Here is a 113,068-nt window from a genome sequence, read left to right as displayed (position 1 = left end):
CCATCCCGAACTCGGAAGTGAAACGCCCCTGCGCCAATGGTACTTCGTCTCAAGACGCGGGAGAGTAGGGCGCTGCCGGGCATGATGAACATACAAATAACTCTCCAAAATAACCAGAACATCATTCATCAAAAAGCCCCCGAGCACAAAAAGCTCGGGGGCTTTTTGCGTTTGTATTCCACATTTGAATTCCGACCCCACCCACATGACACCATGAACGCCGATAAGCCTAGCTCGGGGTAAGTGCACTCACGATCAAGCAGAGCCGCCGAAGCGCTCAAGGCAGCGTTTGCCGTGAAACCCTTCAGCGGGGATAACAATGGGGCAGGCCTACCGTCGAGTAGCCTCCGAGTAAACGCTTGCAACACTGATGAACCTGTCGGCTCAAGCTTCGTTACGACTAGTTTGTCTCTGATAAGTGAAAGCTGAGAGACTGAAGCGCGCCGGTAGCAAGGCGATCCAGCAGTACTCCTCAAGTTACTGAAATCCCGATCAAAATCCCTTCCCACCGACTTTGCGTTGTTTTGTGCGTTGTTATGTCAAACTGTGCGTTGGTTCCGCGATAAAGCCGTTGTTGTGTCCTATGGGGTGAGCTTCAGTGTCAGTTGTGTCACTGGGTCTAAGCCGGAGCGGATACCATGGGTGGACTGAACCTGAGCACCTCGAATATCTGTTAAGGCCGTTGAGTGCGGATGCAGCTCAAACTGCACTCCAATATTCCGGCAGAGGGATAGAATTGTTCAGTGGACGAAGCGAAAATAGATATCCCCCGCGTTTGGCCGAAGTCTGATGTTGGCTGGAGATACACGTTATCCCCGTCACGAGACGACCAGTGCGGCAGGCTGCACGCCCATGGCAGCGGGACCTGTTTCTATGTGATTGCGGAGCATGGCGTTTGTGGCGTTTAGTGCCGGGTGGTGCAGTGTTTTAGGCCGCGCTGCGGGCTGGTTACTTGCCAACTCCACATTTTGACGGAAGTGAGCGCCTAGAAATGGCTTCCATGGCAACTCGGCATGCATTGGGCTGAGGTGTTGCTTTATGGGTGGCAATCGGTTCGTTGCTGTTGGTTGCGTTGCCCGGCTTTTTTCGCGAGGCGTTGGCTTTAGGGGAGGTTGAGAGCGACCTCTCAGGAGGTCACCCCATCGTTATCTTCATTTGCTATGAGCGCCAGCAATCCCGGGAAGCGTTGTTCTATATCGTCGTAACGTAATGTTGCAACGCTGCGGTTGCCCAGGTCTGTTTGGCTGATAAGGCCTGCTTCGCGGAGTTTGCGGAAGTGGTGGGAAGTGGTTGCCTTGCTGAGGTTCAGGTTAAAGGCTGAGCAATGGCGCTCTGTGCCTTTTTCCAATTTTAGAAACTCTTGAACGATGTAGCGACGCTTTGCATCCACGAGTGCTGCCAGCACTGCGCTCAATTCAATTTCCTCAACGCTTGGATGAGTAGTTTTTTCGGACATATTCCCCGCGCCTTTTATCCAAATGTGTTGACCACAATCATATGCTTATTGTAGGTTCGATGGAAATCGAACCTTTGATTAATAACAAACCTTTTCACTGGTGCCTGTTTGGCTGGTCCTGGCTGCTGCAACGTTGTTGCGGAGGATCTGAGCACCAATGGAGAATGAAAGTAAAGAATAGGCATGAAACTCAGATCAAATGAAGGTGGAATGGGTTTTGTTCCCCTCATTCTACTCGCAATTTTTGTCGTACCAAGTTCAATCTCAGGAACGGCAATCGCGTTGCCTGCTATTGCGAGGGACACAAATGCTGATTTGACCCTTCTTCATTGGGTGGTGAATGCATTTAATTTAACGTTTGCCTGCCTCACATTGGTGTGGGGCGCATTGTCTGACCAGTTGGGGCGCAAGCGCTGCTTTCTTGCAGGGGTGGTCATTTATGGTGTTGGGTCGTTCATTTCGGGAATGTCCCCCAACATCATCGTGCTGGATATTGGCAGAGCACTGGCGGGTGCTGGGGCTGCGGCTGTGTTTTCTTGCGGTATTGCCCTGTTGTCTTCCAACTTTGAAGGAAACAAGAGAGTAAAGGTGTTTGCTCTATTTGGGACTGTCGCCGGATTGGGTGTGAGTTTGGGGCCCACGCTTTCTGGCTTACTTCTCGATACGCTGGGGTGGCGGGTAATATTTTACACGCACCTCACTCTTCTCAGTGTCATTTTAATATGGAGTAAGTCGATCCCGCGGGATGAAATTTCGGCAGAGGGGCGACTGAAGTTTGACTATTTGGGAGCACTGTTTTTTGCAGGTGCGTTGTTTAGCCTGATATTGGCAATTGTCCAAAGTTCACAATGGGGTTGGCAAGACCCGGGGACGGCCGCATTAGTGCTTTTGTCTGCTGGCCTTTTTGTAGTGTTCTGGCAGCAGGAAAAGCGGCATCCAGCGCCTATGCTGGATCTGTCGTTGCTGACCAGCAGGGCATTTATTGGCTATTCGCTTATTACGGTTGCAGGGTCGTTTGGATTTGTCACCTTGCTCACTTACTTCCCAACATATGTCACATCAGTACTTCAGATGAGCGCAACGGCAGCGGGGCTGACCATGTTGCTTCTTACAGCGCCCTTGTTGGTTTTCCCTAATGTGGCGGGCAGGCTTCTGGCCGGTGGTGTGCCGGCATCAATCGTCGTGATGAGCAGTTTGGGGTGTTTGCTGGTCGGTGTGTTAAGTCTGGCTTGGATTAGCGAGCCTAATCTTCAGTTTGTTTATCTGGTCGTGCCACTGCTTTTGATAGGCGCTGGTTTTGGCCTAACAGCAGGCATGGTTGATGCACTCGCTTTGCAAGTCGTTCCTGAGCGTAAATCTGGCATGGCCGCTGGTTTGCTCAATACATTTCGTTTGGGAAGTGAAGCGATTGCTGTTTCTCTCTATGGTTCTGTTTTGGCCACATTGCTTCATGACCAACTCAATGCCGAACTATCAGTTTTGACAGGGGATGCAGCGACGTTGCGTGGTTGGGTCAACGATATTGCAGCGGGTAAACTCAACACAACGATCCCGATCAGTGACGCCATGTCCGTTGAGAGAATTCTTCAGGTAACAATACATGGTTATGATGGTGCCTTTCACGGCGTTCTCTGGTTGCTGGTTTCGGTCCTCCTCATTCTGGCAGTGGTGATCGGCCTTCTTATCCGTGATGCTCAAGGTAGATCTGCGGCAGGATAGTTCTGGGAGAATTAAGGGAACTACCCTTGTTGGTGGGGGATGAGTTTTACCAAGCAACTAACGGGTGCCCAATTGGGCATCTGTTGGCCTTACGATGAACTGGCGCGGGCGATACTTGTGTATCGTTCAGCGCTCGTCTCAGTTGGAGGTTGCAACAGCGTGTTGGCAAATTACCCCAGCAACCCGGAGGTGACGTCAGGATGTGTGTTTGACGAAATAGGCATGCCATAATTGCACCATCCTCGAAAAAGAGACCTTGCACGCAAAGATAGCCCCTGCGCCAAAGTGGAAAAGCTGGAGCCTAATTAATTTCCAAATCCTGATGCCTATAAGTTTTGAGTGTGGCTCTTTCAGAAATGGGCTGGGTTTGATTTTAGAGTTTTCTTTTTGCGTTCAGGCGTAAGCACCCGGTCCATTATCTGTTTGGAAAGCAGAGTATTCATCCTGTGATATATTGACATGTAAGTTTTGAAGGAGCAGTAGGGGGTGAATATGTAGTAAGCATTAAGTCTATTATAAATATACTATTGATTAGCTGATTTAAATTTATAAGTTTAAGATTCAAATTTTAAGTAAATCTGGCGGATCTTTTTGGCTTGGTGAGGCATATTGTAATTTAGACAAATTTTAAGGGTTGGTTATGTTTCGTTTAGTGTTTAGTTTCCCATGGCCTGTTTATTTTGTACTTGCGGCTCTGGTTGTCGGTGGCGGCTTTTATATGGGGAACGAGGAAAAGCTTCTTAATGCAGCGCGGTTAGAGGCGCTGAAAGCCCCTATGCCTGACGTTGTTGACGCATCGAAGGTCACCTCGAACTCCTTCAGTGCCGTTGATGAAATCAATGTCGCCGCGCAAGTTGATCTGGATGCAATTTATACTGTGTCGGTGTCTGGTAAACGCACGATCGATACCAAAAAGACTATCTTGTTTGCCTTCTCTCCCGATGCAATCGACAAAAGCCAGCCTGTCGCTACGGCCTTTATGCTTGAGACAAGCCAAGACATTGCTGCCTTTCTGGATAAGTTCATGGTTGCGAAGCCCCGTGCACTGTCTACGGTTATTCATGTCAACGGTGAAAGCGCCTACGTGAGTAGCAAACTTGAGGGTGTGGTTGAGGATGCAGCCCGTGAAGCCGGGTTAACTCTGAGCCAGAATGTTCAGTTTGTTGAGCCGTTCATGCAAGGCCGGGAGTTTGGACTGCGCCAGAGATCTGAGGCTGACCACATTAAGTTTGGGCTGTTTGTGGCCGCACTTCTTGCCGGGTATGGGGTTGTACGTTTTATCATGACACAGAACAAACGCCGCAAAGAACAAGTGGAAGCTCCTGAAGGGCAAGCTGAGGCATAATCGTGCCTGACTGTGAAGAGCTGCTGCCTTGGTGCCCGGCAGTTTTTCGGTGTTGTTGATATGATGATTGGTGAGCAGGGTCTGATGCTGCTCTCCAATCATTGTTGTACCCGCGCCCAGTTATAGTTTTAGGTGGCGCAGGCGCAGGGCGTTGAGGACGACGCAGAGGGAAGAAAGACTCATTGCCAGAGCTGCTATTAAGGGCGAGAGCAAAGCGCCTGTGAAGGGGTAGAGGATACCTGCTGCGATAGGGACGCCAGCTGAGTTGTAGACAAATGCCAGAAACAGGTTTTGCCGGATATTGCGCAGGGAGCCGATTGCAAGTTTGCGGGCTCTGACGATACCTGTCAGGTCACCATTTAACAGAGTGATGCCAGCGCTCTCCACTGCAACATCTGCCCCGGTACCCATCGCAAGCCCCACGTCAGCAGCGGCCAGCGCGGGCGCATCATTGACCCCGTCGCCTGCCATGGCAACGACTGCCTCAGCCTCATGGAGGTGGTCCACCAACCTCTTTTTATCTTCAGGTAGGGCTCCGGCTTTAAACTCATCAATGCCAACTTTTTGCGCGACGGCTTTGGCTGTAAGCGCATTGTCACCGGTTGCCATGACGACGTTTATGCCCTCTTGATGCAACTGTTTGATAGCATCAATGGCGCTGTGTTTAATTGGGTCGGATATGGCAAGTAGCCCAATGACCTGCTTGCTGTTTGAAATGTAAACACACGTATTGCCCTGTGAACTCAAGAATATGTAGTTGGACTGCATTTCATCAGTGATGCTGTCTTGCAGGTCAAACACCTCGGGATTGCCTATGGCGTAATATTTTCCCTCAACCTCAGCAGTTACGCCTTTGCCTGTATGTGCTTTAAAATCTTGCGGGGTGGAAAGAGTGAGGCCTTGCAGCGTCGCGGCGGCAACTATTGCTTCTGCCAAGGGGTGTTCTGACCCTTTTTCAATTGAGGCAGCAATGTAAAGCAGTTGATCCTGGGTATGGTCCTTTGAGAAGGATTGTGTTGAGGTGACTGTGGGTTTGCCTTCCGTGATAGTTCCGGTCTTGTCTACAATGAGCGTGTCGACTTTGGACATGAGTTCCAGCGCGGTTGCGTCTTTGATAAGGACACCGGCTTGGGCGCCCCTGCCGCTGGCCGTCATGATAGACATGGGGGTGGCGAGACCCAAAGCGCAGGGACAGGCGATGATCAAGACAGAGACTGCGACGATGACGGCGTAGGACAGGGAGGGTGCGGGGCCAACCAGCAGCCAGACAAAGAAGGCGAGGATGGCAACGGTGACAACGGCTGGGACGAAATAGGCGGAAACTTTGTCTGCCATGCCCTGAATTGGTGCGCGGGAGCGTTGTGCAGCAGAAACCATCGCGACGATTTTGGAGAGCATGGTGTCTGCGCCAACCTTGGTCGCTTCGATGATCAGCGTTCCGTTTTTATTGAGCGTCCCACCTGTGACTGTGTCGTTGATTTTTTTTTGCAGGGCGATTGGCTCGCCAGTGATCATGCTTTCATCAACATAGGATTGGCCTTCAACAACAAGGGAATCGACCGGGATAGACTCGCCAGGGCGCACACGCAGCCTGTCTCCTGCCATGATGTTTTCTAATGGCGCATCGTATTCAGTGCCATCTTCCAGCACGCGCCTTGCGCTTTTAGGGGCTAGGTCCAACAGGGCCCGGATGGCATCGCCTGTGCGTTCGCGGGCGCGCATTTCCAGCACCTGACCCATCAGAACCAGTGCCAAGATAACAGCTGCGGCTTCGTAATAAACAGGAGGATGGCCCGTAGCGGCGCGGATATCTGGTGGGAACAAGCCGGGCAGGAAGGTTGCGACCAGAGAGTACAGGTAGGCTGCGCTAACGCCAAGTGTGATGAGGGTCCACATGTTGAGGTTCCATGTGGTGATTGATTTGATGCCTCTCTTAAACAACGGAAGGCCAGCCCAAAGGACGACCGGTGTTGCGAGTGCAAATTCGACATAGATGGCGGTTGGTTCTCCCAGCCATGAGCGAATGGGAATACCCAAAATGGGGCCCATGGTGATGATCAGCAGAGGAATGCAGAGGGCCGTGCTTATCCAAAAACGACGTGTGAAATCTACAAGTTCGTGGCTTGGTTCGTCACTTTTTGAGGTGCTGATTGGTTCTAGAGCCATGCCGCAGATTGGGCATTCCCCGGGTTCCTGACGCACAATTTCAGGATGCATTGGGCAGGTGTATTCACTGGCTTTGAGCGGCGCTGCCTGTTGTTTCCTGCTGTTGCCTTCGGCGTAAAAATACGGGTCACCCTCAAATTTGTCCGAGCATTTTTGAGAGCAGAAATGATAGGTTTTTCCAGCAAACTCAGCTGAAAGAGTTTGTTCTGTGAGGGTAACCTGCATTCCACAAACCGGGTCCTGCTCTGTGGGGGAGGAGGTGTTGAGGTTGGGTGTATTTGATGCCTCGTCCATTGAATAAAAGGCTCCATGAATCCTGTAGGCTTGCGCAAAGGCCGACCGGATCATAAGCCTTTGCAATGCCTTAAAGGATTAATGCCCTGTATGACTTGGGATCGTCACTAGGCAAGCCTTAAGCTCTTTGCCAGTATTTGGATTAAGTTGGCGTAAGCTCTTGCTTTGCACCATTTGTGGATCTGTCTGTGAGTGTTTGGGGAAAGGCCAGTTCGTTTTTTGCGCGCCATGCAGGACACACGTAGTTGATGATCAGGCTCTTCCTTGGGTTGGTGATCCGGCGTTTGTGGAAGCCATGCCAGGACCTGTCTGAGGGTACAAAGAATACTGCCCGGTTGGGTGCCCAGGGGGCATTGGAATGAAATGTATGTTTGTCTGAATATAGCGATGTGCCTAGGTCTTTCCCGCAGGATCGCGAGAGGTAGAGTAGCAGGGTGAACTTTTTTGCGCCTATATCTGTGTGAGGTTCCAGCCAGAATCCATCTTTGTCGCAGGCATACTCAATGCGCAGAAAGCAGCCTGAAAGGTCTATGGCGCACATTGTGCTTAGCAGCTCAACGATTGAGGGAGACTGAAATACAGCCGAAATCTCTTGCTCCACCTCGTATTTGATGAAGGTGTCACCATGCAGATATTGGCGGAACTTGTTGTTGCTTGCCCTTTGACCATCGCGGTGATCCAACTCTAGCTGGCAAGTGGGAAGGTGTTGGAGCTCGCTTAGGGTTTTGCAGGGCAATATATTGTCAGCAGTCCAGTGGGGAAATGGTGAGTGGTCCCGTGTTGCTTGGCGTAATGCGTGAGAGATACAGGTGCTAATTTGATTGGAGCAACTGGCATTACTCATCAACTTTTCCCCCCTGAAAGCATGCGTGTGTTTACACAGTTCGTATGCGGTTGTTCTACTGGCAAAGCGACCAGCGGAAGGGTGCTGACGAGAGTTTAAGGAGCAGTCAATCTCCTGTAAAGACCGTTGGAAATGCCTCATCAAATATTGCCAGAGGAATAGAGTGAAACAGAAGTACTCTTGATCTGGCTTGCGTGTCACTGATTGCTGGTCAGGGTGTTCAACGTCAGGTGCGGCTCCAAGATTTGAGAGAACCTGCGGATGATCTTTTCGATGTAGCTCGGGTCGCTGTGGAACTCTTGCTGGAAGATCATGCCGCGGATGAATGAGCGCAAGATGACCAGAGTGAGGGTCATGTCTTGTGCGGCTTTTGCATCTAAATTTGGCGGCAGGAAGAAACGGTCGAGCTCATCATTCCAGTTCTCCAGACGTCCTGAGATGCGCTGTGAGAGTGCCTTATCTGTGCGTGTTGCCATAATGATCTCAGTGAAGGCACGCCCTTCGGGTGTGTCGATGATGTTTTTCCAATACGCCACCAGCGTATCTGCAAATGATCCCCGCCCTGGACCACCTGTTTGCACAAATGGAAAGGATGACGGGCTTTCTACCTGATAATGTCGGAGAATTCTGGAAAGCAAGAAGTCTACAGTCCCGATCACGAGGTCCTCTTTGGAGGGGAAATGATGCATCAGCGCACCACGGCTGACGTCTACCCCTTCCAGTACGCGGTTGATTGATGTTTCTGCGTAACCGAGCCGATCAAGACAATCGATGGTCGACACGATGAGAGCTTTGCGTGTGTTCTCACCACGTTGCTTCTTCTTGTCCAACTTGCTTTCCATAATCAATCTTAGCCTTAAGAAGGAGGTGTTGCTGATATACTTGACGTAATGGGAACTATTATATACCGTACGTTTGGTATGTAAAAGAGGTTTCCGTCAAATGTCCATGAAAAACACGGAGAATCAGAGCTCTAGTGATCGTAAGCAACCAATTCGCATCGGGGGAGCCTGTGGGTTTTGGGGAGATTCCAGTGCGTCAACTGGACAGCTTTTGCGCTCTGGTGGTCTTGATTACATTGTTTATGACTACTTGGCGGAGATTACGCTTTCTATCATGGCGCGTGCGCGACAGAAGTCTCCTGAGCTGGGATATGCTACAGACTTTGTTGAGCAGGTGCTTGGGCTGAACCTGAAGGCTATTGCAGCATCTGGAACAAAAATTCTCAGCAATGCCGGTGGGATGAATCCGGAAAGCTGTGCCTCCAAAATCCGCGAGTTAGTTGCGTCTCAAGGTTTGGATCTGAAAGTCGCTGTGGTTACCGGTGATGATTTGTTGTCGTACGCTGATGCCTTTACAGCCGATGGTATGACGGAGATGTTCTCGGGGGAGAGCTTTCCGAAAGCGGAGAAGGTGGCGTCCATCAATGCCTATCTTGGAGCGCAGCCGGTTGTTGCTGCTTTGGCGGCGGGTGCAGATATTGTCATCACCGGTCGGTGCGCTGACAGTGCTCTGACATTGGCTGCCTGTGCGCATGCTTTTGGCTGGGGGTGGAGTGATAATGACCGGCTCAGTGCTGGCAGTCTTGTGGGGCACCTGCTGGAATGTGGGACACAAGTAACCGGTGGCAACTTTACTGATTGGCGTGATGTGCCGGACGTTAAAAAGATCGGCTATCCAATTGCGACGGTTTACGAAGATGGAAGCTGTGATCTGAGCAAGCCGCAGGGAAGCGGCGGTCTGGTGAGTGTTGGCACAGTGGCTGAACAGCTTGTCTACGAAATCGGCGATCCACAAACGTACCTCCTTCCAGATGTGACCTGCGACTTCTCTGAGGTGAAGATTGAGCAAAAGACGCCAGATTGTGTGCATGTTTCTGGTGCAAAAGGGCGTCCTGCTCCCGAAAGTTTGAAGGTTTCTGCGACTTGGGCTGATGGTTTTCGTGTCGGTTTGATGGTGCCTTATGTCGGTTTTGATGCGGGCGAAAAGGCTCAAAACCTCGCCGAACTGGCTGTTGGTCGCGCTGAGAGCGTTTTGAAGAAACTCGGTGCTCCCGGTTATCAGGAAGTTTCCATTGAGATTGTTGGTGCCGGATCGCAGATTGGCGAGCGGCCTGCAAGCCATGGTGCTTATGAAGAAGTTACTTTGAAAATTGCCGCCAGGCACATCGACCAGCGCGCTGCGGGTCTGTTGCTGCGCGAGTTGACTGGGCTGGGGCTGTCTGTGGCACCTGGTATGACGCCCTTTAATGGCGGACGCCCGAGGCCTTCGCCGGTCGTGCGGTTGTTCTCTTTCCTTGTGGAGCAAAGCAGTGTGTTGCCGGTCGTCTCCCTTGATGGCGAGCCTGTTCCCTTTGAGCGCTCCACTGCGTCTGGCGCGGGTGCAGCGGCTGAGCCTGTCCATATTCCGGATGTTTCTTCTGCAGAGGAAGCGGTGGTTGAAGTTCCGCTCATCAAGCTGGCCTATGCCCGCAGTGGTGATAAAGGTAACAAGGCCAATATTGGCGTGATTGCGCGCAAAGCTGAGTGGCTGCCATGGATCGCAGCTGCACTTACTGAAGATGCCGTTGCAAAGACCCTAGCGCATTTTAATCCAGGTAAGGTCGCACGCTTTTATCTGCCAAGCTGCCATGCACTCAACTTTTTGGTTGATGATGTGCTCGGTGGCGGAGGGATTGCCAGCTTGCGCGTGGACCCTCAAGCGAAAGCATACAGTCAGATCCTGCTTGGATACAAAGTCCGAATCCCGCAGGCAATTGCGGAGGAGGTGAAGTGATGAACGATGCTTCAACAGTCAGTCCTGTTCTTGTGGCCCAGAAAGATAGCTGGTTAACAATAACGTTGAACCAGCCTGAAAAACGTAATCCGTTGACTGGCGAGGTCATCGCAGACATTTCGCGGGTGCTTCGCGAGGTCAGCAGTAACCGTTCGGTCAGGGGCATCACCTTTACAGGTGCTGGGGGCGTGTTTTGCGCTGGCGGTGACCTTAAGTCCTTTCAGCAAGTGATGGCAGGTGGTGAAAAAGCTGAAGCGATTGCGCAAGAAATTAGTATGGAAGCTGCTGAGTTTTTTGGAGTGATCGCGAACCAGCCGCAAGCCACTGTTGCTTTGGTTGAGGGGGCGGCGATGGCCGGCGGGCTTGGTATGGCCTGCGCTTGTGACTTTGTTGTTGCGACACAAGATGCCAAGTTTGCTTTTACAGAGACCCGGATCGGGTTGCCACCTGCGCAAATTGCACAATACGTTACCAAACGTCTTGGCTACCAAAACGCGAAGAAGCTTTTGGTGTTGGCAAGCAAGCTAACGGGTGAGCAGGCCTGTGAAGCTGGCTTGGTTGACGTGGCTGTTGCAAATGCAGCGGAGTTAAAAGAGGCAGAAGCTGGCATCATGCAGCAGGTTATGTCTTGTGCGCCGGGTGCGATCGCAGCGACCAAGCGTATTGTTGAACAGACTTTGTTCTTAGAGCAAGAGCAATTGCGTCAAAGTGCGGCAGATTATTTTGCCAAAGCGATTGTTGGAGAAGAAGGGCAGGAAGGCGTGAAGTCGTTTTTACAAAAACGAAAGCCAACGTGGGCCCCTTAAATTTCGGGGTATGTATTTGACCAGGACCGGTGTTCGAATGCGGTGAACGAAGAAGAGATGCATCGTAGGTATATATACTATTGTAGACTTCGGTACCAAAGTCTGACGCGTGAAAAATGGATGTGCTGGGCTCAGCGGGGGGCTGAACCAGTGCACCAGAGGAGGGAAGATGAAAAAACAGTACGCACTTCCAATTGAAATGCTGCAAAAATGGGCGGCGGAGAAACCTGACGAGGTTTACCTGCGCCAGCCAGTGAACCGTCAATACATAACTTTCACTTGGCGGGAATGTTATGACGCAGTTCGGCGCATGGCCGCTGCACTTCAGTCCATGGGGTTTAAGAAGGGTGACCGTATCGGGATCCTTTCAAAGAACTGCGCAGAATGGTTTCTGGCTGACTTTGCTATTCAGGCAGCTGGCTATATTTCGACACCGATTTACTACACGGCTTCAGCCGAAACGATCAGTTTTATTGTCGACCATGCCGATATTAAAGCGGTGTTTATGGGCAAGCTGGATGATTTTGCACCAAGTGAAAACGGCATTCGCGAGGGTGTGGTCAAGATTGCTTTGCCTTATGACACGATCGACTGTGATCACAGCTGGAAAGAGCTTCTGAGCGCCCATAAGCCACTGCCTGAACCTGAACTGGCAAAGCCAGATCTGGATGAGCTGTTCTCCATTGTCTACACCTCTGGTTCCACTGGGGACCCTAAAGGGGTGGAGCTTACATGGCGCAATATTGCATACGGTGCGTGGGCTCCGACGCAAAGCCTGGAGCTGCAACCTAATGAACGCCTGCTGTCGTACTTGCCATTGGCGCATATCACTGAGCGCGCACTTGTAGAGCATGTCAGCCTCTACTCGGGTGTGTTGGTTAGCTTTGTGGAGTCATTGGATACTTTTGCGGAGGATCTTCGGGCTGCTGAAGTGACGATGTTCCTTTCCGTGCCACGGCTCTGGATGAAATTCCAGTCTGGTATTCTTGCTAAGGCTCCGCAGAAAAAGCTGGATAGGCTTTTGAAGATTCCGGTGCTGAGCTGGTTTGTGAAAAGAAAGATCCGCGACCAGCTTGGTTTGGCTAATGCAAAGATTATCGGAAGTGGGTCGGCGCCGATTTCTAAGGCGGTGCTGGATTGGTACCGGAAAATCGGCATCAATATTACCGAGGGTTGGGGGATGACTGAGACAACAGGTCTTGCTTCTTCCCATCATCCATTCCGCGCAGACAAACTTGGTACGATCGGAACACCGCTTACCGGTTTGGAGATCAAGATTTCTGATGAAGGTGAGCTTCTCATTCGCGGTGATTCAGTTGCCAGGGGTTATTATAAAAAACCTGAGCTGACTGCTGAAGTGGTCGAAACAGGCGGCTGGTTCCATACCGGTGACAAAGTGCAGCAGGATGCTGATGGGTTCTTGAGCATCACGGGCCGTGTGAAGGAGATCTTTAAATCCTCCAAGGGCAAATACATCGCTCCTGTCCCGATTGAAGCAATGCTGTTTGACAATACCTTCGTTGAGCAGGCATGCGTTATGGGCTCTAACCTGGCACAGCCAGCTGGCGTTGTGTTCTTGTCGAGTGAGGTAACGCAGGGCTTGTCGCGCGAAGAAGTGCGCAAGAGCCTTGAGAAAACCTATCAGGATATCAATAGCTCCGTTGAGAGCCACCTGAAGCTGAGCTCTATCGTGGTCGTGAATGACATGTGGACCATTGATAACGGCTATCTCACCCCAACCATGAAGATCAAGAGATCCGTTCTTGAGAATCGCTATCAGGAAGTTGTGCAGAATATGCCTAGGCGTCCTGTGGTGTGGGAAGACGAGTGTGTGGCCGAAACGGTGGTGTGACTAGCTGATCGGTTGAAGAGAGTTTTGGGGTGACGTTCTCACCCCAAAACGGGACATTGAGGTGAACACCTTTGTTTGAATAAACCGCACTTGCGGCAGGGAGAATACTGGAATGAGCAATGAACCGTCCCGATACGCATCCATATTGCGAGATGGGTTGTTTGATGGACAGAGTGTGATTGTGACCGGGGGAGGCAGTGGCATTGGCCGTTGTATCGCCCATGAACTTGCATCATTGGGTGCTCATACCGTTCTCCTTGGCCGCAAACAGTCAAAGCTTGATACTGTGTGTGAGGAAATTCGCCTGGATGGCGGCGAGGTATCGGCGTACTCGCTGGATATTCGCGATGAGGAAGCTGTCGCAGAGACGGTTGCTAAAATCGTTGCTGATCGCGGTGTTATTCATGGCCTCGTCAATAATGCAGGTGGCCAGTACCCCAGTCCTGCCGCTGCTATCAAGAAAAAGGGCTTTGACGCGGTCGTGGAGACCAATGTCACTGGTGGTTTCCTGATGGCGCGTGAGGTTTACAACCAAAGCATGCGCAAAAACAAAGGCGGTGCCATCGTTAATATCGTTGCTGATATGTGGCGTGGAATGCCGGGGATGGCACACTCGGGTGTGGCACGTGCGGGCATGCAGAACCTGACCATGACGCTGGCTGTGGAATGGGCGGCTGCTGGTGTGCGTGTGAATGCTGTTGCGCCAGGTTGGATCGCGTCCTCCGGGTTTGACGCGTACGATGAAAGCTTCATCAAAGGGATGTTCAAGGGCATGGCAGACAACAACCTTGCCCGCCGTTTGGGCACGGAGGCCGAGGTTGCTTCATTGGTGAACTTTTTGTTGTGTCCGGGGGCTGCGTTTATTACCGGTCAGTGTATTGGCGTGGATGGTGGGGCTCCGTTGTGGACCAACCTGATGCCAGTTGAAGACAATGAGAATATGGCGACATATCAAGGCTTTCACCGTTATGAAAAGCCAAAGGCCTTGCAAGCTTGGGAGAAAGAAAAATGCCCAAGTTAACATCAGCTATTGATCTTGGCAGCGCTGCGTTTTCTCAAAACAAAGCGTTTATGGAAGCACTGATCGCCGAATTTCGCGGGTATGAGGCTAAGGTCCGGGAAAACTCTGAGAGCAAGCGTGGGAAGTTTGAAAAGCGCGGTCAGTTGTTGCCGCGTGATCGCGTGAGCTTGCTTTTGGATCGTGGGGCTCCCTTTATGGAGATTGCCACGCTTGCTGGGCTGAAGATGCACGATGATGACGGCAAGAAGAATGTCGCTGGCGGTGGCTCTATTGCCGGTATCGGCTATGTGGCTGGTAAGAGGTGTCTGGTTACTGCAACAGACTCTGCCATTAAGGGTGGCTCTGTATCACCGATGGGGCTGAAGAAGTCTTTGCGTTTGCAGGAAATCGCCAGAAAACAAAAACTGCCCATTGTCGCTCTGGCAGAAAGTGCCGGTGCGAACTTACTGTATCAATCGGAGCTGTTTGTTGAGGGCGGACGGACGTTTGCAAATCAGGCGCGTATGTCTGCAGCAGGTATTCCGCAAATTACAGTGGTTCATGGGTCTTCCACCGCAGGCGGGGCTTATATGCCCGGTCTTTCAGACTACACAGTGGTTGTGCGTGGAAAGACAAAGATCTTTTTGGCTGGACCGCCATTGCTCAAAGCGGCGACAGGTGAAATTGCAACTGATGAAGAACTGGGGGGTGCAGAGCTTCATTACAACATTGCAGGTACCGCCGAATATATGGCTGAAGATGACGCTCACGGCATTGAGACTGCGCGAGAGATTGTTGATCACTTGCCGTGGTCTGCTCCAGTTGAAGCCGAGGCCGGGACACAGCCGTTTTACGATATTGAAGAGCTGATGGGCATTGTGCCTGAAGACGCCAAGAAACCCTACGATATACGCGAGATTATAGCGCGCATCACGGATGGCTCTGACTTCCTTGATTTTAAGCGAGAGTTTGGGGCTTCAACTGTATGTGGTCATGCACGTGTTGATGGTCATGCCGTTGGGATCCTCGGCAATAACGGTCCGATAGATCCAGATGGTGCGGTTAAGGCTGCCCAGTTCATTCAGCTTTGTTGCCAAAGCGATACGCCGCTTCTCTTCTTGATGAATACGACCGGATATCTGGTTGGGCGTGATGCTGAGACCGGCGGTATTGTTAAGCATGGTTCCAAGATGATCCAGGCGGTAGCCAATGCCACTGTGCCCAAAGTTACGATCGTGGTTGGCGGTGCTTGGGGCGCAGGCAACTACGGTATGTGCGGTCGTGGGTTTGATCCAGATTTCATCTTCTCCTGGCCAACAGCCAAAGTGGGCGTGATGGGGCCGGAGCAAGCTGCAACGGTGATGAAGATCATCACTGAAGAGAAGTTTGCGAAGATGGGACAGCAAATCCCAGATGGCATGACGGATCAGATGGCGCAAAAAATTATCGACCAGATGTCACCTGAAACAACAGCGCTTTATGCGACTGCCCGGCTTTGGGACGATGGAATTATTGATCCACGAGATACGCGCCGCGTTGTTTCGCTTGCACTTTCTGTTTGTGCAGATGGCAGGAAACGTCAGCTTAATCCAACACAGTTCGGAGTTGCGCGTGGCTAGGGAGAGCGGCGCGCTAAAAGTCTTCGAACAGAGTTAAACATGAGGGTTTCACGATGGAATATACTGAAGAACATCGGAAAATGAAAAGTGCGGTGGTCAAGTTCGTCGAGGCCGAGATCAACCCGTACGTTCCGGAGTGGGAAGAAGCTGGTATCTTTCCTGCACACGAACTTTTCAAAAAAATGGGTGATTTGGGTTTCCTAGGCATCAATAAGCCGGAAGAGTATGGCGGGATGGGCCTTGATTACTCTTATCAGGCGGTGACTATTGAAGCGCTGGGCGCGTGCGTGTGTGGTGGCGTGCCAATGGCAATCGGCGTGCAAACCGACATGGCAACCCCCGCACTGTCCCGCTTTGGCTCTGATGAACTGCGCAGTGAATTTCTGACGCCTGCTATTGCCGGTGACATGGTTGCGTGTGTCGGCGTTTCTGAAGCGCATGCTGGTTCTGATGTTGCAAACATCAAAACCAATGCTGTGAAAGATGGCGACGATTACATCATTAACGGTTCTAAGATGTGGATCACAAACTCCACACAGGCAGACTTCATGTGTATGCTGGCAAACACCAGTGATGGACATAAGCACCAGAATAAATCCCTGATCATTGTGCCTATGGATACTGCGGGTATCACGAAGTCAGATCGTCTTAACAAACTTGGTCAACGCTCGTCTGATACGGCGCAGATCTTCTTTGATGACGTACGCATACCTCAGCGCAATCTGATTGGGACTGAGGGCGCTGGTTTCATGTACCAGATGTTGCAGTTCCAAGAGGAACGCTTGTGGTGTGCCCTGTCTTTGATTGACGGCATGGACCGGATCATTCAACTGACTGAAGACTATTGCCGCGAACGCTCTGCTTTCAACCAAAGTATCTTGGACTTCCAGGTGGTTCACTTCCGTCTTGGTGAGTTGCGTACTGAAGTTGAGCTATTGCGTGCGCTTTCTGAAAAGTGTGTTGAAGCAATGGTCCGCGGTGAAAACGTGACCCGTTTGGCATCCATGGCAAAACTTAAGGCAGGTCGACTGTCTCGTGAGCTTTCGGATGCTTGCCTGCAGTACTGGGGCGGTATGGGTTACATGTGGGATAACCCTGTGAGCCAGTTTATGCGTGATAGTCGTTTGACTTCAATTGGCGGCGGTGCCGATGAAGTGATGCTGTCTATCATCTCCAAACTGGACGGCACTATGCCAAACCCGAAAAAAAACCGTGCGATGCAGAAGGAAGCGGCTGAATAAGCTGCTTTTAAGAACTGCTTGAAGTCTTTGCTATCGCGTATTTTCGAACATCGGTTTCCACCTTTTGGGAATACGCTTTAGCATTTGGCAGTGTGAAGGGAATTTCTGATGTTTGATAGCGTCCTGGTTGCCAATCGGGGGGAGATTGCTCGCCGCGTCTTCCGCACTGCGCGGCAAAAGGGCTATCGGAGTATTGCTGTTTATTCCGAGGCTGATGCAACGGCTCCTCATGTAGGAGACGCTGATGTCGCAGCGTGTATTGGTGGGGCAACACCAGCTGAATCCTACCTGAATATTGAAGCTGTTTTGGAAGCTGCACGTAAAACGGGCGCACAAGCTGTGCACCCTGGTTATGGATTTCTTGCCGAAAATGCAGATTTCGCGAAGGCTTGTGACGCTGCTGGACTGGTGTTTGTCGGGCCGCCAGCGCAAGCGATTGAGCTTATGGGATCCAAGCGCCTTTCCAAGCTGCGGATGATTGAGGCAGGGGTTCCGTGTGTTCCAGGTTATTCTGGAGCAGATCAGTCTACTGAAGTACTGGCTGCTGAAGCTGCACGCATTGGTGTGCCGTTAATGATCAAGGCATCGGCTGGTGGAGGTGGGCGTGGTTTACGTCTGGTGGAAAACCTGGAGGGCTTGGAAGACAAGCTGGCTGCTGCGGCATCTGAAGCTGTTGGGGCTTTTGGTAATGGCGAGCTTATTTTGGAAAAGGCGGTGATCAATCCACGACATGTGGAGATACAGATCTTTGCAGATAATCACGGCAATGTCGTGCATTTAGGGGAGCGGGACTGCTCTGTTCAGCGCCGTCACCAAAAGGTGATTGAAGAGGCTCCGGGACCTTCTGTGACTCCAGAAATCCGTGACGCCATGGGGCAAGCTGCTGTAGAAGCTGCGCGGGCCATTGGGTATCGTGGGGCTGGTACGGTTGAGTTTTTACTTGCTGCAGATGGCAGCTTCTACTTTATGGAAATGAATACCCGGTTGCAGGTTGAACACCCTGTAACGGAGGAGATTACGGGGCAGGACCTTGTTGCCTGGCAGCTGGATGTAGCAGCAGGTAAGCCATTGCCGTTGGCCCAGGAGGATATATCCTTTTCCGGTCATGCTATGGAACTACGGCTTTACGCAGAAGATGCTGATGCAGGGTTTTTGCCGCAAACCGGTCAGGTGGTTGCGTGGAATGGGCCTGAGCTGGCCTTGCGCGTTGACAGTGCCATTGAGCAAGGCAGTGTGATCTCGTCCTATTATGACCCGATGATCGCCAAGCTGATTGCACATGGTGCGGACCGTGAGGAAGCAAGGCGCAAGCTGTTACGTGGTTTGGACCAGCTGGTCCTACAGGGTCTCGTCCATAATGGTTCTTTCTTGAAAAGCGTGTTGCTGGATGATGTTTTTGCTGCGGGCGAAGCGACAACTGCATTCCTGAATGATCGTGAGCTGGGGTCTGTTGCTGCTGATAGCGTGCGAGAGCTGATGCGTGATCTTGCTGTGCACCTGTTTGCACGCAACAAAGGGCAAACGCGCTGGACGACTGCAACCCCGCTGCCTGTGAAGATAAAACTGGACGGTGAGAGTGTTACGCCGCGCGAGGACCTGCAAATCCTTGAGCAGGATGATCTGGGTAAACTCGTCTTTTATGTCGATGGCGTTCGCCGGTCCGCTTTTGTGAGTAAAGGGCCAGAGGGCGGCTTTTGGATTTCGCTGGATGGACAGACGCAGTTTTTTGAAGAGCAAAGCCTGAGCACGAGGAAGACCGATAATTCGGCGACCTCCAGCTCCGTAATCGCGCCAATGCCTGGGGCGGTTGTGGCTTTGAAGACAGAGCAGGGTGCTCAGGTTTCTAAAGGGGATGTGCTGTTGGTCCTGGAGGCCATGAAAATGCAGCACGAACTGACTGCGCCTCGCGATGGAATTGTTGCAGAACTTGGAACCCAAGAGGGCGCACAGGTGAACAGCCGTGATGTGCTGGTTCGTCTGGAAGAAGAGAACGCCTGATTGCCAATGATGTTAATCCGCAGATTTCGCGGGGGAGAGAATAATGACGCTTAGTCTTCCAGATTTTGGATTAAACCGTAAATCGACCATTTTTAGTGATGAACATGAAGCGTTTCGTGATGTGCTGAAGCGTTTTGTGGCTTCTGAAGTTGCGCCATATGCTGCTGACTGGGACGAGGCCAATGAATTTCCACGCGAGCTTTACAAGAAAGCTGCTGACATTGGACTGCTGGGTATCATGTTTCCTGAGGCCTATGGCGGGACCGGGGTTGATTATCCGCTATGTTACCTTGCATCGGTGGAACTAGGACGTGCAGGAACCGGCGGGATCAGTGCTGGTTTGATGAGCCATGCGATTGGGACACCTCCCATTGCAAACCTTGGCTCTCCTGAACTGAAAGAGCGGGTGCTGCCTGACATACTTTCGGGCAAAAAAATCTCTGCGCTTGCCATCACAGAACCAGGTGGTGGATCTGATGTGCAAAACCTGAAGACGCGCGCGCACCGTGAAAACGGGCATTACATTTTGAGTGGTGAGAAGACGTTCATTACATCTGGCATGCGTGCAGACTACTACACAGTGGCAGTGCGTACCGGTGACACCGGTATGGGTGGAATTTCTCTGATGCTGGTTGAAAAAGGCATGGAGGGCTTTACTCAAACACCTTTGCAAAAGATGGGGTGGTGGGCATCGGACACCGCAACATTGCATTTTGACAATGTTAAAGTACCTGCTGGAAACCTGATTGGCGGCGAGAATGCCGGCTTCATGGGCATCATGATGAACTTTAACAATGAGCGGTTGTTCCTGGCTTCTGCTTGTTATGGCCATATGCTGGGGGTGTTTGAGGAAGCTTTGGAATGGGCAAAGCAGCGTGAGACGTTTGGGAAGCCTCTCATTCACCGCCAGGTCATCCGCCATAAGTTTGTTGATATGGCAATGAAAATGCAGGCGGTTCGTTCTGTTTTGGAAGAGCTTGCACAGCGCCTGCAAAATGGTGAAAGCCCAGTCACCGAGATCTGTCTGGTGAAGAACCTTGCAACAAGTACGCTGGAATATGTGGCAAATGAGTGCCTTCAGATTCTTGGTGGGGCAGGGTACATGCGCGGCACCAAGGTTGAGCGTGTTTACCGCGAGACCAAAGTGATGACGATTGGTGGCGGCTCCTCTGAAATTATGAAGGACCTTGCCAGCCGGCAGATGGGCCTTTAGTCCGTCTGCTTGTGAGATGAAAGAGAAAGCCCCGCTGTCGCCAGCGGGGCTGTTTTTGTTTAGGACGTTTCTTTGGATACAGACTGAGCCAACTCATTGGGTGACAGGCCCGAGATGCCGAGTTCTCCCAAAAGGCTGTCAACCAATGGAGCTTGTGAGCGGTACCTTAGTGCTGAGTTTACAATCTGGTCAGAAAGACCAGCATTGCCCTCTGTGCTCGTTGCGCCGTTTGCAGGTGCTGCACCGTTTCCGCCTAACCCATCAACCTGGAGAATTTTGATTTCATCAATATTCTCCATTGGCTTCACGCTGGCGCCGATGACTTGAGGCAGTGCATCGATCAAGGCAAGTTTTACCTGCATGTTGATTTGCTCTGCGGACAGGAGGTTAGACGCCTCGTTCAAGATACGCTTACCTTCTGCTTCCACGGCCAACCGAAGTTTATCTGCTTCCGCTTTGGTGATTACAGAATCTGCATCCGCGTTTGCCGCGATACGGATTTGGTCTGCCTCACCGCTGGCTTTCAGACGGATGGCTTCAGCCTGGTCTTCGGCAGCTTGTTTTTCAGCTTCAGCAGCTACGGTGACCGAAATTGCAGCTCGTTCAGCGTCCTGAGAGGCGAGAACGAGATCAACGAGTTTCAGACGTTCTGCTTTTTCGACTTCCTGCGCCGTGACAACCTGTTCTTCCGCTTTGATTGCGATAGCGCGGGCTTCGTTGGCTGCTGCATCTGCATTTGAAAGTGCTTTGGATTTTTCTGACACCGCGATAGAGCGATCCTGTTGGATCAGCTCAAGGATTTTCTCTTTTTCGATGCGTGTTTCTTCCAGGGAACGGTCTTTCAGGATTTCTTGTTCCTTTACCTGACGCTCAGAAGAGATTGCAGACTGGCGAATTTCCAGCTTGGAGGTGATGTCGGCCTGCTCCGCATCGCGGCGGCGCTCAGCTTGTTCTGTCGCGATGAGGGCCTGCTGCTTGGCTCTTCGGATTTCCAGATCACGCTGCTGTTCCAGTGAGGCGTATTCTTCTTCACGTGCGATTTCGAGCTTCTGCTGTTCAGCGTCCAGGTTTTTACGACGGATCAGAACTTCGGTGTCCTGTTCAATATCGTTCCGCTTTCTGCGACGCTCTTCAATTTCCTGAGTAAGCTTTGTCAGGCCTTCTGCATCAAAGGCATTGTTTGGGTTGAAGTATTCCATACGGGTTTGGTCAAGGCCCGTCAGAGATACAGACTCCAGTTCCAAACCGTTTTTGAGCAGGTCTTCTGACACGGCTGCCTGCACCTTTTGAACAAAGGAAACGCGTTGCTCGTGTAGCTCTTCCATGGCCATTTCGGCGGCAACTGCACGCAAGGCATCAACAAACTTGCCCTCTATGAGGTTCTTCAAGTCTTCTGGATGCATTGTGCGAATGCCGAGGGTTTGGGCAGCATTGGCGATGGATTCGGTGGTTGGTTGAACACGGAGGTAGAATTCTGCAACCACATCCACACGCATTCTATCATGTGTGATGAGTGCGGCTTCATCCGCTCTGCGCACTTCAAGGCGCAAGGTGTTCATGTTGACCTGAATGATGTCATGTAACACCGGCAACACGATTGTTCCGCCATTCATGATGACTTTCTGGCCACCAAAACCAGTTCTTACGAAGGCAACTTCCTTGGAGGAACGCACGTAAAGGCGTGCAAAGATAAGGCCGATTGCGACGATAGCAATGAGAATGACACCTGCTAATATAAGCAGTTCGAACATGCTACTGGACGCCTCTACGGCGGCATTTTGTGTGTCTGTAAACATAAAGAACCTTAAATAAGAGATTAGTTGGCAAGCGTGTCTTCGCGAGGTGATAAATTGGAGTGTGGGTTTGGAATGGCTGTGAAAAGGGAGCCGTTTAAGCCGACAAGCAAGACTTCGTCTCCCTGCATTAAGGTTGTCTCTGGCGTATCGGGAATGACGTGAACGTAGTGCCGCGTTCCATAGATATCGGTCACTCTTGCTTCTGCCTGTAACTTTGTGGTGGCGTTACCAAGCGTTAGGACTGCAACCTCCCCGATCAACGCATCACGAGAGCGAGCATCTGTTTCTTCTTTGGGCATCACGCGCGCTAAAGCATGACCCGTCTTTCCCGTAAACCACAAGGCCGTGATCGTCACTGGAAGGACAGCTATCCAGAATGGCAGTGGTGTGGTCAGAAGGGTTTTAGCGGCGTATTGCAACAAAATTCCGAAAATACCAAAGCTCGTCAGGAGGATGATCAGGAGAATGATCAGAGGGACTTTTCCGATGGCCAGCCAGGCCAGAAACCCTTCCACGGGTCCAAGTCCTGTTGCGCCAACAGCGATGTCGCTATCGATATCAGCATCCATCTCCATATCTGGCAGGAACTCATCAGCCAGACCGGACAGGGACAGGCCGAATATCATGCTGACAACCTCTAACAAGGCGAGTGCAAGCATGACAAAAATTGCCAATGTAAATAGGTAGGTCTCACCTGAAAATATTAGTTCGCTCAATTCGCCCCCCAAAAAACCAAATGTTGCGCCAGCTGCATTATTCTAGCTCTGCTTCCAGTGCGGCGAGGCGTTCTTCTACGCGGTGATCTCGCGTCATCTGATCCAGCTTCGCAAGCTTGGCACTATCTGCTGCTGAGGTGTTGTTAAACCCTGTCGAGACGCCTGTCGCTGCTTTCATTGCACGCTCGAACGCTGAGTTTGCATTGTCGACGGTAGAGTTGAGTTTGCGTTCACCGCCAGCTGTTTCCTCTGCATCCTGCTTCAATGCTGCACTCTTTTGCGCGATGTAGGCATCAAGCTGCTCAGTCATCTCACGTTTGCGGCCTTGCAATGCAAGAATGGAGCTGTTGAGCTCCTGCTCTTCATCACCGGCGTCAGCTATGGTTTTTTCCAGTATTGGTATCTGTGCTTCCAAGTCCATCTGACGGGCTACAGCTGCGCGGGCGAGGTCTTTCTCATTGGCCTTTAAGGCAATACCGATCTTTTCTGAGAGCTCTTCATGGGACTTATTGGTCTCAGCTAGTCGTTGGCTGGCGACGTGTTTTTTTACAGCAGCTTTGCCTAGAGCATCCCGAACGTCTTCAACAGCGTTGTCAAGCTCACGGACGGCTTGTTTCATGATAATGTCCGGGGCGGTGCTTTCTACTGTATCTACAATGGAATTTGCAGTTCCAGATACCAGGCGACCGACGCGAGATAATAGAGATTCAGACATTCAATCCTCCAAATTTATTTCGAGTTTAAGCGGTTGCGCAAGAGTTCTGTTGAGCTGCGCATATCATCGACGAGTTCTTTAAAAAGCTCTGGGTTTTGAAGGCGTGGGTTTCGTCTTAATCCTGCCTGCAATACCAGCTCTACAAGCTCAAAAAAATCTTCTGTAATGGCGGTCTCGGTTTCTTTCAGGTCTCCTTGGTCTGATCTGTTTGCCAACTCTCCTAAAAGCAATGGAAGGCGGTCTGTCAGAAGCCTCAGAGTATCTGATTGATTTTGGTTTTGGTCCAGCATGTCACTTGCTGGTTTAAGCAGTTTGCGCGCAGCAAAAGTATGAGTTCCCTGCTCCAAAGAGCCAAAGCTCTCCTCTGGAGCTGCAATCAATGCCCTGATTTTATCGCTCGGCGTTCTTGCATCTGGAAAATTCAGACGTGCAAGGGTCTCAGATTCTTCCTGGGTTAAACGAACACTGAGTGATATTGATCTCGAGGGCATGTCGTACCTTTGTATTGCGAATGTACTTCTAATGTAATTGCAATCGCTAATTGTTCAAGTGCTATCTGTAAAATTTTTGAGTTCGTCAGGAAATGACATTGACCAAATTCTAGATGACTTATTGGTTCCATGGTGAACAAGGCAGCTTACCTCACAGGTTTTGGTGGAGTGGGTCTTCTAGAGGAAGGGTGTTTTTGGAAGGCTGGGGCTGATGGTGATGTTGAGAAAGCGTGAGTGTAATTGCAAGCGTGGTGCGCTCAGTGATTTGAACCGCTCGCGATGGGATGACCCTGAGCGTTTGCATGTGCGCAAGTCGCTGATCGCGGAAGGGGACACTGATGCGTTTGAGCGTATTATGGGTGTTTCTGATATCTTCCCGATCAACTACCTAAGCCGCGGGGTCTCTGCAGCGCGATCTGTTTGCAAAGTTCAGCTTTACCGTGAGGGGCGTATTCCCATCGCAGCAGGCTCTGGTTTTTTGGTGAGCCCAAATCTTCTTTTGACAAACAACCACGTTATCCGATCCAGTAGGTCTGCGAGTTTGGCTTCTGCCATTTTTCAATACGAGATGGATGAGAATTTTTCGCTTGGGCGGTCTGTTGAGTTTTCGATTACTGATGAGGTTTTCTTTACCAGCGCGAGTGATGAGCTGGACTTTAGTTTTGTATCTGTTGAGGAGGGGAACAGTGAGAAGGTCGCTCTGGCAGACTTTGGCTTTTTACAGTTGCTGCCGCAATCCGGTAAGGCCGTCAAAGGGGAACCGGTCTCTATCATTCATCACCCCAATGGCGGATTGAAAAGCCTTTCACTTCGAAACAGCCATGTTCTGAGTTTGCATGAGCAATTCATTACATACTCAAGCGATACTTTGCCGGGTTCATCTGGTGCGCCGGTCTTGAATGATCAGTGGTTGCCAGTCGCATTGCATCACCGCAGTATACGAGATCCTTCAAATCGTCGTCGCTGGATTGCAAACCGCGGGATCCGTATCAGTGCGATCCTTTCCAACGTGATGGAACATGCGTCGAAGCAAAATGCCCATGCAGTAGAGGTTGCGGACCGATTAAGGTTGTCAGGCCAAGTCGGATAATAGACGGTACGTCACTATACGTACTTCGAAGTGACTAATGGGCAAAGTATATATATCAATCCCATTTTCTCAAAATGCTGTTAGTTAGGCGGCCTTGTTTAAAAGAAGTATCTACGTGATTTATCGATGAAAAGATCTGGTGTTATTGGGAAGCTGTTTTGGGGGCTTTGCGCTAGCGTTTACTTGAGTGGCGCGGCATTTGCCCAAGTGTGCCCAACTGACGACACGATGAAAACCGGCATGGTCATGATAAATAATCAGATCCCAGCGCGCTTGCTTGTTCGCTTGGATGATCATGGACAGGTCACAGAGCTTCATCTGGATGAAAGGTATGTGGTCGTACGTGACCAAATCCATGTTCATGAACGAGGTTTGTTTCTTTCGTATGAGCGCGGCGCGCACATCAACCGGACTTATGTTCCAGATGTTCCGTTTTCAGAATTCTTCCCTCTAGAAGTGGGGAAGGTTTGGAGTGCGTCTGTGAATGTGTTTGAAAACGAGGTTCTGGTCCGGAGCGATGTCCCTTACACGTTCTCTGTTGGTGAGCCTAACCGGTTGCAGGTTGGTCGTTGTGCCTATGATGTTTTAGAGATCACCATGGAAACGGTTACCACTGAGGGTAAGCCTTTGACCACCAAGTATTCCTATAGTCCTGAGCTGGGCACCATCCTCAAGGGGGAAGGAGAGCACCTTTGGACTTCAGAAAACGGTGTGATGCAATTCGATGAACTTTGGGCCGTGCGCAAAGCATCCTGATCTGTAAAGGAAAGGGGAGACGCTTGCCTCCCCCAAAACCATCGTCAAGCAAGCACTTGCCGGCTGATCAATTCCTTCATGATTTCTGAGGTCCCGCCGTAAATACGCTGAACGCGAGCGTCAACGAATGCGCGGGAAACGCCGTATTCTGTCATGTAGCCGTAACCACCATGAAGCTGTAGGCAGCCGTCTACAATGCGCCCCTGCATTTCTGTGGTTCCAAGCTTTGCCATGCTCACCGTGGTGTTATCCAGCTTGCCTTGCCTGAACAACTCGCAACATTCGTTCACAAAGGAGCGGTGGATGCGTACGTCCGTTGCCATCTCGGCCATTTTGAAGCGCGTGTTTTGAAGCATTGCTACAGGGCGGCCAAAAGCCTGACGTTCTTTCACGTATTGTGATGTCATCGCCATCACGCCTTCGGCGTTTGCAACTGCACCAACGGCCAGTGTGAGACGTTCACGTGGTAGTTCGTTCATCATGATGTGGAAGCCAGTGTCCACTGCGCCAAGGCAGGCACTGGCAGGAACACGCAGGTCTTCGAAGAAGAGTTCTGATGTGTCTGAGCAATGCAGACCAACTTTGTCGAGGTTCTGCCCTCGTTTGAAGCCTGGATTATCGGCGTCGATAAGGAACAGGCTGGTTCCTTTGGAGCCGGAGACATCCAGGTTGGTGCGAGCGACCACGATCACCACATCAGCGTGCTGGCCATTGGTGATGAAAATCTTGCTTCCATTGATGATATAGCTGTCGCCATCTTTGCGTGCAATGGTGCGGATGCCCTGCAGATCTGAGCCTGCGGCAGGTTCCGTCATTGCGATCGCGCCGACGCATTCTCCGCTGACCATCTTGGGCAGGTACTTCTTCTTCTGCTCTTCTGAGCCGTGGTTTAGGATGTATGGTGCAACGATATCTGAGTGTACGCTTAGAGAGACGCCGAGGCCGTTGCAGTTGGCGCGAGAGAACTCTTCGATGATAACCATGGAAAAGAGGAAGTTGGTTTCAAACCCGCCATACTCTTCTGGAGTGTCGACCGAGAGAAGGCCTTGTTCGCCCAGTTTGTTCCAGATCTCGCGCGGGAAAATCTCTGCTTTCTCCCATTTATCGTAGTGGGGGAGAATCTCTGTATCGATGAACCGTTTTACGTTATCGCGAAAAAGTTCAAGTTCACCCTTCAGGTCTTCATCAATCATAGCCATCCCTTTGTCTTTTAATGTGAAACGGCTGCCTCCCAAAGCATCTCCTAGCTGTGATCCAGGGCCGTTTCTTAACCTATACGGTAAGCCTATGCGAGGCGGATATGTGGTGCAACTGGCGATGAGTATTAGGCGGTAGGCAAAATGGCCGGTACCGGCGACTTGACACTCAAAAATCGGCATATATATTAGAATGTACTAATTTAGAAAGTGTTGTTGTTCGACATGTTTCACAATCTCCATCACCTGAGTTTTCCTAAGAGGGAAGAGGAAAAGTACAAAAATGATAACTGATTTCACTCCCTATACCTCATTAGCTGGAGGGGTATTAATCGGATTATCCGCGGTCATTCTGCTGCTTACCAACGGGCGAATTGCGGGGATTAGTGGTATCTATAGCCGTTTGTTTGAATCGAGCAGGCTTGCAAATGGCAGATCTGCCTGGCTGCATGGTGAAAAAAGCTGGCAACTGGCGTTTGTTGGCGGGCTTGTTCTTGCTCCCTTGTTGCTGATGTCAGGGGGCTTGGAGATCGAGCAAGTGTTTACGGGTGACTTGTCGCTCATCGCAATTGCCGGTGTCCTTGTTGGCTTTGGTTCGGTTTTCGGCAACGGGTGTACAAGCGGGCATGGCGTTTGCGGATTGTCACGTTTGTCTATTCGCTCGCTTGCAGCAACGGTCACTTTTATGTCTGTGGGTGCTGTTGTCGTGTTTGTCATGCGCCATTTGGTGGGAGGATAGGCTATGCAACGTGTCATCGCAGGTTTTACTGCTGGTTTGACTTTTGGGGCCGGGCTGGTCATCTCTGGAATGAGTAACCCTCTGAAAGTACAGAACTTCCTAGATGTGTTTGGCAATTGGGACCCAAGCCTTGCTTTCGTGATGGGTGGTGCCATTTTGGTTGCGTTCCCGTTTTTTCGTTTGGTTCGGCGTTTACCGAAGCCTTTTGTGGCCGATGACTTCCGCCTGCCTACACTCCAGCAGATTGATGGGCGCCTGATTTTGGGGTCTGCCACATTTGGTGCTGGGTGGGGATTAATTGGTTTGTGTCCGGGACCTGCACTGGTTTCACTCTCGTTGCTGTCACCACAGGCGATTGTGTTTGTTTTTTGCATGACGAGTGGGATGCTGCTTGCCAGAGCAGTGGCTAATCTATCGTTGCAAAAAGCACAAAGGCAGGTCAGATAGTATCCATTTTACAAGAGGTTAGCGCAAAATGCCAGTGAGGGAGACCTTGCTGGCATTTCCTGTTTGGTCTTTAATTGAAGCGATATTGGATGAATAGCGGTTCAAAGTTTGAGTGTGATGGCAATCAGGGCAATGAGTGTGATGATGGTGGTTAGGACGCGCAGACCTAGGTAGTTTCTGGATATGATGCCCAGATTATGCAGGAGGAAATCAACCAGCATAGTTGCGGAGAAAAGGATGATAACTCCAAGAAAGAAGATGACCGGGGCAGTAAACAGGAAGAGAAACCAACCAGCGAGTGCGACAAAGTTGCTCCATATAAGGAGCCAGCCAAGGCTGGGGTGAGGCGCGATAAAGAACATACCCCAGTGAATTCCTGCCATGAAAGAGAGGATGACAAGGGCGTATAAACTGACCGCTATGACTGTCGCACCAATGATCGGTAAAAATGTATAACCTGCTGATAAACCGACGGCTCCCGCTATGAAGGGGAGGGTGCCAGCGAGTGCGAGGCAAGAGTACAGTGCGGGGAGTTCTCGTGTCATCAGGTTTTAAGTCCGGCTCGATTTTACTCTTGAGGGAGGCTAGCGGTTAAGGTTGAAGGTAGTCCTGATACGAAGTTGCTCTTTCGAATGAACTGCTCAATACCTTGAGGGAATAACGTCAAGAGGCAGCTGAGTATGCATCAAGAGATACTTGCAAAAGCACGGTTCATTGCAGAAGAGGCTGGTGCCTTTGCCCTGAAAGCTTTTCACGAGCGTGATAAATTACAGATAGATAGCAAAGGTCTTCTGGATTACGTGAGTGAGGCCGACCGGGAGGTGGAGCGGCGCGTTAAGAAAGCGCTTTGTCTTGCGTTCCCTGAGCATGGGTTTAAGGGGGAAGAAAGCGGTGGTGCGCTTGTGGCGCCGTGTTGGGTTGTTGATCCGATCGATGGGACGACAAATTTCCTTTATGGGCGGCCAGACTTTTGTATTTCCATGGCTTTTGTTGATGAGAAGGGACCAGCTGTTGCAGTTGTTCATGCACCTGTTCATCGGCGGACGATGTATGCTGTGCGCGGGGTTGGTGCATTTGAAAATGGTAAGAGATTGCAGCCGCGAAGCGCCTGTGATCATGAGCTCGTGGTGAACCTCTGCTTCAATTACAAACGCGATAATGACGTTGATTTTTTAAGTAAAGTCAATCAGTTGGTGGAACTAAAACACCAGATACGGATATGTGGTTCTGCTGCTTGGGCTTTGTGTCAGGCTGCGAGCGGGCAGGTGGATGGGGCGTATAATGGGTGTGTGAACAGCTGGGATGTGTTGGGGGGACAACTCATTTGTGCCGAGGCTGGCCTAGAGGTTGGGCCTTATGTGTATGAGCAAGGCAGTGTCTATGCCTACCCCAAAGGCTCTGTCCTAAAAGATACCTTGGTGCCGTATCTTTAATCCATTGTATTTGCTTAGTTAATCTTGTTTGCGTTGTTATGTGCGTTGGTTTGCGCGGATGAGGGTTTTTCTGCGTTGAACCTGCTGGATGTTGCGTTGTTTTGCAGGCAGTGTGTTTGGCACTGTTGCCTGCAAAGTTATTCCCCTCGTGACCAAGTGCGTTAAGTTGGTTTGAGTAGTGCTTTTTGGCGCTGTTCCTGCCTCATCATATACAGCGCAGAGAACATGATGAGGGCTGCGCCGAGCAGAGTGAAAGTATCAGGTGTTTCAGCAAAGATTACAAAACCCAGCAGGGCGGCATAGATCAGCTTCATGTATTCCACTGTTCCTACAACGCTGGCCTCTCCCAGCCTTAAAGCTTTAACGCCAACCCATTGACCCAGCGTTGCGATAATGGCCATGCCGGTGAGCAGAAAAAAGCCTTGCAGGTCTGGGGTTTTCCAAAGCCAGAACAGCGGAATACCGGCCAATAGCCCGACAAAAACGGCTTGATACACAAGCAGCGTGGCTGTGGTCTCTGTTTGAGAAAGGTGCCGCACGCAAATGACAGCTATGGCGGCGCCTAGAGCGCCAGCAACGGGGACAAGCGTATAAACGCTGCTAAGGCCATCCATGCCCGGTCTCATGACGACCAAGACACCGAGGAAGCCGAACAGAACCCCTGTTATGCGAGCAGGCGTTAGTTTTTCTTCAAGAAAGACTGCTGCGAGCAATGCAACAAAGAAAACTTGCGCAAAGGCGAGTGTGGTTGCGGTGGTAAGTGGGAGTAATGCAACGGCCCAGATGCCGCTTGATAAGGCAAGGAACGCGCCCAATAGGCGAAAAACATGCAGAAGCGGGTGCTTGGTTTTGAAGCCTTGAGGAAAAGTGTGGCCGAGTATGGGCAGGGCAGAGGCCAGAACGAAGCACTGCCTGAAGAACAGGATTTGTAAAACATGGTAGTGTGCTGCTGCAACTTTTGCCATGGCTGCTGTGATGGCGAACAAAGCCGTGGCGAGCAGTGCCCAAAGGATGCCTTGCATGTTGTTTGACATGAGGGGTCTTCAAAGGTAATTGAAATTGGTAACTTGGTACCATGTTACCAGATTCGTTCCAGTTATAAACCACCCAGTAGATGAGGGAGTGAAATGACACGACGCAAGATTGAGCGGGTACAGACTGGTGTGCGCCTTGAGAAAAGAACTTTGAAGGTTTTAAAGGCGGTTGCCGCGCACCATGAGATGGGGCTTGGTGATTTGATTGAGGGCATTGTGCTGCACAGCTTTGAAGGCAAAGCGCCGTTTGACCCTGAGACACTGGCTTTCATTACCAGCATGCGCCAAGCATATGGCTTGGATCTGACAGCTGCAGACAGCCATAAACTGAGTGAGACAGAAGAGTAAAACAGAGGATTATGGACGCCAATTGTATTGGGATTGGCGCCCTGAGTCTGTGCTCTTTAGGGTGCGTCCTTTAGGGTGTGCTGGGGAACCCGGCAGTGACGCTTAGTTCTTCAAAAAGGTCCGCATCTTACTGCTAAGCTCTTGAGCGTTGTTGATGTGCGGGAAATGGCCTGCACTGTCGATCTGCTCCACCTTTGCCTTTGGGATGGCGTTTGCATATTGCTTTGAGACGGTGAGTGGATCGAAGTCATTGCCGCCATGGATGATCAGCGTATCTGCTGTCACATTGGCAAGGGCCGCACGCCAATCATGTGTTGTGCCCAGGCTGAAACTTTGGGCCCGGGTTTGCCAGCTGCCGAACTGATCTGTTGGCAGGACTGACTGGTTCTTGAACACATCTTTTCCAAATGCCTTTTCGACATACGGGATCAAGCCTGCATCGACTGTTTGCAGTGTGGCTTCGTCATCTTTGAATATCTGCTCTGTATCGGTATAGCGACGTAGCCACTTGTCGTAGGCTTTCTGCTCTCGCTTTGGCAAGTTTTCTCGAATGACCGCGTATAAATCCGGGTTTTTGGAGGGGGCAACGAGTATATCAGCAGGGGTAAGGAGCACCAGCTTGTCGACGTTGTCTGGAAACTCAGCTGCGTAAAGGGCAGCTAGAAGTGCACCATTGGAGTGACCGACCAAAATAAGTTTGTCGTCGCCAAGTAAGCGGCGGACACGTTCTATATCTGCAAGCTGCTGGGCGATGCCAAGTTTGCTTTCCAGCTGCTGGGCATTGGACCATTTATCCCGCTCTACCGGAAATCTGATAAACGGATGTGTTGACCCACCAGAGCCACGCTGATCGTAGTAGTTGATGCGGTAGTCGTTTTGCAGCAGATCAAATGCAGGTGCGCTTTGCTGCAAGGGCATGCCAGGACCACCGTGGATGAAGAGGATATTTCGCCCTTTGCCTGTGGCAAAGGTTTTAAGCTGAACATCCTTTGTAACCTGCCAGTAGCCGTCTGTTTTGCCGATTGGTTCTAGGTCAGTGCGCTGGGCGAGCGTGCCGGGTGTATAGAATGGCTGTTGCTGCATCCACCATACGAAGCCAGCAGCACCGACAAACATCAGGCCGCCCAAGATGATGAAACTCAGGAAAATGTTTTTAGGGCTGAACGACATAAAACATGCTCTCCGCTGACCGCAACTTCAATGAATCTTAAATGCGCATATACCGCAAAAAGTGGCCGTTGCATGCATATAAAGTAATTTGGGAAGGGCACCTTACCCTCAATTTGTAGTTTCACGCGCAGGACAACCAGAAAAAGATAAGGTGTGTTGTGCGGCAGCGCTCTCTTGTGTTGCCATCTCTCCTACTTACTGAGTTGAGTTAATCGTTCTATGGCGACTATGTGCGCTCGCACTGTGAAACGGCATTGGTATAATCTTTGTGCATTTTCCGGTTTGATCATGAAATATTGGTGCGATTTTGTTGTTCTGTATTTTGTGAAATTACGCTTTCTTCGTGCTGTCTCCGAAAAATTGCGTATTTCTCTTGCGCTCAAAGGTTGAACGGTGTTTTCTAATTCGCGTGAATATAACCTATTCACCTTCTCATAGATCGCTGGGGTTTAGCTGGCCGGTTTGGTTTGAGGCTCTGGCTTTCCATTATGTTTGAAGTGGTACGCTCGCATTGCATTGTGTGATGCAGGCATCTTTATCCTATTTCTTTTCCTTGGGTGGCTATGATGCTTTTTTCTTCTATTACTAAGTTGGCGACAGCTGCTGCGATTGCTGGCAGCGCGGCGCTGTTTACTGGGCAGGCATTTGCGCAGGATCTTACGTTTTTTACAATCGGTACGGGTGGGACCGCTTACACCTACTACCCAGTGGGCGGTATGATTGCCAATGCAATCTCTAACCCTCCCGGTTCGCGCGCCTGTGATGCTGGTGGGTCTTGCGGTGTGCCGGGTCTGATTGCTTCTGCTGTTTCTTCCCGTGGTTCCGTTGATAACGTGAACGCGATCAACTCCGGCCTGCGTAACTCTGGTTTCGCACAGTCTGATGTTGCTTACTGGGCGTTTTCCGGTACTGGCACCATGGAAGGCAAAGAGCCGATGAAGGATCTGCGCTCGATTGCAGCGTTGTTCCCAGAGCATATTCACCTGATTGCGAAAGCTGACAGCGGCATCAACTCAGTTGCCGACCTCAAAGGCAAGCGCGTGTCTTTGGATGAGCCGGGATCTGGCACATATACGGATGCGAACCTGATCCTTGCTGCTTATGGGCTGTCAGCCTCTGATATCACTGCTGAAGCGCTGAAGGGGTCTGCTGCTGCAGAAGCACTGCGTAACGGCAAGGTTGATGCGTTCTTTGTGGTTGCTGGTTTCCCAACTGGTGCAGTTGTTGAACTTGCATCTGCTGAAGACATCAAGATCGTGCCTATCACTGGCCCTGAAGCGGAAGGCCTTGTTGAGAAGTACGGCTTCTTTGCAAGCTCCGACATTCCAGCTGATGCCTATCAGGGAGTGGATGCAACAACCACTTTGACCGTTGGTGCACAGTGGATCACCAGTGCGAAAGAAGAGGACGAGCTGATCTACAACATCACCAAAGCCATGTGGAACGACAAGACCCGCAAGTTGCTGGATGTTGGCCATTCCAAAGGCAAAACTATTACGCTGGAAAGCGCGACGGACGGTCTTGGTGTGCCGCTGCATCCGGGTGCTGAGCGTTTCTACAAAGAAGCTGGCCTGATCAAGTAAGGCCTCGCCATCTTTGATGATTTTGCGGTGCCCGGTAGACATCTGCCGGGCGCTGCTGTTTTCAATCTAAACGAAACGCAGGGCTGATGTCTCAGGATACGACAGATCAATCCTTTGAGGATCTGGAACGCAAGTACGATCCAGACCTCACATTCAGAGCGGCTGGTCCGGTGCTTGCTGTTGTTATAACAGCGGCACTCGTTGCCATGTCGCTTTATCATTACTACGCGTCCGGCTTTGGGCTTATACGAGAGCTTGTCCATCGCGGCATTCACCTCTCGTTTGTGCTGGGGCTGGTGTTTGTGCTTTTCAGCTTCATCAAGAGCACGAGCAGTCAGCCTGCACCGTCTGCGTGGTGGCGCCCGAGTGGTGTACACCTGTGGGATATTGTGCTGGCGGCGATGGCTGTGTTTGCGGCAATGTACTTGCCACTGTTGCCAGCTGAGGCGGTTGCCTCCCGTGTTGGGGCGCCTGCGCCGATTGATGTGTTTATGGGCACGGTGTTGCTGGTGTTGGTGCTGGAGGCCGCACGCCGGTCTGTTGGGCCCACATTGCCGCTGATTGCACTGATTTTTGTTGGGTATGCTGTGTTTGGCCGTTATGCACCGGGGGCTTTGCAGCATCCAGGTGCCAGTTGGACGGGCCTCATCAACCACCTTTATATGACGAACCAGGGAGTTTATGGCATCGCCATCGGGGTGGTTGCCAAATATGTGTTTTTGTTTGTGCTGTTTGGTGTTTTGGCGACCCGAATTGGTCTTGGGCAACTGTTTATTGATCTGGCCTCGGTGATTGCCGGACGCTATGCAGGCGGGCCGGCGAAGGTTGCTATCTTCTCCTCTGCGATGCTGGGCACGATCTCTGGTAGTTCCATTGCCAATACGGTGACAACAGGGTCACTCACCATTCCAGCGATGAAGAAGGTGGGGTATCCGCCGCATTTTGCAGGTGCAGTGGAAGCAACTGCATCAACGGGCGGGCAGATTACGCCGCCGATCATGGGGGCTGCTGCCTTCATCATGGTGGAGTTTCTGGAGATCCCATACCGCGAGGTGCTGCTTGCGGCGATGTTCCCGGCGATGCTTCATTATTTCGGCATCTTTGTGATGGTGCATCTGGAAGCCAAACGTCTTGGTTTGCGTGGGCTGACCAGAGATGAGCTGCCCAAAGCACTGATTGTGATGAAGCAGCACTGGCTCTCCGTCATCCCGCTGGGCATTCTGGTTTATTTGATCATCTCCGGTAAAACACCTGATTTTGCAGCTGTTTGGGGGATTACCGCTTGTGTGGTTGTTGGGATTTTAAACCCGCATAACCGGATGGGCATCAAAGACCTGATTGAGTCCTTGGCAACTGGGGCCAAGTACTCGCTGGCTGTGGGGGCGGCAGCTGCGGCAGTTGGCATTATCGTTGGTGTGGTTACGCTCACGGGCACGGGCTTCCGGCTCTCCTTTGTGGTGACGCAGGCGGCCTCGGATCTGGGCGGGTTTATCTCTTCTGGTTGGCTTGCCGAGTATGTGACGCAGAATGGGCTGACGCTGTTCTTTACCCTGCTGTTTACGGCAGTTGCCTGTATCATCATGGGAGCGGGTATTCCGACAACGGCGACCTACATCATTCTGGTTTCCATTGCTGCACCTGCGCTTGCCTTGCTTGGCGTTCAGCCGCTGGTGGCGCACTTCTTTGTGTTCTACTACGGGGTGCTGGCGGACATTACACCACCTGTGGCGCTGGCTGCTTATGCCGGGGCTGGGATTGCAGGGGCGAACCCGTTCAAGACTGGTAACACCGCTTTCCGCCTTGGTATCGCAAAAGCATTGGTGCCGTTTGTGTTCGTTTACTCTCCAGCACTGCTGTTGGTGACGCCAGAGTTCACCTGGTATGACCTGACCGTAACGCTTGCAGGTGCCATGTGCGGTATTGGTCTGCTGGGTGTGGCGTTCTCTGGCTACATGCTAGCTGGTTTGAATAGGCTGGAACGGTATTGGACTGCCTTTGCGGCGATGTTCTTTGTGGCTCCGGGCTTACAAACCATGGCGATTGGTGGCGTGCTTATGCTGCCGGTTGTGGTGCGGCAAGTGATGGCACGCAAGAACCAGCAGCTGATGATGCAAGACGCTTAGGGCTGGGCTTGCGGTGATTGGTGAAAAGCTCCCGCCGAATGGAAGGTATCCGGCGGGGGCGTTTCTTAAGCGGCTGTTTTTGCGCGTACGGGGTAGGTTTTTTTGATGCGCTCCGCATAAGCTACGAGGTTCGGGAATTTTTCGGTGGTTTCCTTCGAGCTGCTGTCCGGCAGGTCAGCGAGGGTACCAAGGATCTGTGCGCCCACGGCGGCATCGGCGAAGCAGGGAGTTTCGCCCATCAGATACGGCTTGTCGCCAAGCTGCGTTGCGATTGCCTGAAGGTCATCGCGGCCCAATGCAAGGCGCTCTTCCAGTGTGTGCTGGCCGTAGCCATGGTGGTTTGTCTTTTTGCGCACAGTATCACGCGCTTTGTTTGCGAAGGTGCTGCGCATTTGATCAGGCATAAATCCGAAGAACTCCTTCTCAATGATCGCGAAGTTCTCGTCTGGAAGCCAGCGGGTACATACTGTGACGAAGTAGAGGGAGTGTTCTGCCATGCGGGTGAAGGCATGTGCGACAGCCAATTCAGCCTCGGTGTAGCCGCCGGAGAAGTCGGCGTTATACTTGGTCTCCAAAAGCTTCTTGATGAACTCGGAATCTGCGATCAGCTCTTCGCCGTCTTTCATGACTGGAAGTTTGCCTTTAGGGGCTTTCATCACAGCTTCCGGGCCAATGGACTCTTCGTGCTGCAACCCGGCCATAGCGAGGAGAATATCGATTTTCATGCAAAATGGGCTTGCGCTTATATCATTGAGTTCAGCGCTGAATTTCATATGTGTGAGCATTTTATATCTCCGCTTGTGTTCAATGAGGGGTTGATAGCAAGGTGCTCCTGACAGCATGGTGTCAGGAGTGTTTCGCTCCATGAAGTTTTGTTGGGGGAACTTATGCGTAGAGCAGATCGGCTATTGCAGATTGTGCAGGTGCTGCGCCGTCAGCGCGGGCCGGTGACAGCTGATGCAATTGCGGAGGAGCTAGAGGTTTCTGTACGCACGCTCTACCGCGATATAGTTAGCCTGCAATCTACTGGTGTGCCCATACGCGGGGAGGCGGGGGTTGGGTATGTCCTTGAGGATGGGTATGACCTACCGCCGCTGATGTTTACCAGTGATGAGCTGGAAGCGGTGATGATGGGCCTGCGCCATGTGCAGGACCGGGGGGATGAGCAGCTGATCCGCACGGCGAGCGATGTGATTGCCAAGATATCAGCGGTGCTTTCTGCTGAGGCTCGCGATGAGTTTATTGAAGCCCCGCTTTATGCAGCTGATGTTCGCAGGGAGCCTGTTCCTTCTGCCTGCATTGAGCTGGGTGATGTGCGCCGCGCCATGCGCCGACAGAACAAACTTAAAATTGCTTATACGAATGGAAATGGCGCCGCCAGTGAGCGGGTTATCTGGCCTTTGACACTGGCGTTTTTTGCCCAGTCGCGAATGATTGTTGCGTGGTGCGAGTTGCGCGAGGACTTCCGGGCATTCCGTACTGACCGTGTGGAGCAACTAGACGTTCTAGAGGAGCGCTACAGGGAGAACCGCGTCATACTGCGAGAGCGCTGGTGGAAGATTGAACTTGCACGGCGGGAGCAGGCAGCGGCAGATAAGGCGGCAGCGGCGAAGTCTGCGTAACTGGCGTCTGGGTTTGCGGGGAGCATGGTTCTGCTCCGCCACGTCACTCATCAAGTGTAGGATGACATTCGTGGTCTACACTTGATTGGGCAAAAACACACCTTTCTGCCCAAGAGCCTGTGCCAAACGCTCAGCCATTGCACTTAGCTCCTCACCACTTGCCCGGGGTGTAGAGCAAAAGGTGATGTTCTCTTCTGCGATGTAGCGGCGTGAGGTGATATCTGTCTTTTCATGCATGGGAACCAAGTGGGCATGTGCATGAGGGATGTCTCCGCCGGTGAAAAGCAACGCTACCCTGTCCACGTAGCAGATTTGCTTTTGTACTTTGGCGATGCGCTGGCCGAGTTGCATCATACTCGCAGCTAGATCTGTTGGCAGATCATCAAAGTATGCGTAATGCTCAAGCGGGATAATCTGAACGTGGCCGGGACGGATAGGTGCTATGTCGAGAAAGGCTACCATCGCCTTGTCACGATAAATCTCGTAGGCGTTGATTTCCTTTCGTGCGATTTTGCAAAATAAGCAGTCGCTTTGTTTGCTCATGCTCACTCCGCCACAACTGCCGTGCCATGAGAGACCGTATCTCCCGGGAACTGAATTACGGTGTCGTTTTGGGTGAGGCCGGATGTTACTTCGGCGATGTCTTGGTTGAACGCGCCGATTGTTAGAAGTTGGAGCTGGGCTGTACCACCAACAATCTTGAAAGTGGCCCAGTCGTTGCCTTCGCGGAAGAGGGCGGTCATGGGAATGCGTAGGACGTTTTGGCCGTGCCATGTCTCAATGGCGGCGCGCAGGTGAAAGCCGTGGCCGAGCTGTGGGGCTGGGGCATTCAGGTCCAAAATTGCATTCACGCGCTGTTCCTCAATTCCCAAAGATGAGACTTTTGTGAAACCTGCTGGGTCAATGCGGCGGACGGTGGCTTGTAAGGTGTTGCCTCCCCAGTCAACCAGATTGGCCTTGGCACCCTTTTTAATTTTCACGGCTTTAGTTGAGAGCAGGTCTACCACCACTTCGATGTCGGAGGGATCGCCCAACTCCACCAGCAAATCACCGGAGTTGATGGTTTGCTCACTTTCCACTGCGAGGGTGAGAACGACACCATTGATGGGCGAGATCATGCGAACTGCCAGTTCCTCGGAGCGTTCAGGGTCCAGTGCAAGCTGAGGTTCTATCAGGCGTGCTTTTGCACTTTGCAGGTCGCTTTGGCGCTGGGCAATTTGAGCCTGTGCGCTTTGAACTTTGGCGGCCTTGAGCGTGACGTCGATTTCGACACGCTCCAGCTGAGCATCTGAAATGGTTTTGGTTCGGTTGAGTCGCTGGGCGCGGGTGAGCTCGGATGCTGCCAGCTTATGTTCGGCTTTGGCAGAGGCGAGCTGTGCTTGTGCCAGAGCAATTGCGGCCTGTGCTGTGCCAACATTTGCCTGTGCTTCTGCCTTGGTGCGGGCGTTCATGAATGGTGTGGTCAACGGGTTGATGGTGGCCACAACGGTTTTGCCGTGTATGACTTGGTCGCCAACGTCAAGCAGGGAGCGGTCCACCCGTCCGGCGATAGGGGCGGACACCTTGTAGACCTCTTTCACGCGGGTTTTGCCGTCTTCTTCAACGGTAACAATCAGGTCGCCTCGGGTGATTTTTGCTGTTTCGACCAAGATTGGCTTTTCCTGCAAGGCCCAGCCGAAAAGAAGAAGAACGAGCAGAGCGACAGCAATATAAGCGCCTCGTTTGACGTATTTACCGTTCATTCCTATTCCCTCGTTTTTAAGGTTTTGATGAGATCAAGTTTGCCCACACGGCGGCGGACAATCAGCGCACAGGCCAGTGCGGCACTGAGAATGACAAAGCTGGCTATGGCGTAGGTACTTGGCAGAACAACAAGCGGAATGCGGAACAGGTCACTGGCAAACCCCTTTATCATACCTGCTGCCATGCCATAGCCGAGGAGCCACCCCAAGGGCTGAGCAATGAGGACGATCATGGCCATTTCCACCAGGATCACATGGAAGACTTCCTGCTTGGAAAAGCCAATCACGCGCAGGCTTGCCAGCTCACGTCCGCGCTCAGAGAGCTGGATGCGCGCTGCGTTGTACACTACGCCAAAAGCAACAATCACTGCGATTGTGATGTAAGCGGTGAGCATTGAGGTGAAACTCTGGTCCATGAGCTCGCGGAATTTTGCACGCGAAAGCATTTGCAGCGCAATGCCACCAAGGCCGGGTGTTTCCTTTACCGCGTCGTACAGGTCGTTCAATCGGGTGCGATCAATATTCACTGCCAGATCTGATATGCGCGGGCCGTTTGGGACCAGAGCGTTGAGTGCATCAATATGCATGGAGGCAGACAGCCCCATATAGCTTGTTATAACGCCTGCTACCCGCACTTGTTTTATAATTGAGTTGTGCTGCGTCAGCTCAACATCCAGCATTTGACCAGGTTGAACACCCAGTTGGTTGGCAAGGTGGGTTGGCAGCATCAGGCCAGTGCTTGGCATTTCTATTGCGCGCTCGTTGAGGTCCAAAATGCGAGAAAGCGCGGCTTTGGCCGGGCGGCCTGTGATCGCCACCCGCTTTTCTTTGGGACCAAAACGCAGGATGACAGGTTCTTGCCTGTAAGCTTCTGCTGTGAGAACGCCGGGCAAGCGCATGATGTCGCCGAGTACGGTTGGTGCTTTGTCGTCGGCCAGTGTCAAGCGGGCATCTGCGGTTTCTGCTTTGTTGAAAGCCACATTGATCATGTGGTCCATGGAATTGGTCAGGAACAGGGCTGAGACGAGCAGCGCGAGGGAGAAAGAGACACCAAGGCTGGTGAGCAGGCTGCGCAGCGGATTGTGCATGAGATGGCGCAGGCCCATGGTGCTGAGCTGAGACAGGATGCGCAAGCGCTGGGACCTAAGCGACAAGAAACTGCGAAACCGCGGCGGAGCAGGTGGACGCATGGCCACGGCGGGAGGCAGGCGCGCGGCTTTCATGATGGAAGAGAACGCGCCGCCCAAAGCTGCGATCAGTGAGATTACGGCTGCGATGAGGTAGAGGTCTGGGCTGTCATCAAACACGAGGAATGGAAACGAGAAGTATTGCGCATACATTTGCGTCATCAAGCGGCCCATGTAATTGCCTGCAACTGATCCGATGCCGACGCCAAGGAAAGCGACGATTGAAACCAGTTTGGCGTAGTGACCTGCGACGGACCATGAGGCGTATCCGCAGGCTTTCAGGAGGCCGATTTGCTCGCGCTCCAAAGCGATCAGGCGTGACAGGATCATATTGACGAGAAAGGCGGAGACCAGCAGGAATATGGGTGGCAACACTTTCGCCATGGCGGAGAGCTGGGTGAGTTCCGCATCCAAAAACGCATGAGATTGCTGATCTTTGCGTTTGTATGCGCCAGTGCCGCCGTATGGTTTGAGGAGGCGGTCAAGTTTTTCAAGAACGCACGGTGTGCAAGCACCTCTGAGCAACCTGAGTGAGATGTCGTTGGCGGCGTTCTTCATGTCGAACAGGCCTTCCATGGCGGATTGGGCCATGAAGAAGACGGCGAAGCGGCGGTCATCGGGCACCAGATCACCCGGGCCTAGTGCGTAGATAAACTCCGGGGAGAGGATGATGCCAGTGATTTCGAGGTGCAGTTTCTTGCCGTTGAGGGTGGCGCTGAACGTGTCGCCGGGTTTGAGACCATGTGCTTTGGCAAAGCGGGAGTCCAGTGCGACTTCGTTGGTGCGTGATCCTTCGGGCAGACGTCCGGTTTTGAGGTAAAGGCGGTTGACGGCGGGCTTTCTGCCAGAGGGGAGGGACAAGGCCATTCCCGCGGCGGGCTCTGCCATTTGCGGAATGTCCAAGATAGCAGAGCGCACGATGCGCATTTCGACTGCAGATACACCATCAATGGCCGCGATGCGTTCTTTCAGATGATCTGGTGCCCGAACGGCCTGCGCGAAGATGTGGCCAAAGCGGTACTGATCGTAATAGGTTTCCTGCGTTTGGCTAAGGGAGCGGTAGGCACCTTGGGCGAGGATCAGCGTCATTACTCCGCAGGCCATGACCAAAGCAATCGCGAGCACTTGCGCCCAAAGGCGTTTCAGGTCGCGGATCACTTTTCGGTCGAGGACAGGCAGAGTTACCATGCAACCTCCGAGGGTTGCTTGGGTTGTTCGTTTTCATGAGTGCTTGCAATGGCACCGTCTTTGAAAATGTAGACACGGTTCGCCATTTCCTGAATGGCTGTGTTGTGCGTGATGATTGCAGTCGTTGTACCCAGTTCCACGTTGATGCGTTGCAGGGCTTCCAGAACTAGTGTGCCGGTTTGGGTGTCGAGTGCGCCGGTGGGCTCGTCGCACAGCAGGACTTCCGGGCGCTTGGCAATGGCGCGGGCAATGGCAACCCGCTGCTGTTCGCCGCCAGACATTTCAGCGGGAAAGTGCGAGCTGCGGTTGCCCAGACCAACAAGTTCCAATGCTTCTTGCGGGTCTAGCGGGTTCTTGGCAATTTCGGTTGTGAGGGCAACGTTTTCCCAGGCATTGAGACTGGGAATCAGGTTGTAGAACTGGAAGACAAACCCGACATAATCGCGCCGGAAGCGTGTGAGCTTGCTTTCGCTGAAGTTTGTCAGGTTTTGTTGCAGGAACGAGACCGTGCCAGTGGTGGCGTTGTCCAGGCCTCCCAAAATGTTCAGGAAGGTTGACTTGCCCGAACCTGAGGGGCCAAGCAGCACGACCATCTCGCCCTCATAAAGGGTCATCGAGACCCCTCGCAGAGCGTGCACCTCCACTTTGTTTGTAGTGTAGGTTTTGGTGATATTGTCCGCGATGAATACTGGCGTTGGCATAAGGGCCCCAACCTGAATGTGCAGCTATGCGCTAGTATAGCCTCAATTTCAGGTTGAGTGGCAATGCCTACCTAAAAGGAATTGTTCAATTTCCTCATTCAAATATCATCCCTTGGCGGAGCAGCGACAGATTTTCTGAAAATCAGCTCTGGCTGCCATAAACATTGCAGCTCTTTGATATCGGTTCCTTTAAGATACTTCATCGCCATAATAGCGATCTCTCTGCCTGCATCACGTAGTGGCGAGCGGGTTACCGTCAAAGGTGGGTCCATTTCGGTTGCATTGGCCAGTGGCACGCTGTCATCATGTGCCAGAATTGAGATGTCTGAACCAACCTTGATGTCGAGGTCACTGCAGGCTTTGTAAGCGCCTTTTGCCATGATGACGCTGGAGCATAAAAGTGCGGTTGGGCGTTCGCCAAGTTGAAGGACTTCCATGGCAAAGCTGTAGCCGTTTTCCTCAGACATAACGCCAGAACGCACATAGTCTGGATTTGGCGTAATGCCGCGTTCGTTAAGAGCATCTTGCCAGCCATGAAAGCGCTCTATGGCGTAAACACGGTCCGGGTGTCCGTTCAAAATCGCAATCTTCTCGTGCCCCAGTTCCAACAGCATCTTGGTGGGGTCATGGAACACGCTGTAGTTGTTGATGTCGATATAGGAATAGGTGTCACAGGTTGCTGTTCGTCCATGCACGATAAACGGGATATTGAGGTCTTGTAGCAAACGAATGCGTTCCTCGCTTAGATCCACGTTTGATAGAATGACCAGATCCACGGTGCCTTTTTCGGCAAACCGTCGGTAGACATCAACCTCATCGTTTTGGGAGGAGGAGATCATTATATCGTAGTCCAGCTGCGAGGCTTTTTCCGACAATCCTGCCAGAAACTCGATGAAATGCGGATCGAGAAACATGTTCATGTCGGTTGGGAAGGCGATCCCAATCACACTAGAGCGCCCGGTTGCGAGGCGGCGGGCGTTGACATTGGGACGGTAACCAAAGTTCTTTGCAGCTTCGGCGACCCTGTTTCTGGTTGCCAAAGATACATCGGTATACCCGTTGAGCGCTCTGCTCACTGTCGTTTGTGAAAGGCCAAGATGACTGGCTAATGTCTTAAGATTCATTTTTTTCAATGGCTCAAACTTGCTATGCGCCTTGTTTATAGCCCCTTTTGCTCTCGCATGCTTGTGAGAAGTTTAGTCATTAAACCTAAGAAAAACTAGTGGTATATGAGTATTTTCCAAAGCGCTTTGGAAAATTGAAAAGAGGCGGTGGAAAACTGATATCTTTCAAGAGGGCGTAAAATACCACGAGTAAGGGCGGCTAGGAATAAGAGAAATCAGCTATTTTTTGGATATTGGGGGGTTAGATTTTGCAGGAATATCACCTCTCGCAAAAGGCCTCTATGGTTTTTTACTATTGACTTAGACCGATGATTAAACTTCTTTAGCTCAAAGCGCTTTGGTAATCTTGATGAGATGACCGGTGTTTGGGGAGCCCTTCGGTTGGGAGGGGTTAGACTGGCCGACAACGATTGGGAATTCGTTGAAGAAGGGCCAAGGACGAAACAGGGAGGCGTCCCATTATGGGTATCCGTCGTACATTATTGAGTTCCGCTGTTGGTTTTGCTGGTATAGCTGGTGTTGCTGGTTATGCAATGGCTGCTGAACTGACGATTTCTTGTGGTAGTGTTGGTCAGGAACAGTCTATCTGCGAGCAGGCTGTTGAGGAATGGTCTGAAGCAACTGGCAATACAGTTCGCCTCTTTTCTGTTCCGACATCCACGACAGAGCAGCTGGCTCTTTATCAGCAAATTTTGAGTTCTGGTGGCTCCGATCTTGATATCATCATGATCGATGTGATTTGGCCCGGTATTTTAGGAAATCACCTTCTTGATCTGGCACCCTATTCCAATGGTGTAGAAGCAGAGCATTTCCAGCCTATCGTCTCAAACAATACCTATCAGGGTAAGCTGGTTGCGATGCCTTGGTACACCGATGCTGGTTTGCTGTTTTACCGCAAAGACTTGCTTGAAAAGTATGGCGCTGATGCTCCTAAAACATGGGGTGATTTGACCGCGACTGCGAAGATGATTCAAGACGGTGAACGGGCTGCCGGGAACTCCAAAATGTGGGGCTTTGTTTATCAGGCAAAAGCCTATGAGGGGCTAACCTGTGACGCTCTTGAGTGGATCGACAGCTTTGGTGGTGGTGCCGTTGTGAACGCTCAAGGTGACATCACCATCAACAACGAAAAGGCAGCTCAGGCTTTGACGCTTGCGGCCAGCTGGACCGGAACCATTGCTCCCGGCGGTGTTCTTTCCTATCAGGAAGAAGATGCTCGCGGGGTGTTCCAATCTGGTAACGCGGTGTTTATGCGCAATTGGCCTTATGCGTGGTCACTTGGGCAGGCTGACGATTCCCCGGTTAAGGACAAAATCGGTGTGATGGCTTTGCCAAAAGGTGGTGAAGAGGGCAAACAAACCGGTACACTGGGTGGCTGGCAGCTTGCTGTTTCCAAATACTCTGAATCTCCTGAGATTGCAGCAGATCTCGTTATGTACCTGACGAGTAAAAAAGAGCAGAAACGCCGCGCTATTGAAGGCTCGTATAACCCAACAATTGCAGCACTTTACACTGATGCAGATATTCTGGAAGCAAGCCCGTTTATGGGGCAGCTGAAGGATACCTTCACCAATGCTGTTGCGCGGCCATCGCGAGCAACGGGGTCCAACTACAACAAGGTTTCCAATGCATTTTACAATGCGGTGCATGACGTGCTTTCCGGTGAAAGTGAAGCCAGCGCCTCTCTTGCGAAACTTGAGAGGAACCTGAAGCGCATTAAGCGTAGAGGCTGGTAAGTCAGCTGTTACGACGTGTGATCTGTGTTGCGGCCTGCGGGGCGCAACACTGCACCAGACTCCGGGACGTTTTCTCGGAGTTTCCCAGAAATAAAGAAACGGGGGGTTAGCCCATGACCGTTGCTCTGCAGCAGGATGGCTCTGGCCAACGAAAGGCAAAGCGATCTAATCTGAGTACTGCCAGATTACGCGCTGCTTGGCTCTTTCTCGCTCCCATGATGATTGCGTTGGCCGTTGTTGCCGGATGGCCTCTTATCCGCACCATCTGGCTCGGGTTTACCGATGCTAACCTTACAGACTTGAGCCACTCTCAGTTTATCGGGTTTGAGAACTACCTTTCCTATTACGATGGCGAAGCCTATGGCGTGCTGGTTGACCCTGACTGGTGGAATGCGGTTTGGAATACGCTTTGGTTCTCGGTCATATCCGTTGGCCTTGAGACGCTGATCGGGCTGTTTGTTGCGCTGCTGCTGAATGCGCAGTTTAAAGGGCGCGGTATCGTTCGGGCTGCGGTACTCATTCCATGGGCGATCCCGACAATTGTTTCTGCCAAGATGTGGAGCTGGATGCTTCATGATCAGTTTGGTGTGATTAACGAAATTCTTTTGGGGGTTGGGCTTATCTCTGACCCGATTGCATGGACTGCTGACCCTTCCACCGCAATGTGGGCCGTCATTATGGTGGACGTGTGGAAGACGACACCGTTCATGGCGTTGCTTACGCTTGCAGCGCTTCAGATGTTGCCGGGCGATATTTATGAGGCAGCCAAGGTTGACGGCATTCACCCGGTACGTGTGTTCTTTAAAGTGACCCTTCCGCTGATCCGCCCTGCCATTTTGGTTGCTGTGGTGTTTCGCAGTCTGGATGCGCTGCGTGTATTCGACTTGATTTACGTTTTGACGTCCAACTCCTCCACCACCATGTCCATGTCAGTTTATGCAAGACAACAACTAGTTGATTTTCAGGAGGTCGGGTACGGTTCGGCTGCGGCAACCCTGCTGTTTGTCGTGATTGCTCTGCTTACAACTTTGACTGTGATGGCTGGCGGGCTGAAACTTAATGAAGGAGAGCAGTCATGAACCGACAGCTGAAGACCGTTCTCTTTTATGCGCTTGTTGTTGTGGTGGTGGTGTTCTCGGTTTTTCCGTTTTACTACGCAATTATCACAAGCTTTAGAAGTGGGCAGGAGTTGTTTAACCCTTCTGCATTGCCAACCAGCTTCGACCTTAGCAGTTACTTTGCCATCTTTAATGAACAGCCCTTTGGCCGCAACATTTTGAACTCGGTGATTGTTGCGACGTCTGTCGTGGTTTTATCGCTCATAATTGCGGTAACGGCCTCTTATGCATTGGCTCGCGTTCATTTTCGGGGGCGCGGCCTGTTGTTGATGACAATCCTGTCAGTCTCCATGTTCCCACAGGTTGCGATCCTGTCTGGCATGTATGAGCTGATCCGCTCTATGGGGCTTTACAACTCGCTTCCCGGACTGATCATCCCCAACACCGTGTTGACGTTGCCGTTTACAGTTTGGGTGCTGACGACCTTTATGAAAGAGTTGCCTAAAGAACTGGAAGAAGCTGCTGTCGTGGACGGCGCATCTCCCCTAACCATCGTGCGCCGGATCTTCCTGCCTTTGATGTGGCCGGCCATGGTCACAACAGGTTTGCTGGCCTTTATTGGCGCATGGAACGAGTTCCTGTTCGCGCTCACCTTCACCTTATCTAACGAAGTTCGCACTGTACCGGTGGCTATCGCGCTTATGTCCGGTGCATCTAAGTATGAATTGCCATGGGGCAATATCATGGCTGCTTCTGTACTTGTAACCGTCCCTATCGTGGTTCTTGTACTTGTATTTCAACGGAAAATCGTTGCGGGCCTGACAGCTGGCGCGGTCAAAGGATAACTGGAATGAACCTTTCAACCCCAATCAACAAAAACACAAGCCATCAGGTTCTGGCCAATGATCAAGATTGGTGGCGGGGCGCTGTCATCTATCAGATCTACCCACGTTCTTTTGCCGATAGCAACGGTGATGGCATTGGTGATCTTCCTGGAATCACAGGGCGTCTGGAGTATATTTCACAGCTGGGCGCAGATGCGATCTGGATTTCTCCTTTCATGAAGTCTCCCATGGCGGACTTTGGGTATGACGTGTCCGACTATGAAGCGGTTGATCCGATGTTCGGAACACTGGATGACTTTAAAGCGCTGGTGAGCAAAGCACATGAAATGGGCCTTCGTGTTTTGATCGACCTGGTGATCTCGCATACATCAGAAGAGCATGAGTGGTTTAAGGAAAGTCGTCGCAACAAGACCAATAGTAAGTCTGACTGGTATGTGTGGGCCGATCCTAAAGCCGATGGGTCTGCGCCAAACAACTGGCTTTCCCTTTTTGGTGGGTCCGCATGGCAGTGGGATAGCCGACGTTGCCAATACTATTTGCATAACTTCCTGCGGTCACAGCCTGACCTGAATTTCCATTGTGAGGAAGTCCAGCAGGCAGTGCTTGATGCGGGCCGATTCTGGCTGGAGCTGGGTGTTGATGGCTTCCGTCTGGATACCGTGAACTTTTATGTTCATGATAAACAGTTGCGTGATAACCCACCTTACGGCGACCCCGACAGTCTCGCTGATGTGATGGGCGTTAACCCTTATGCATTCCAGGATCACAAGTTTGACAAGACCCAGCCTGAGAACCTGACATTTCTTGAGCGTTTGCGCGGTGTGATGGATGAGTTTCCCAACACCACGACTGTTGGCGAAATTGGGGCCGGGCACGAAGCAAGCCAAGTTATGGCGCAATATACCAGCGGCAACAACCGTCTGCATATGGCGTATAGTTTTGACCTGCTTTCCGGTACGCCAACCGCCCAATATGTGCGCGAACGTGTCGCGAAGCTGCAGGAGGTTGTAACTGACGGCTGGCCTAGCTGGGCGATGTCCAACCACGATGTGAAGCGCATGGGCTCGCGGTTGCCGGAGGGTGTTGATCCGCAGGTTGCAACGCCTGTTCTGATGGCTTTGAGCGCTTCATTACGCGGCAGCCCCTGTATCTATCAGGGAGAAGAGCTGGGCTTTAAGGAAGCTGATGTTGCTTTTGAAGAGCTGCAAGATCCATATGGAATTGAGTTCTGGCCTGAGTTTAAGGGCCGCGATGGGTGTCGTACGCCGATTGCATGGACCAAAGATGGCGGGTTTACCTCTGGCAAGCCATGGCTGCCAATGGCTGGCGAACATCTGGAGCACTGTGCCGAAGTGCAGGCTGGTGATGAGACCTCTGCCATGCGCCGGACTGCAAAATACCTTCATTGGCGTAAGGGCCGGAAAGTGCTGCAGAAAGGGTCTTTGGAGTTTGTTGATCTGGGAGAGGACGTTCTGGCGTTTGTACGTGAGTATGAGGGAGAGAAAATGCTTTGCGTCTTTAACCTGACGAATGAGCCTATGAGTGTTGCACTGGGAGCGTACAGCTCTTCTACTTTACTGGACGGGCATGGATTTAGTGCTGGAATGGACGGCGAGGCGCTCACCCTGCCAGCTTGGCAAGTGGCTTACTTGCAAATCTCTAAGAACTAAGCTGAGGGCAATACCATGGCAGATGTAACACTAAAGGGTATCGTCAAGGATTTCGGGTCAACCCGGATCATTCACGGTGTTGATTTGCAGATCAAAGACCGTGAGCTGATCGTCTTTGTTGGGCCTTCGGGCTGTGGCAAGTCAACCTTGCTGCGCCTGATTGCCGGGCTTGAGGATATTTCTGATGGTGAGATGTTCATTGATGGGGAGCTGGTAAACCAGTGCTCCCCTAAGGAACGCAGAATTGCCATGGTGTTCCAAAGCTACGCGCTTTATCCGCATATGAGTGTTTATGAGAACATGGCTTTTGGGCTTCAGCTTTCAAAGCACTCGAAAAAGGATATTAAAGACAAGGTGATGGAGGCTGCTCGCATTCTTGAGCTTACACCATTGCTCGAACGCCAACCCAAGCAGCTTTCTGGTGGACAGCGCCAGCGTGTTGCGATTGGGCGTGCGATTGTCCGCAACCCTAAAGTCTTCCTGTTTGATGAGCCACTTTCCAACCTTGATGCCTCTTTGCGCGTGCAGATGCGCATCGAGATTGCCAAGCTGCATCAGGATATGGACGCGACCATGGTTTACGTCACCCACGATCAGGTGGAAGCCATGACGCTTGCAGACCGGATTGTCGTGCTGAACGCTGGGCGCATTGAGCAGGTTGGCTCTCCGCTGGAGCTTTATCACCGACCGCGCAATAAGTTTGTGGCAGGTTTCATTGGCTCTCCAAAGATGAATTTTATTGAGGCAACGGTCGTCTCTGTGGCTGAGAGCGGTGTTGAGGTTTCTGTGGCTGGGTCTGAACCCGTAAAGGTTGACGTCGTGCCTGATGGCCTGAGCGTTGGCGAGCGCATTGAATACGGGATCCGCCCTGAACACCTTGGGGCCGGTACAACGGGCGATCTTTCTGGCAAAATTGAAGTTATCGAAGAACTGGGCGAGAGCCACTTCTTGCATATGCGTCTTTCTAACGGGGCTTTGATCACCGTTCAGGGACGGGGCGATGCGCAGGTTCGGGCCGGAGAAAGCTGTTTGGTGAAATTCGATCGTGAGCACGCACAGGTGTTTCGTGGTGACGGATTCGCGGTTTCCAAGGTTATGCCGTTGGGGCAACCAAAAAAGACGGGTGCTCTTGAAGGCGCGTGACAAATAAATTTTGTCACAACCTCACTCCAAATTGGCATTTTACTTTTACGCTGCGCCTTGTGCGCGGCGTTTTCTTTTTGGGGGTGGTATAGCCTCATATTCAAACGATTAAATCATTGAAATATCACCTACCATTGCAGGATTGCGACAGCAACTGACAGGCGCATAAGGCAGCGTTTTATGTGCGGTGAAAGCAGCAAGACGAGCTAGAAAATCGAGGGAGAAGAGAGGGGTATTGAAGGGCAGTCTTTGAAGCTGCTCAACCCAGGGTACTTGTTCGGTTATTTAAAAAGTGAAACAATTTAATCAGTGGCGGTATTTGTATGCCTTCACAAATATTTTGTCTTCACTGGGACAGTGCTGTGAAGGCCTTATAAAATAGGGGAGCATCTTTAAATGAAATTTAAGCGTAGTCTTCTTTCGCTTGCACTTGCTGCAAGTGTTGCCATGCCAATTTCAGGCGTTATCACTGAAGCTGGAGCTGCCACACCTCCAAGCATGCTTATCGTTGCTGACCGTATTGATGACCTCATTTCTCTCGATCCGCAGGAAATGTTTGAGTTTTCTGGCATGGATATGGTGAACAATATTTATGATCGTTTGGTGCAGTTAAATCCATCTGATCTGGCAAAAGGTTATGAGCCAGGGCTGGCGACCAGCTGGGAGATCTCAGAGGACGGGAAGACTTTTACTTTTAAGATGCGCGAAGGCATCAAGTTCCACTCTGGTAACGCAGTCACTGCGAAGGATGCTGAGTACAGCCTGCGCCGCGCCGTCGCGATGAAGAAAACGCCGTCTTTCATCCTGACGCAATTTGGTTTCACGCCTGAGAACATGAGCGAGACAATCAAAGCCGTTGATGAGAACACGTTCCAGATCACCACTGACAAGAAATATGCGCCGTCATTCGTGCTGAACTGTTTCACCTCTGCGATCGCTTCTATCGTGGATAGTGAGCTGGTCAAGTCCAACGAAGTTGACGGCGACTGGGGGAATGGCTGGCTGAAAACAAACTCAGCGGGTTCCGGGGCGTTTAAACTGCAGAACTGGAAGCCAAGTGAGTCCTACTCACTGACTGCTGTTCCTGGATACTGGCGCGGTGAAGTTGCGATGAAGCGCGTTATTGTACGCCATGTCGCAGAATCTGCCTCTCAGCGTTTGATGTTGGAAAAAGGCGACGTTGATGTTGCCCGTCACCTGTCTCCTGAAGACATTGCTGCGATTTCTACCAATGAAGACCTTAAGGTAGAAGACACGCTGCGTGGCCGGCTGATGTACATTTCGTTCAACCAGAAGGATAAGGCACTTTCCCATCCGAAGGTTGCTGAAGCGCTGAAGTACCTTGTCGACTACAAAGGCATGGCTGGCTCTTTCCTGAAGGGGCAGTACACTATTCAACAAGCGTTCCTTCCACAGACCTATATGGGTGAACTGAAGGATACGCCTTACTCCTTGAATGTTGCAAAGGCGAAAGAGCTTTTGGAGCAGGCTGGCTATGCTGATGGTTTTGATGTTGAGTTCATTGTCCGTAACGTGACTGAACGTGTAGAGATTGCGCAGAGCCTGCAAAATACGTTTGGCCAGGCAGGTATTCGTGCTTCCATCTCGCAGGGCACCGGTAAACAGATCCTTGGTCGTTACCGCGCGCGTGACTTCCAGATCTACCTTGGCGCATGGGGACCAGACTACCCGGATCCGCATACAAATGCTGATACCTTTGCAAACAACCCGAACAACTCAGATGAAGCCAAGCTGACGGGCAAGCTGGCATGGCGTAATGCTTACCCAGCAAAAGACCTGACCGTTTTGACTGATCTAGCTGTTCAGGAGAGTGACCGCGAGAAGCGTGCAACTATGTATGTTGAAGCCCAGAAGGTCTTCCAGAAGGAGGCTCCATTTGCAGTTATGTTCCAGCAAATTGAGCAAAACTCCATGGGTGCAAGTGTAACTGGCTTCAATCCAGGCGGCGCTATCACCGATGTATTCTACTGGCCTGTAAAAAAATAGGATTGGCTGGTAACAAATGAGCATCGCTGACTCTACAGCGACTGTGGCGCGGCGAGGGGTTTCCTCGCCGCTCTACAAGGTTTTAAAAGGTTTAATCGCTGGCCTTTTCTCCGTTGCCATCACCATGGTAGGGCTTCTTTTCGTCACCTTTATTATTGCGCGCGTCATGCCTGTTGATCCGGTTTTGTCGGTTGTTGGCGAGCGCGCCACACAAGAAATTTATGATGCTGCTTACAAAGCTATGGGCCTTGATCAGCCGCTGTATGTGCAGTTCTGGCTGTTTTTGAAGCAAGTGGCGGTGGGTGACTTTGGGATGTCGACGCTGACAGCGCGGCCCGTTGTTGAAGATATTGCCCGCGTTTTTCCGGCGACATTGGAGCTTGCAACACTGGCGACCATTGCTGGTGTTGGCATTGGTGTGCCGATGGGGGTTTTGGCTGCCGTGAATGAAGGTCGCTGGCCTGATCAACTCATCCGCCTTGTTGGGTTGTTTGGCTATTCCATGCCGATCTTCTGGTTTGGCCTGATGGGCCTGCTGATTTTCTACGGAATTCTTGGCTGGGTTGGTGGCCCGGGCCGGATCGAGATCTACTATGAAGATATTATTCCCTCAGTCACTGGAATGATTTTGATTGATAGTTTGCTTGAGGGCGATTTTACAATCTTTTGGAATGCGGTGAGTCACATCATCCTGCCTGCGAGCATTCTTGGCTACTATTCCATTGCTTACATTTCCCGCATGACTCGTTCTTTTATGCTGGAGCAATTTTCTCAGGAATACATCACCACCGCGCGCGTTAAAGGTGTTTCTGAAACGGCTGTCATCTGGCGCCATGCTCTGCCCAATGTGATGATCCCGCTGATCACGGTGATTGCTCTGTCCTATGCAAACCTGTTGGAAGGTTCTGTGCTTACCGAGATTATCTTCTCGTGGCCGGGGTTGGGCAACTACATCACCAATGCATTGCTCTCTGCCGATATGAATGCGGTTATGGGGGGGACTGTTGTGGTTGGCGCTGTCTTTGTTGGCCTCAATCTCTTTTCTGACTTTATGTACAAAGTGGTTGATCCGAGGGCACGATGACAACAGCACCTGTAAAATCTAACGTGCCATCCCGCTCTGGTTTGAAAGCCTGGCTTAGCTCTGATGCACCTGCCTCTCGCGGTCATGCGCGTGCTGTTCAGCTTTATCTTGGATGGCTGAAGCTCTATGAGAATAAGCTCGCGTTTCTTGGCTTTCTGATCATTTTTAGTTTGGTGCTGATCGCAGCGTTTGCGCCGTTGCTGGCAACGACAGAGCCCAATGCGCAAGACCTTTCCAAGCGTTTGTTAGCTCCTGGGACGAGTGGCCATTTGCTGGGCACAGACGAACTTGGCCGGGATATATATAGCCGCCTTGTGTATGGTTCTCGCATCACACTGCTGATTGTCGGTATTGTAGCATTCACTGCGCCTGTGTTTGGTCTGCTTATCGGGACTGTTGCAGGCTATCTTGGTGGATGGGTTGATCAGGTACTGATGCGGCTGGTTGATATCTTCCTTGCGTTTCCTCGCCTTGTGCTTGCGCTGGCATTTGTTGCCGCGATCGGGGCAGGTATTGAGAGTGCGATTATCGCTATCAGCCTAACAGCGTGGCCACCTTATGCGCGGATTGCCCGAGCAGAAACTCTAACTATTCGCAATGCTGATTACATTAGCGCTGTGCGTTTGCAGGGTGCGGGTATCATGCACATCATTGTCGGTCATATCTGGCCGCTGTGTCTGTCCTCTATCATTGTTCGCGTTACGTTGGATATGGCGGGCATCATCTTGACTGCTGCGGGGCTTGGCTTCCTTGGTCTTGGTGCCCAGCCACCTGAACCGGAGTGGGGGGCTATGATCTCTGCCGGGCGTAAGTTTGTGCTGGACCAGTGGTGGGTTGCTGCCATGCCGGGTATGGCGATCTTTATCGTATCATTGGGCTTCAACCTGCTGGGTGACGGCTTGCGCGATATTCTTGATCCGAAAAAGAGCCAGAGCTAAGGGAGAGGACCATGAGTGACACGCTTTTAAGCGTTGAGGACCTTTGGGTTCGCTTTCCGACCCGCACTGGCACAGTGGATGCCGTGCGTGGGATTTCGTTTTCTGTGGGACGCGAACGTGTGGGTATCGTGGGCGAGAGCGGCTCGGGCAAGTCCATGACAGGCCGCAGTATTTTGCGGTTGATCCGTGCGCCAGGGCAAATGGAAGCAAAGTCCATAACCTTCAACGGCGATAACCTGCTTGAGTACTCAGAGCGGCAGATGCGGAAGATACGGGGACACCAGATTTCTATGGTGATGCAGGACCCCAAGTTTTCTCTCAATCCTGTTCACAGTGTTGGTAAGCAGATCTGTGAAGCGCTACGCTTGCATACAAAGGTCTCTCGTAAGCAAGCCCGGCAGGGTGCGCTGGAGATGCTGGAAGCTGTGCAGATCCGTAATCCTGAGCGCGTGTTTCGCTCGTACCCGCATGAGCTTTCAGGCGGAATGGGGCAACGGGTGATGATTGCGATGATGCTCATTACTGATCCGCAGCTGCTGATTGCTGATGAACCAACCTCTGCGCTGGATGTGACTGTGCAAATGAAGGTGCTGGCGATTATGGATAAGCTGGTGCAAGAGCGGGGGATGGGGCTGATCTTCATCAGCCATGACCTGAACCTTGTCTCATCGTTCTGTGATCGTATCATCATTATGTATGCGGGGCGTATTGTTGAAACCTGTCGGGCCAGTGAGCTGCATAAAGCGACCCATCCTTATACGCGTGGTTTGCTGAATGCGTTGCCACGGATTGAGGAGCCCAAGGGACGTCTGGAAGCGTTGCAGCGTCAAGACAGCTGGAAGCAGGAGGCAAGTGTCGATGCCCGTGTCTGATAGTGCTTTAATGGAACCTAAGAGTTTGAGTGCAGAAACAGCCGCTGATGCTCGTCTTGAGATCAAAAACCTCAATGTGTACTTCGGTGAAGGAAGCGAGCGTTTTCAGGCGGTGAAAAATGTGAGCGTCAGTGTGCAGCAAGGCGGCAGTTTTGGCATTGTTGGCGAATCTGGCTCTGGCAAGTCAACTGTATTGCGTGCTGTGTGCGGTTTGGTTGAGAGCTGGGATGGGGAGATCGATATAGACGGTGCTCCAGTTTCGCATAAACGCAACAAGGCATTTGCTCGTAAGATCCAGATGGTGTTTCAGGACCCGTATGCGTCTCTTCACCCGCGTCATACGGTTGACCGGGTGCTTTCGGAGCCGCTGAAGCTGCACGGTTTTGACGGTATTGATGGCCGTGTGCTGCGTGCGCTGGATGATGTTGGGCTTGGCGCTGATTTTCGGTTCCGCTATCCACACCAGCTTTCTGGTGGTCAACGTCAGAGAGTTGCAGTTGCACGTGCGCTTATGCTTGAGCCGGAAATCTTGTTGTTGGATGAACCAACTTCGGCGCTGGATGTTTCTGTGCAGGCAGAGATTCTCAACCTTTTTGCAGAGCTGCGCAAAGAGCATAATCTGACTTATGTGATGGTAACGCATGACTTGGCTGTGGTTGCGCATATGTGTGATGAGATTGCTGTTATGCAGTTTGGTGAGGTTGTGGAGGTGATGGATGTGGACGCGATGCGTAACTCCACACCCAAAACAGCTTATACGCAGGAACTGCTGAAAGCCTCTATGGGCTATGACGCTGAGTTTTTTGGCGATAGCTGATTTTCAAGCACTGATCTATGAGAAAAGCCCCGCCGATCCGGTGGGGCTTTTGCGTTTAGTGCGCAAGGATTGCGTATCGTTTTTCGACCTTCTTCATGGAGAAGCTGATTGCCACGACAACGGCAAAGTAAATGAGACCAGTCAAAAGGAGCGGTTCGTAGATAGAGAAGGTTTTGCGTTGTATGACGCGTGCCGTCCCCATCAGTTCCATTACTGTGATTGTGGAGGCAAGGCTGGTGGTTTTGAGCAGGATAATGGTGTCTGACGCGATAATTGGCAAACTTGTGCGAAATGCGATGGGGAGCGTGACGAAGCGCAAGGTCTGCCACTTGGTGAGACCTGCTGCAGCTGCGGCCTCTTTTAAGCCCTTGGGGACGTCCTTAATCGCACCTTTGAAGACTTCCGACAGATAAGCGCCCTGATTGAGGCTAAGGGCGAGGATGGCATACCAAAGTCCATCGCGCAGATACTTCCATAAGAAGCTGTGGCGCACCCAGGTATCTGGCAGGACTTCGCCGAGCCCGTAGTAGATCAGGTAGATCTGAACGAGAGCAGGGGTGCCGCGAAACATGAATGAATAGGATTCAGCAGGGGCTGCAATCCATTTGAGCGAGGACAGGCGGGCAATCGCTGTTGCTCCGCCAATGATGAGGCCAAGTGTGCCTGCAACAGCGGTGAGGAAAATGGAAAGCGGTGCTGCGGCGAGCAGCTTTAAAAACATTGCCCAATAGATCTCGAAGGATTCAATCATTTGCTGTAGCCCTTTGAGAGATTGCCTTCCACTTTTCGGATGATGAGGACCGAGATCAAGGTGATGAGCAGGAAGAGTGCGGCGGTGAAGCCGTAAAAGAAACTGTAGTGTTTGGTGTTGGCTGCTGCGCGGTAGCCGACGTAAAGCAGCTCGTGGAAGCTTCCTAAGACGCTGATAAGCGCAGTTTCCTTGGTGATGGAAAGCCAAAGGTTTGCCATGCCAGGAATAGCGCGTTTTACCATTTGCGGCAGGGTGACAAGCCTGAGTGTTTGCAGCGGACTAAGGCCCAGTGCATTTGCAGCTTCTGCCTGACCTTTTGAAATGGCGTTGAACGCAGCGCGGAAGACTTCTGTCATAAATGCACCAGACACAAAGCCAAGGGCAGAAACTGCTGCAATGAACGGGCTGATCTGAAAGCCTTTGGAGGCAAGCCCGATTGAGATAAGCAAGTTGGAGGCAGAGGTTGCAACTGCATAATACAAAAGCAGAATGAGCAGGAGCTCAGGAATAGCGCGAACGACGGTTGTGTAAACTTCTGCAACCGCGCGTGCTGTTTTGGACTTTGAAAGCTTTGCCACGGCAGCAACAAGACCTATTGCGACGGAGACGCAATAGGAGGCTATGGATACTTTTATGGTGAGCCAAAACCCGGAAGCGAATTCATCGCCCCAGCCTGCGTCACCAAATGACAGCAATGTCCATATTGAGTGATCCATGACAGCCTATGTTGTGCGAAGACGTATTTCGGATGGAAATGAGGCTCACGGGGTGTGAGCCTCACATGGTCGGCGGGTCATGAGGTTACTTGCGAACCGGGAACCACTTCACGGTGATTTCTGTCAGCTTGCCAGATGCCTCCAGAGCGGCAAGGCCCGCGTTGAGTTTGCCCATCAGCTCTGTGTTGCCTTTGTCGACTGCCATGCCGATGCCGTTGCCGAGAACCGCGTTGGACGGCACGACTGCTTTTACGGTGTAATCAGCGCCGTCAGCCGTGTTCAAGAATGGACCGACATAAGCTTCTGGCAGCAGTGCGTAGTCCACCCGGCCAGCGGTGAGGTCAGCGACAACGTTGTCGGCGGTGTCGTAATATTTGGTGGTCATCTCGCCCAGGTAGGTGTCTGCATAGACAGACTGTACGCTGGCAGCTTGCGTGCCAAGCAACATACCAGAAAGGTTTGCATCATCGATGACTTTGCCTTCTGCATTGTTAGGATCTGTTTTTACAGCGACCTGTTTGCTGTCTGACTTCATGCCGATAACGACCGACGCTTCAAAGATGTATGGCGTTGAGAAGTCAACGATCTTCTGGCGTTCTTCATTGATGGAAAAGGCACCAACGATGAGGTCGAGTTTGTTTTCTTTCAATGAAGGGATGAGGCCGTCCCAAGCGACTGCGTTGAAGCTGCATTCTATTTTTACTTCCTCGCACAGTGAGCGAAGCAGGTCTGGCTCAAACCCCTGCCATTCGTTTGCGGCGGTAAGTGTGCTGAATGGAAGGTAAGGTTCTGGTGCGATACCTACGCGGACTGCATCAGCAGCGTTTGCAACGGACAAGGTGGTGAGTGCGGCGACGCTGAGCGTGCCCAAAAGCGCTTTAAGTTTCATAGTTTCCCCTCTTTAAGATTTATTTTTGAAAATATCGAAGTGACATGCAGGACAGTCCTGCATCAATCTTTGCAATCTGTGAGGTCGCTAAAGGCACCACGGAATAGCCGGCGTCCTGCAACATTTTGATGGTCTGCGGGAAATCTGAGCCGACAAACACAACATCGTTTACGCGCAGTGCATTTGCAGCGCCTTCTTCTCCATCAGGCGTGTGCAGCACGTTGAGGCCTTCAAACACCCCGGAAACTGACAGGCGTTTGGTGGAGAGCATGGTGTTGTCGTCCAGCAAAGAGCAGTCTGACTTGAAATGCAGAACATTTGCGGGGGTCTCAACCAATACGCCCTTGCGCCCGATTTTTGCCAGGCATTCAATCAGGGCCTGCGCACCCTCGCGTGTTGTGCGCGCGGACAGGCCAATCATGACTGCGTCTGGTGTGTTGAGAATGTCGCCACCATCCACGTAGCCAGCTTCGATTTGCAGGACGGTATCGAAGAGCTTGTGAATGTCTTTTGCGATTGCTGTTGTTTCGCCTTCGCGGGTCGCTGCACCGGGGCGCAACAAAATGGCTCCTTCTGGGAAAACAAGCGCGGGGTCTTCAACGAAGATGGAGTCGGGGAACTCTTCCAGCGCTGGGAGAATGTGCAAGTTTACGCCTGCCTCTTCCATCGCTTTTAAATATGCATCATGCTCAGCTACAACGCCTTCGTAGGTTGGGTTGCCGCGGTTATCATCGCGCAAGCCATTTACAACAGATTTGGAAGGGCGACGCAGAATTGCATTGTTGAAATTATATACCTTAAGGTCAGTATTCATTCGGTGCAGAATCCTAAATGTGCGTAAAACTCCTTAATAGAGTTCCCAATTAATCAGAGTAAGTCAATTGAATGGATGCAGAGTTTTTGCTCTTTCAATGTTGAGCATAATACATGAATTGAAATGCAAAAAGATTGTACAGCTAACATCAGAAGGAGCCAGAGGGTAAAACTGTCCTATGGTGAGGTTGGGGTGCATTTTTACTTTGGGAGACCAATTAATTCTAAATGCAGCTTGAATATTTTGCTGATCATCCTGGGATATAGCGTTGGAGTTGCAGGCTTCAGCAATTCACAGCGGAAAATAATTCATTTGTGCCAATGAGTTCGCTGTAAACTTTTTAGTGTTTTCTGCTATAAGCAAACCGCTGTTCTGAGTGTGCATCAAGATGTGCGTTAAGGGCGCGTGCCAATGTATTTTGTTTCTGACCTATGGTGTCTTCTTTGAGAAGTCTTGATGAAAATCTTATCTCGCATATCCCTCCGTTCCGGAAGCTGGAACGTTCTGATATTAGAGAGATTTTGGATGCCACGACGCCAAAGCGTTTTAGCGCTGGGCAGGCAATCTTTGAAGAAGATGAACCAGCCGAACGGTTTTACCTCTTGTTGGATGGTCATGTCCGTGTGGTCCGCACTACGGCAGCTGGTGACCAGGTTATCGCCCGGCACATTGTTAGCGGTGAGTTGATGGGGATCGCGTCTGCTATTGGCCGTACAACCTACCCGGCAAGCGCTGTGGCAATTGATGATTGTCTTGTGCTTTCCTGGCCTACAAGCCTTTGGGCGACATTTGTAGAGAAATATGACGGGTTTGCGAGCGAGACCTATAAGACGGTTGGAAAGCGGCTATCGGAGGCCAACAACCACATTTTGGAACTGGCGACGCAGCAAGTTGAGCAGCGCGTTGCACGGGCTTTGTTGAGGCTTGCATTGCAAAGCAGCCGGAACACCGATGAGGGAATGGAAATTGACTTTCCTCTGACCCGCCAGAACATCTCTGAGATGACGGGTACGACTCTTTATACAGTAAGCCGGTTGCTAAGTGCTTGGGAGAAAAAGGGTATTGTTACGAGCGGGCGGAAAAAGGTAGTTGTGACCCACTTAGGTAAACTCAAAAGCCTTGCTGATGTGGATCCAACTTACGAGGGTTGAAGGTGACCGTATTTCGGTCGCAGGCTTCTTCATTTTTTCTGCCCGGGTAATGAGAGAAATTTAGATTGTACGGTTCGCCGAGCTGCTTTGGGTAATCAAGGCAAGCAACGGCTTTATGAAAAGGTCTTTGACCTGTGAGCATGGTGGATTGTTGGGACTGAATTGATAGTTCTAGCAATTCAGAAATGCGGTCTATTGTGCCAGCATAGCGGCGCACCGATGAAGTTGTTTTGCGTTCCTTCCGGTTTGGTTTTCGATAACTGGAGAAGCAACCGTTGCATGTGTTTGCGGTCAGTCTGTTGCCTTTCAAGCTACCACGCACATTTGGGCGTCTGTTGGTGAGCCTCTGCTTGCACATATGTCTTCAAAATAGTGCATACTCACAAACAGCAGTTTGGCCGCGTGATTGGGGCAGCTGGGAAACTGCGAGCGGTGATTGGTGGGGCTATCGTACCTGGCTGAAAAACGCGGGTATTGACCCTGAGCTGCTTTATGTGCACGACCTGCAAGCAAACCCTGTTGGGGGAGAACGGCAAAGCGCGGCCTATGCAGGTGGTTTTATTGGTGCAATTGACTTTGATCTCGATAAATTGATGGGACTGAACGGGACGGGTTTTAGTGTCGGGTTCTATCAAGGTTTGGGACGTGATTTGTCTGGTGACGATATTGGGAACGTCTTTGATGTGGCCGAAATCTACCTCGGTCACCTTTTTGGTTTGGCACAGTTGAACTTTTATCAATCCTTGATGGATGAGCGCATCGACTTTGCCATTGGTCGGCTCTCTACTGGGAGTGCTTTTGCCACAAGTGACGCATTTCAGTATTATGTCAGTTTAGCAGTGAATGGAAATCCGGCGCAGATTCTCTTCAATGTACCGTCGTTTACATCGCCGCCCTATAGTCAGTGGGGTGTCCAAGGTACTGTAAACCCGCAGGATTATTTCTATTTTTCTGCTGGCGCTTACAATGCTGATTTTAGTGCTCAGGACAATGAGGAGCAGGGGTTTAATCTAAAATTCAACCCTGAGGACGGTGTGTTGGTTATAGCGGAAGCAGGTTTGCGCGTTGGGCAAGAGAATAGCGGGACCGGTCTGCCAGGCCGATACTTACTTGGCGGGTATTACGATACTTCGGATTACACCCCCTTTATTGATGCAAAGGCTGTCAGAGAGGGAAACTGGGGGCTGTATTTCATTGCCAATCAAAAGGTATATGAAGAATATGCTGAGCAAGGGTTGAATCTTTGGGGCGTTGTTACGCTTGCTCCCCAGCAAGCGATTAATCTATTACCCTACGGTGTAAGTGGCGGTGCCTACTATACTGGGCTGTTTGATGGGCGAGATAAGGACGTATCTGCGGCAGCGTTTTATATTGGATTGTTTAGTGATGACTTACCCGGCCAGTCCTATGAACTGGTGTTTGAGGCAAACCACCGATTTCAGATTAACGATTGGTTTTACACGAATGTAGACGGGCAATATGTGATCAACCCGGATGGACGGTCAAACATCTCAAATGCATGGGTTGTTGGTCTGGAGATGGCGATCAATTTTTGAGGTCTTTGGCGAGGTGAAAAATTCCATAAAAACGTGCAAGAATGAAAGCTGCGTTGATGAGCCTAAAGCGAGGGTATTATCTGCACTTTCCCTACGTCATTACTAATAGAGTTTTTGTAAAGAGTGCAATTTTTACGCGGAAATCTAAGGCCTTCTAAATTTAATGCGTGATTAGTAAGCGGTTGTAAGATGGGCTGTATTGCCGTGTTGCAGTAAAGGCCGAATGTGTGCTTTGCTCGTCCTGACAAAATAACAGTTTTTCTTTGGGGGAGCGTAAATGACATCTCAGGATAAGATTATCTGGATTATTGGAGCAACTTCAGGAATTGGAGAGGAGCTTTGTAAGATCTATGCCGCAGACGGCTGGCAGGTGATTGCAAGCGGCCGACGAGCTGAGCGACTTGCAGCACTTGAGGAGACTTCTGATGCTATAAGAGCGCTGCGTCTTGATGTGACCGACAAGGATGAAGTGGCGCTGGCTGTCCAAAAACTTGATGCTGATGCCTGCCTTCCAGACCTCACACTCTATTGCGCCGGTGTGTTTCCAATAGGAGGCTTTTCTACATTGACGGATGAGATATGTGTCAATGCGATGGATACGAACTACTTTGGTGCGGTTCGGACCATTCATAACCTGTTTCCATTGCTAAAGAAGCGTGGCTCGGGGCAAGTGGCTATCATCTCTTCGCTTAGCGGCTATGGTGGGTTGCCCTTTGCGGCTAGTTATGGGCCTACCAAAGCAGCACTGATTAACCTTTGCGAGTCACTGAAACCGAGCTTTGACAAGGCTAATCTTACGCTGTCGGTGATAAATCCAGGCTTTGTGAAAACGGATATGACCAAGGACAGTAAGGTGCCGATGCCGTTTATTATCAGCGCGGAGAGCGCTGCAAAACGCATCAAGAAAGGGCTGGCTCGTAAAGGCTTTGAAACCACATTCCCATTGCCGTTGGCTGTTGCGCTGAAGCTGATGAGATTTGTTCCTTATTGGGCCTACTTTAAACTGGTCGGCCTTACGACAGGAAAACAAAGACCTTCATAGCGCGAGCTTTTAACGCGGGCTGAGGCAGTAGCGCGCTTCGCCCGGGTGTTGTTGTTCAACAGTTTTGAAAACTAATTCAGTATTTGCGCTATTTTCTTTGACTAGTTGCAAAAACGAACACTCTTTGGGTGAGTGTATTACTGGGTATAGTAACAACTATTTGGTGTGATTTAAGAGGCTGGAGATATTGCGCTTTAATTGTTTCAGTAAGTTCTTAAGCCAGTTAACTGTTGTGACACAATTCTGTGCAAACTACCGACAACACTAGCTTTATTCAGTTGATGAATAAAATTAAAGAGTTTGAGCAGCGGCTTCTGTCGCCTCGTGGATACGTTTAAGTATATATAACCATACGTTTGATACAAAGCATTTAATGATAACTATTTGGCATTTCTTAACGTTGACTCCTTATTCGACAAAAACCATGGGGTGAATTTGGTTAACTGTTGTGGGTTTTTTATGTCTTCAGCAGTGACACTCGTGGTGGTAGCTGCATGACAACAATCGTTATTGTCGACGACAGGGCAATTAATAGAAGTATTTTTGAAAAGCTTGCACTTGCTGTAGGTGCCTCTGTCAAGGTGCAGTGTTTTGCATCGCCGTTTGATGCTCTCGCATTTATGGAGAGCACTGTTCCCGACCTGATTATCACAGACTACAGTATGCCAGAGATGGACGGGGCTGAGTTGACGCAGAAGGTGCGCGCGCTCGACCATTGCAGTGACGTGCCTGTTGTTGTCATCACTGTTTTCACTGATAGGTCATTTCGTATTAGGGCGTTGGAAGCTGGCGCGACGGACTTTCTCCAAAGCCCGGTCGATCACAATGAGTTTGTGAGCAGGGCGAGAAATCTGCTTGCACTGCGCGAAGAGCAGAATGCGGTTAAGCGACATGCGCGGTTCCTTGAACAGGAGCTGGTCAACGTTGAGCTGCAACGTAAGGAAGCACTGCGCGATTCTCGTGAGCGGCTGGCGCAAGTTATTGACAGCGTCCCAGCCATGATCATGACCTGTACCCTGGATGGATTATGCGCGTTCACCAATGCGGCATGGGCAAATTTTCTGAATTCGACGACTGCAGAACTCATCGGTCAGGATGCCTATGGGAAGTTCGACAAGTTTACTCAAGAGAGTAACCGCCGACTGGATCGAAAGGTGTTCATTACCGGGAGGGCGTTGCCCCCATATGAAATTGAACAGCGAAACCATGCAGGCGATGTCTTCCATTTCATCGTCACCAAGAGCCCCCTGCTGGATGCTGCTGGAAACACCACGCATGTGGTAACAACAGCGACGGACATCTCAGATCGCAAACGCGCTGAAGCTCATCTGCTGCACATCGCGCATCATGATGCGCTGACGGGCCTGCCAAACAGGACCATGCTTGGCGACCGCATAGATGAAGAAATCTTCCAGTGCCGCAACAGTGGGCGTGGTTTTGCGCTTCATTTCCTGGACTTAGATCGGTTTAAGTCCATCAATGATGCTTTGGGGCATCGCATCGGCGATCGGCTTTTGGAGGTGCTTGCAGAGCGGTTGTTGCGTTGTGTTGATGGCTCTGACCTCGTGGCGCGACTGGGCGGCGATGAATTTGCCATTCTACAGACAGACTTGAAAAGCTCTGAAGAGGCCCTTCGCTTTGCTCAGCATCTTGTTAGTGTGGTTGAGGAGACTTTCTTGATCAGCGGGCGGGAACTTCAGACCAGCGCCAGTGTGGGTATTACTAAGTATCCGGAGGATGGTCTGAACAGTGAAGAGCTGCTTCGTTGTGCTGATATGGCCATGTACCAATCCAAAGCAGATGGCGGAAATACGTTCCATCTGTTTTCTTCAAAGATGGATCACCACGTAAAAGAAACGATCGCGCTGGAAAACGAGCTGCGCAATGCAATTGAGCAGGATCAGCTTGAGCTGTTTTATCAGCCTCAGATCAACCTGGAGAACAACGAAATTGTTGGGGCTGAAGCCCTGTTGCGATGGAATCGACCGGATTATGGTGTGGTGGCGCCAAACGTGTTCTTGGGCACAGCGGAAGAGGTTGGCCTGATCCTTCCGATTGGGGAGTGGGTGATCTTTGCAGCATGTAAACAGGCGAAGAAGTGGATGGATATGGGGCTGGATACGCCTCGTATTGCAATCAATATTTCCCCGACGCAGTTTAGAAAACAAGATGTACCGCAGCTTTTGAAAGATGCGCTGGTTTCTTGCAGCTTGCCTCCAGAAAAGCTGGAGATTGAGATCACTGAAAACATCGTCTTGCACGGGTCCGAGGCGACCGTACGAGATTTACGTGTCATTCGCGAGATGGGAATTGCTGTCTCGATTGATGATTTCGGCACCGGTTACTCCTCTCTGGCTTATCTGAGCAGGTACTCCGTTGATTGCCTGAAGATCGATAGGTGCTTTACTCGAGATATGATGACCGATCCGAACAGCACGGTGATCATCAAAGCAATCGTTGGCCTGGGTGCCAGCCTTGACTTGTCAATTATTGCGGAGGGCGTAGAGACGCGTGAGCAAGTTGATTACCTCAAAGATGCTGGATGCGAGTTGGCGCAAGGGTACCTGTTTGGCAAACCCGTGCCTGCACAAGAGTTTTCATTACTGTTGGAACAGCAGTCTTTGAAGGCGCAGGGGCAATACCCGCAAAAGGTACTGGTTGGGGCGGAAATTGAGCTATGAATGATAACCGAAATTCAAAGCTGCCAGTGCTCCCATGTGCCGAGATAAAGGCTCTTTATAAGCAAGTCATCCAACTTGGTGGTGGTGAAGGCGAAATGTCTTTAAACCGCTTTGCTTTCACCTTGCTCATCACGCCCTATCTTGCTTCAAACATTACCTTTGGTTCCTACGAGAACTTTCAAACCACGCTCATTATGTCCACGTTTGCGGTTGGATCGTTCTTCCTTCTTGCCCATCTGCTTTATTCTCAAACAGTGAATTCGCTACGCCGCGTTTTTGCAATTTTTCTGGATGTGGGGTCGGTCTCTGCCGGCATGTATGTTGGCGGTGAGTACCTTTCAATCCTGTTCCCGATCTATCTGTGGGTGATATTCGGGAATGGCTTCCGGTTTGGCTTGGATTACCTTGCGCTTACCACCATTGCCTCGGTGAGTGGGTTTGCTGTTGTGCTTACAACGCCTTACTGGCAGGTGGAATTTATCCTTGGTTTAGGTCTGCTTGGCTGCCTTGTTGTTGTGCCGCTTTATGCAAGTAAACTCATCAGGTCGATGACAGCTGCACAGCAAGCTGCAGAAACTGCGAATAGAGCCAAGACACAGTTTTTGACTGCTGTTAGTCACGAGTTGCGTACACCGTTGAATGCGATCAATGGTATGGGCGAGTTGCTGCAGGGTACAAAGCTGGATTGTGAGCAGCGGGAGATGGCGAAGACCATCCAATATTCTGGGAACTCCCTGCTTTCCATGATCAACGGTATTCTTGATTTTAGCCAGATCGAGAGTGGACGGATGATTGTCAATCAGACGACTTTTGATATCAATTTTATCTTGAAAGAAGTTGCTCAGATTGTGCAAGGGCAAGCGCATGGTCAAAGCCTGACCATCTCGCGTTTCGTGGATAGTGAGTTGCCGCCGCTGCTGGTTGGAGATGCACGCCATATCCGAGAAGTCCTGCTTAATATTGCAGGCAATGCGGTTAAATTTACAGAGCAGGGATCTGTTGCCATTCGCGCGCTTTGTAAGGGAGTTGCCGGTGGTGAAGTGCGCTTGATCTTGGAAGTGGAAGATACCGGTATTGGTATTCCAGAGGACGCCCAGTCTCGCATTTTTGAACGTTTTACTCAGGCAGATGAGAGCATTGTTGACCGATTTGGCGGAACCGGCCTTGGTCTTTCCATTGCACAAGAGGTCGTGCGTGCGATGGGCGGTGAGGTTTCTGTCCGCAGTAAGCCTGGGAAGGGCAGTACCTTCTTTATTGAGCTGAGCGTTGGGCGGGCCGTGAGCGACGAGACCACACAGCTTGAAGTGGTTGGTGGAGCTGTTGCCGTCGTTTCTAAGCGTAAGGATTTGCTTGAGGGGTGCGTTGCCTCACTGAAAGCTTGCGGTATTGAGGCTGAATGCTTTGAGACCGTTGGGCGGGCGTTTAGTGCTCTGAGGCAGCAAACGTCCGGCGATGATGGCAAGGTTGTCTTGTTTGTTGGTGACGATGTTCTCGCTACAGCCTCTGACAGCTTATACTACGCACTTAAATCTGCGGGACAGCATCACAATGTCGATCTGGTCTCTGTCTCCGGTGCTGTCGATGAAAGCGCGAGTACAGGCGTAACGCAGCCTAACCTTGTCTCTTCGATTAAGGTGCCAGGTTCCACACAGTCTGTAGCATGGGCTTTGAGGGCTGCCGGTGCTGAAAATGCCCATTGCGGCATGGAGATCAAGGAAGAGCTTCAAGCCTATTTCAGCCGTTATATTGGCCTGAATATTCTTGTCGCTGAAGATAACAAATCTAATCAGCGTGTAATTGAGAAAATCCTCCAGAAAGGCGGGCATACTTGTACGCTGGTGGGCAATGGCGAACTTGCTTTGGATGAGCTTGAAGTGAACTCTTATGATCTGGCGATCATGGACATCAACATGCCTGTCCTGAATGGTATTGAAACCATCAAGTTGCGACGGATTACAGAGCTTGGACAGGACCGGTTACCAATCATTGCGTTGACCGCTGATGCAAGTCGTTCCTCGGCAAGCAAGTCGCAGGAGGCAGGGGCGGATGCGTGTGCAACCAAGCCGATTGAACCACAACGGCTGCTGACATTGATTGATGACGTGATCACTGAATGTGGTGTTTATGAGAATATCACTCGCAAGCAGATTGCGAACAGCCAGATCACATCAATTGCCGAACATCCTTGCTTTACATCCGAGGTCTCCTCTGGGATCGACTATGCGAGCCTGTCCCAGTTAAGATCCTTAGGTGGTCTGGAATTCGTAATAAATGTGGTTGAGGATTACCTGAAAGAGGTCTCACAGTTGCAGCATGATCTTAAAGCGGCTGTTGAAGCGCGTGACTGTGAAAAAGTTAGGGCCAGCGCCCACGCGCTGCGGTCTGCCTCCGTGAATCTGGGTGCCACGGACATCGTGCATTTGAGTGGTCAAATGGAAAACATGCCTTCACATCAGATACAATTTCTGGGTGAAGACATGCTTCGTAAACTGGCAGGCAAGCTCAAGCGCGACCACAAAAACCTCAGAGGCTACCTGCAGGAGCTCAAGCAAGAAAGGTCTAACCCTGTCAGTCGCTTGAGCACACTGGATCGTTTTTAGCAGGCAGTCGCTTTTTAGAGCGCCTGCTTTTGCGCGGATGGAGCGGATAGGCGATCCTGAGCTTTTGTCAGGCGCTCCATCTTCTTCAGATCCTGATCTGTGAGGGAAAGCGCAGCATCAACCCAGATCTCGACCACGTCGATCAGTTCTTTATATGTGACAGGTTGAACAGTGCGGCCCGCTCGGTAAATTGCAGAATGAGAGGTGTGCTTCTTGGCATTCTTGGCAATGTATCGTTGTACAGCGTAAGGCGCTTCGCCTTGCTCTACGACTTCGTGCACGATGCCGAGCTCATGCAGCTCTTCTGCAGAGTAGAGACGCCCACTCATCAGCATTTTCTCAGCGACGCGACCATCTACCATGCGCGACAAAAAGCTGTAAGCACCCATGCCTGGGAAAAGGTTGAAGAGCACTTCAGGTAAGCCGAACTTTGCCTGGCGCTCAGCGATAATTACGTCGCAGGAAAGTGCTGTTTCGAAGCCACCACCCAGAGCATCACCCTGAATCATACCAATCGTTATAATTGGCAGGTCAGAGGACACCGCGTTCCGGTAAACTACGTCGACGCAGGCCACAGCGTATTGCAGTAGTTTTGCGCGGTTGTTCTCACGGATCAGCTCAATAAAGAGGTTAAGATCGCCGCCAAGGTTGTAAACGTCAGGAATCCGGGAAGCGACAACCTTGAAGTTGATAGGGCAGGGATCTGTTGGTTGGTAGGTTTCGAAGAGGCGCTTCATCACAGCCTGTGATTGCGCAAGCTCATCAAGTAACTCCGGCGTAAAGCAGGGACGACCCTCACTTTTCATGTAAAGCCAGAGTGCTTTGGTTGTTTCGTCGAATTCAAGATCAACACAGTCTAACTGAACCGATGAAAACTGTTGTGCAATTGAAACAGTGGACACATCAAGGTTTGGATTGTGCCCTGACTGTAGGGATGGCTTTGTAATTCCATCAAAGGAAGGAAAGTTGGATCTATGCCCCATTAGATCAGACATCTCAGCCCCTATAGATTTTCGCGTGTTTATAAAAGTTTTGGCACAACCCCAGATCAGTCTATTTTTATTATGGGATGTAATTTGTGCAGTTGAACATGGTAAATAATATATTAATACTTTCATGCGTGTCGAGTAAAAAATCAATAGGTGTTGAGAAGTAGTTGGGTATGTATATATTATTAAAGTTTTATATTTAGATGATGTGTTATTTGCTCTTAAGATGTCAATGAATATTACTTGGATGGAGTTGTGTTGTTGTCCAGTATATTGAGCGCCATAGGAGTGAACGTAAAAGTAAACCTATATTCTTCAGGTTGTGTGTGTTTGATCTATGCACGCAAGATATTTGCTGACTTTGCTATGAAATAAAACATTACTTTAATTAAATCGTATTTTGCGGAAATTTCTTCATTTGTCGGACGCTTGTGGTGGGGGAAGACTGAATTTACCTACAAAACTGCGTCGCTTTGTGATGTGGTCAGATTTGGGTGTCCTCGTTACACGTGTTCGCGTTAGAGACGTGAAGCTATATGACATCATTGGGAGACGTGTCTTTATAAAATACCAATATATAACAATAAGTTAAACGGAATTATTGTGTGATCTATTGTTTGCTTTGAGACAAATGCCAGAGTTTTTTGAGCTTGGTAAATCAAAGAGAAAACGGATTTTAGTGTATTCTTTGCCTAAGTCTTGAGCAAATCTTGCAGTGACAATTTTTCGCTGGACAACCCGTTTGACCCTGACGTTTGCGTCATGGAAACCGGCAATTTGAATGTTCGATTGTGAGAAAATTTGAAAATCGCTGAGGTGATTGGGCATTCGCTGAGGACTTTTGGGCTTATTGAGCAAAGACAATGGCAGGCATATGAATGAGCAAAATGAGTGGGTGAATCGCGACAGATAAGTAAGGGTTTGTTCTTATAAAACTACTCGGATAGAGGGTGCTGAATACTCTACCGACAATACTCAAGACCACTTTAAGTGCCAAGAGTATAGGAATGAGCGGATTTTGAGAGTTTTTTGCATATGGACATGATCTGCTTCTCTCTTAATGGCGTAAGAGCAAGCAGAGAGGATGTTATGGCAGAACGTCGGAAGCTTGTTTGGATCATTGGGGCGAGTTCAGGGATAGGCTCCAGCCTTTCGCGGCTCTATGCTCGTTCTGGGTGGCGCGTCGTTACCAGCGCTCGCAGTCGGCAGAAGCTACAGGACATGGCCGCATGCTTTGAGCTGATGAAGGTGGTTCCACTTGATGTGACGTGTCAGGATCAAGTTTTGGCAGCCATCAAGCAGTTCAATAAGAATAATGATCTACCGGACCTGACCATTTACTGTTCTGGAATCTACTACCCAGGAGGAGTGGATGTTTTAAGCGAGGAAAATAGCGTTTCGGCAATGGACACCAATTACTTTGGAGCTGTGCGTGTTATCTCAGGTTTGTTTCCGGCATTGGGGGCAAAAGGTTGTGGTCATATCGCAGTGCTCGCGTCCTTAAGTGGATACTGTGGTTTGCCCAATGCAGGGTGTTACGGACCGACCAAAGCTGCCCTGATCAATCTTTGTGAATCTTTGAAGCCAAATTTTGATAGTGCAGGTCTGAAATTGACACTCGTAAATCCAGGTTTTGTGAAAACGCCAATGACAGATAAAAACACCTTCGAGATGCCTTTTATTCTCACTCCTGAGGCGGCGGCTCAAGTGATTTACAGAGGCCTTGAGCGAAGCAAATTCGAGGTTGCTTTCCCGTTCCGCCTAGCTGCCATTTTAAAGGGTCTGCGGTTGTTGCCATATGCTCTCTATTTTTGGGTTACGAAAAGGATGAGTAAACGGTGACCGATAGAGACACGACAGCACGACGGTATGCATGCTTTTTTGAGAAGGTTACGCCTGAGCGAATAAACGAGGTTCATGCACTGATCAGTGATGATGTTCATTTCATTGACCCGTTTAACGATGTGGTTGGGAGAGACAGCTTTGAAAAGGTCTTTCATAAAATGTATGAGGATGTGCAGCAGCCGACATTCAAAATTCTTGATTTGGCCTGGTCCAGAGACCTGTGCTTTATGCGATGGGACTTTACATGTACCCAGAAGTTGCTAGGTGAATGGGGGGTGCGGGGCCTGACAGAATTGCATTTTGACAAGGATGCAAAAGTCTGTGCGCATTATGATTATTGGGATGCCTCCCGCCACTTCTACCGGAAACTGCCGATAGTAGGATTGATGATTAAGTGGATCGCTTCACGTGCGTCAATTTAAACCGCATTGATGCAATTGGAAGGTGGATATATGACGATTAGAGTGGCTTCTTTATTTGGAAGAGCCCGACATTGATGGTGCCTTCTGCAAAACCTGCTTCACAATATGCAAGGTAATAATGCCACATGCGCTTAAAGCGTTGATCATAGCCAAGTTTTGCGATCGCTGGCCAGTTCTTGAAAAAAGCTGTCCTCCAACGAATGAGCGTCTGCTCGTAATCCGTCCCAAAAAGCTCCTTTGTGGTTAGCTCCAGATTTTGTCGTCTTGTCTGCTTTTCTATTTCATGCGCGGATGGAAGGAGACCACCAGGAAAGATATAGCGCTGGATGAAATCTACGTTCTGTCGATAATCTTGAAATTTTCCATCAGAGATTAAAATTGCCTGTATCACAGCTATTCCGCCTGGTTTGAGGAGTGATTTCAGCTGCTGAAAATAGCTTTGCCAGTTTTCCTCTCCGACAGCTTCTATCATCTCAATCGAGACGATAGCATCGTATTGGCCGAAAGTTTCACGATAGTCGCGCATTTCAAAAGAGGCGGCTCCAGTTGTCTCTTGAGAATGAAGACGGTTTTGGGCATATCTGAGCTGCTCTTGTGACAATGTGATGCCGTGAACGTGTCTGCCCAAATGGCATGCATGTTCTGCAAAACCGCCCCAGCCGCAGCCGATTTCAAGGATGTTACTGTTGGACACGGTGTTGGTGAGTTGCAAAACGCGCTGGTATTTTCTGCGTTGAGCCTCCTGAAGCGTTTCATCCTTATGAAGTTTGTAGGCGGAGGAGTACGTCATGGTTTCATCTAGCCAGTGGCCATAAAACTCGTTCCCTAAATCGTAGTGAAACGCGATGTTTCGCTTACTGCCGGCAAGCGTATTTGCGTTTGCCAAGTGGCGTAGGCGTGCCAGAGCTTTTGAGAGGAAGCCACGATGTTTGATTGAGTGGAGGATTTGCTTGTTGGCAAGCAGCAAGTCAAAGAGGGCGCGCAGATTATTACACTGCCAGTCCTTTTCAAGGTACGCTTCCGCCAATGTCAAAGAGTTGCCAGAGACAAGGCGCCACAATAAACGGGCGCGCAGGATTTTTACGGTTACAGCTGGCCTGAGGGTTGTGCGGTTGCCATAGGCTAGTACTTGCCCATTGGGCAGAATGATGCACAAATGACCCAAAGTTAGGTTCGTGAGTACTTTGTCCAGCAAGGCTTTCCAGAGTTTGGAGCTTAAATTCAGCTTTGCTTTTTGCGAGCTGGCCGGAGCATGAAGGGACGCGCGTTCTCTGTGTCTCATGTGCGTTTGCCTGCGGTTTTGATAGGGTCTTTTATCACAGAAGCTGTCGCGTTCATGCTTGTCACAATTGACGCTGGCGGAGGCGGGCGCTTGTAGACCTTTGCGCCTTTGAGCCAAAGCTTGAGAGCTTCAAAGTGTATTAGGCCGAGGACTTTGGCAGAGCTTTGGAAATACCGCAGGGCGATTAACAGGAGGCGTGACGTGGTTGGCTGTTTTCGTGTGCCTTGAAAACGTGCGGTGAGCTGTGGCCGGTTGTCTTGAGTAAGGCGAATGAGCAAAGAAACACAATTTGAGGGTGGGCGCGCCACGAAATCGTAGTGACCTGTAACCTCAAGGAAAGGGGAAACATGGAGTTTCTTGGGGCATGAATGGCGATAGGCATGCGTCATGCTTTGATTTTCGGAAGATAAGATTTCAACCGCGTAGTGGTGCATGTCGCCAAATGTGTTGCGTACTTGGTAAACGATGGCCTTTAGACAGCCTTTCGAATAACAATAAAACACACTGATTGGGTTAAAGACCTTTCCCAAAAACCTAGGGAATGCAAGTAAAACGATGCGCTCTGGGACTGTATCTATCCTAGCCTGCTTCAGGGTGTTTTCTATAAAGCTGCGAAGAGAGAGATAGCCACCTTGTATATGGTCTGCGGGGTAAAAACTGAATAAGTTGAAGCGACTAACAGATAGGAACGGAGAGAGGCCATCCACTTCCGGCAAGCGATCTATATTGATCGTGAAGGACACAGTTTTGTAGTTTAGCTTATGTTTGAGGCGGCCGTGACGCATGTGTGTCACCGCGCCCTCGTAGATAGTAAGCGGTGTGTCTTCTTCTTGCCGGTGTTTTTTCAAAATCATTGCGCAGCCACCTGATAACTTCTGAGTGGCCAGCCAACAGGTAAGGCGATGCGACCATTCTGATTTTGGCAAACCCAGTCACGCTGAGCGACACCGAGAGCTTCCGCGACTGCCAACCCGGCCTGCAAGCCATCCTCGTGAAAGCCATAGCCGAGGTACGCGCCACAGAACCAGGTGCGGTTCTCGCCCTGGATTTGCCAGACATGCTTTTGAGCTTTCAACGCAGCGCGATCGAAAACCGGATGCGCATATTGGAAACTGCGGAGTATTGTACCCTCGGCTGGTTGTTGATTTGGGTTCAGCGTGACGAAAACGTTTCTGGTGATGTTGAGCTGCTGAAGAGCGTTCATCCAGTAGGTTACTGAGAGCGCGTTATTGTTATTATGGTTGCCTGTAAAATTCCAAGCCGACCAAGCCGCCTTGCGTTTCGGCATAAGCGAGAAATCACGGTGAAGGACGGCGATGTTTTGCTGATAACGGATGGACCCCAGTATTTTTGTTTCCGCCTCGGACGCACTGTTTTGGCAGTTTAAAATTGCGAGTGCCTGATCAGAGTGACATGCAAAAATCACATGGTCGTATGAAGCCTCCTGGCCAGTTCTCGTTGAAACTTTGACGGAACGAAGGGAGCGCTGAACATCTTTGACCGCTGTATTTAAGAAAATTTTGCCAGAGATTCTTTCGGCAATTTTTCTCACATAGTTACATGAGCCGCCAGCAACTGTGCGCCATTGCGGTCTATCTTTTAGCTGCAGGAGGCCATGATTATTGCAAAAGCTGATGAAAGTGCGGAACGGAAAGTTCAGCAGTTGTTTTGGAGGCATTGACCAGATTGCAGCGCCCATTGGGAGAAGGTGCTCATCAATGAAAGTTGCTGAGTAGTTTTTCTGCACAAGGTAATCGCCAAGGGTGGTTTCGCGAAATTCTGACTTTTTTGCATGTCTCGAAGCGTGTTTATAAAAATGCATTGTCTGCGAGATCATTTGCAGAAATTTAGGTCGGAACAGATTGGATTTTTGGGCAAATAAGCCTTTTAAGCCGGAACCTGAGTATTCTTTTTCTCCGTTCTGTAATGAGACCGAGAAAGACATTTGCGTTGGGACGGTTTCTACTTCAAGCAAGTCGAAGAGTGCAGTGAGATTTGGGTATGTACGTTTGTTGAAGACAATGAAGCCTGTATCGACGGATGCCTTGGTTCCATCCATATGAATTTGCTGGGTGTTTGCATGCCCTCCGAGACGGTCATCTTTCTCATAAATATCGACCAGATGCTCCTTAGAAAGCAGCCATGCTGCAGCAAGCCCGGAAATTCCACTCCCTATCACTGCGATTTTCATTGCTCTAATCCTATCCGAAGTTTCTCATTTTAGGAGCGGCGAATAGAAATGGATCACCTTAGGCAGGAAAAAGTGATCCAAATGACAAACTGTTTGGTAAAAAGGACTGAGAGACATCCGTGTGTTTTGCAGAGCGATGGTAATAATGCAGCTTCAAGGCAATGATGGTGGCAGTAGGAATTACCTCAGTTCTCAAGAGTTAAGTGTGCTGTTGCAATCATTCGGTAAAACGCGGTCGAAAGAAGTCTTCCGCCAACTCTTTATTTTTTTCGCTCCCCGTTTGAAAAACTACTTCCTGAAAGGGGGCGCCAGTCTGGAGCTTGCTGATGAGCTCATTCAGGAAACCTTTGTTATTATCTGGAGAAAAGCTGAGCTGTACGATGAGCGCAAGGCATCAGCTTCAACGTGGATTTACACAATCGCACGGAATCTGCGCATCGATCATTTTCGTAAAGAACGTCGGTATCTTTACAAAGATGACCGGTTCTTTTCAAAAGAACTTGTTGTTGATGAGACGCAGTTCGAAAGTCACCATCAAGCTCAACTGAGCGAGCGCGTGCAAAAAGCATTGCCACTGTTGCCAGCAGAGCAATCGAAAATCATAAAACTGGCTTTTTATGAGGACGCCAGTCATTCGAAGATTGCTCAGTATCTACAACTACCACTGGGGACAGTTAAATCACGAATGAGACTTGCATTGGTGCGGTTGCGTAAACTTCTGAAGGGTGTGGAACCATGATCAACCACCACCTTAGTGATGAAACTCTATGGGCCTATGTGACAGGCTCCTTGCCAGCAGGTCATGCGTTGCTCGTGTCCTGCCATCTAGAGCTTTGCAAAGCTTGCCAAGGGCGTTTGGCAGAAGCCGAGGCGCTTGCAGGTGCGTTGCTTCAAACAAGCGAGCAGCTGAATACTTCTGATGAATTGTTTGAGAGGCTCTTGTTGCGCGTTGAGAGTGAAAAGCCTTCGCGCTCTCTTAGCTGCATCAGTCGACCAAAACCCAGACAGGGTGTTCCAAGCGATCTTTGGGGTGTATTAGGGCAGGGATACAGCGGCATTAAATGGAAGGTGGTTGGTCCAGGTATTCGTCAATTTGTGCTGCCGGTGGAGTCCAGCGAGGGAGAAAAGGCCCGTCTGCTGAAGTTATCTCCTGGATACATGACGCCTGAGCATTCTCACCATGGATCAGAAATGACCCTTGTATTGAAGGGCTCGTTTAGTGACGAAACCGGACGCTACAAGGTTGGTGATGTTCAAGAGGCAGATGACCTTGTGCACCATCAACCAGTTGCCGATACCGAAGAAGATTGCATCTGCCTGGCCGTCACGGATGCCCCACTCGCTTTCAAAGGCTTGCTCCCAAAACTGCTGCAACCATTCTTTGGGATCTAAAGCGGACAAATCTGGGTATGGCTTCGTTATTCCTTCCACCTTACCTTTTGGCGAGTTTGGTGGATTTTTGCGAGGAGAGCACTGCAGATGCGTTTGCGCCTGGTACTCGGAGATCAGCTGAGTTTACCTCTTTCCAGCTTGCGCGATGTCAAGCTGGGCGAAGATGTCATTCTGATGGCTGAGGTGAACGAAGAAGCAACCTATGTCCGGCATCACAAGAAGAAGATTGCGTTTTTGTTTTCAGCGATGCGCCACTTTGCTGAGGCGTTGAGATCTCTGGGACACCGCGTTGTCTACGTGCCCTACGGTTGCCCAGAGAACACAGGTAGCCTTTTTGGGGAAGTTCTTCGCTTGAAGGAGGCAGAGGCTGTCACTGAAATCATTGTGACAATGCCCGGTGAATATCGCCTGTTGAATGAGATGGAGAGTTGGCAAGACCGGTTGGGTGTGCCGGTTGAGCTGCGTGAAGATGATCGCTTTCTCTGCTCTACTGAGGGCTTTCAAAAGTGGGCGTCGGGGCGTAAGAGCTTACGGTTGGAGTACTTTTACCGAGAGATGCGGCGTAACCATGATATCTTGATGGACGGTGATAAGCCGTTGGGTGGAAAGTGGAATTATGATCATGACAACCGCCAGAGTGCACCAAAGCGGTTGGATGTTCCTGCTCCTTTTTCTGTTGAACCAGACCGGGTGACTGAGGAGGTGCTGGCCCTTGTGACGGATCAGTTTTCCGAGCATTTTGGTGACTTGAAACCGTTTTCTCTTGCGGTTACACGCGAGGATGCGCTCAAGGCGCTGGATCAGTTTGTTGCTGAGCGTCTTAGTAAATTTGGGAACTATCAGGATGCGATGGTTCAGGGTGAACCTTGGATGTTTCATAGTCACATCAGCTTCTACCTCAATTGCGGACTATTGCTTCCCCTCGAATGTGTTCATGCAGCAGAGCGGGCGTATTTTGACGGCACTGCTCCGCTGAACTCTGTTGAGGGGTTTATCCGGCAGATTGTGGGGTGGCGAGAGTTTATTCGGGGGATCTATTGGCATTCCATGCCTGAATATGCAGGGCTTAATTATTTAAGCGCTTCGCGCGACCTGCCTGAGTTTTATTGGACTGGGGAAACGCAGATGAATTGTCTGCACCAGTGTATCGTTGAAACAAAGGCAAATGCCTATGCTCATCACATTCAGCGGCTGATGGTGATCGGTAACTTCTCGCTACTTGCCGGCTTTGCTCCCAAAGAAGTGAGTGAATGGTATCTCGCGGTTTATGCTGATGCTTATGAATGGGTAGAGCTGCCTAATGTCAATGGAATGATCCTGTTTGCAGATGGTGGGCTGTTTGCTTCCAAGCCATATGCGGCCAGTGGTGCCTACATCAATAAAATGTCGAACTATTGTGAGCATTGCGTCTATGCGCACGCTACGAAGACAGGTGAGAAAGCCTGTCCCTTCAACTATCTTTATTGGAATTTTCTGGATCAGAATGAAGAGAAGCTCAGAAGCAATCCCAGAGTGTCGATGATCTACCGTACCTGGGATAAGATGAGCGACAGCAAGAAGCAAGAGATCCGAACTGATAGCCGCCGTTTTCTTGCCCTGTTGGATGGATCGCAAGCGTGATTTGAGCGTTACGCTGCTAAGCGTAAACCGAGAAGAGGCGTATGGTCGGCTATTATCAATACGGCAACTGGTCAGAAGCTTTCAGTTGTTGCCCAAGGTGCTGTCGTGGAAATTCTTGACCGGCCTGGAGGTAGACTTTTGTGTTGAGGCTCTGGAGGAGGCACTGCACAAGCACGGTAAGTCGGCTACCTTTTATAGTGGCTAAGGTTCGTAGTTCACCAGCCAAATCTTCACTGAAATCTTGAGGCGTATAAACTACAAGATCTCTATGGATGGCAAGGCGATCTCGTGCTTAGGGAGTGATTTAAGGCGATGGGCAGCGGTCATAAATTAAGTCGGTAGACAATTGTACCCATAGGATAAGACCAGGTCCGTTGACAGGTAATTAAATTAATTGTCATTAATAGCAGTGACAACTTAAAGTGGAATGTTATTTTTTAATTAAGTACTGGTCTCATTATGAAATATACACGTACTCTTGCATTAGGCTTGATCTTGCTGCTCGCTGGTTGTCAAACGGTGACTGTTCAAGAAGTGCAGTTTGACAAGAAGCCGACATCCGCGCATAAAAAATTACTGATTGATGCAGTAGTAGACAACTTTTACGATCCGTACAGCATTCGAGATGCTGAGCTTTCTAATCAATTAAATTTTTCTAATGAGAGTATTGGTTACTGTGGGCGTCTAAACGCTAAAAATGCGTTCGGAGGCTATTCAGGGCGAAAATATGTTCGAGTGGTCATAAAGGGTGACCTCATCACGCATTATCGACCAAATAGTATTTGGTGCAAGGCGAACCAAAGTCAGGTTAAGTGGAATAGATTTCCCGAACTTGAGAGGCTTTAGCCGCAGGTTCGAGGGGCCATTATTGGCTAGAGGGCGTTCGTTGAGCGCCCTTCACGCATTGTGGTGATATATTAGATGCCATCTCCTATTGAGATTGATTGGATTTTGGACGCTGCTAAGGGTGTGCTTAGCGAAAATGCGGATCAGGAGTTTTATAAACCACTGTCATATAACAGGATCCAACATAGTATTGTGCTGCTTAGTTGGTAGTGATGGTCGACCTTGCATTGTGCCTTAGGCAATGGAAGGGGTGGCGTCAGAATTGTTCTATTCCTTGTTAAGCTATTGCGCAGAATTCGGAGATTGGTGAGGCTTGCATAAGTGCAGGGGAGGTAATGCCAAAAGAAAGCGCTCTGGGAGCTGAAACAAAAAAGACACCTTTCGGTGCCTTGTCGTCTCAATCTTCTTTTGAAGAGAGATGGTAGCGAGGGAGGGACTTGAACCCCCGACACGCGGATTATGATTCCGCTGCTCTAACCAACTGAGCTACCCCGCCATCCGGTGCGCTATGTTGCGGTGTGACCGCTGCGCTGTGAGAAGGGGGTATAAGGGTCTTGCTCCGTGCCGTCAAGCTTTCTCATTCAAGTTTTGTGGAAATGTCGAGCCTTGTGAAAAACTGCGTGAAAACCAAGGGTTAATACAAGGTTGGACATGTGATTTTTGGTTTATCACTGAGGGATGATGTGGAAACAAACTCAGTTTTTTAGAGAGGGTTTAATGGGAGAGGGGTGTTCATGAAAAAGGGTCTTGTAGTGGGTTGAGGCTGGCGTTCTTTGCTCAGAGCTGATACGGGGACTTTGAGGATAAAAAAAGCCCCGCAAGGCCAATCGGATTTGCGGGGCTTCGTGATGTGTAATAGGGGGTCAGCTTGCAGGGAAACCTGCAGCCTCCCAGCTTTTACCAAGAAGTGCTTTAAGGGCAGCCTCAGGGCCTTCTTGTTTTTCTGCACGCTGGATCCAGCCGCCACCCAGAACTCGAGCTTCCTGGCCTTCTTTATCGAAGAATACACAGGCCTGGCCGGGAGCCACACCCATTTCGCCGGCGACGAGCTCTACAAGTATGTTCTCTCCAACTTTTCGAAGGATAGCTTCGATTGGAGGGCGGGTTGAACGAACCTTGGCATAAACTGTCATGCCTTTTTCTGGCAGATCATCGAGTGTGCCAGAGCCGATCCAGTTGACTTCGCGCAGCAGCAGGTTGTGCGTTGTGAGGACTTCTTTAGGACCTACAATCACGCGTCGGCCATCTGCGTCGAGGTGAACAACGTAGAGCGGATCACCTGCTGAGATGCCAATGCCGCGACGCTGGCCAATTGTGTAATGAATGATGCCGTTGTGTTGACCAAGAATGCGACCATCTACGTGTACGATATCGCCGGGCTCAGCTGCATGCGGACGAAGCTTGGCAATGACATCTGTATACCGGCCCTGCGGTACAAAGCAGATGTCTTGGCTGTCATGCTTGTCGGCGATTGCCAAATCGAATTCCCGTGCGAGTTCGCGTACTTCTGGCTTTGTCATCCCGCCGAGAGGGAAACGAAGGAAGTCGAGCTGCTCCTGCGTTGTTGCAAACAGGAAGTAGCTTTGATCGCGGTCCAGATCGACAGGGCGGAACATAGCAAGCTGATTGCCTTCCATTCCTGTGCGAACGTAGTGGCCAGTTACTAAAACATCAGCACCCAGATCCTTTGCGGTTTCCAGCAGGTCCTTGAACTTGACCGTTTGATTACATGTAACGCATGGAATTGGGGTTTCCCCGTTGATATAACTGTCCGCAAAGCGTTCGATGACCTGCTCTTTAAAGCGAGATTCATAATCCAGAACGTAATGCGGGATACCGAGCTTTTCTGCTACGCGGCGGGCATCATGGATGTCCTGCCCAGCACAGCAAGCACCTTTGCGTTGGATTGCTTCGCCATGATCGTAAAGCTGCAATGTGACGCCAACGACATCATAGCCTTCGCGTTTCATCAGTCCGGCAACGACCGATGAATCTACGCCGCCTGACATGGCAACAACCACCCGCGTGTCTTCCGGGCGGCCGGGCAGGCCAAGACTGTTTAGCATTCCAAATACCTCATCCTGTGGGTGCGTTTCATTTGAGAGCCTTATTTATAATAGCACGAGCTGATTTCAAGCTTTGGAGGTGTTGAAGTCCGTAGTGAAGATTGCTCGCTTTTATCTGCTTGTGTTTGCTGCGCTCTGGCGGTGGCTTAGCGCAGGCTCTCATTTTAAACGCTTCGCTTGCACGCGTGCATACGTTTTGAGCGTGTTTCTTAGCGGGAATATACCTAAAACTCGACGGAAGGCCAATCTTTTTGATTGGAAACATTTTCTGAGTGGGCATTTGTTGCCGGGCAAGGGGCAATAAGTGTTCTAGATCGCCCTCGTTTGTGAATGGGCTACTGTTTTATCCTACTGAAAATCAACCATTATTCGAAAAAACAAAACTGGCCTGCAATTTGCATATCTACGCGCAATATGTCCTCGTCACCGGTTACGGTGGGGAGCGTTGCGTAGTTTGAGGAATATATGTCGCAATCTGCTTTGCTGGGTTTAAACGGACTCTTTCAGCCACAAGCACCTTCTGGGCCGGTCATTGGGCAAGGTGGGAGTGTGCGGTCTGGCGAGCGATTGTCTGGAGAAGATGCGGGGTCTTTCTCCGGTCTTCTTGCTAAAGCTTCAGAAGGGGATGGAGCGGCGGCAACTGCGGTCGATCTTTTTTCAGGAGCGCTGAAGACGGGTGTTGATCGCTCTGTATTAAAGGTCAAAGAGGAACATGGAGAGAGCGCATTTGTCGGTATTGAGCCGCTTGCGCCACAGTCAGATGCTTCTGTTTCACCTTTGGGTGCAAGTGCTCCGAGTTTGGTTGTTAGACTTCAGGAAGCAGGAGAGGTGCCGATCGCTGTTACCGGTAATGTAGATAGCGCTCCAGACCTGGTTGGTGACAAGCCTCCCTTTATTCCATTCCCGCAAAACGCTTTGCAGCAGCCGAGTGGTGTTGAAATGGACGGGGAGCAGAATGGTCCTCTTACTACAATGGGAAACTCTGGGGCGCAGGTCGTCAGTGGTTCACAGCAAACCGGCAATGGGCAAATCTTGCCTCAAGCAAATGATGACGCTGCTCTGGTTCCTGCCGATGTGGTGCCTCAAGAAATGCCAGCGCCCCCAAAGGTAACGCGCGCTGAGGCAGAAAATGTCGGGCTTACGGAAACGCGCAAAGGTCCTGATCTGGTTCGCTCTCAACCTTCGTTGCCTGAGCCTGCTAAGCATATAGCTTCCGAGACTGTGAAAACCGGAGCGGAGCGGGGTGGTGAGTTGAAAGAGGCCGGTGTGGTCCAACAGGCACCGGCAGGTGTTGAAGGGATGGCGAGGTCGGACGCGGCTTCTGAAAGTCGCCCTTCGACAGTTGCCAGGTCTGAACCTGTTGCAGGTACTGCGGCACCTCACCTTGCGAAAAGGGGAAATGTTGTTGAGTTGGCTACGGCGCCAGAGGTAAAGAGCGTTACGGCCAATGTTGAGCCAGCTTCCTCCAAACCTGAGACCACTCAAAATGGCGTTCATGTAAATTTTGGAGGTCCTGAGCGGCCAACACCGCCAGCGGCGGAAGGTGCAGACGTTGTTAAGCCAGCAAGTGATGCGCAACCTAGCAAGACAGATACTAGTTTTGTTGGAAGTCAGCAACGCGTTTTGCCCGCTGCATCTGTTGCAGATGACGACGATATCATCTTTCCCAATGTGATTGCAAAACCTGCAACTTCAGCTTTTGAGCCTCTTCAGGCAGGCGCGTCTGTTGGGGGCGTTACAACTGAGACGCAAAAAGCACAGACAGTTGTACATATTGCAGAGCAGGTTAGCCGGACAACACCAGCTTCTATCGGCACTCCTTCATTGAACAGTAAGGACCGGGTGGCTGGAGCTACTCCTCAAAGTCCAATGGCTGCGGAGAGCAGACTTGAGCTTGGTGAAGCGATTGAGGTGGATGACCAGACCTTTGTGAATAAGGGAGCCGAGCAAACCGCGCCATCAACGCGCAAGGCAGCAGGGACACCTGCTGTAACGGTGGACGTCAAGGTGCCTCAAACCCAAGAGCAAGCGGGTTCAACTGCAGCAGTTGGTTGGGGGCTTGCCGCTGGGTTGCAAGGAGGAGATGCGACGGAGTTTGACTTAGAAAACTCTGAGGCGGTTGTCTCTTCGACAGTACGTACTGATGCTGCATCTCGCGCTATTACATCTCTTCCAACCTCAACGCTCAGAAACGTTGCGAACTCTGTTTGGCCCGAGATTGCTCGGCAAGCGAGTGGCGGTGTGAACCGCTTTGAGATCCGTTTGGATCCGAGGGAGCTGGGTGGTGTTGATGTGTCGCTTGAGTTTAGCAAGGACGGTCGGCTGCGGGCACATTTAGTCGTTGAGAGACCTGAAACGCTTGAGTTGTTGCAAAAGGATCAGCGTGGACTCGAAAAAGCGCTTCAGGAAGCAGGTGTTGAGAGCGAAAAAAGTTCTCTTCAGTTTTCCCTTCGCCAAGAGGGGGGCGGGTCTCAGAATCAATTTGCTGACCAGAATAGTGACCAGCAGCAAGCCATGGGACGTGCAGACATGGCGTCTGATGAGGCGTTGCTAGCTGAGGCAGCTGTTGCTTCTCATAATAAGTTTAATGGTTCTTCCCCTGCTGACGGGTTGGATATTTTGGTTTGATGCTGCCTACGAGGTAAGTGAAAATGACGACAATTAATTCTCTGACTCCTGAGGCCAGCACTTCTGGAGCCTCCGAGCAAGCAAATATCAATGCCAACTTTGATCTCTTCATTTCGTTGCTCACCACGCAGGTGCAGAATCAGGATCCGCTGGAGCCTCTTGATTCGTCGGAATATACGAATCAATTGGTTCAGTACTCTATGGTTGAGCAGCAAATTGCTACCACAGAAAAACTGGAGGAACAGCTGACCCAGCTTAAGACGCAAAGTGCGAGTCAGTTTGTAAACTATATTGGAAAAGAAGTGACCGCTCAGGGCGGCACTACTGAACTTAAAGATGGCCATGCATCATGGAATCTTGATGCAACATCAGAGGGTGATGCGACGATCACCATATTCAATGATGAGGGTGCCGAAATTTATCAGGAAGAGATCGTTCTTGAAAAAGGCGATAATACTTTTGAGTGGGATGGTGTGGGCTCCAGTGGCACAAATCAAGGGGATGGCGCTTATTCTATTGAGATTGTCACAAAGGACGCCAACGGCGAACCTTTTGTAGTTCAGGCTGAAATTAATGGTGTTGTGGACGGTATTGATTTCAGTACCGGAGTGGTCATTCTTCAGATGGGCGAGCTGGAAATTCCAGTCGGAGATGTGACCGGTGTTCAGGGAATTCTGTAGTAGTTAATATCCACTTATATCCACGGTTATGAATCTTACCAAAAGATTGATGGGGGCTTAGCCAAATTTTAAGCGCCTTGTTCTATTCTCATCCTCAGCTTGGTCATGGTTTGTGTGAGAGTAGAATGACCGAACATTATCGTTCACGAGTAAAGTATGTCATTGGCCCCGATGGGAGTCCTTTGACGATAGCAGATCTTCCTCCTACCTCTACAAAGCGGTGGGTTATAAGAAGAAAAGCTGAAGTGGTTGCAGCTGTACGTGGAGGCTTATTGTCTCTGGATGAAGCATGTAACAGGTACACTTTGACCGTAGAAGAGTTTCTGTCTTGGCAGAACTCGATCGACCGTCATGGTTTAGCTGGACTACGAGCTACACGGGTGCAGGACTATCGCAACTAACAGGCTTCAGGCAAATAAGGGCCGTTGCCCATACGGGTTTGAGGTTCAAAAAAAGGCCGGCTGATAAAGCCGGCCTTTTTGCATTATGAGTCATATTTTGACCGCCTTTTTCAGATTAACTATGATGTCTTAACTGCTCCGGCAAAATCTGCCGAATAGGCTATTCGAGATTCACTAGACTCTTCAAAAGCCTAGTCAACGGCCTTTCCTACGTTCCTCCACAATGCTTCTTTGTGGGTAGAGTTCCTGTTTACGGATTATTAGGGGTTTATTAACCTTTTGTTAACCCTGAAGCGGGCAATTTTTACCTACCAACAAGTCACGGGTAAATCACACCGAATTTCCATGTTGATTACTGTGTTGTTGGCGCTTTTTAAATGAGTGATTGAAAAGTACGGGGCGGCAATTGTGAACGGACTCCTTGACTTCCTGAAAGGACTTGGGCCCGCGCGTCTGGCAGCGATGGGTGCAATGGCCGTTATGCTGATCGGCCTGTTTGCTTTCATTATTGTGCGTGCGACGGCGCCTCAAATGGTGCCTCTCTTTACTGATCTCACTCTTGAAGATGCGGCTGCCATTGTCAGCCAAGTTGAAACACAGGGCGTTTCATATGAACTTGGCGTCAACGGTCGGAGCATTCTCGTGCCTGAAGAGAATGTTCACCGCTTGCGAATGAGCCTTGCAGAAACCGGTCTTCCTTCCGGCGGCGGCGTTGGTTACGAGATCTTTGATAAGACAGACACGCTCGGGGCAACGAGCTTTGTTCAAAACCTGAATCGCCTTAGGGCGCTCGAAGGTGAGCTGTCGCGCACGATCCGAAGCATTGGCCGCATTTCCTCTGCCCGTGTTCATCTCGTAATTCCTGAAAAGCAATTGTTCCAACGTGACCGGGAGCCACCGACGGCTTCTATCGCTATTAAAGTGCAAGGTTCTTTGACGAATGGCCAGATCCGCGCCATTCAGCATCTCGTGGCAACAGCTGTCGAAGGCTTGGAGCCCTCTTACGTTTCTATCGTTGATGAACGGGGTGCTTTGCTTGCGAGCGGAACTGGCGACAAGGAAGGCTTGGCTGGAGGCGGTTCACTTGACGAACGGCGTTTGACACTAGAATCTCGCCTGCGGCAACAGGTTGAAGAGATCCTGAATAACGTTGTTGGTACGGGACGTGCACGAGTGCGTGTGGCCGCGGAGATAAATTATAACCGCAAGACCGAGACGCAGGAGCTGTATGATCCTGCCGGGCAGGTTTTACGGTCTTCTCAGAGTAAAGAGGAAAATGCCTCCGCGACCAATGGTGAAGAGACTGTCTCTGTTGGGAACCAGTTGCCAAGCACAGAAGAAGTTTCGGGTACTACGGGAACTAAGGAGAACTCTAATGTTTCAGAGGAAATTCTGAACTACGAGATCTCCAAGAGCACGGTCACTGAGATTTATGAGGCTGGTGGTCTGGAGCGGCTGTCAGTGGCGGTGCTGGTTGACGGCACATATACCGTGAGCGCTGATGGAACGCATACCTATCAGGCCCGCACTGAAGGTGAGCTAGAGCAAATTGCTACTCTGGTTCGTACCGCTGTCGGCTTCAGCCAGCGCCGCGGTGACACCGTAGAAGTGGTGAACATGCGCTTTGTGGAAGCTCCGCTACAGGACTTTGGTGACAATGAGGGCGGTCTATTTGACTTCACGCGCGCTGACATCATGAAGCTTGCTGAGCTTGGCGTTCTCTTCGTGATTACAGTTCTGCTCCTCATTTTCGCAGTCATGCCTTTGATGAAGCGTATCCTTGCCAGCGAAGAGGAAAAGGGCGCGCTTACCGAGGGAGTCGTCCCAATGCTCTCAGATGGAACTGTTACTGCGAAGGAGACGTCACAGCTTGAAAGTCTCTTGGGTGAAGTGGAGACTATGCACGCTGAGATACCAACTGCAGAGTGGATTGAAGATGCGAAAAACCAGGCAGCCCTCCATCAGAGTTCTATTCAGCAAATCAGCGAGATGATTGAAGAAACTCCGAGCGAAGCCGTCAATATTGTGCGCGGCTGGCTAAACGAGGCGGCATAATATGAGTGAAGAGGTCGTCGCACAGGAGTCGAGTGAGCAGGGGCTCTCGGTTACATCGGAGATAGCTGAAAGAGAACTTGGAGGAGCAGAACGTGCAGCCGTTCTGCTTTTGGCGCTTGGGCAGGAGTACGGAAAGGCCATTTGGGACGGGCTTGACGAGATCGAAGTGCGTCAGGTTTCCAATGCAATGGCAAACCTTGGCCCTGTTACGCCGACCATGCTGGAAGAGCTCTTTGTTGACTTTCTGAAGCGCCTCTCTACGCGTGGCGCGCTGAACGGAAACGTAGATGTCACAGAGCGTTTGTTGAACTCGTTCCTGTCAGCAGACCGTGTTGCGGTTATCATGGAGGAAATTCGTGGTCCTGCAGGCCGTAACATGTGGGAAAAGCTCTCCAATGTGCAAGAGAACGTGCTTGCGAATTATCTGAAGAATGAATACCCGCAGACGATTGCTGTTGTGCTTTCAAAAATCCAGAGTGACCATGCTGCTCGTGTTCTTGCGCTTCTTAATGAAGAATTGGCGCTGGATGTGGTCAACCGCATGTTGCGCATGGAATCTATCCAAAAGGACATTCTGGATAAGGTCGAGCAGACTTTGCGCATAGAGTTTATGTCGAACCTGTCCCAGACCAGTCGGCGCGACAGCCATGAGATGATGGCTGATATCTTTAACAATTTCGATCGACAGACTGAAGGGCGTTTTCTGGCTGCGCTGGAAGAAGACAGCCGAGAATCTGCAGAGCGCATTCGTAATTTGATGTTCACCTTCGAGGATCTGTTGAAGTTAGATTCTGGTGCCTGCCAAACCTTGCTGCGCAATGTTGAGAAAGACCAGTTGGCCATGGCGCTCAAAGGTGCCTCTGAAACTGCTGTTGCATTCTTTACGGCGAACATGTCTTCACGTGCTGCAAAGATGCTGCAAGAGGACATGGAAAATATGGGCCCTGTTCGATTGCGCGAGGTGGATGAAGCGCAAAACAGTTTGGTGCTGAAAACAAAAGATCTGGCTGCTGCCGGGGAAATCAGCTTTAACAAGAAAAAAGGAGAGGACGAACTTGTCTACTAACCTTTTCTTTTATCTGCATGTTCGAGGGGCTGATTGATGGTTACAGTGATGCCTCAAGGTGCTGTGCGACAACGGTTTTTGTTTGATACCAACTCAATTGACGAAATTGAACCAGCTTCGAGTGTGGAAGAGGCTCCAGCGCCAGAGCCAATGATTTCGGTTGCTGAGCACAAAAAGCTCTTAAAGGCGGCCGAGAAAGCAGCTTTTGCGAGCGGGGAGGCGAAAGCTAAGAAGGCGCTGGGTGAGCAACACCAGGCTGCAGCGCAAAAAGAGCTGTTGGCTTTACGTGAAAGGCTGGAGGTCGCGCTTGAGGACCTTGAGACACAAATGCGTGCGCAAGAGCAAAATCTGGTTTCGATGTGTTTTTTGATTGCGCGCCGCTTGTGTAGCCACCTCATTGCACGAGAGCCGCTTGCTGAGGTTGTCGCGCTGCTTTCAGAATGCCTGACACCGCTTCGTAAGATCCCTCAGATCCTTATCGAAGTGCCAGCTGATGATACTGGCGCGCTGGAAGGCATGGTTGCAAGTCTGGTGTTGAAGAGCAGCTTTGAGGGCAAGGTGCATGTCGTTAAGTCAGACAATATGACTCGCGGCGACTGCCGAATTGAATGGCCAGACGGCGGCATAATACGCGACCGTCGTAAAACCGTTGAACAAATTGAAATGGCTATAAAATCTCATTTCGAAGCTCGTGAACGCGCGAGCAGAACTGAATGATATTTGGGCTGTTTGCCTGTGACCGTACAGGGTTGATGCCGGTACAGGATCAGAAAGGTTGAATATGAGCAGTGATGAACAGGGAATGCTGTTGGACCAACATCAAAGTACTCAGCGTACTGGTGGCCTTGGCGCAGATGGTGAGGGCGGCGTTAAAGCTGCGGCTGATCTGGAAGCTGTCTTCGACGTGCCGGTCCAACTGGCTGCTGTGCTTGGACATACAAAGATGAAAGTTTCTGATCTTCTGCATCTGGATACCGGAATTGTTATGGAGCTCGACCGAAAGGTTGGAGAGGCCATAGACGTTTACGTGAATAACAGGCTTATTGCACGCGGTGAGGTTGTGCTGGTGGAAGATAAGCTTGGCGTCACTATGACTGAAATCATCAAGGCAGATCGGTGATTAACATGGGGCGTAATGGAAAGGAACTGACATGCGGCTCTTGATCGTTGGAACGCTTGGTGGTCAGCTGACGACCGCAACCAAGATTGCGATGGAGCGTGGTGCGTCTGTTACTCATGCGCCCGGTGTTTCTCAGGCTATGAAGGTTTTACGCTCTGGGCAGGGTGCAGACTTGCTCATGGTTGATGTCAACGAAGATATCGGTCAACTGGTGGAACTCACAGAGCGCGAGCGTATCCATGTTCCTCTCGTCGCATGCGGGTTGGGAACGGATGCGCGTGCGGCTGTTTCTGCCATTCGTGCTGGTGCCAAAGAGTATATTCCTCTTCCACCCGACCCGGAGCTGATTGCAGCGGTTCTGGCAGCTGTGACTGAAGAGCGTGAAGATCTGATCTACCGTGACGCTGCAATGGCAAGCGTTATTAAGCTTGCAGAACAAGTGGCACCTTCAGATGCTTCCGTTTTGATCACAGGAGAATCCGGCTCTGGTAAGGAAGTGATCTCTCGCTTTTTACATAGCAAATCCAGCCGTGCGGATAAGCCGTTTATCTCTATCAACTGTGCTGCAATTCCAGAGCATTTGTTAGAATCTGAGCTCTTTGGTCATGAAAAAGGTGCGTTCACAGGTGCTGTTGCTCGGCGTATAGGCAAGTTTGAAGAAGCCGATGGCGGCACTTTGATGCTTGATGAAATTTCCGAGATGGATGTTCGTCTTCAGGCCAAATTACTGCGCGCAATTCAGGAGCGTGTGATTGATCGTGTTGGTGGCAGTCGACCTGTTCCGGTTGACATTCGTATTATCGCGACCTCCAACCGCGACTTGGGTGAGGAAGTGCGCAATGGCACGTTCCGTGAGGATTTGCTCTACCGGTTGAATGTGGTGAACCTGAAGCTGCCGGCACTGCGGGAGCGGCCAGCCGATATTCTGGAGCTGGCAAGTCACTTTATTGAGATCTATGCGAAAGCAAACGGCACTAAAGCGCTGCCCATTTCACAGGAAGGTCGCCAATTGCTTTTGGCTAACCCTTGGAAGGGGAACGTTCGCGAGCTGGAAAACACCATGCATCGCGCTGTTTTGCTTTCCACTGGTGTTGAAATTGATGCGGCTTCAATTCGCATGCCGGACGGATCGCCGATCACTATGGGTGCAGGTCAGCAGACGGCAGCACGCGCCGCTTATGCGGCGGAGGCGGTTTCGCGCGATATGGTTGGCCGTACGGTTGCCGATGTGGAGCGCGATTTGATTTTGGACACTCTGGACCACTGTTTGGGCAACCGAACACATGCAGCAAAGATCCTTGGTATCTCAATTCGTACCCTACGCAATAAGCTGAACCTTTACACCAAAGAGGGTGTTGAGGTGGCGGGGCCGGGCGATGTACGCGCCGGCTCGGCTGAAGCATAAACGGTTAGGGCACAAGCATGTCTGAAGAGGCAAATACACAAGCGGCAAAAGGGGGAGGCGAAAGTGCTCCTTCTGCTGCTGGCGTGCCCGGATTAGGTGTTGTTGGTCAGTCTGCGTTCCTAAAGGACCTTTGGGGTGCAATAAAGCAGGGCGACCTTGGGCTTGCAATTGGTGTGATGGTCATCCTTGTGATGCTCATTGTACCCATGCCTGCAATGCTGCTGGATATGTTTCTTGCTGTCTCGATCATCTTCTCTGTGATGATCCTGATGGTGGGCCTTTTCATTCAAAAGCCATTGGAGTTTTCTGCGTTTCCAACAGTGTTGCTGATTGCAACCATGTTACGGCTGGCGCTTAATATGGCGTCTACTCGTTTGATTTTGTCGCATGGGCATGAAGGAGCTGATGCTGCTGGCAATGTGATTGCAGCCTTTGGCAGCTTTGTTATGGGCGGCAATTTCGTTATCGGAATTATCGTCTTTGCAATTCTTGTGATCGTGAATTTTGTTGTTATTACAAAGGGTTCTGGCCGTATTGCTGAGGTTTCAGCACGATTTACGCTTGATGCGATGCCCGGTAAGCAGATGGCTATTGATGCGGACCTGGGCGCAGGTCTGATTGACGAGGAAACAGCGCGGACCCGCCGTAAGGAGCTGGAGTCGGAATCCACCTTCTTTGGGTCCATGGACGGTGCTTCCAAATTTGTGCGCGGTGATGCTATTGCCGGCCTGATGATTACCTTCATCAATGTTATTGGTGGCATCGTCATCGGCGTGATGCAACAAAATCTGACGTTTGCACAAGCGGCTGAGAACTATACACTTCTGACGATTGGTGACGGTCTGGTCTCTCAGATCCCGGCACTTATTGTGTCTACTGCTGCGGGCCTTCTTGTTTCAAAAGCGGGTGTTGAAGGAGCTGCTGATAAAGCGCTTGTCACTCAGTTTACAGGCTACCCTAAAGCCCTTGGCATGTCGGCGTTTGTGATGGTTGTGCTGTCGTTCCTGCCAGGTATGCCAATGCTACCGTTTCTTGCACTTGCAGGTGGTGCTGGCTATCTGGCGCGCCAAGCAAGCAAACGTAAAAGCGTAGAAAAAGCTGAGGAAGTTGCAGCGAAAATAGAAGCGGAAGCACCTGAGGAACCGAAGGAAGCGCCAATTGCCGATAGCCTGAAAATGGATGTGCTTCGTATTGAATTAGGCTACGCGCTGCTGCCAATTATTAACGGGCGCAATAAGCAAGAAACAGATCAGGTTAGCGAGCAGATCAAAGCGCTGCGTCGTCAGATAGCGACTGACATGGGCGTTATCATGCCCTCGGTCCGTATCCTTGATAATATTCAGCTGGGTGCGAACGAATACATGATCAAGGTGAAGGAGCTGGATGCTGGCGGAGGCACGCTGTTCCCGAGCCAATTTATGGTAATGGACCCTGCTGGCGGGCAGGTTCGTTTGCCAGGCACGCACACGACAGAGCCAACATTTGGCTTGCCTGCAACCTGGGTTGAAGCGCAGTATCGTGAGGAGGCCAATCTCCTTGGGTATACGGTGGTTGATCCAGCGACTGTGATTTCTACGCACCTTACAGAGATGATTAAATCCCATATCTCCGAGCTTTTGACATATGCAGACGTGCAGGTTCTGTTGAAAAAGCTGGATGATGAGCAGTCCAAACTGGTGGAAGATATTGTTCCAGCCCAGATTTCGATCTCTGGTATTCAACGGGTACTGCAGGCTCTTCTTGAGGAGCGTATTTCTATTCGTGACTTGGGAACCATTTTGGAAGGAATTGCAGAGGCGATTGGATCGACACGGAATCCAAGCAGTATTGCTGAGCATGTTCGCACGCGTCTGGCACGTCAGATATGTGCTGCCAATCAGGCGCCAGGTGGGTATTTGCCTTTGATCAGCCTGAGCCCGCAATGGGAGTCTGCGTTCCTTGAGAGTATTATCGGTGACGGAGATGACCGTCAGCTGGCAATGGCGCCTTCAAAACTTCAGGAGTTTGTGGGTCTGGTTCGCAATGCGTTTGATGCCGCAGCAAACCAAGGTGAAGTTCCTGTGTTGTTGTGCTCTGCTCAGTCGCGTCCGTTCGTGCGCTCAATTGTTGAGCGGTTCAGGGCGCACACATTTGTTATGAGCCAAAATGAAGTTCACCCTCGCGCCCGGTTGAAAACTGTGGTGACTATATAAAACCATATTGGCAGATAAGCTCACTTGTCCAGCATGCGCTCGTTGGCTATCAAGATAAGACCTTTATTGCAGGTGGATAATGACAACGATACCTCTCAGTCTTGATGACTATACTGAATTGCCTTCCGACAAAATTGCGACTGTTGTGACTTATCTGGAGATGCGTGAAAAGCCGCAGAGCAGGACGTTGATTGAACGCGATGATCTTTTATTGAGAAAGATTGAGCGCGTGGATATTCAAGATTACAGCAGGTTGTTTCGCAAAATTGGTGAGCCGTGGCTGTGGTTTGGCCGTCTTGTGATGAGCGATGAAGACCTCACGAAAGTTCTTAATGAAGAGAGCCGGGATCTCTACTTTGTAATGGAAAACGGGGTAGCGATCGGACTTCTTGAGCTCGATTTTTCCATCGGGAGTGAAGTGGAACTTGCGTATTTTGGTTTTATTCCAGAGCAAATTGGAGGCGGGGCAGGCCGATGGTTGATGAACCATGCAATTGACCTTGCATTTGCAAGACCGGGGGTTGATCGGCTTTGGGTGCATACGTGTACAGGTGACAGCGCACAGGCTCTGCCGTTTTATATTCGCAGCGGTTTCGTGCCTTACAAACGTGCGATCGAAGTTGCAGATGACCCGCGGCTGAAAGGGATTTTGGTTGTCTCATCCGCTCCGCACATCCCGGTTTTGGCATAGCAGTAGGTAATTTTCTGCTTTGATGCTTGAGTAGGATCAGTGCCCCGTGATTTCGTGCTGGCTTGCAATCCTTATGGGAACCATCAGGTGACAGGGATATGGGAAAAGTGCCCCAAAACGGGACGGTTGGTCAGGTTTCATTAGAGTTTTATCTAGGATGTGTTAGTTTCCCTTTACCATGTACCTTTGAATAATCGTGGAAGATGTGTGAAGGCCGCACCTAACTCGATTGGTTGTACGTAGGTTGGAAAGCGGTTGAAACGGGGCGTGTTCAACCGGGTATTTGGGAGCTGCCATGTCAGAGCTACATGACAACGTTGTGCCTCATGAGAAGGTACGATCACTGAGAGATGCCATTCGCAAGGTGCGTATTGCGGAAATGGAACGTACTGACGTTGTTGTTGGCCTTCAAGAGAGCGAGAGGACTCGTCTTGAGCTGCTCAGCGAAGAGCTTATTGACGTGTTTAAGGAAGTGCCCGAGGACGATGATCAGTTTGCCTTCCAGATTGTGCCGGGCACTCAACTCCGTCTCTGGATTGATATGACAAGTCACGTTCTGATGGGGCGTGATCAGCATTCCTATCGTTTTGTGAAGGAAACACGGCTGGGGCGGATGGTCCTTCTTGAGACGGCTGATATCGATGATATGGCGGACTGCATTACAGAGTACATTGCAGAGCGGGTCATTGAGAAAGAACGTGCCTTGGAAGCCGACTGGATGCTTAATCGTGTTCGGCAAAACAGTGTGCCTTCCGGCAACAGTCTGGACCAGCTGAAGGATGTGAGCGAAGGCAAGGCTGTTGCGGTGAAACCCAGCAAAGCTCGGGATTTCATCATCTTACTATGTGGGCTTGCTGTGGGGATTGCTGTTGGCGGGGGCGGCCTTGTTGCATTGGCACTCTATGCCAACCCCTTTTCTGGATAGGGTTCAGTCCGACACGCGTATCGTTGTCTTCTTTAGCTGTAAGCAATTGCGTTGCGGCTCTTTGAGCTGAGGTTTAGCTAAATTTCCTTCGTCGCCAGCTTCAAAAAAGAACACACTGCAAGTTTTGCCGTGTGTTCTCTTGTTTTCATATGTGTATCTGTTTCGCGTAAAGCCTGTTTAGGGCGTTAGGCTGCCAGCCTTAGCCCTGGGATGCGGAGATCATGCTGGGCGATGTGGTGAACACCTTCTGCAGCAGTGGAAAAACCGCGTTCCTCCACGATGCAAGACCACCCAGCCCCGTCCTGCTCTATCGAATAGAGGTTGTAGCGTGCTGGTGGGGTGTGTCTTCCTATGCCATTTGAGGCTGACGGTACGCAGATGACGGGGACCGGCCCCTCTGGGCCAATAATTTCCATCTGTGTTGCGCGGTGAGTATGACCGTGCAAGATCAGTTCTGCTCCATGCTCTGCGATGACATTTCGGAAACGGCTGGAGCCGACTAATCGTTTGTACCAGGATGTCGCATTGCGGACTGGCGGGTGGTGCAGCAAGACAACGCGGAAATCGCCGCGAGCTTTCGCGTGCTGTAACTGCTCTCCCAATGCTCGTAGCTGGTTGTTGTTTATGTAACCGGTTGCCAGAAAGGGGCTAGACGCCCTGGCAGATGAAACGCCGATTATCGTAATTTTGCCCCGTCTGCGAACAAAAGGGAAGCGAGGGGGATTGGCGTTCGTTGTGGCCACTGCGAGCTCTGGATCACTTTGCATATATGGGCGCCAGGCTGCATATGCTTTTTTAAGCGCACCAGGAACATAGGCGTCATGGTTGCCTGGTGTTAGCGAAAGGTCCTCTGGAGAGCCCACCGTCGGGAGCCACTCTTTTGCACCCGAAATCTCTTTGGGGAGCGCAATGTTGACGAGGTCGCCGCAGAGAGCAATATGATCTGGCTCTTGTGCATGAATATCGTGGATCAATGCATCAAGATAGGAATTGGTCATCGCATGGGCGCGGTTGCGCCTCCAATTTAGATAGCCGATCAGGCGCTTGGAGGCGAGCTGAGCAGGTTGCACGTCCGGCAACGGACCCAAGTGTGGGTCTGAGAAGTGAGCAAGCTTAAACATAGCTTACGCATATCAGTTGCATTGCGCCTGCGGTCAAGAGTTTTTCCTGCTCTTTTGGAATTCCCCTCAAACGCCTTTAACAGTTTATCAACGCTGGAGATGAAATGCCATCTAAAGACAGGAGGATGGACGCAAGACAGCTGCATCATGTGTGTTTTCGTTGTTAATCGCTGGAGACCAGTGGAAGCGATTTGTGCGACGAAAGCGAGCAAGAACTTTAGTAAGCATGACGTGTTTCTCCTGCGATGTGGTGCATCGCATTGGGTCTTTGATATCTGTAGGTGGTGGGGGCGCCCTGATTAATTTTTGGGCGTATGCTTATTGATTGATCTCTTTCTACGCCTATCCTGTAGGTTGTGTAGTGTTAGTTTTGCAAAGGTGGTATGCAGTTTTTGCATAAATGATATATTATATTTTTATCGTATAATATCAGATAGTTATTTGTTTGGAGAGGTTGCTTTTGGCTAGTTTTAAGACAAGATTTGTCAACTGGGCGGTTCAATCCTTTGGACTTTTGAGGCGCGGCATGACGTTGGGGGTACGGGTTGCTGCCTTTGACTCTGAGAATCGTGTCTTACTGGTTCGCCACCAATACCTAACAGGCTGGTATTTGCCTGGAGGTGGGGTTGATGCTGGAGAGACATTGGCCGAGGCAGCACGCAGAGAACTGTATGAAGAAACTGGATACGGCTGCAATTTGGATTTGGTGCTGCTTTCCATGTATTTTAACCGGATGGGAACAGGGCGAGATCATGTGGGCTTGTTCAAGGCGGTCCTGACTGGACAGGATGCGGACTGGAGGCGACCTGTTATGGAAATAGCTGAGTTGCAGCTTTTTGCGATGGATGCATTGCCTGAGGGCCTGAGCCCGGCGACGCAGCGTCGCCTGCATGAAATTGCAGACAACAGAGCTCCACAACCGTATTGGTAGTTGTTTATCAATGCTCTACACGTAGGCTACTCCCCCTATAGTGTACGCATCTGCACGTACTTTTTCACTTTACGATAAAAAAAATGCGTGCTACGTAAGCTTACGAAACAATATTTCGCGTGTGACTGCATGCGAGTGACATTAATTTTTTGGGGTACGGGCCTTATGGCAATCTGCTGGGAACAGCGACGACGAACGAACGCGCGAGATATCATCTCGCGTGGTGCTTCGTACCGTCCTTTTCACAGTGTGCTCCCAATATCGGTTTAAATGCCCGAGCCACATGGATCGACGGTCTCTTTCCTTCGATTTGTGGTATGCGATATGGTAGTTTCAAAATGGCTGGTGCGGCAGGAAGCCCCGGCAGATTTTTTCCAGATAGAACAAATGCAAGCTGAGGCGTTTGGCCCGGCGCGGTTTACCCGTACAGCTTTCCAGATCCGGGATGGCGTTCAGCAAGAAATGAGCCTGTGTTTTGTTGGTGAGCAAAACGGAGAGATTGCTGGCTCAATCAAACTCACACCAATCATGATCGGGAATAGTCCTAGCATGTTGTTGGGTCCGTTGACTGTGAAAGCAGCTTTTAATGGGCAGGGGCTTGGCAGGTTGTTGCTCGAAACGGTTGCAAAGGAAGCAAAGGCTCAAGGTGTCCAGTCTATTTTGTTGGTTGGTGATCACCCCTATTATGGCCCTCATGGCTACCAGCAGATCACTCGGGGTACCATCACTTTGCCAGGGCCTGTTGATCCGGATCGGTTGCTCATATTGATGGTGGGGGCTGGGACAGTGCCGCAAGGGGCTGTTGTTGGCGGTCACTTCAAGCCTGCCCTCGTTGTATCTAAGCCGCTGGAAGGCCAGGCGCCTGAGTTTGGGCTGAACTCTTTCGCAATGGCGACTTGAGACGCTGAGTCAATTGAGAGGTAAGGCCTTTGGTGGGACATTGCCCGACGATGTGTCACGGTTAGAAAGATCTACCAAACGCTTGTTGTTCTGCTAATTGCACCATCAACAAGGGGCTTGTGTCAGCGTCCTTCGCGATACCAAGTGAAGGACAGTAATCCCAATAGCAGCGCAAGGCCCAGGAAGCCGATTAAAAGTGGGTAGCGGTCAATTCCATTCAAGATACTTGCATCGGTGCGTTTGATGCCTATCCAACCGTTGCCATGGTATTGGGAGGATGCACGCTGTGCGATGATATTTGGCACTGAGAGAGAGGTTGAACCATTAGCAGCCACGCGCTCTGCAATGCCTTTGCTCTGTGTGGTGATGCTTGCCAATGTTTTTGTTGTGGAGACGACCTCTAGAAATTCTCGCGGGTTCGGAGGTCCAACATTGATAAGGGCAGTGTGGGCACCATCTGTTGCACTGTAAAGGCCCAGCTCTTCTGCTTTGATGGAGGCTGTCCAATGACCGCTGGTATTTTTGGTTAGCTTTACTTGCTCTGTTTTACCAGAGGGGGTTGTGAGCGTTACCGGGTCAACGAGGTTTGCAAGGGTTTGCCGCTCTGTGGTTAGAGTTGAGCCTGTGAGGGACAAACGAAGCGCTTCTTCTTCAAGATCAGGTTCTTTCATCAACCAGTGTGCCAGCCTGCGCAGAAGCGGGACATGCGGACCTCCGCCTTCGTATCCTCTTGCCCACAGCCAAACATGATCCGACAACAAAGCAGCGACACGGCCTTTACCAACCCGGCTCAAAACGAGAAGTGGTTTATTGTCGAGTGCGGTCATAACGGGTTGACCTTCTTGAACATCAGCCCCCACGAGGCGGAACCATTTGCCCCATTGTGGTGGGATTTCGCCAGCGCCTGGAAGGTTGCGGGTTACCGGGTGGCGAAGGCCAAGCTCTGAAACACTGGCGTGGAAGGGTTGTTCAAAGATCTCTCCTGTCGGGGTTGCAGGCAGAACGCGGCCTAGTGGCGTTCTGAAGATGCTGTTCTCCTCAGCATAGTCAGGGCCACCGGCAATCAAGACGGCGCCGCCATTACTTACATATCTGGCAATGTTGTCGAAGTAGAGCAGGGGGAGTACGCCGCGGCGTTCGTAACGATCAAAGATGATAAGGTCGAACTCGTCGATTTTGACTGAGAACAGCTCGCGTGTCGGGAATGCAATCAACGATAATTGATTGATTGGGGTTCCGTCTTGCTTTTCAGGTGGGCGCAGGATCGTAAAATGCACCAGATCAACAGAGGCGTCTGACTTTAGCAGGTTCCGCCATGTGCGTTCTCCCGCATGAGGAGAGCCAGAGACCAGCAAAACCCGTAGGTTTTCGCGGATGCCATCGATGGTGACCAAGGACCGGTTGTTCAGCTGGGTTAATTCGCCGTCTAACGATTCCACCTCAAACTCATATATATTTTCGCCGCCGTGCTCAATTTCGACAGTTATTTCAGCTGCATATCCGGAGGTGATGAATTGCTTGGAGAGGATGTCGCCGTTGCGGCGGACTGTGACTTCTGCACGACTTCCAAAAGGTTGTGGGGTCCCTTCCTCAATCATTTCCAGCTGAACGATCTGTGTGGAACCAACCAGCCCAAAGCGCGGGGCTTTTGCAACCTTTAAGCGACGGTCGAACTCTCCTTCTCGCCCTGTAACCAGCGCATGAATCGGGGCTGAAAAGCCAAGGTTCTCAGCTGTTGAGGGTACATCATGTATCTGGCCGTCGGTGATAAGGATCGCCCCGGCAATCCTTTCAGGGGGCACATCAGCGAGTTCGTTGGAAATCGCGGTGAACGCTCGCGTCCCGTCACGGGTTTCCATTGATGTGTCATTCAGGGAAATCTGCCTGAGATCAATACCTTCGATGGCTTGGAGCTGAGAAACAATATTCTGCGTTACCTCTGCCGTTTGTTGGGACCGGTTTTCCAATTGCTGGCTTTGGCTGTTGTCGGAAACAACAACGACGGTGCTGGGAAGGAATTCACGGTCCTCTCGCAAAATTGCGGGGTTGAGAAGTGCCAGTGCCAGCAATGCCAAACACAAGGTGCGCATGAGTGCGCCGCGGGATCCCAAGAAAAGAAGATAGGCACAGACCAGAGCTATGACCATTCCAAGCGCGATTATTGCCGAAAGCGGCATCAGCGGATCAATGGAAAGAGACCATGTCATGTGTGTTGCTGTGCTCCGAGTTTTTGCGTCATTGGCCTATGCGCTCCAGCAGCGCTGGAATATGGACCTGATCTGCCTTGTAGTTTCCTGTCATGGTGTACATGAGAATGTTGATGCCAACTCGCGCTGCCATCTCACGCTGGTTGCTGTCGGCTGGAATGGTCGGGTAAAGGTAATTTCCTTCAGGGTCGATTGCCCATGCGGCTGCCAAGTCATTGCCACTGATCATAATTGGGGAAACACCATCGCCTGCGCGGACAGGGCGGCTCCCGTCTGAAGATGAGGCACTTGCCTGCACCCACATAGGGCTTTCATTATAACGTCCGGGGAACTCATCGAGAATGTAGAACGTCTTTGTCAGTACGTGGTCGTGGGGGACTGGTTCCAGACTTGGAATATCCAGCCCTTGTAACAGTTGTTGCAGTTTTTGTTTGTTTTGCGAATTTGAGCCTGAGGGCCCGTAAGCATCTCTTGTGTCAAACAGGATGGTGCCGCCATTACGCATGTAAGCGCCAATGCGAGACATGGCCTGTGGGCCTGGGAGCTGCATATTGGCGTCAATTGGCCAGTAGATTATGGGAAAGAACGCCAACTCATGCTTTTGCAGGTCAAGACCAATTGGAGTTTCCGGCTCCAATGCGGTCCTGTCTGTCAAAAGCCGAGTGAGGCCGAAGAGGCCCGCACGGCTGATTTCATCCACTTCTGGAGAGCCGGTAATTACGTAAGCAAGGCGGGTGTCCAATGAGGCGTCCAGAGCAAAATCTTCTGCGCTGTTTTGCGCCCATACTTTGTCGGTGCTTGTTAGGATCAAGCTAGTAGTTATCAGTAGGAAGGTGGCTGAAGCGGTGACCCGGTTGCTGCGCAATTTACCTGAGAGCCATAGGAGGGCAAGCGTGTCCAGCAGAGCAAGGAGGATTGCTATTGAGAAAAACCAGCCACGCAGGTCAAGCGGCTTTTCTGAGGGATATTCTAGGGTGGTGGCCATCGAAAGTGCAGAAAGGTCTAGTGGCACCAGAGTGTCGTCGTCCTCTATCAGGTTTAGTGCGCGGGCTGCTTCTGGACTGCCATAAAGGCCTGGAGGTGTTTCTCGCGATGGGTGCGTGTTTGCAAAGTCGCGTTCAAGAATTGGCTGATGATTGACCGAAGTATCTATGAGTTTTCCATACCCGTTGAGTACTTTAAGCAAGGGGAGGGCTGAGGCAGAAGCTGGGCCATCAGTCTCATTTTGCGGGGGTAAGACTGCTGTTGATGAGATACTTGTGATTGCCCGCAGCATATCTACGAAACCACCTGAAAGCGGCAGGTTGGACCATTTGGTGTCGGGGGTAACGTGGAAAAATACGATGGTCCCGTTGCCGTGTTTCTTTGCTGTTACAAGAGGCGTTCCGTCTTCTAGCGATGCCCAAGTCCTGTCAGGCAGGTCTGCTGTTGGTTCAGCAAGGACTTGGCGGTTCACTGTAACGTCGTTTGGCAAACTGATTGCACGGAATGGGCTGTTGGGCGAAAATGATTTGAGGGCTTGAGGCTCTTTCCAGGAAAGGGAGCCACCTAGTTTGCGCTCTCCCATCCGCAACGCAACAGGAATGAGAGAATCTTGCTTTTCAGGTAGTTGGGGGCCCGCAAACCGAACCAGAGTGCCGCCCTTAGAGACCCAACTGGCGATTTCTGCTTCCGTACTTTTTGGCAGAGTTCCGACTTCTGCAAGTACAAGGACGGATATACCCTTGTCGAAGTAATCGGAAACAGCCGTGCTGATATCTGTGGTTTTAGCGGGAGGGAGATCAGCAAAGGGGGAAAGGGCGCGCTCCAGATAATAAAGGGGTGAAAGCAAGGGCTGTGAGCGGTCTGCAAACCCACCTGCAAACAGACCTAGTTTGCGTCTACGCCATTTCTCATCGACTAATACGGTGCTGCCTGAGCTGGCTTTGCCGAGAATGGAGAGTTTTGTGATGTCGTTGCGCAGCTCTGAGGGGAGCTCAAGAGAGATTTGCGCAGAGTTCTGTCGTGGCTCTAACTCTACAGTTTGTTCCGCAATCACGCGCTGTTTGCGATCATAAGCACGCACGGTCAATGTCTCGGAGAGAGGGGCAGGGTGGCGTAGAATTGTTGTTGTCATAGCACCAGCAGAGTTTTGCAGGTGTTTGAGCGCATAAACTGGTGTGTCTGAACGGTAGATCAAGAAAGCGCGTTCTTGAACATCTGTGGCGCGAGCAATATTGGCCAGACCACGGGCAAAACTCGTCGTGGATGGTTCTTCTAAAGGTGAGGAAAACCAGAGAATTGCTCCTGGTGGGCTTTGGGCTGCTTGCTTTTGAAGGGCAGGTAAAAGCTCCGAACGGGCTGCTTGCCAGCCTCTCGGAGACAGGGCACGAAGCTGATCCGCAACTTCCTGAGCACTGGATAAACGCATGGGCTGAGCCGGACCATCTGCCGTCGTGACTAACATAACAGTGCGGTTGTTTTGAGAGGCGCCCTCCACCAGCATCTCTGCCATTCGGATCTGACGATCCCAGTCGGCTGACGCATCCCAGCCGTTATCTACAATTACCCATAGAGGGCCTGCTTTGGGTTCGGCAATATCCAGCGGCTTCCAAACAGGGCCTGCCATTGCAACGATCAAGATTGCAGCAAGCAGAAGGCGCAGAAGGATCAACCACCACGGAGTGTGCTGGGGTGTCTCTTCTTTGTTATGCAAGGATAGCAGCAATCGCAGGGGCGGGAATTTTACGTAGGCTGGCTGCGGTGGAGTCGTTCGCAGCAACCACCATAGAACCGGTAGTGCCACAAATGCAGTAAGAACCCAGGGAGCTGCAAAGCCGATGGGGAGGAGAGAGCCCATTATAGCTTGTCTCCTCTCATTTTGTGTTGAGGGGTGTTTGCCAGGCGGGAATGAAGCAGCATTAACGGCTCTAACGCTGGGCGATTTGTGTGGTGCAGAGTATAGCTCCAGTCGAACCTGCGGGCGAGAGACCTGATTTGATCCTTATGAACCGCTAGTCGGTGCAAATACTCCTGTTGCCATGTCTGGGCGCGGCCTGCCTTGAGTTGCGCTCCGTTTTCCGGGTCTTCAAATCTGGTTGGGCCTGTGAAAGGAAAACTCTCTTCGATTGGATCGAGGAGTTGTACCAAGTGGCCCTTTGCACCCGTGCTGGCGATGGTTTCCATCCACTTTTCGAGTTTGTCTGGCGGGTCGAGAAGGTCTGAAAAAAGGACGGTCTCTGAGAAACGTCGGATCCCCTCTGGGTTGGGGAGTGTTGATGACGGGTTTTCGTGTACCAGTGTTTCAGCAATGGTTTGCACGGCATTTCTACTGGCGAGGGCGTGTGTCAGCCCGGTCAGTCCAACGCGTTCTCCGGCTTCATTTAATGCATAGGAGAGTGCAAGCATGAGAAGTAGCGCGCGAGTTTGTTTTGACGACTTGGCTTGTTTGCTTTGAAAGTGCATGGAGGCAGAAAGGTCTGCCCAGACCCAGATGGTTTGGGCCGCTTCCCACTCTCGCTCACGCACATAAAGATTATCATCTCGCGCTGAGCGTCGCCAATCCACTTGATGGGCGGCTTCTCCTGCGAGAAACGGGCGGAATTGCCAGAAGGTTTCGCCGGGACCAGAGCGACGGCGGCCATGCCAGCCAGCAGTGACATTGGCAGCGATGCGGCTGGCTTCGACCAGCAGGTCCGGCAGGCTGCCAGCGAGGGACTGGGCTTCGCCCGTTACGCCGAAGGTATTTTCTTGTAAGCTTTGAGGAGCGGGCCTCGAAGATAACATATACGATCCTGTCGGCTGGAGTTTAGGCGATGCGGTCTTTAATGTCTCTGAGAATCTGAGGAATGGTTTTCCCATCTGCTCTGGCTGCAAAGGTGAGTGCCATACGGTGTTGTAACACTGGCTCTGCCAATGCCATAACGTCATCGATGCTTGGCGACAGACGGCCATCAGCCAAAGCACGGGCACGTACGGTTAACATGAGTGCCTGACTGGCGCGTGGGCCTGGTCCCCAAGCGATGTATTGAGCCAAGTCTGCAAAGCCGTCGGCTTCACCTGGACGGGCCGCCCTGACCAGTTTCAAGATCGCATCCATGACCGTTTCTCCGACTGGAATGTGGCGCACAAGCCTTTGCATTTCCTTTAGCTCATCTAACTGTAAGACCTGTTTGGATTTTGCTTCTGAAGCTCCGGTTGTTTCGAGCAGAATGCGGCGTTCGGCATCTATATCCGGGTAGTGAACGTCAATCTGCATCAAGAAGCGGTCCAGCTGTGCTTCAGGTAACGGGTAGGTGCCTTCCTGTTCAAGCGGGTTTTGGGTGGCTAGGACATGGAAGGGGGCGGGCAGATCATGATGATGACCCGCGATGGTTACGTGGTATTCCTGCATCGATTGTAGGAGTGCTGATTGCGTTCTGGGGCTTGCACGGTTGATTTCGTCTGCCATGAGGAGCTGGGCAAAAACAGGGCCGGGAATGAACCGGAATGAGCGGGTTCCATCCGGGGCTTCCTCCATCACCTCAGATCCCAAAATATCAGAGGGCATGAGGTCAGGGGTGAACTGAATGCGGCGAGAATCAAGACCAAGCACTGTCCCCAATGTCTCAACCAGTTTGGTCTTGGCAAGGCCGGGGACACCCACAAGCAGACCATGGCCACCGGAAAGGATAGTAACCAGTGTTCGTTCAACGACGCTTTCCTGACCAAATATAGACCGAGCTATTTCCTCCTTTGCCAGCCGGATCTTCTCACAGGCCGCTTCCGTACGCGCGAGGATATCCTCTGGTTTTGGGGGGATGCTTGTCATATTGGTGTTCATCGCTGCTCTCTTTTCGTCGCGCTTTACAACCCTGCCTGGCTCATAGTTTCATCATACTCGGTTTTAAAAAAGACGATCCCTAGCAAATCTATAGGCCTGTTGCTTTCGTTTGCTATGTGAAAGCGCAGACATTGCGTTTGGTTGGCAAGGTAGATCGGCCATGCGTTGTACCAATGAGATCGGGGGCAGAGCATCCCTGGTTGGTGTTGGGCGTTTATCGAATGATTGGGACCTACCTTAGCGGCATTTTTGTGAACAGAGGGTGAGTCCGGCTACTGAGAATGCCTTTGCCCCTGAGAATTTAATGGTTATCGCAAAGGTATAACTTGGCGCAGGCGCGTGGTGGGGGTAGCGTTATGGCTTCTTCGACACCAAATTACCCCTAACTAACTATAATGATACCTCAAGATGTACTGGTGGATTTGACCGTGACGACTGACAAAACACAAAAGAGCATTCCAGAAATAAAGGAAATGCCGAAAGGTCTTCAGGCTTTGATATCGCGGGCCGGAACATCTAAGAGTCTGCCCCCCATCCATTTATGGAACCCGGAGTTTTGCGGGGACCTGGATATGCAGATTAAGCGCGATGGCTCCTGGTATTACATGGGGACCCCAATCCAGCGAGAGGCGCTGGTTCATTTGTTTTCAACCGTGCTGCGGCAAGAGAAAGACGGGAAATTTTACCTTGTGACGCCTGTTGAGAAGATTGGGCTCACTGTGGAAGATGCGCCATTTGTTGCGGTTGAGATGGACATTCACGCGCAAGACGGGGAGCAGGTGATTACCCTGCGCACCAACTGCGGAGATGTTGTTGAGGCAGGGCCTGACCATCCGATCAGGTTTGTCAAACAGGAAGAGGGTGGCGGACTAAAGCCCTATATTGTTGTGCGGGATCGCTTGGAGGCATTGTTCGCGCGGCCATTAGTCCATGAGCTTGCGCCGTATTTACAGGTTCATGACAGTATGGATGGGCGTGTTGTTGGTGTTGAAAGCCATGGCGAGTTTTTCGTCGTCGATATGGCCAGTAATCTTGAGTTTTAAGTGAATTAAATTAGGGTGCACGAGATCTTGTCTGAGTTTACAGCAGAGAATTTTAGGTTACGGGTTCTGGACCGGTTGAGCAGCAGTGCGCACGAACCTGCTGGTGATCATATTCTAAACCCTGATATTGCGGATTATGGTGAGAAACTGGATCAAGTCCGAGAAGCCGCTGTCCTGATTGGTATTGTTGATCGGGGAGAAGATACCTCCATTTTGCTGACACGGCGCACAGAGCACCTGCGTTCTCACGCCGGACAAATTGCGTTTCCCGGTGGGAAAGTTGATGAGGAAGATGAAGGGCCTGTTGGAGCCGCGTTGCGTGAGGCAGAGGAAGAGGTTGGCCTGACTGCAGGACAAGTGGAGGTTGTGGGAGATCTTGGGGACTATTACACGGGCTCAGGTTACCGTATTGTTCCGGTTCTTGCCACTGTCAAACCACCTTTGATCCTTTCGCCTAACCCCGCGGAAGTAGATGAAGTCTTTGAAGTGCCTTTGTCTTTCCTGATGAATCCTGAGAACCATCATAAAAAAAGCGGAGAATTCAGAGGCAAAACGCGCTACTATTATGCCATGCCGTTTGAGCAGCGTTACATATGGGGTGTCACCGCTGGCATCCTGCGCGTGCTTTATAATAGGGTCTATGCCTGATGATACGTATGCTCCTAACACATGGGTTGTTGTTCTTTGTTCCATTTATTGCCTACGCTGTGTGGGTGATGGTGGTTCGCAAGGCGAAGAGTGATAAACGTTTTCGCGATGGTCCAATGTTGTGGTTGAGCATATTTGGCATTGCTCTTGTGATTGCCAGTTTGGTTTTGCTTGCAGAAGTAAGTCGTGCTCCGCTCGGCTCACAATACCGACCTGCACAGGTGATCGACGGTGAGTTTGTTCCAGGTGGGTACGAGACGCCAAAGCAATGACCCAGCTATTGCAGAGAGGCTGGCTGGACAGTGCGGTTGTTCAGCGGGTTTTTGACGTTTTGGAACAGGACGGTGATGTCGCGCGCGCGGTTGGTGGTACCGTTCGAAATTCGCTTTTAGGAGAGAGCGTCGACGACGTTGATATTGCATGCACTGCGTTGCCGGAGGTGGTTTTGGCCAGAGCGCAAGCTGCGGGTATCAAGGCGATACCAACCGGCGTTGACCACGGAACCGTCACGCTTGTTATTGATGGTGTGCCAATTGAGGTCACTTGCCTTCGCGAAGACGTGGAAACGCATGGACGTCATGCAACTGTGAAGTTTGGGCGGGACTGGACAAAAGATGCAGAGCGGCGCGACTTTACGATGAACGCGCTTTATGTGAACCGGAACGGTGACTTGTTTGACCCGCTGGGTGGCGTTGAAGATTGTCTCAACCGGCACTTACGATTTATCGGCGAAGCGCATGCGCGTATTCGCGAGGACTATCTGCGTATTCTGCGGTTCTTTCGGTTTTTCGCAACATATGGGCGCGGCACAATTGATGCGCGAGGGTATGCAGCTTGTGTTGAGTTGAAGGATGGGCTTTCGCATCTTTCCAAAGAACGTATCACCAAGGAAGTGCTAAGAACACTGTGCGCACCGCGAGCGCTTGAGGCGCTTGAGTTGATGGAGCGCGGTGGCATCTTGCAGCTTGTTTTGGGTGAAGATGCTGTGTGTTTCCGGTTTGCCCGCTTGCTAGAGCTTGAGGACCTGCCACGAGCTGCAATGAGCCCGGTTTTGAGGCTTGGAGGTTTGGCGGGGCGTAAGGTCGCGCCATATCTGCGACTTTCCAACGCCCAGACGAAGCAGATTGATAGGGCTGATGATGTTGCCGAGATTTTGCGCAAGTCGGTTGACAAAGGGCAGGACTTAAAAGGCCTTTTGATTGCTTTTGGTGTTGATGGGGTTGTTGATGGTCTTTTGACCGCTTGGATGTACGGTGACCTTTCAACGCAGGCGGAGTTTAGGGACTTGCTGTTGTTTGCTAATAACTGGGAGATCCCTAGTTTTCCCCTTACGGGCAAAATGATGATTTCTGCAGGAATTCCGACTGGACCAGAGATGGGTAAAGCGATGCGTTTGGGGCAGCAGATTTGGGCAGAGTCGGATTACCAGAGCTCTGCTGACTTATTGCTTGAGCAGGTCAAAACGCAGTTGATTTTGGAGGCAAAAAAGCCATGAGTGTTAAGCTGCGTGGCCATCACCTGTTATGTATCCTGACTTTCATTGGCCACGGTTATTCGAAGGGCTTCTCCAAAAATTATAACAGGGTGGTCCAGCGGTTGAACACAGGTGAGCCAGTGTTGCTGGTGGATGGGCCCGATGATATTTGCTCTGCCCTAATCGAGGAGGAAGCCGCCCCGCACTGTTTTAACTGCAGTGTGGTGGAGCGCGATGCAAAAGCTTTGAAAACAGTGCGTGAAATCCTTGATCGCCCGCTGAGTGTGGGAGATGAGCTGGTTTTGACAAGCGGCTTGGTTACTCAGTTGCGCAGTGCTTTCGGCAATGGAGATATGAAGGTGGCTTGCAATGAGTGTGAGTGGGAGCCGTTTTGCAAGGAAATTGCGGAAGGTGGTTATCAGAAAACTCGCCTTCTCTATCCAAAATAGCACTAATACAGACTGTCTCTTACCTGTGTGGTTGGGGTAATTGAGACTTTTGCATCTGCTTAATATGAGCAGAAAACACATATCCCCGTTTCATCTGTGCCCTTAGGTCTTCAAATTTTAAGAGAATGCCCCCATATGGAGGGCTACGTGAATTTAAGCGCAGGTTTAGGGGTAACATGCTTGCATTGAAAAAGTTCCCAAAGTTTCTGACAGCTCTTGTGTTTGCTGTCGGTCTTATGTTTGTGACCACTGATTTTGCCGAGGCGAAACGCGGTTTTAGTTTTGGTAGTCGCGGTTCGCGCAGTTGGTCTGCTCCAAAGTCGACAAATACTGCGCCGAAGACCGCTCCGGTTCAACGTTCAATGACACCAGACAACGGCCCTAAAACGGGTGCTCAGCAATCAAGTGCTGCTGCGGCCTCCAAGGCGGCGACCGGTCAAAAGCGCGGCTTCTTCGGGGGTGGTATGATTGGTTCCATGCTTGGCGGCCTGGCTCTGGGTGGTTTGATAGGGATGTTGTTTGGCGGCGGCTTTGGCGGGGCTGCCGGGATGTTTGGTCTGATCATCCAGATGCTGTTGATTGGTGGTGGTATCATGTTGTTGATGCGCTTTTTGCGTGGTCGGCAGCAGCCGCAACCGGCAGGGGCCAACGGGTACCAGCCGGCCCCCGAAGAAAACCAAAGTTTCTCTTTTAACGATGCAGGAGCGCAGGATGCGCCTCGTCGTTCAGGTTCCTCCGGTATTCCGAATACCGGTTTTGGAGGCACACAGGCAGCTCAGCCAGATGAGACGCCTGTGTTTTCCTCAAAAGGAGATGATGAGCTTGGGGTTACTGCTGAGGACTTTGATGCTTTCGAAGCTCTGCTGACCACGGTCTGGACTGCTTATGGCAGTGAGAACTACGGTAAGATTCGGGAAGTAGCTACTCCTGAAATTATGGGTTATTTCGCGGAGGAGCTGGGTAAAGCAGCCTCTAAAGGCCTTATCAACGAAGTGCACTCTATCAAATTACTTCAGGGTGATCTGAGTGAGTCATGGAATGAAGACGGCAAGGACTATGCTTCTGTCGCGATGCGTTATGAGGCCATTGACGTGATGCGCGAACGATCTTCAAACAAAGTGGTTGAAGGCAATGCAGATGTGCCAGAAGAGCGCCGGGAGATCTGGACGTTTATCCGCGAGGCTGGGGAAGCCTGGAAGCTGTCAGCCATTCAGCAGGCTGATTGACGCGCATACCATAAGTTATAAAAAGGGGCCAAAAAGGCCCCTTTTTTTGTGGTCGCCTGTCGTTGATCTTTTCAGACCTGCGTACAGCTCAAACTGCAACAGAGAGTTTGACGTCAATGTTATTGCGTGTGGCATTTGAATAGGGGCAAACTTCGTGTGCTGCTGCGACGAGCTGCTCAGCTTGCGTTTTGTCCATACCCGGTACAGTCACAGCCAGAGCAATTTCCAGACCAAAACCACCTTCTGAACGTGGACCGATTCCAACTGTCGATTCCACATTTACATCAGCTGGCAGAGATACGTCGGATTGCTGTGAGGCAACGAACTTCATAGCACCTATGAAACATGCGGCATAACCAGCAGCAAAGAGTTGCTCAGGGTTGTTGCCCGCTCCACCTGCTCCGCCGAGTTCCTTGGGAGTAGACAATTGTAAGTCTAGCGAACCGTCTTTGGTTTTTGTGGTGCCGTCACGACCACCTGTTGCGACTGCACTTGTTTGATAAAGAACATTAACTGACATTTGAATTTCCTATTCGCTATTTAAATCGTCTAAGATTAGATCGTGTACGATGTAAATAGAAAAACTTGGAACTGTTGTCAATGGGAGTTTGAATTAATCGTGTACGATTTAATTTGACGCGATTTGAGTTGATGACTAGAAGTGACCGCCAGAATAGTAGTCAAGACTGGAACTGGGCGATGACCAAGAAGAAGCCAGATGAATTTCAAGGTTATGAATTGGATGATCATGTGTGTTTCGCGATCTATAAAGCGAACCACGCCTTTAACCGTTTTTACAAGCCGGTGATGAAAGAGCTTGGCATCACCTATCCGCAATACATCACGCTGCTGGCACTTTTTAAAAAAGACCATCAACGTGTTTCTGAGCTGGGTGAGTGCTTGTTCCTTGAGTCCAACACCTTGACGCCTCTGCTTAAACGCCTTGAAGAAATGGGATATATTTCCAGAACGCGCTCCCAGGAAGACGAGCGGCAAGTCATCGTGAGCCTGAGCGAGACCGGGCGTGGCCTGAGTGATGGCATTATTGACATTCAGCAATGTGCGTTTTCGCATCTGGATACGCCAGCGGAGACGATCCGTCAGCTTGTAGAGCAGCTGAATGAGGTTCAGGCGCATATGATAAAGGCAAAGGAGAAGGTTTCTGGCTGATCATGTCAGCGGACGCTTTCCAAGCAAGCCGCATGTTTTCCGAGAATTGCAAAGGCCCCGACAGATTTCTGGCTGTCAGGGCGCTCTATGGAAATTTCCAGACCGATAAATAGTTCCTCTTACGGGGACTGAACTTTTGCCTGATTTACAAAATTGCAGCAGCGGTTTTTAGCTTATGCTGGCGAGCCCACATGATGCTAAGCGATCCGCAGGTCATGATTACGCCTGCCAGCACTGTGAGCGGATCAGGCATGTGTTGTGGCAGATACCCTGATACGTCGGCAACACGTTCAAACAGCAAGGATGTAAACGGTAGTGCTGCAATGGTTGCTACGTAATTTTGCCCGCCAACCAGACTGATTGCCTGCATGGATAAGAACATGGAAGTGCCGCGCAGTGTGACCCCCACGGCGATAGCCGCGATCCACATCTTAAGGCTCCAGACTTGGCTGAGGTCAATGAGTGGTATGCTTTGTTTCCAGTCCACCACCTGCGGCGTTGTTGTGGCCGGTTCCGTTGCTCCCGTCAAAAGCGATAGTGCTGCTAGAGTGACGAGCATCGTGAAGGCACTAGCGAGCAACATAACACCGCTAAGAGAGGCGCGTTCCTTTAGGCTATCCCCTTGGTTCTGAGGATGAAACTCTGCGATAATCACCGAGGAAACGACTGCTGCTTCGGAGAGGAGCATCAGGTATACAGCTGGATTGGAGAATGTATTTTCCAAAGTGGAGATCAGCAGAACCATTCCAGCAACGATAATTATGTGGCCGGGTAGTTCAAGTACGGATGGTTTGCGGGAGAACAGTAAGACAAACATCAAAGCGGAAAACGGGATCGAGACCAGTCCAAAAAATCCAGCGTTTGCCGCGCTGATGTAAAGCAGGGAGGCCGTGAAACAAGCTGCAGACAGAACACGGGCCACGCCATAGGCCCACGTGTAAGGGCTGCGCAGCGCGATCAGTGTGGTCGCTGAGCTGCCGCTGATGCACACAAGAAACACGCCACCGAACATCAGCTGAATAATGGTGAAGATCCACGGGTCCAAATTGTATCTGACCAGCAAACCCTTGCTGATCACAATAAGAAGCGCCCAACTTACCATTGTGGTAAGGCAGACCATAAGTCCTTTGGGGGTCAAGCTTAGTACTCCTCTCCGACAAATTCGCCGGTGATTTTCAGGCCATCAATTCCAGTGTGGCCGTTTTCCTTGTAGATTCGCCTTGGGTACGCACCTGCATGTTCAGCAATGTGGTCTGCAAGTTGTTCTGAGTGCGTTACCAGCCAGATCTGGCTGCGTTCGGAGGCTTTGGCAATTACTTTTGCAAGTGGCTCAAGCAGGTCAGGGTGCAAGCTGGCTTCTGGCTCATTGAGGGCGATGAAGGCAGGCAGGCGATAGGACAACATAGCCCCGAGAAGCGCCAGATATTGAAGTGTCCCATCTGAAAGTTCCTGGGATGGAAAGGGACGGCGGATTTCTGGTGTTTGCAGCGAAAAGCGACAATCCTGCCCGTTTGCCTCAAGGAGCAGGTTGCTGCCAGGGAAGGCATCAGCCACTGCTTCCTGAAGGAAATATGTGTCCTTTCGGATTTCCTTGAGTGTTGCGAAGACGGCGGCCAAGTCGCTCCCATCGGATGAGAGTGTGGGCGTGGTAATATTGGGACTTGGACGACGTAACTGACTGTCGCGATCCGAACGGAAGGTGTGGTAGAAGCGCCAGTCGGCTAAAGCGCGGCGAACAAGGTCGAGCTCAGGGAACTGGCCACCATCACGAATGCTGGCCAGCGCAGTTTCTGAGGGCAGCAACTCATTGTCATAGGTGACACGGGCGCCGTTACTTGACCTGAGAAAGGCGCTTGGACCTTTTCGCTGCATGAGCACTACAGGTTTCCTGCCGGCCATGAGGGTCAGTGTTTCTTCTCTTACCATTGTTTCAAGGGGAAGAGCAGGATCGGAAATTGGGTTGGGTAGCCCCAACTCAATCTTATAGGAAAGGTCGCCGAGATCAGCGCGCAAAATGATGCGCTTCTTCTCATGGACCTTCAAATCGCCAGCCCACATGACGCTCTCGACGCCACCTTCTTCAGAGACAGCGCGTGTAATACGGCCCAAAGCAGCCTGTTGCAGGAGTTCCAGCGATTTGTAGAGGTTGGTCTTGCCTACTCCATTGTTACCGACAAAAACATTGACGGCGCCAACTCGCATAAAAAGCTTATGAACAGAGCGGTAATTTTCAATACCGATTGCTGAAAGAGGTGGCATAGACATCTGGTGAAACTTTTTTGATATATCTTGGGTAGGTATTGGTTGAGAATAAACAGGTTGGCTGAAGGTTGTAAATGAAAACGGGTGTTTCATGCACTGAAAATTCACGTTTTGTTCTTATATGTCGCCCAAGCAGTTTGGTGCTCAAATTGAAGTTACACTGCTTGTGCCATTGTTTTGTCGCGTATGCTTGGTTTTAAACCAATCCCGGTTTGCGGGAGTACGCTTTAGAGGAAAGTTTCGATGTCTGCTCAAAATTCTGATGGTATGCGCCGCGAATCCGATAGTTTTGGCGTACTCGATGTTCCTATTGACAAATACTGGGGCGCGCAAACAGCCAGATCGCTGATTAACTTTCCTATTGGAAGGGAGCATCTGCCTCCTGCGCTTATCCACGCGTTGGGAGCCGTAAAGCTGGCTGCTGCCAAGGTGAACGTGGAAGAGGGCCGCCTTTCTGAAGAGCTTGGCACAGCAATCTGTCAGGCTGCGCGTGAGGTGATTTCTGGTAAGCTGGATGAGCATTTCCCGCTTGTGATCTGGCAGACAGGGTCTGGGACCCAGTCTAACATGAACACCAACGAGGTGATTGCAAACCGGGCGATCGAAATACTTGACGGACAAGTTGGCAGCAAGTTTCCGGTGCATCCCAATGACCACGTGAATATGGGACAGTCTTCAAACGACACATTCCCAACTGCGATGCATATTGCAGCTGCTTGTCAGATTAATAAGATATTGCTGCCTGCGCTCGAACATTTGCATTCTGCGCTTGAGGCGAAGGTTGCCGCTTTTGCCGATATCGTGAAGATTGGCCGCACGCATACGCAGGATGCGACCCCTTTGACATTGGGGCAAGAGTTTTCCGGGTATACGGCGCAGCTGGAGTATTCCAAAGAACGTATTGAGCAGAGCCTTGTGGGGCTCTATCGCCTTGCCCAAGGAGGGACGGCTGTTGGTACTGGGCTTAACTCAACGCCTGAATTTGCACGAGCATTTGCTGCCCGTGTGAGTGCGCTGACTGGACTCCCATTTGTGACGGCACCTAATAAATTTGAGGCTTTGGCAACACATGATGCAGCGGTGTTTGCTCATGGCGCGTTGAATGCGCTGGCTTGCTCCTT

96 protein-coding genes, 1 tRNA gene and 1 rRNA gene (1 of these 98 only partly in view) are annotated in these 113,068 nt (G+C 50.9%); 62 read left to right on the top strand and 36 right to left on the bottom strand.

The window, feature by feature from the left end; genetic code table 11:
• Positions 1–81, top strand: a 5S ribosomal RNA gene (gene rrf / locus BMZ51_RS24745); the annotation flags it as partial.
• Positions 82–1,126: 1,045 nt separating this feature from the next.
• On the opposite strand, the gene BMZ51_RS15250 is transcribed toward rrf, so the two are convergent.
• Positions 1,127–1,456: an ArsR/SmtB family transcription factor gene (locus BMZ51_RS15250; protein ID WP_068006632.1), complete on the bottom strand. Its 330-nt coding sequence runs from the start codon at positions 1,454–1,456 to the stop codon at positions 1,127–1,129.
• Between the two features lie 183 nt (positions 1,457–1,639).
• Here BMZ51_RS15250 and BMZ51_RS15245 point away from each other — a divergent pair, with 183 nt between their 5' ends.
• Together BMZ51_RS15245 and BMZ51_RS15240 are read left to right on the top strand one after the other, a co-directional pair.
• Positions 1,640–3,175: an MFS transporter gene (locus BMZ51_RS15245; protein WP_068006634.1), complete on the top strand. Its 1,536-nt coding sequence runs from the start codon at positions 1,640–1,642 to the stop codon at positions 3,173–3,175.
• Between the two features lie 640 nt (positions 3,176–3,815).
• The gene (locus tag BMZ51_RS15240; RefSeq protein ID WP_068006636.1) at positions 3,816–4,520 is read left to right on the top strand and encodes a hypothetical protein; all 705 of its coding nucleotides are present in this window, start codon (positions 3,816–3,818) and stop codon (positions 4,518–4,520) included.
• Positions 4,521–4,640: 120 nt separating this feature from the next.
• On the opposite strand, the gene BMZ51_RS15235 is transcribed toward BMZ51_RS15240, so the two are convergent.
• The 3 genes from BMZ51_RS15235 to BMZ51_RS15225 form a co-directional block, all read right to left on the bottom strand.
• A complete protein-coding gene (locus BMZ51_RS15235) occupies positions 4,641–6,980 on the bottom strand; it encodes a heavy metal translocating P-type ATPase (protein WP_068006855.1) in 2,340 nt (779 codons plus the stop codon).
• A 142-nt stretch (positions 6,981–7,122) separates the two neighbouring features.
• Positions 7,123–7,824, bottom strand: a complete 702-nt coding sequence (locus BMZ51_RS15230) for a 2OG-Fe(II) oxygenase (protein WP_068006638.1) — start codon at positions 7,822–7,824, stop codon at positions 7,123–7,125.
• Positions 7,825–8,021: 197 nt separating this feature from the next.
• Complete coding sequence (locus BMZ51_RS15225; protein ID WP_068006641.1) at positions 8,022–8,666, bottom strand: TetR/AcrR family transcriptional regulator; 645 nt, start codon at positions 8,664–8,666, stop codon at positions 8,022–8,024.
• Between the two features lie 100 nt (positions 8,667–8,766).
• Between BMZ51_RS15225 and BMZ51_RS15220 the strand changes: the two genes are divergently transcribed.
• The 8 genes from BMZ51_RS15220 (at position 8,767) to BMZ51_RS15185 (ending at position 20,328) form a co-directional block, all read left to right on the top strand.
• Positions 8,767–10,599 (top strand): acyclic terpene utilization AtuA family protein, encoded by a 1,833-nt coding sequence (locus tag BMZ51_RS15220; protein ID WP_068006647.1) that lies wholly within the window; start codon positions 8,767–8,769, stop codon positions 10,597–10,599.
• Entirely contained in the window at positions 10,599–11,405 is an 807-nt protein-coding gene (locus BMZ51_RS15215; protein WP_068006649.1) for an enoyl-CoA hydratase/isomerase family protein, read from the top strand. The genes BMZ51_RS15220 and BMZ51_RS15215 overlap by 1 nt, the downstream gene beginning before the upstream one ends.
• A gap of 169 nt (positions 11,406–11,574) precedes the next feature.
• Positions 11,575–13,257, top strand: a complete 1,683-nt coding sequence (locus BMZ51_RS15210) for an AMP-binding protein (RefSeq protein WP_068006650.1) — start codon at positions 11,575–11,577, stop codon at positions 13,255–13,257.
• 112 nt (positions 13,258–13,369) lie between these two features.
• Positions 13,370–14,278 carry an SDR family oxidoreductase gene (locus BMZ51_RS15205; protein WP_068006652.1) on the top strand — a complete coding sequence of 303 codons (909 nt, stop codon included), beginning with the start codon at positions 13,370–13,372 and terminating at the stop codon, positions 14,276–14,278.
• Entirely contained in the window at positions 14,266–15,876 is a 1,611-nt protein-coding gene (locus BMZ51_RS15200) for an acyl-CoA carboxylase subunit beta (protein ID WP_068006654.1), read from the top strand. The genes BMZ51_RS15205 and BMZ51_RS15200 overlap by 13 nt, the downstream gene beginning before the upstream one ends.
• Positions 15,877–15,929: 53 nt before the next feature.
• A complete protein-coding gene (locus tag BMZ51_RS15195) occupies positions 15,930–17,117 on the top strand; it encodes an acyl-CoA dehydrogenase family protein (RefSeq protein WP_068006655.1) in 1,188 nt (395 codons plus the stop codon).
• A gap of 108 nt (positions 17,118–17,225) precedes the next feature.
• A complete protein-coding gene (locus tag BMZ51_RS15190) occupies positions 17,226–19,115 on the top strand; it encodes an ATP-binding protein (RefSeq protein WP_068006658.1) in 1,890 nt (629 codons plus the stop codon).
• A gap of 43 nt (positions 19,116–19,158) precedes the next feature.
• Positions 19,159–20,328 carry an acyl-CoA dehydrogenase family protein gene (locus tag BMZ51_RS15185; RefSeq protein WP_068006659.1) on the top strand — a complete coding sequence of 390 codons (1,170 nt, stop codon included), beginning with the start codon at positions 19,159–19,161 and terminating at the stop codon, positions 20,326–20,328.
• Positions 20,329–20,387: 59 nt separating this feature from the next.
• On the opposite strand, the gene BMZ51_RS15180 is transcribed toward BMZ51_RS15185, so the two are convergent.
• Genes BMZ51_RS15180 through BMZ51_RS24325 form a run of 4 tightly spaced genes read right to left on the bottom strand, consistent with a single transcriptional unit; the run spans position 20,388 to position 24,046 of the window.
• Positions 20,388–22,124 (bottom strand): flotillin family protein, encoded by a 1,737-nt coding sequence (locus BMZ51_RS15180; protein WP_068006662.1) that lies wholly within the window; start codon positions 22,122–22,124, stop codon positions 20,388–20,390.
• Positions 22,125–22,144: 20 nt separating this feature from the next.
• On the bottom strand, positions 22,145–22,840 hold the full coding sequence (locus BMZ51_RS15175) for an OB-fold-containig protein (RefSeq protein ID WP_068006664.1): 696 nt from the start codon (positions 22,838–22,840) through the stop codon (positions 22,145–22,147).
• A gap of 37 nt (positions 22,841–22,877) precedes the next feature.
• Complete coding sequence (locus BMZ51_RS15170) at positions 22,878–23,555, bottom strand: PspA/IM30 family protein (protein WP_068006666.1); 678 nt, start codon at positions 23,553–23,555, stop codon at positions 22,878–22,880.
• A 14-nt stretch (positions 23,556–23,569) separates the two neighbouring features.
• Positions 23,570–24,046 carry a hypothetical protein gene (locus BMZ51_RS24325; protein ID WP_208979501.1) on the bottom strand — a complete coding sequence of 159 codons (477 nt, stop codon included), beginning with the start codon at positions 24,044–24,046 and terminating at the stop codon, positions 23,570–23,572.
• Positions 24,047–24,263: 217 nt separating this feature from the next.
• Here BMZ51_RS24325 and BMZ51_RS15160 point away from each other — a divergent pair, with 217 nt between their 5' ends.
• Together BMZ51_RS15160 and BMZ51_RS15155 are read left to right on the top strand one after the other, a co-directional pair.
• On the top strand, positions 24,264–25,136 hold the full coding sequence (locus BMZ51_RS15160; RefSeq protein ID WP_208979500.1) for a trypsin-like serine peptidase: 873 nt from the start codon (positions 24,264–24,266) through the stop codon (positions 25,134–25,136).
• 126 nt (positions 25,137–25,262) lie between these two features.
• Complete coding sequence (locus BMZ51_RS15155) at positions 25,263–25,892, top strand: hypothetical protein (protein WP_068006670.1); 630 nt, start codon at positions 25,263–25,265, stop codon at positions 25,890–25,892.
• Positions 25,893–25,936: 44 nt separating this feature from the next.
• Here BMZ51_RS15155 and BMZ51_RS15150 read toward each other — a convergent pair whose 3' ends face one another.
• Positions 25,937–27,091 (bottom strand): acyl-CoA dehydrogenase family protein, encoded by a 1,155-nt coding sequence (locus BMZ51_RS15150; protein WP_208979499.1) that lies wholly within the window; start codon positions 27,089–27,091, stop codon positions 25,937–25,939.
• A 280-nt stretch (positions 27,092–27,371) separates the two neighbouring features.
• Between BMZ51_RS15150 and BMZ51_RS15145 the strand changes: the two genes are divergently transcribed.
• On the top strand, positions 27,372–27,827 hold the full coding sequence (locus tag BMZ51_RS15145; protein WP_068006672.1) for a YeeE/YedE family protein: 456 nt from the start codon (positions 27,372–27,374) through the stop codon (positions 27,825–27,827).
• Positions 27,828–27,830: 3 nt separating this feature from the next.
• Complete coding sequence (locus BMZ51_RS15140) at positions 27,831–28,274, top strand: YeeE/YedE family protein (protein WP_068006674.1); 444 nt, start codon at positions 27,831–27,833, stop codon at positions 28,272–28,274.
• Positions 28,275–28,375: 101 nt separating this feature from the next.
• On the opposite strand, the gene BMZ51_RS15135 is transcribed toward BMZ51_RS15140, so the two are convergent.
• Positions 28,376–28,819 (bottom strand): DUF3429 domain-containing protein, encoded by a 444-nt coding sequence (locus tag BMZ51_RS15135; protein ID WP_074882126.1) that lies wholly within the window; start codon positions 28,817–28,819, stop codon positions 28,376–28,378.
• Between the two features lie 135 nt (positions 28,820–28,954).
• Here BMZ51_RS15135 and BMZ51_RS15130 point away from each other — a divergent pair, with 135 nt between their 5' ends.
• Complete coding sequence (locus tag BMZ51_RS15130; protein WP_068006675.1) at positions 28,955–29,707, top strand: inositol monophosphatase family protein; 753 nt, start codon at positions 28,955–28,957, stop codon at positions 29,705–29,707.
• A gap of 161 nt (positions 29,708–29,868) precedes the next feature.
• Here BMZ51_RS15130 and BMZ51_RS15125 read toward each other — a convergent pair whose 3' ends face one another.
• Positions 29,869–30,741: a DMT family transporter gene (locus BMZ51_RS15125; protein WP_068006677.1), complete on the bottom strand. Its 873-nt coding sequence runs from the start codon at positions 30,739–30,741 to the stop codon at positions 29,869–29,871.
• A 93-nt stretch (positions 30,742–30,834) separates the two neighbouring features.
• On the opposite strand from BMZ51_RS15125, the gene BMZ51_RS15120 reads away from it, so the two are divergent.
• Positions 30,835–31,089 carry a hypothetical protein gene (locus tag BMZ51_RS15120; protein ID WP_068006680.1) on the top strand — a complete coding sequence of 85 codons (255 nt, stop codon included), beginning with the start codon at positions 30,835–30,837 and terminating at the stop codon, positions 31,087–31,089.
• 102 nt (positions 31,090–31,191) lie between these two features.
• Here BMZ51_RS15120 and BMZ51_RS15115 read toward each other — a convergent pair whose 3' ends face one another.
• Entirely contained in the window at positions 31,192–32,259 is a 1,068-nt protein-coding gene (locus BMZ51_RS15115; RefSeq protein ID WP_068006682.1) for an alpha/beta fold hydrolase, read from the bottom strand.
• 566 nt (positions 32,260–32,825) lie between these two features.
• Between BMZ51_RS15115 and BMZ51_RS15110 the strand changes: the two genes are divergently transcribed.
• Both BMZ51_RS15110 and BMZ51_RS15105 read left to right on the top strand, forming a co-directional pair.
• A complete protein-coding gene (locus tag BMZ51_RS15110) occupies positions 32,826–33,842 on the top strand; it encodes a TAXI family TRAP transporter solute-binding subunit (protein ID WP_208979498.1) in 1,017 nt (338 codons plus the stop codon).
• 86 nt (positions 33,843–33,928) lie between these two features.
• Positions 33,929–35,965: a TRAP transporter permease gene (locus tag BMZ51_RS15105; RefSeq protein WP_068006685.1), complete on the top strand. Its 2,037-nt coding sequence runs from the start codon at positions 33,929–33,931 to the stop codon at positions 35,963–35,965.
• Positions 35,966–36,030: 65 nt separating this feature from the next.
• Here the strand turns inward: BMZ51_RS15105 and BMZ51_RS15100 are convergent, their stop codons facing one another.
• Positions 36,031–36,750 carry a glutathione S-transferase family protein gene (locus BMZ51_RS15100; RefSeq protein ID WP_068006687.1) on the bottom strand — a complete coding sequence of 240 codons (720 nt, stop codon included), beginning with the start codon at positions 36,748–36,750 and terminating at the stop codon, positions 36,031–36,033.
• 102 nt (positions 36,751–36,852) lie between these two features.
• On the opposite strand from BMZ51_RS15100, the gene BMZ51_RS15095 reads away from it, so the two are divergent.
• The gene (locus BMZ51_RS15095) at positions 36,853–37,587 is read left to right on the top strand and encodes a helix-turn-helix transcriptional regulator (protein ID WP_074882124.1); all 735 of its coding nucleotides are present in this window, start codon (positions 36,853–36,855) and stop codon (positions 37,585–37,587) included.
• A 75-nt stretch (positions 37,588–37,662) separates the two neighbouring features.
• Here BMZ51_RS15095 and BMZ51_RS15090 read toward each other — a convergent pair whose 3' ends face one another.
• From BMZ51_RS15090 to BMZ51_RS15070, 5 genes are all read right to left on the bottom strand, one after another.
• A complete protein-coding gene (locus BMZ51_RS15090; RefSeq protein WP_068006689.1) occupies positions 37,663–38,130 on the bottom strand; it encodes an HIT family protein in 468 nt (155 codons plus the stop codon).
• A gap of 2 nt (positions 38,131–38,132) precedes the next feature.
• Positions 38,133–39,329, bottom strand: a complete 1,197-nt coding sequence (locus BMZ51_RS15085) for an efflux RND transporter periplasmic adaptor subunit (RefSeq protein WP_068006691.1) — start codon at positions 39,327–39,329, stop codon at positions 38,133–38,135.
• Between the two features lie 2 nt (positions 39,330–39,331).
• Positions 39,332–41,704: an ABC transporter permease gene (locus tag BMZ51_RS15080; protein WP_068006693.1), complete on the bottom strand. Its 2,373-nt coding sequence runs from the start codon at positions 41,702–41,704 to the stop codon at positions 39,332–39,334.
• Positions 41,698–42,405, bottom strand: a complete 708-nt coding sequence (locus BMZ51_RS15075) for an ABC transporter ATP-binding protein (RefSeq protein ID WP_068006695.1) — start codon at positions 42,403–42,405, stop codon at positions 41,698–41,700. The genes BMZ51_RS15080 and BMZ51_RS15075 overlap by 7 nt, the downstream gene beginning before the upstream one ends.
• A gap of 98 nt (positions 42,406–42,503) precedes the next feature.
• Positions 42,504–43,529 carry a substrate-binding domain-containing protein gene (locus BMZ51_RS15070; protein ID WP_068006697.1) on the bottom strand — a complete coding sequence of 342 codons (1,026 nt, stop codon included), beginning with the start codon at positions 43,527–43,529 and terminating at the stop codon, positions 42,504–42,506.
• 461 nt (positions 43,530–43,990) lie between these two features.
• Between BMZ51_RS15070 and BMZ51_RS15065 the strand changes: the two genes are divergently transcribed.
• The 10 genes from BMZ51_RS15065 (at position 43,991) to BMZ51_RS15020 (ending at position 55,699) form a co-directional block, all read left to right on the top strand.
• Positions 43,991–45,265, top strand: a complete 1,275-nt coding sequence (locus tag BMZ51_RS15065; protein ID WP_068006702.1) for an ABC transporter substrate-binding protein — start codon at positions 43,991–43,993, stop codon at positions 45,263–45,265.
• Between the two features lie 113 nt (positions 45,266–45,378).
• Positions 45,379–46,344: a carbohydrate ABC transporter permease gene (locus BMZ51_RS15060; RefSeq protein WP_068006704.1), complete on the top strand. Its 966-nt coding sequence runs from the start codon at positions 45,379–45,381 to the stop codon at positions 46,342–46,344.
• Positions 46,341–47,168 (top strand): carbohydrate ABC transporter permease, encoded by an 828-nt coding sequence (locus tag BMZ51_RS15055; RefSeq protein ID WP_068006705.1) that lies wholly within the window; start codon positions 46,341–46,343, stop codon positions 47,166–47,168. The genes BMZ51_RS15060 and BMZ51_RS15055 overlap by 4 nt, the downstream gene beginning before the upstream one ends.
• Positions 47,169–47,173: 5 nt before the next feature.
• Positions 47,174–48,838 carry an alpha-glucosidase family protein gene (locus tag BMZ51_RS15050; protein WP_068006707.1) on the top strand — a complete coding sequence of 555 codons (1,665 nt, stop codon included), beginning with the start codon at positions 47,174–47,176 and terminating at the stop codon, positions 48,836–48,838.
• 15 nt (positions 48,839–48,853) lie between these two features.
• On the top strand, positions 48,854–49,981 hold the full coding sequence (locus BMZ51_RS15045; protein ID WP_068006708.1) for an ABC transporter ATP-binding protein: 1,128 nt from the start codon (positions 48,854–48,856) through the stop codon (positions 49,979–49,981).
• A 396-nt stretch (positions 49,982–50,377) separates the two neighbouring features.
• Positions 50,378–51,988, top strand: a complete 1,611-nt coding sequence (locus tag BMZ51_RS15040; protein ID WP_068006711.1) for an ABC transporter substrate-binding protein — start codon at positions 50,378–50,380, stop codon at positions 51,986–51,988.
• Positions 51,989–52,004: 16 nt separating this feature from the next.
• A complete protein-coding gene (locus BMZ51_RS15035; RefSeq protein ID WP_068006717.1) occupies positions 52,005–53,072 on the top strand; it encodes an ABC transporter permease in 1,068 nt (355 codons plus the stop codon).
• Positions 53,069–54,010: an ABC transporter permease gene (locus tag BMZ51_RS15030; RefSeq protein WP_068006723.1), complete on the top strand. Its 942-nt coding sequence runs from the start codon at positions 53,069–53,071 to the stop codon at positions 54,008–54,010. Before BMZ51_RS15035 ends, BMZ51_RS15030 begins: the two co-directional genes overlap by 4 nt.
• An 11-nt stretch (positions 54,011–54,021) precedes the next feature.
• On the top strand, positions 54,022–54,882 hold the full coding sequence (locus BMZ51_RS15025; protein WP_068006725.1) for an ABC transporter ATP-binding protein: 861 nt from the start codon (positions 54,022–54,024) through the stop codon (positions 54,880–54,882).
• A complete protein-coding gene (locus BMZ51_RS15020) occupies positions 54,869–55,699 on the top strand; it encodes an ABC transporter ATP-binding protein (protein WP_068006726.1) in 831 nt (276 codons plus the stop codon). Before BMZ51_RS15025 ends, BMZ51_RS15020 begins: the two co-directional genes overlap by 14 nt.
• Before the next feature lie 55 nt (positions 55,700–55,754).
• On the opposite strand, the gene BMZ51_RS15015 is transcribed toward BMZ51_RS15020, so the two are convergent.
• The 4 genes from BMZ51_RS15015 to BMZ51_RS15000 form a co-directional block, all read right to left on the bottom strand.
• The gene (locus tag BMZ51_RS15015; protein WP_203416170.1) at positions 55,755–56,450 is read right to left on the bottom strand and encodes an ABC transporter permease; all 696 of its coding nucleotides are present in this window, start codon (positions 56,448–56,450) and stop codon (positions 55,755–55,757) included.
• The gene (locus BMZ51_RS15010) at positions 56,447–57,166 is read right to left on the bottom strand and encodes an ABC transporter permease (protein ID WP_068006728.1); all 720 of its coding nucleotides are present in this window, start codon (positions 57,164–57,166) and stop codon (positions 56,447–56,449) included. Before BMZ51_RS15010 ends, BMZ51_RS15015 begins: the two co-directional genes overlap by 4 nt.
• 85 nt (positions 57,167–57,251) lie before the next feature.
• Positions 57,252–58,055, bottom strand: a complete 804-nt coding sequence (locus tag BMZ51_RS15005; RefSeq protein ID WP_068006730.1) for a transporter substrate-binding domain-containing protein — start codon at positions 58,053–58,055, stop codon at positions 57,252–57,254.
• Between the two features lie 19 nt (positions 58,056–58,074).
• The gene (locus BMZ51_RS15000; protein ID WP_068006731.1) at positions 58,075–58,869 is read right to left on the bottom strand and encodes an arginine deiminase family protein; all 795 of its coding nucleotides are present in this window, start codon (positions 58,867–58,869) and stop codon (positions 58,075–58,077) included.
• A 434-nt stretch (positions 58,870–59,303) separates the two neighbouring features.
• On the opposite strand from BMZ51_RS15000, the gene BMZ51_RS14995 reads away from it, so the two are divergent.
• From BMZ51_RS14995 to BMZ51_RS14975, 5 genes are all read left to right on the top strand, one after another.
• Entirely contained in the window at positions 59,304–60,020 is a 717-nt protein-coding gene (locus BMZ51_RS14995; RefSeq protein WP_082825647.1) for a Crp/Fnr family transcriptional regulator, read from the top strand.
• Positions 60,021–60,370: 350 nt separating this feature from the next.
• The gene (locus tag BMZ51_RS14990; protein ID WP_208979496.1) at positions 60,371–61,576 is read left to right on the top strand and encodes a carbohydrate porin; all 1,206 of its coding nucleotides are present in this window, start codon (positions 60,371–60,373) and stop codon (positions 61,574–61,576) included.
• A 277-nt stretch (positions 61,577–61,853) separates the two neighbouring features.
• Positions 61,854–62,618 (top strand): SDR family NAD(P)-dependent oxidoreductase, encoded by a 765-nt coding sequence (locus BMZ51_RS14985; protein ID WP_068006734.1) that lies wholly within the window; start codon positions 61,854–61,856, stop codon positions 62,616–62,618.
• Between the two features lie 494 nt (positions 62,619–63,112).
• A complete protein-coding gene (locus tag BMZ51_RS14980) occupies positions 63,113–65,299 on the top strand; it encodes an EAL domain-containing response regulator (RefSeq protein WP_068006736.1) in 2,187 nt (728 codons plus the stop codon).
• Positions 65,296–67,899 carry a hybrid sensor histidine kinase/response regulator gene (locus tag BMZ51_RS14975; RefSeq protein ID WP_068006738.1) on the top strand — a complete coding sequence of 868 codons (2,604 nt, stop codon included), beginning with the start codon at positions 65,296–65,298 and terminating at the stop codon, positions 67,897–67,899. The genes BMZ51_RS14980 and BMZ51_RS14975 overlap by 4 nt, the downstream gene beginning before the upstream one ends.
• A 14-nt stretch (positions 67,900–67,913) precedes the next feature.
• Here the strand turns inward: BMZ51_RS14975 and BMZ51_RS14970 are convergent, their stop codons facing one another.
• Complete coding sequence (locus BMZ51_RS14970) at positions 67,914–68,894, bottom strand: crotonase/enoyl-CoA hydratase family protein (protein WP_068006740.1); 981 nt, start codon at positions 68,892–68,894, stop codon at positions 67,914–67,916.
• A 1,083-nt stretch (positions 68,895–69,977) separates the two neighbouring features.
• Between BMZ51_RS14970 and BMZ51_RS14965 the strand changes: the two genes are divergently transcribed.
• Both BMZ51_RS14965 and BMZ51_RS14960 read left to right on the top strand, forming a co-directional pair.
• Positions 69,978–70,730, top strand: coding sequence for an SDR family NAD(P)-dependent oxidoreductase (locus BMZ51_RS14965; protein WP_068006864.1), 753 nt, complete (start codon positions 69,978–69,980; stop codon positions 70,728–70,730).
• Complete coding sequence (locus BMZ51_RS14960) at positions 70,727–71,155, top strand: nuclear transport factor 2 family protein (protein ID WP_068006742.1); 429 nt, start codon at positions 70,727–70,729, stop codon at positions 71,153–71,155. Before BMZ51_RS14965 ends, BMZ51_RS14960 begins: the two co-directional genes overlap by 4 nt.
• A gap of 37 nt (positions 71,156–71,192) precedes the next feature.
• On the opposite strand, the gene BMZ51_RS14955 is transcribed toward BMZ51_RS14960, so the two are convergent.
• Genes BMZ51_RS14955 through BMZ51_RS14945 form a run of 3 tightly spaced genes read right to left on the bottom strand, consistent with a single transcriptional unit; the run spans position 71,193 to position 74,628 of the window.
• The gene (locus tag BMZ51_RS14955) at positions 71,193–72,437 is read right to left on the bottom strand and encodes an SAM-dependent methyltransferase (protein ID WP_068006743.1); all 1,245 of its coding nucleotides are present in this window, start codon (positions 72,435–72,437) and stop codon (positions 71,193–71,195) included.
• Entirely contained in the window at positions 72,434–73,291 is an 858-nt protein-coding gene (locus BMZ51_RS14950) for a DUF1365 domain-containing protein (RefSeq protein ID WP_068006745.1), read from the bottom strand. Before BMZ51_RS14950 ends, BMZ51_RS14955 begins: the two co-directional genes overlap by 4 nt.
• Positions 73,288–74,628 carry an NAD(P)/FAD-dependent oxidoreductase gene (locus tag BMZ51_RS14945; RefSeq protein WP_068006747.1) on the bottom strand — a complete coding sequence of 447 codons (1,341 nt, stop codon included), beginning with the start codon at positions 74,626–74,628 and terminating at the stop codon, positions 73,288–73,290. The genes BMZ51_RS14950 and BMZ51_RS14945 overlap by 4 nt, the downstream gene beginning before the upstream one ends.
• Before the next feature lie 205 nt (positions 74,629–74,833).
• Between BMZ51_RS14945 and BMZ51_RS14940 the strand changes: the two genes are divergently transcribed.
• From BMZ51_RS14940 to BMZ51_RS14920, 4 genes are all read left to right on the top strand, one after another.
• Positions 74,834–75,367, top strand: a complete 534-nt coding sequence (locus BMZ51_RS14940) for a sigma-70 family RNA polymerase sigma factor (RefSeq protein WP_208979495.1) — start codon at positions 74,834–74,836, stop codon at positions 75,365–75,367.
• On the top strand, positions 75,364–76,020 hold the full coding sequence (locus BMZ51_RS14935; RefSeq protein WP_068006757.1) for a ChrR family anti-sigma-E factor: 657 nt from the start codon (positions 75,364–75,366) through the stop codon (positions 76,018–76,020). Before BMZ51_RS14940 ends, BMZ51_RS14935 begins: the two co-directional genes overlap by 4 nt.
• An 87-nt stretch (positions 76,021–76,107) precedes the next feature.
• Positions 76,108–77,640, top strand: coding sequence for a cryptochrome/photolyase family protein (locus BMZ51_RS14930; RefSeq protein ID WP_068006759.1), 1,533 nt, complete (start codon positions 76,108–76,110; stop codon positions 77,638–77,640).
• A 459-nt stretch (positions 77,641–78,099) separates the two neighbouring features.
• Positions 78,100–78,486 carry a hypothetical protein gene (locus BMZ51_RS14920; RefSeq protein WP_068006762.1) on the top strand — a complete coding sequence of 129 codons (387 nt, stop codon included), beginning with the start codon at positions 78,100–78,102 and terminating at the stop codon, positions 78,484–78,486.
• Positions 78,487–78,905: 419 nt separating this feature from the next.
• Here BMZ51_RS14920 and BMZ51_RS14915 read toward each other — a convergent pair.
• Both BMZ51_RS14915 and mnmA read right to left on the bottom strand, forming a co-directional pair.
• Positions 78,906–78,982: transfer RNA gene (locus BMZ51_RS14915), tRNA-Met, on the bottom strand.
• 367 nt (positions 78,983–79,349) lie between these two features.
• Positions 79,350–80,552 carry a tRNA 2-thiouridine(34) synthase MnmA gene (mnmA, locus tag BMZ51_RS14910; RefSeq protein WP_068006764.1) on the bottom strand — a complete coding sequence of 401 codons (1,203 nt, stop codon included), beginning with the start codon at positions 80,550–80,552 and terminating at the stop codon, positions 79,350–79,352.
• 465 nt (positions 80,553–81,017) lie between these two features.
• On the opposite strand from mnmA, the gene BMZ51_RS14900 reads away from it, so the two are divergent.
• The 11 genes from BMZ51_RS14900 to BMZ51_RS14850 all read left to right on the top strand — a co-directional run bounded on the left by BMZ51_RS14900 (position 81,018) and on the right by BMZ51_RS14850 (position 93,715).
• Complete coding sequence (locus BMZ51_RS14900) at positions 81,018–83,180, top strand: flagellar hook-length control protein FliK (RefSeq protein WP_068006768.1); 2,163 nt, start codon at positions 81,018–81,020, stop codon at positions 83,178–83,180.
• Positions 83,181–83,203: 23 nt separating this feature from the next.
• Complete coding sequence (locus BMZ51_RS14895) at positions 83,204–83,860, top strand: flagellar hook assembly protein FlgD (protein ID WP_068006770.1); 657 nt, start codon at positions 83,204–83,206, stop codon at positions 83,858–83,860.
• 125 nt (positions 83,861–83,985) lie between these two features.
• A complete protein-coding gene (gene sciP / locus BMZ51_RS14890; protein ID WP_074882120.1) occupies positions 83,986–84,261 on the top strand; it encodes a CtrA inhibitor SciP in 276 nt (91 codons plus the stop codon).
• Positions 84,262–84,723: 462 nt separating this feature from the next.
• Positions 84,724–86,316 carry a flagellar basal-body MS-ring/collar protein FliF gene (gene fliF, locus BMZ51_RS14885; protein WP_068006866.1) on the top strand — a complete coding sequence of 531 codons (1,593 nt, stop codon included), beginning with the start codon at positions 84,724–84,726 and terminating at the stop codon, positions 86,314–86,316.
• Position 86,317: 1 nt separating this feature from the next.
• Positions 86,318–87,382 carry a flagellar motor switch protein FliG gene (locus BMZ51_RS14880; protein WP_068006772.1) on the top strand — a complete coding sequence of 355 codons (1,065 nt, stop codon included), beginning with the start codon at positions 86,318–86,320 and terminating at the stop codon, positions 87,380–87,382.
• Between the two features lie 36 nt (positions 87,383–87,418).
• On the top strand, positions 87,419–88,099 hold the full coding sequence (locus BMZ51_RS14875) for a FliH/SctL family protein (protein ID WP_068006773.1): 681 nt from the start codon (positions 87,419–87,421) through the stop codon (positions 88,097–88,099).
• A gap of 64 nt (positions 88,100–88,163) precedes the next feature.
• Positions 88,164–88,502, top strand: a complete 339-nt coding sequence (gene fliN, locus BMZ51_RS14870) for a flagellar motor switch protein FliN (protein ID WP_068006774.1) — start codon at positions 88,164–88,166, stop codon at positions 88,500–88,502.
• A gap of 31 nt (positions 88,503–88,533) precedes the next feature.
• Positions 88,534–89,907 carry a sigma-54-dependent transcriptional regulator FlbD gene (gene flbD / locus BMZ51_RS14865; RefSeq protein WP_068006775.1) on the top strand — a complete coding sequence of 458 codons (1,374 nt, stop codon included), beginning with the start codon at positions 88,534–88,536 and terminating at the stop codon, positions 89,905–89,907.
• A 17-nt stretch (positions 89,908–89,924) separates the two neighbouring features.
• Complete coding sequence (gene flhA, locus BMZ51_RS14860) at positions 89,925–92,099, top strand: flagellar biosynthesis protein FlhA (protein ID WP_068006776.1); 2,175 nt, start codon at positions 89,925–89,927, stop codon at positions 92,097–92,099.
• A gap of 79 nt (positions 92,100–92,178) precedes the next feature.
• Positions 92,179–92,790, top strand: a complete 612-nt coding sequence (locus tag BMZ51_RS14855) for a GNAT family N-acetyltransferase (RefSeq protein WP_068006777.1) — start codon at positions 92,179–92,181, stop codon at positions 92,788–92,790.
• A gap of 295 nt (positions 92,791–93,085) precedes the next feature.
• Complete coding sequence (locus BMZ51_RS14850) at positions 93,086–93,715, top strand: hypothetical protein (protein ID WP_068006778.1); 630 nt, start codon at positions 93,086–93,088, stop codon at positions 93,713–93,715.
• A gap of 185 nt (positions 93,716–93,900) precedes the next feature.
• Here the strand turns inward: BMZ51_RS14850 and BMZ51_RS14845 are convergent, their stop codons facing one another.
• Entirely contained in the window at positions 93,901–94,836 is a 936-nt protein-coding gene (locus BMZ51_RS14845; protein ID WP_074882116.1) for a metallophosphoesterase family protein, read from the bottom strand.
• A 526-nt stretch (positions 94,837–95,362) separates the two neighbouring features.
• Between BMZ51_RS14845 and BMZ51_RS14840 the strand changes: the two genes are divergently transcribed.
• Both BMZ51_RS14840 and BMZ51_RS14835 read left to right on the top strand, forming a co-directional pair.
• Positions 95,363–95,767: an NUDIX domain-containing protein gene (locus tag BMZ51_RS14840; RefSeq protein ID WP_068006779.1), complete on the top strand. Its 405-nt coding sequence runs from the start codon at positions 95,363–95,365 to the stop codon at positions 95,765–95,767.
• A gap of 324 nt (positions 95,768–96,091) precedes the next feature.
• Positions 96,092–96,667, top strand: coding sequence for a GNAT family N-acetyltransferase (locus BMZ51_RS14835; protein ID WP_068006780.1), 576 nt, complete (start codon positions 96,092–96,094; stop codon positions 96,665–96,667).
• 122 nt (positions 96,668–96,789) lie between these two features.
• Here BMZ51_RS14835 and BMZ51_RS14830 read toward each other — a convergent pair whose 3' ends face one another.
• From BMZ51_RS14830 to BMZ51_RS14815, 4 genes are read right to left on the bottom strand one after another with little or no spacing between them, the layout of a single operon-like run.
• Complete coding sequence (locus tag BMZ51_RS14830) at positions 96,790–98,874, bottom strand: hypothetical protein (RefSeq protein ID WP_068006782.1); 2,085 nt, start codon at positions 98,872–98,874, stop codon at positions 96,790–96,792.
• A 28-nt stretch (positions 98,875–98,902) separates the two neighbouring features.
• Positions 98,903–101,713 carry a DUF4159 domain-containing protein gene (locus BMZ51_RS14825; RefSeq protein WP_068006784.1) on the bottom strand — a complete coding sequence of 937 codons (2,811 nt, stop codon included), beginning with the start codon at positions 101,711–101,713 and terminating at the stop codon, positions 98,903–98,905.
• Positions 101,713–102,639: a DUF58 domain-containing protein gene (locus BMZ51_RS14820; RefSeq protein ID WP_068006786.1), complete on the bottom strand. Its 927-nt coding sequence runs from the start codon at positions 102,637–102,639 to the stop codon at positions 101,713–101,715. Before BMZ51_RS14820 ends, BMZ51_RS14825 begins: the two co-directional genes overlap by 1 nt.
• A gap of 22 nt (positions 102,640–102,661) precedes the next feature.
• Entirely contained in the window at positions 102,662–103,675 is a 1,014-nt protein-coding gene (locus BMZ51_RS14815; RefSeq protein WP_068006788.1) for an AAA family ATPase, read from the bottom strand.
• Between the two features lie 395 nt (positions 103,676–104,070).
• On the opposite strand from BMZ51_RS14815, the gene BMZ51_RS14810 reads away from it, so the two are divergent.
• The 6 genes from BMZ51_RS14810 to BMZ51_RS14785 all read left to right on the top strand — a co-directional run bounded on the left by BMZ51_RS14810 (position 104,071) and on the right by BMZ51_RS14785 (position 108,515).
• Complete coding sequence (locus tag BMZ51_RS14810; protein WP_139201401.1) at positions 104,071–104,718, top strand: DUF1285 domain-containing protein; 648 nt, start codon at positions 104,071–104,073, stop codon at positions 104,716–104,718.
• Between the two features lie 27 nt (positions 104,719–104,745).
• The gene (locus tag BMZ51_RS14805; protein WP_068006870.1) at positions 104,746–105,366 is read left to right on the top strand and encodes a CoA pyrophosphatase; all 621 of its coding nucleotides are present in this window, start codon (positions 104,746–104,748) and stop codon (positions 105,364–105,366) included.
• Positions 105,366–105,638 carry a DUF6111 family protein gene (locus BMZ51_RS14800; RefSeq protein WP_208979494.1) on the top strand — a complete coding sequence of 91 codons (273 nt, stop codon included), beginning with the start codon at positions 105,366–105,368 and terminating at the stop codon, positions 105,636–105,638. The genes BMZ51_RS14805 and BMZ51_RS14800 overlap by 1 nt, the downstream gene beginning before the upstream one ends.
• The gene (locus BMZ51_RS14795; protein WP_068006789.1) at positions 105,635–106,861 is read left to right on the top strand and encodes a CCA tRNA nucleotidyltransferase; all 1,227 of its coding nucleotides are present in this window, start codon (positions 105,635–105,637) and stop codon (positions 106,859–106,861) included. The genes BMZ51_RS14800 and BMZ51_RS14795 overlap by 4 nt, the downstream gene beginning before the upstream one ends.
• Complete coding sequence (locus BMZ51_RS14790; RefSeq protein WP_068006791.1) at positions 106,858–107,289, top strand: DUF1284 domain-containing protein; 432 nt, start codon at positions 106,858–106,860, stop codon at positions 107,287–107,289. The genes BMZ51_RS14795 and BMZ51_RS14790 overlap by 4 nt, the downstream gene beginning before the upstream one ends.
• 176 nt (positions 107,290–107,465) lie before the next feature.
• A complete protein-coding gene (locus BMZ51_RS14785) occupies positions 107,466–108,515 on the top strand; it encodes a TIM44-like domain-containing protein (protein WP_068006792.1) in 1,050 nt (349 codons plus the stop codon).
• 88 nt (positions 108,516–108,603) lie between these two features.
• On the opposite strand, the gene BMZ51_RS14780 is transcribed toward BMZ51_RS14785, so the two are convergent.
• The gene (locus tag BMZ51_RS14780) at positions 108,604–109,035 is read right to left on the bottom strand and encodes an organic hydroperoxide resistance protein (protein WP_068006794.1); all 432 of its coding nucleotides are present in this window, start codon (positions 109,033–109,035) and stop codon (positions 108,604–108,606) included.
• Between the two features lie 179 nt (positions 109,036–109,214).
• Here BMZ51_RS14780 and BMZ51_RS14775 point away from each other — a divergent pair, with 179 nt between their 5' ends.
• Entirely contained in the window at positions 109,215–109,685 is a 471-nt protein-coding gene (locus BMZ51_RS14775; RefSeq protein ID WP_208979493.1) for a MarR family winged helix-turn-helix transcriptional regulator, read from the top strand.
• A gap of 145 nt (positions 109,686–109,830) precedes the next feature.
• Here BMZ51_RS14775 and BMZ51_RS14770 read toward each other — a convergent pair whose 3' ends face one another.
• Both BMZ51_RS14770 and BMZ51_RS14765 read right to left on the bottom strand, forming a co-directional pair.
• Positions 109,831–110,823, bottom strand: a complete 993-nt coding sequence (locus tag BMZ51_RS14770) for an EamA family transporter (RefSeq protein WP_068006796.1) — start codon at positions 110,821–110,823, stop codon at positions 109,831–109,833.
• 2 nt (positions 110,824–110,825) lie between these two features.
• The gene (locus tag BMZ51_RS14765) at positions 110,826–111,950 is read right to left on the bottom strand and encodes an AAA family ATPase (RefSeq protein WP_068006797.1); all 1,125 of its coding nucleotides are present in this window, start codon (positions 111,948–111,950) and stop codon (positions 110,826–110,828) included.
• Positions 111,951–112,190: 240 nt separating this feature from the next.
• Here BMZ51_RS14765 and fumC point away from each other — a divergent pair, with 240 nt between their 5' ends.
• A protein-coding gene (gene fumC / locus BMZ51_RS14760) for a class II fumarate hydratase (protein ID WP_068006800.1) crosses the window boundary here: on the top strand, positions 112,191–113,068 show its 5' portion. Its footprint extends 529 nt past the window's final position; 878 of the gene's 1,407 nt are visible here — the first part of the coding sequence; its start codon is at positions 112,191–112,193; the stop codon falls past the right edge of the window.

Origin of the sequence: Pseudovibrio axinellae (assembly GCF_900110875.1) — a bacterium.
In the GTDB taxonomy this organism is placed as follows: Bacteria; Pseudomonadota; Alphaproteobacteria; order Rhizobiales; family Stappiaceae; genus Pseudovibrio; species Pseudovibrio axinellae.
This window is presented reverse-complemented; position numbering and strand designations above follow the sequence as displayed.

Excerpts from the sequence above, each read along its gene's own strand:
- BMZ51_RS15250 (WP_068006632.1), bottom strand. The coding sequence starts at position 1,456 with ATGTCCGAAAAAACTACTCATCCAAGCGTTGAGGAAATTGAATTGAGC.
- BMZ51_RS15245 (WP_068006634.1), top strand. The coding sequence starts at position 1,640 with ATGAAACTCAGATCAAATGAAGGTGGAATGGGTTTTGTTCCCCTCATT.
- BMZ51_RS15240 (WP_068006636.1), top strand. The coding sequence starts at position 3,816 with ATGTTTCGTTTAGTGTTTAGTTTCCCATGGCCTGTTTATTTTGTACTT.
- BMZ51_RS15235 (WP_068006855.1), bottom strand. The coding sequence starts at position 6,980 with ATGGACGAGGCATCAAATACACCCAACCTCAACACCTCCTCCCCCACA.
- BMZ51_RS15230 (WP_068006638.1), bottom strand. The coding sequence starts at position 7,824 with ATGAGTAATGCCAGTTGCTCCAATCAAATTAGCACCTGTATCTCTCAC.
- BMZ51_RS15225 (WP_068006641.1), bottom strand. The coding sequence starts at position 8,666 with ATGGAAAGCAAGTTGGACAAGAAGAAGCAACGTGGTGAGAACACACGC.
- BMZ51_RS15220 (WP_068006647.1), top strand. The coding sequence starts at position 8,767 with ATGTCCATGAAAAACACGGAGAATCAGAGCTCTAGTGATCGTAAGCAA.
- BMZ51_RS15215 (WP_068006649.1), top strand. The coding sequence starts at position 10,599 with ATGAACGATGCTTCAACAGTCAGTCCTGTTCTTGTGGCCCAGAAAGAT.
- BMZ51_RS15210 (WP_068006650.1), top strand. The coding sequence starts at position 11,575 with ATGAAAAAACAGTACGCACTTCCAATTGAAATGCTGCAAAAATGGGCG.
- BMZ51_RS15205 (WP_068006652.1), top strand. The coding sequence starts at position 13,370 with ATGAGCAATGAACCGTCCCGATACGCATCCATATTGCGAGATGGGTTG.
- BMZ51_RS15200 (WP_068006654.1), top strand. The coding sequence starts at position 14,266 with ATGCCCAAGTTAACATCAGCTATTGATCTTGGCAGCGCTGCGTTTTCT.
- BMZ51_RS15195 (WP_068006655.1), top strand. The coding sequence starts at position 15,930 with ATGGAATATACTGAAGAACATCGGAAAATGAAAAGTGCGGTGGTCAAG.
- BMZ51_RS15190 (WP_068006658.1), top strand. The coding sequence starts at position 17,226 with ATGTTTGATAGCGTCCTGGTTGCCAATCGGGGGGAGATTGCTCGCCGC.
- BMZ51_RS15185 (WP_068006659.1), top strand. The coding sequence starts at position 19,159 with ATGACGCTTAGTCTTCCAGATTTTGGATTAAACCGTAAATCGACCATT.
- BMZ51_RS15180 (WP_068006662.1), bottom strand. The coding sequence starts at position 22,124 with ATGTTTACAGACACACAAAATGCCGCCGTAGAGGCGTCCAGTAGCATG.
- BMZ51_RS15170 (WP_068006666.1), bottom strand. The coding sequence starts at position 23,555 with ATGTCTGAATCTCTATTATCTCGCGTCGGTCGCCTGGTATCTGGAACT.
- BMZ51_RS24325 (WP_208979501.1), bottom strand. The coding sequence starts at position 24,046 with ATGCCCTCGAGATCAATATCACTCAGTGTTCGTTTAACCCAGGAAGAA.
- BMZ51_RS15160 (WP_208979500.1), top strand. The coding sequence starts at position 24,264 with ATGTTGAGAAAGCGTGAGTGTAATTGCAAGCGTGGTGCGCTCAGTGAT.
- BMZ51_RS15155 (WP_068006670.1), top strand. The coding sequence starts at position 25,263 with ATGAAAAGATCTGGTGTTATTGGGAAGCTGTTTTGGGGGCTTTGCGCT.
- BMZ51_RS15150 (WP_208979499.1), bottom strand. The coding sequence starts at position 27,091 with ATGGCTATGATTGATGAAGACCTGAAGGGTGAACTTGAACTTTTTCGC.
- BMZ51_RS15145 (WP_068006672.1), top strand. The coding sequence starts at position 27,372 with ATGATAACTGATTTCACTCCCTATACCTCATTAGCTGGAGGGGTATTA.
- BMZ51_RS15140 (WP_068006674.1), top strand. The coding sequence starts at position 27,831 with ATGCAACGTGTCATCGCAGGTTTTACTGCTGGTTTGACTTTTGGGGCC.
- BMZ51_RS15135 (WP_074882126.1), bottom strand. The coding sequence starts at position 28,819 with ATGACACGAGAACTCCCCGCACTGTACTCTTGCCTCGCACTCGCTGGC.
- BMZ51_RS15130 (WP_068006675.1), top strand. The coding sequence starts at position 28,955 with ATGCATCAAGAGATACTTGCAAAAGCACGGTTCATTGCAGAAGAGGCT.
- BMZ51_RS15125 (WP_068006677.1), bottom strand. The coding sequence starts at position 30,741 with ATGTCAAACAACATGCAAGGCATCCTTTGGGCACTGCTCGCCACGGCT.
- BMZ51_RS15120 (WP_068006680.1), top strand. The coding sequence starts at position 30,835 with ATGACACGACGCAAGATTGAGCGGGTACAGACTGGTGTGCGCCTTGAG.
- BMZ51_RS15115 (WP_068006682.1), bottom strand. The coding sequence starts at position 32,259 with ATGTCGTTCAGCCCTAAAAACATTTTCCTGAGTTTCATCATCTTGGGC.
- BMZ51_RS15110 (WP_208979498.1), top strand. The coding sequence starts at position 32,826 with ATGCTTTTTTCTTCTATTACTAAGTTGGCGACAGCTGCTGCGATTGCT.
- BMZ51_RS15105 (WP_068006685.1), top strand. The coding sequence starts at position 33,929 with ATGTCTCAGGATACGACAGATCAATCCTTTGAGGATCTGGAACGCAAG.
- BMZ51_RS15100 (WP_068006687.1), bottom strand. The coding sequence starts at position 36,750 with ATGCTCACACATATGAAATTCAGCGCTGAACTCAATGATATAAGCGCA.
- BMZ51_RS15095 (WP_074882124.1), top strand. The coding sequence starts at position 36,853 with ATGCGTAGAGCAGATCGGCTATTGCAGATTGTGCAGGTGCTGCGCCGT.
- BMZ51_RS15090 (WP_068006689.1), bottom strand. The coding sequence starts at position 38,130 with ATGAGCAAACAAAGCGACTGCTTATTTTGCAAAATCGCACGAAAGGAA.
- BMZ51_RS15085 (WP_068006691.1), bottom strand. The coding sequence starts at position 39,329 with ATGAACGGTAAATACGTCAAACGAGGCGCTTATATTGCTGTCGCTCTG.
- BMZ51_RS15080 (WP_068006693.1), bottom strand. The coding sequence starts at position 41,704 with ATGGTAACTCTGCCTGTCCTCGACCGAAAAGTGATCCGCGACCTGAAA.
- BMZ51_RS15075 (WP_068006695.1), bottom strand. The coding sequence starts at position 42,405 with ATGCCAACGCCAGTATTCATCGCGGACAATATCACCAAAACCTACACT.
- BMZ51_RS15070 (WP_068006697.1), bottom strand. The coding sequence starts at position 43,529 with ATGAATCTTAAGACATTAGCCAGTCATCTTGGCCTTTCACAAACGACA.
- BMZ51_RS15065 (WP_068006702.1), top strand. The coding sequence starts at position 43,991 with ATGGGTATCCGTCGTACATTATTGAGTTCCGCTGTTGGTTTTGCTGGT.
- BMZ51_RS15060 (WP_068006704.1), top strand. The coding sequence starts at position 45,379 with ATGACCGTTGCTCTGCAGCAGGATGGCTCTGGCCAACGAAAGGCAAAG.
- BMZ51_RS15055 (WP_068006705.1), top strand. The coding sequence starts at position 46,341 with ATGAACCGACAGCTGAAGACCGTTCTCTTTTATGCGCTTGTTGTTGTG.
- BMZ51_RS15050 (WP_068006707.1), top strand. The coding sequence starts at position 47,174 with ATGAACCTTTCAACCCCAATCAACAAAAACACAAGCCATCAGGTTCTG.
- BMZ51_RS15045 (WP_068006708.1), top strand. The coding sequence starts at position 48,854 with ATGGCAGATGTAACACTAAAGGGTATCGTCAAGGATTTCGGGTCAACC.
- BMZ51_RS15040 (WP_068006711.1), top strand. The coding sequence starts at position 50,378 with ATGAAATTTAAGCGTAGTCTTCTTTCGCTTGCACTTGCTGCAAGTGTT.
- BMZ51_RS15035 (WP_068006717.1), top strand. The coding sequence starts at position 52,005 with ATGAGCATCGCTGACTCTACAGCGACTGTGGCGCGGCGAGGGGTTTCC.
- BMZ51_RS15030 (WP_068006723.1), top strand. The coding sequence starts at position 53,069 with ATGACAACAGCACCTGTAAAATCTAACGTGCCATCCCGCTCTGGTTTG.
- BMZ51_RS15025 (WP_068006725.1), top strand. The coding sequence starts at position 54,022 with ATGAGTGACACGCTTTTAAGCGTTGAGGACCTTTGGGTTCGCTTTCCG.
- BMZ51_RS15020 (WP_068006726.1), top strand. The coding sequence starts at position 54,869 with ATGCCCGTGTCTGATAGTGCTTTAATGGAACCTAAGAGTTTGAGTGCA.
- BMZ51_RS15015 (WP_203416170.1), bottom strand. The coding sequence starts at position 56,450 with ATGATTGAATCCTTCGAGATCTATTGGGCAATGTTTTTAAAGCTGCTC.
- BMZ51_RS15010 (WP_068006728.1), bottom strand. The coding sequence starts at position 57,166 with ATGGATCACTCAATATGGACATTGCTGTCATTTGGTGACGCAGGCTGG.
- BMZ51_RS15005 (WP_068006730.1), bottom strand. The coding sequence starts at position 58,055 with ATGAAACTTAAAGCGCTTTTGGGCACGCTCAGCGTCGCCGCACTCACC.
- BMZ51_RS15000 (WP_068006731.1), bottom strand. The coding sequence starts at position 58,869 with ATGAATACTGACCTTAAGGTATATAATTTCAACAATGCAATTCTGCGT.
- BMZ51_RS14985 (WP_068006734.1), top strand. The coding sequence starts at position 61,854 with ATGACATCTCAGGATAAGATTATCTGGATTATTGGAGCAACTTCAGGA.
- BMZ51_RS14980 (WP_068006736.1), top strand. The coding sequence starts at position 63,113 with ATGACAACAATCGTTATTGTCGACGACAGGGCAATTAATAGAAGTATT.
- BMZ51_RS14975 (WP_068006738.1), top strand. The coding sequence starts at position 65,296 with ATGAATGATAACCGAAATTCAAAGCTGCCAGTGCTCCCATGTGCCGAG.
- BMZ51_RS14970 (WP_068006740.1), bottom strand. The coding sequence starts at position 68,894 with ATGTCTGATCTAATGGGGCATAGATCCAACTTTCCTTCCTTTGATGGA.
- BMZ51_RS14965 (WP_068006864.1), top strand. The coding sequence starts at position 69,978 with ATGGCAGAACGTCGGAAGCTTGTTTGGATCATTGGGGCGAGTTCAGGG.
- BMZ51_RS14955 (WP_068006743.1), bottom strand. The coding sequence starts at position 72,437 with ATGAGACACAGAGAACGCGCGTCCCTTCATGCTCCGGCCAGCTCGCAA.
- BMZ51_RS14950 (WP_068006745.1), bottom strand. The coding sequence starts at position 73,291 with ATGATTTTGAAAAAACACCGGCAAGAAGAAGACACACCGCTTACTATC.
- BMZ51_RS14945 (WP_068006747.1), bottom strand. The coding sequence starts at position 74,628 with ATGAAAATCGCAGTGATAGGGAGTGGAATTTCCGGGCTTGCTGCAGCA.
- BMZ51_RS14935 (WP_068006757.1), top strand. The coding sequence starts at position 75,364 with ATGATCAACCACCACCTTAGTGATGAAACTCTATGGGCCTATGTGACA.
- BMZ51_RS14930 (WP_068006759.1), top strand. The coding sequence starts at position 76,108 with ATGCGTTTGCGCCTGGTACTCGGAGATCAGCTGAGTTTACCTCTTTCC.
- BMZ51_RS14920 (WP_068006762.1), top strand. The coding sequence starts at position 78,100 with ATGAAATATACACGTACTCTTGCATTAGGCTTGATCTTGCTGCTCGCT.
- mnmA (WP_068006764.1), bottom strand. The coding sequence starts at position 80,552 with ATGCTAAACAGTCTTGGCCTGCCCGGCCGCCCGGAAGACACGCGGGTG.
- BMZ51_RS14900 (WP_068006768.1), top strand. The coding sequence starts at position 81,018 with ATGTCGCAATCTGCTTTGCTGGGTTTAAACGGACTCTTTCAGCCACAA.
- BMZ51_RS14895 (WP_068006770.1), top strand. The coding sequence starts at position 83,204 with ATGACGACAATTAATTCTCTGACTCCTGAGGCCAGCACTTCTGGAGCC.
- sciP (WP_074882120.1), top strand. The coding sequence starts at position 83,986 with ATGACCGAACATTATCGTTCACGAGTAAAGTATGTCATTGGCCCCGAT.
- fliF (WP_068006866.1), top strand. The coding sequence starts at position 84,724 with ATGGGTGCAATGGCCGTTATGCTGATCGGCCTGTTTGCTTTCATTATT.
- BMZ51_RS14880 (WP_068006772.1), top strand. The coding sequence starts at position 86,318 with ATGAGTGAAGAGGTCGTCGCACAGGAGTCGAGTGAGCAGGGGCTCTCG.
- BMZ51_RS14875 (WP_068006773.1), top strand. The coding sequence starts at position 87,419 with ATGGTTACAGTGATGCCTCAAGGTGCTGTGCGACAACGGTTTTTGTTT.
- fliN (WP_068006774.1), top strand. The coding sequence starts at position 88,164 with ATGAGCAGTGATGAACAGGGAATGCTGTTGGACCAACATCAAAGTACT.
- flbD (WP_068006775.1), top strand. The coding sequence starts at position 88,534 with ATGCGGCTCTTGATCGTTGGAACGCTTGGTGGTCAGCTGACGACCGCA.
- flhA (WP_068006776.1), top strand. The coding sequence starts at position 89,925 with ATGTCTGAAGAGGCAAATACACAAGCGGCAAAAGGGGGAGGCGAAAGT.
- BMZ51_RS14855 (WP_068006777.1), top strand. The coding sequence starts at position 92,179 with ATGACAACGATACCTCTCAGTCTTGATGACTATACTGAATTGCCTTCC.
- BMZ51_RS14850 (WP_068006778.1), top strand. The coding sequence starts at position 93,086 with ATGTCAGAGCTACATGACAACGTTGTGCCTCATGAGAAGGTACGATCA.
- BMZ51_RS14845 (WP_074882116.1), bottom strand. The coding sequence starts at position 94,836 with ATGTTTAAGCTTGCTCACTTCTCAGACCCACACTTGGGTCCGTTGCCG.
- BMZ51_RS14840 (WP_068006779.1), top strand. The coding sequence starts at position 95,363 with ATGACGTTGGGGGTACGGGTTGCTGCCTTTGACTCTGAGAATCGTGTC.
- BMZ51_RS14835 (WP_068006780.1), top strand. The coding sequence starts at position 96,092 with ATGGTAGTTTCAAAATGGCTGGTGCGGCAGGAAGCCCCGGCAGATTTT.
- BMZ51_RS14830 (WP_068006782.1), bottom strand. The coding sequence starts at position 98,874 with ATGACATGGTCTCTTTCCATTGATCCGCTGATGCCGCTTTCGGCAATA.
- BMZ51_RS14825 (WP_068006784.1), bottom strand. The coding sequence starts at position 101,713 with ATGGGCTCTCTCCTCCCCATCGGCTTTGCAGCTCCCTGGGTTCTTACT.
- BMZ51_RS14820 (WP_068006786.1), bottom strand. The coding sequence starts at position 102,639 with ATGTTATCTTCGAGGCCCGCTCCTCAAAGCTTACAAGAAAATACCTTC.
- BMZ51_RS14815 (WP_068006788.1), bottom strand. The coding sequence starts at position 103,675 with ATGAACACCAATATGACAAGCATCCCCCCAAAACCAGAGGATATCCTC.
- BMZ51_RS14810 (WP_139201401.1), top strand. The coding sequence starts at position 104,071 with ATGATACCTCAAGATGTACTGGTGGATTTGACCGTGACGACTGACAAA.
- BMZ51_RS14800 (WP_208979494.1), top strand. The coding sequence starts at position 105,366 with ATGATACGTATGCTCCTAACACATGGGTTGTTGTTCTTTGTTCCATTT.
- BMZ51_RS14795 (WP_068006789.1), top strand. The coding sequence starts at position 105,635 with ATGACCCAGCTATTGCAGAGAGGCTGGCTGGACAGTGCGGTTGTTCAG.
- BMZ51_RS14790 (WP_068006791.1), top strand. The coding sequence starts at position 106,858 with ATGAGTGTTAAGCTGCGTGGCCATCACCTGTTATGTATCCTGACTTTC.
- BMZ51_RS14785 (WP_068006792.1), top strand. The coding sequence starts at position 107,466 with ATGCTTGCATTGAAAAAGTTCCCAAAGTTTCTGACAGCTCTTGTGTTT.
- BMZ51_RS14780 (WP_068006794.1), bottom strand. The coding sequence starts at position 109,035 with ATGTCAGTTAATGTTCTTTATCAAACAAGTGCAGTCGCAACAGGTGGT.
- BMZ51_RS14775 (WP_208979493.1), top strand. The coding sequence starts at position 109,215 with ATGACCAAGAAGAAGCCAGATGAATTTCAAGGTTATGAATTGGATGAT.
- BMZ51_RS14765 (WP_068006797.1), bottom strand. The coding sequence starts at position 111,950 with ATGTCTATGCCACCTCTTTCAGCAATCGGTATTGAAAATTACCGCTCT.